Source organism: Marinobacter gelidimuriae (genome assembly GCF_000372805.1).
In the GTDB taxonomy this organism is placed as follows: domain Bacteria; phylum Pseudomonadota; class Gammaproteobacteria; order Pseudomonadales; family Oleiphilaceae; genus Marinobacter; species Marinobacter gelidimuriae.
Map to the genome: position 1 here is coordinate 1 of NZ_KB889875.1, position 114,374 is coordinate 114,374.

Genomic DNA, 114,374 nt, shown 5'->3' on the forward strand with positions numbered 1-114,374 from the left:
GAAAGCTGCTCCTAGTACGAGAGGACCGGAGTGGACGAACCTCTGGTGTTCGGGTTGTCACGCCAGTGGCATTGCCCGGTAGCTATGTTCGGACAGGATAACCGCTGAAAGCATCTAAGCGGGAAGCCCCTTCCAAGATGAGATCTCCCTGGGCCCTAGAGGCCCCTGAAGAGCCGTTCAAGACCAGGACGTTGATAGGTCGGGTGTGTAAGCGCTGCGAGGCGTTGAGCTAACCGATACTAATGGCTCGTGCGGCTTGACTATATAACACCCAAGACAATTGGGTTTGACACAACACGGATAACGACGAAAAAATCACTATCACGGCCCAACAAGCCACTGTTCTATCTCATCCCCCAGTGATCAACCGTTTTGTCTGACGACCATAGCGGCCTGGTACCACCTGATCCCATCCCGAACTCAGAAGTGAAACAGGCCTGCGCCGATGGTAGTGTGGTTCGCCCATGTGAGAGTAGGTCATCGTCAGACTCTTAATCCCGAATGCCCCGATGGCTCACGCTACCGGGGCATTTTTTTGCCTGAAAAAGAAGATAGGGGACGGATTTCAAATCCGTCCCCTAGTATGNCCCCTAGTGAAATCCGTCCCCGCTTGGTGATTCGCCAATTCCAGGGTTATGCGTAGGCTTTGAATTAGTGCGGATTTAGTGTTTAATCCAGCGCTTAGTCATTACTGAAGGCAGCGGGCGTAGAGTGGTTGCCATTTACGGACCTATTTTAAAAGTTTATTCACCATAGCGCGCAGAGCAGCCGGTTTTACGGGCTTATAAAGCACATGATAGCCGCGGTCTGTCGCGTCATCTCTTACCTCTTGTGCCATATAGCCGGTAATCAGGATGCCGGGCAGGCGTTTGTCCAGAGCTACGCGCAGCGTGTCCATGGCGTCCAGACCGTTTCTATCGTCGTCTAGCTGATAGTCTGCAAACAAAATTTCGGGAATGTCCGCGCCCAGTTTTGTCCTGGCGTCGTCCAGGCTTTCCGCGGCTGTTATCTGGCATTGCCAGTTGCTCAGCAGCGCCACCATACCCTGAAGAATGGCGGCATCGTTATCAATACACAGCAGATGGCGGCCCTTCAGGCTGGATACCCGTCGAGCCGGGCCATGAGCCTGTACAGGTAGGGGGGTTAGTTTCTCGGCGTCCACTCTGGGCACCGTAATACTGAAAACGCTGCCACGACTCTGCCGCGACTGAACCATCACCGGATGATTGAGCATACCGCTGATGCGGTCGACGATGGCAAGGCCAAGGCCCAGACCTTTCTTGTCGCGCCCATGCTGGAAACGGCGGAACTCTTCAAAAATCTGGGTCAGCTGATCCTCCGGAATGCCTGGCCCTGTGTCCCAGACTTCAATGCGCAGGTAACCATCCAGGCGACGACAGCCCAGCAGGATGCGGCCTTCGGGTGTATAGCGTATGGCATTGGACAGAAAATTCTGGACCACCCGGCGCAAAAGCTTGGCATCTGAGTGGATCCAGGCGGAGCTGGGTACCACATCCAGTTCAAGGTTCTGGTCTTTGGCGATGGCAGAAAAATCGTTTGCCAGCCGGCGGATGATATCGCTAACCGGAAACACGCGGATGTCCGGCTCCAGAGCACCGGCATCCAGTTTGGAGATATCCAGCAGCGTACTGATAATTTCTTCGGCCGCACCCAGGGAGCTGTCGATGTGTTCGACCAATTGCTGGCACTCGGCACTTTGGGCTTTACCTTGTAGGGCAGAGGTAAACAGGCGTGCGGCATTTAAAGGTTGAAGCAGGTCGTGGCTGGCTGACGCGAGAAAGCGTGTTTTACCGTGATTGGCTTGCTCGGCCACAGACTTGGCCTTGAGCATCTGCTCGTTGATCACCTGCAGTTCCTGGGTTCGCTCTTTGACCCGCTGTTCCAGATAGATATTGGTTTCTTTCAGCGCCTGTTCAGTGCGGCGCATGGGTGTTATATCCTGAAATGTCGTGACATAGCCGCCGCCGGGAATCGGCGCGCCTTCAATGCGGATAAACGCGCCATCGGGCCGCTGGCGCTCATAGGACACACGCTGGCCTTGGGTCATGCTGCCAATGCGTTCAGCAACAATTTCATCAATTTTGCGGGCCGACAGGTTTGCGTTAGTCAGCGTGTAGCGAATCAGGTCAGCCGCCGGTCGTCCCAGACGTACAAAACTCTTGGGGTAATTGAACAGTTCAATGTATAGGTGATTCCACACCACCAGCTCCTGCTGATGATTCACCACCGACACGCCAAGGCTGAGGTTTTCAATGGCCGAATGCAGTAGCTCCCGGCTAAACGTCATCGCCTGTGAGGCCTCATCCACAATGCTGACGACGTCTTCAATCTGCATGTCGCGACCGGTCAGGGTCGATTCCAAAACCACACGCGCGGTTGAACCGCCGATAATCGATGCCAGCTGGCGCTCTATGTACTTCATCAAATGTGTTGTTGCAGGCCGCTGTGGGTAAAGGCGGATGGCATTGCGGCGCTCGTAATTGCGAAACACCGTTTCTGCGCGCTCGTCGCCCATGAAGCGATCAGCCAGAGCCTGCAGGTCGGAGGTCAGAATCTCACCCTGCCAGGTTTGCTGGTGCGGGGTTTCGCCGCGGCCGTGAGCGTCTTGAAAATAAGTGGCAATCTGTATTTTTTCACGCACTCGTTGGCGGGTCAGTAAAGACAGCACAATATAAATCGCGGTGTTGGCTCCCAGGCTCCAGATTATGCCGTGGCTAACCTGGTCCAGCTCAGCACCAAACAGTGCCGTGGGTCGGGTCCAACTCATGCCCCAGAGACCTTGCTGAACAAGCGTGTCGTTGATCCAGCCGGTAGATGCCAGTGCAGGCAGAAGCAGAGTGTAGAGCCATAATATAAAGCCTATAAACAGACCCCATACCGCCCCGTTGTGGTTACCACCGCGCCAGACGATTCCGCCCACCAACGCCGGTCCAAGTTGCGCCGCAGCAGCGAACGACAGTAGCCCGAAAGCCGTCAAACTGGTGTCTTCCCCTGCCATTCGATAAAAGCCATACGCTGTTAGTAAAACAGCGAAAATAGCGATGCGGCGAATGCTAAGGAGCAGGTAGCTCAGGTCCGCCTTGCGATTCATTCTTGGACGGAAGAATTTCAACAAAGCCGGCATGATGATTTCGTTGCTGACCATGGTGGCGACCGCCACCGAGCACACAATCACCATCGCCGCCGCTGCGGAGCCGCCCCCCAGAAACGCCAGTACTGCAAGCCAGGTATTGCCGGCCAGTATGGGCAACTGAAGCGTCATAATGTCAGGGTTGTAGTTGGCGCTATCCGGTACGAGCAAGCTGGCAGCGGCAATTGGCAGTACAAAAGCGCTGGCGATGATCAGATAGATAGGCATAGCCCAGCGCGCGGTCTCGAAATCGCGGGGCTCGCTATTTTCAACCACCATAACGTGGAACTGCCGCGGCAGGCAGACAATGGCCACCCCGGCGACCAGGGTTTGGGTAATAAACGCGGTCAGATTCAGGTTTTGGGTTGTCAGCACTCCGGTGAGATCGGCCGCGGCCACCCGCTGTGTAAGGTCGCCAAAACCATTGGAAAAGCCAAACAACACAAACAACCCAACCGCTGAAAAAGCCACCAGTTTGATTACAGATTCAAACGCAATGGCTTGAATCATGCCGCGGTGATGCTCTGTTGATTCCAAATGGCGGGTACCGAATAAAATGGTAAACAGGGCCAAAGCCAACGTGATGTACCAGGCTGAATCGCTCCAGGCGGCGCTACTGAGTTCCTGTACGCCGCCGTGGGGGCTGGACAGCACCGCAAAGCCCATGGCGATGGCTTTTAACTGCAAGGCGATGTAGGGCACGCTGCCGATTAACGCAAAGGCGGCTATCATCGCGGCCAGCAGCTGGGATTTGCCGTAGCGTGAGGCAATAAAGTCGGCTATGGAAGTGCTGCTGTTGCGTTTGCTGATGTGAATGATGCGGCGCAACAGCGGTGCGGCGAACACGAACACCAGTAACGGCCCAAGATAGATGGGTAAAAATCCAAGACCTTCCTGGGTGGCGCGACCAACGGCGCCATAAAAGGTCCAGGAGGAAAAATACACTGCCAGAGACAGCGCGTAGATGTGAGTCCTGGCCAGGCGATGCCGGTATAGCCCCGGGTGGCGGTCGCCTGCCCAAGCCACAAAAAACAGCAGTGAAATGTAGGTGATGGAAATCAGAACCAGCAGCCAGGCGCTTATCATAACGTTCGCTATTCCAGGGCAATGGGGCGCTTGCAGGCCGACATAGGCGCCAGCGTGACGTGCCCTTTATTCATCAGCGGCATACGGTAATCAGTAAGCGGTCGTCCGGTGTCAGTATCTTCATGTTATCAAGGCTGGGGCGGCCATCTGAGGCCAGTGGCACCAGCTCACGATCGGTGCAATTGAGTAGATGTACTCGGTGAGAGACGGAATCAGTCAGTTTTTGCTCGAAGCGGTACAGGGTGAAAAGAACAACATTGTCGTCATTGGCGTTGCGCTGCACGCTGTTGATATCCACCGTCGAGAACGCAGTGACATACGGAAACGCAAAGCTCCAGGGGCGCCAGAACACGGCTTGGCTTTCAGTATTGACCACGACCGCTTCCGAAGGCAGCTGCGCCTGTTTAAAGTCGTACCAGGTGTACTCGCCCTGAATCAGATAGGCCATCATGCCGGCACCGGCAAAGGCCGGAATAATCCACTTTGGCAGGCGTTGGCGGGTTAGGGAGCGTAGCGCTAATGCGATCCCCGCAGCACCCAGGCCGCAGACAGCGGTCGCAACAAGTGTCCAGAACATATGGTTTTCCTTAAAAAAAGAAACGGGCTCCTTTTTCAAGGTAGCCCGTTTGGTTTCAATTGCTCAATGTTACCACTGATTTAGCAAAAGCTTGTGTTAGTGGCCTTGAGCTTCGCCCGCACCGCGTGGGTAACGAACACTTTCTACCAGTTCCTGGATCTCGATGGGTGGCTCTTCAGTCGCGTGGGACAAACCGAAGGCTACCGTAAAGTTGACGACGGCACCAATCGCACCGATCGACAGTGGGGAGATCCCGAATACCCAGTTTTCCGGGATATCGGCCAGGTTGTTGGTGCCCGGGATGAACAACCATCCTTTGTACACAAAGATGTACGTCAGGGTGAAGGCCAGACCGGCTAGCATACCGGCAATCGCGCCTTTGTTGTTCACTCGCTTGGAGAAGATCCCCATCATCAGAGCCGGAAAGAGTGACGCAGCTGCGATACCGAAGGCCAGTGCCACGACCTGAGCGGCGAACCCGGGAGGGTTGGCTCCCAGGTAGGTGGCCACCACTATGGCAACCGCCATGGATATCCTCGCGGCCAGCAACTCTCCCTTATCCGTAATGCCGGGGTTGATTGAGCCCTTTATCAGGTCGTGACTGACTGCCGAGGATATCGCCAGCAACAGCCCCGCCGCCGTTGACAGTGCCGCTGCCAGACCACCCGCGGCGATCAGTCCGATGACCCAGCCGGGCAGGTTGGCGATCTCCGGGTTGGCCAGTACCAGAATGTCCCGGTTCACCACCATTTCGTTGCCATTCCAGCCACGGGATTGAGCGGTTTCTTCAAACGCCGGAGTGTCGTTGTAAAGCTGAATCCGGCCGTCCTGGTTCTTGTCTTCATAAGTGATCAGACCGGTCACTTCCCATGCCTTGACCCATTGCGGACGGTTATCGTACTCGATAGGAGCAGCCGCTGTACCATCAGGGTAGATGGTGGTCATCAGGTTCAGTCGGGCCATGGAGGCTACGGCCGGTGCAGTCAGGTAGAGCAGGGCAATGAACACCAGTGCCCAGCCAGCAGTCCAGCGCGCATCGGCAACCTTCGGAACCGTAAAGAAGCGGATGATGACGTGTGGCAGACCGGCCGTACCGATCATCAGTGTCAGGGTAAACAGAACCATGTTCAGCTTGTTGTCCACGTTCGCCGTGTACTCGTTGAAGCCAAGGTCGGTGATGACCTGATTCAGCTTGGTGAGAATCGGCAGCCCCGAGTCAATGTGGGTGGAGAACAGGCCCAGCGCCGGTATAGGGTTACCGGTCAGCTCCAGCGAGATAAACACCGCGGGGATGGTGTAGGCCATAATCAGAACGCAGTACTGAGCCACCTGAGTGTAGGTAATGCCCTTCATGCCGCCCATAACGGAGTAGCTGAAAATAACCACCGCTGCGATCATCAGACCGGTTGTAGAATCTACTTCGAGGAAGCGGGAAAAGGCCACGCCAGCACCGGCCATCTGGCCGATAACATAGGTCAGAGAGGCCACGATCAGGCAGATAACGGCGACCAAGCGCGCTTTATTACTGTAGAAGCGGTCACCGATGAACTCGGGCACGGTGAACTTGCCAAACTTCCTCAGGTAAGGAGCGAGCAGCATGGCAAGCAGCACATAGCCGCCGGTCCAGCCCATCAGGAAGGTGGAGTTGGCGTAACCACCCGCGGCAATCAGGCCCGCCATGGAGATGAAAGACGCCGCCGACATCCAGTCTGCACCGATCGCCATACCATTGGTGATCGGGTGAATGCCGCCACCGGCAACGTAGAAGTCACTTGTGCTACCGGCTCTCGCCCAGATAGCAATGCCGATGTAGAGTAGGAAGGAACCCCCTACGAAGATAAGATTAATCGCAAATTGGCTCATTGTTATTATTCCTCGCCTACGCCGAATTTTTCGTCCAGCTTGTTCATGCGCCAGGCATAGAAAAAGATCAGAACGATAAATGTGAGAATGGATCCTTGTTGGGCAAACCAAAAACCAAGATCTGTTCCGCCAACCGCGATGCCAGACAGCATGGGGCGAAGCAGAATGCCAAAACCGTATGAAACCAAAGCCCATATAATAAGGCTTCCGTAAATCAGGCGGAGGTTCGCCTTCCAGTACTGCTCAGCGTTTTCGCTATGACCTGACATAGAGTACTCCTGTTATTATTGTGGAGTTTGCGGGATTACCTTATTGACTTTGGTGCAATGCGAGCCTCAGTGATATTAGCAAAAGGTCTAAAACTCTGGATTTTGACGGGTTTACGGTTGAAATTTGAGAACTGGCGCAGACGCTTCAGCTCGATATGGGCCATGGCTTTGCAAATGGCGCTGCTAAAACCGTTGCATATTTCTCAGGCGGCGCTGGTAACGCAATTTGTCGCTGAGTTGGGCCAGGGTGTGAATGCCCTGTTGTGCGGCCTGGTTGAGAGCAATTAACGTGAGCTCGGCGGTGACCATGGCGTCAGCTGCCGCGTGATGACGGGCACTGGCGTGCAAACCGAAGGTGTCAGCCCAGTTGTCCAGGCCTTTGCCCTGCTTGTTGGCGCTTGGAAAAAAGGTGGGCATTAGCTCTGCAACGTCCAGCCAGATGTGATTTTCGCCGTAGCCCAGCACCGCGCACAGGGTTTTTTCCAGGAACTTCTGATCAAACGCCGAATGATAGGCCAGAATGGGATCACCATTCATCCAGTCCAGAAGGTGCAACAGAGCGTCTTCGGTTTCGTGGCCGTCGGTCAGTGCTTCGGGGCCAATGCCGTGAATCAGCACGGTTTTACGGATATCCAGTTCTGGCCGGCGCAGTATCAGGTCAAACTGATCGTCTAGCGGTATGGCATTGTTGTTGATAGCCACGGCGCCTATGGCGATCATCTGATCTTTGGCCGGGTTCAGCCCTGTGGTTTCCAGGTCGAGCACAATTAATCGCGAAGTCATCAATGGCTGTTTGCCAATTGTTTTGGGGTTCGGCAGGTTCGTGGTGTCTATCTCACCGCGCTTTTTGCGCTCCAGCCACTGTTTCAGAAAGTCGATCATAATCAGGCCCCGGGGCTAGAGCTGGTACGCCAGTTCCAGCTTCTGTTGCAGGCGCTGGGCCTGGCGGAAAGATTCGCGGAGTATTCGACGGTCCAGCGGGTTCAGGTCATCTGGATCAATGTAGTTGGTTAGTGGTTCTTTGTTTTCCAGCATTTCATTGTGTGCCCGTATACGGATGGCCTGTATCAGGCTGTAGGCTTCCTTCCAGGCATTGGCATCTTTCGCGTCGAACACGCCTTTGCGAGCCAGTTCATCCATCCGCTCCAGAGTGTTCGCAGCGCCTACACCGTTAGCCAGGGCGAACACCCGCACGGCTTCAACGAAGGGTGCCAGGCCCTGACGTTTCAGATCCAGCGCGTGTTTTTTACCATCGCTGACATAGCGAAAGCTGCGGAACATGGTCAGTGGCGGCTTACGGGTAACGGCGTTGCCCGCCAGCATTTTCTGAAATAGGGGATTGTTGCCGATGCGCTTCAGGGCTGTCTGGAATAGCTCGCTCAATGGCTCGCTGGGACCAAACACCGCGCGCATGTCCAGGAATATAGACGAATACACCAGGTTCTGCGGTGTCGAGGCATCGATAAAGCGCACGAACCAGTCGTCCCATTCGGCGCCGCTTAAGCACAGTTTCGGGTTGCTGGCCATAATATTACCCTTGCACAGGGTGAAACCACATTCTGCCAGCTCGTCGTTCACGATGCGCGCGAACGGCAGCAGTTTCTCTCGCACTTGATCTTCCGTCATACCTGCCGGCGTGGTGAACAATATGCCGTTGTCCTGATCGGTTAACAGGGTTTGCTCCTGGCGACCCTCGCTGCCGAACGTCAGCCAGGTGAACGCTATGCCGGGATCGTTTTTGGCGATGTTCAATTCTAATACACGGCGCACAGTGACGTCGTTCAGGGTCGTAATGATTTTTACAATCTGGCCGGAATCGGCGCCGTGGGCCAACATGGAATCAACCAGGCGCGAAACATCCGCGCGCAGGCTTACCAGGGTGCGCAGGTGGGTGGCGGTGCCGATGGTGCGTGCAAGGTTGACCAGGTCTACCCGCTGCGATGCAAACAGGTCCCGTTCTGACACAACGCCAATCAATTTGTTCTCGTCGTCCACCACGCAAATGTGGGCAAAGTGATGCTCCGCCATCAGCATGGCGGCTGCAAAGGCATCTTCTTTTGCCAACAATGAGCAGGGGTTCGGTGTCATAACGTGCCGAATCGGTGCGCTCAGGGGAGCCTTTTCTTCGGCAATCAGTGTGCGCAAGTCGCGCAATGTGAAAATGCCCACCGGGTGTCGGTTGTCGTCGGTGATGACAATGCTGCCTACGCTGTTTTCATGCATGCGCGCCACAGCTTTGCGCACCGGCAAGTCGGGTGTGCACACAATAGGATTGCGCAGGGCGAAGCGTTCCAGCGGCGAGTCTAACGTAAAATTCGAACCAATCGACGCCATGGCGCCGGACTGTATGCGTTGATTCACCTGATCTAGCAGACTGCTAACGCCGCGCAGGCAAAAGTCGCGGAAGGTATCGCTTTGGGTAAACAGAGTGACAAAAGCTTCATGCTCAATGCTCAGGCAGAATGTGTCGCCCACCGACCGGTGCAGGGTGCGGGTAGGCCGCTCACCCACAAGTGCGGCCAGTGGAAAGCAGTCCCCCAGGCCAATCTCGAAAGTGGTTTCGGTGCGATCGTCCCTGCTATTCAGTCGCTCGCCACGGATCCGACCCTGCTTTACAACGTAAAATTGGTTAGCAACACCGTCGTCCGCAGACAAAACCACCTCGTCATTAGCGTAAAAACGTAGCGTAGAATGCTCCGCAAAGTGCGCTAGATGGTCTTCTTCCATATTGGAGAAAGGCGGATGATTTTGCAGAAAAGCCATAACGGCCCGGGTATTTTGTGGGCGATTCTGGTCTTGAGAGGCTGCTGCCATAGTCGGTTTCACTCTGTCGACAACGGGTGGATGTGCTTACAGTCTAGTGCAGGCGTCGCCGGATTGCTTTATAGCGTCGCAGGCCAGTGGTAAAGTTCGCCGCATCAGGAACCATTGATAATACTGTCATGACTATCAAAGAAGATCGACTGCGTTTTCTCGCTGAAATGGGCGATGTAAAACGTATAAAACGGCCCAACAAAGCCGACGTTGTGGTGCCCCGCGAGTTGACCCCCGGCCACCTGGAGCGCCAGCGGGCGGCCATCGCGTTGCCGCTGAAAGACACCAATCCGCTCACGGCGGACATGGTTGAGCCTTTGACCGCTCAGGATATTCTGAGCTGGAAACGCCCCGGCGTTCAGAACGGCGTGTTTCGTAAATTACGTCTGGGTTACTACCCCAGCGAAGCCAAGCTGGACTTGCACGGGATGACGGTAGACGAAGCCCGGCGCCAGGTGTTTGGTTTTGTTAATGACTGTATGCGCTATGACCTACGAACGGTAACGATTCTGCACGGCAAAGGCGAACGCAACCGCGACGGTATCGCCTGGCTCAAAAGTTACCTAGCCAAGTGGTTACCGGAATTGGAGCCGGTGCTGGCGTTTCATACAACGCAAAAGCACCACGGCAGTACCGGCGCCATTTACGTTATGATCCGCAAGAGTGATCGCGAAAAACAGAGTAACAGGGAAGCTCACGACCGGCGCGACTAAGCGTCGCCGATGGCAACCTCAACTATAAACCGGAGAAGTGTATGGCCTATCTGCTGACAAAAAAGACCGCTTTGATCATCGTTTCACTGATCGCCTTGGCAGGCTGCAAAGATCGCGTAATCTGGGAAGATAACGGCGCTATAGAAAAAACCACCGAAAATCGGGAAATCTGGGACACCAACGGCAAAATGGGCAATGGCGATCGCCCGATTTGGGTTAATAAAGACGGCGAAAAAGTCGTGAAGTAATGAAAATGCCCCGGGCCTTTGGAATAGTTGGTAAAAGCTCGATCAGGGCTTCTCTAACGATGCTTGCCGCCATCTTTCTCGCTGCCTGCAATCCGTTTGATGAAGCGCGACCCATGATGGACGAATACGTGGAGCGCCTGGGCCGTGTGTTGGAGACCGACCCTCAGTTCAGCGAGCCGGCCCCGGCGCCTATTTTACCGCGCCGCCGTGAACGAGTTTTGGACATGCCCGAGCTGGAACTCGGAATGCTGGACTTTCTGTCGCTCTACGGCTGTGATCTGCAGTTTGTTGTCGGTGAGAAGAATTCCATCATGGGCAAGGTTATGCAGCCGCTGAATCGTTTGCGGTACGAACTGCGTTTCATTGCCAGCGCTGAAAAATGCCTGCAAAGCAGCGTTGATGATGGGGATAAAGATCTGCAGGACACGTTGCGGCAAGCCATCAGCAGTAAACGCGAGAACCTGCCTATCGCGCTTTGGAACGCAACCTGGGGTGTTGAGGAAGTTGAGAACCTGTTTACCACCAGCAAGGGATTTTATCCGGTGATTGCTGAAAATCCGCTGTCGGACCTTGCCCGTGAAGCTGTGCAGTTAGAGAGCGTGGCGCGGCGTCTTCTTAATGGCGAATTGGATCAGAATCTGGATTTTGCTGGGGCCGTGCAACAGCGTTGGCAGGCCGAGTATCACGCCGGTCAGTTAATCAACAGCGCCCTGCTAGTGGCGGCGAGACTGAATGACGGCACGGAGCTGATTCAACGCCGGTTGGCGCAGCGCCCTCTGTGCTTGAATGGCAAGCCCAACAATCAGTCCACCATCGTGCATGATATGTTTTTCAGTGTTTACATTGGCAAGGTGCAGCCGTATCTGGCGGATCTGCGCCGTGCCCGAACTGATTTGCTGGAGCCCCTGGCGCAGCTGGCGCAGATTCAAACCGCCGTGATGCCGCAGAGTTTCCAACGCTGGCAGGCCCGTGCTTTGCCCGCCGAGGCCGGTGTTGAGAGCGCTGTTGAGAGCGCAAGCGTGTGGGCTGATCTGGACCAGGCCTTGGCCGAACACACCCGCGGCTGGCAGCAGCTTTTGGAGCAGTGCGGCTTGCGCCCGGGTGCGTAGCGCGTGCCGATTAACGAACAGTACTTAACGAACAGTACTTAACAAACAGTACCTAGCAGAATGCGCTTAACAAAAAGCACCTAACGCTGACTTTCAGGCGTTACCCGCAGAATTTCTTCAACGCTGGTCAGCCCGGCGGCCACCTTTTGCGCGCCACTCAGGCGCAATGACTTCATGCCGCTCTTGTAAGCGTCCGCACGCAACTGCTCCAGTTCACAGCCCTCGGTGATTTGTCGCACCATGGCGCTGGACAACTCCAGTATCTCATAGACGCCCGAGCGGCCAATGTAGCCGGTCTGGCGGCACTCCAGGCATCCTGCCGGCTGATAGAATTCTTTTGGCAGAGGCGCACGCCAGGGCTGGGTCAGGGTTTTCCATGCATGTTCATCGGGCTCGCAGGCCTCTTTGCAATGGGGGCAGAGGTTTCGGGTCAGGCGTTGAGCCATAATGCCCAGCACCGTCGCGCGAATCAGGTACGGGGGAATGCCCAGCTCCATCAGTCGGGTGATGGCACTGGGGGCATCGTTGGTGTGCAGGGTGCTAAGAACCAGGTGGCCCGTCAGGGCGGCCTGTACCGCCATTTCTGCGGTTTCCAGATCACGGATTTCGCCAATCATGATGATGTCAGGGTCTTGCCGCAGCAGTGCCCGAACGCCTGCGGCGAAGGTCAGGTCAATATTGGTCTGCACTTGCATCTGGTTAAATGCCGGCTCCACCATTTCAATGGGGTCTTCAATGGTGCATACGTTCAGTTCTGGCGTGGCAAGCTGTTTGAGCGTGGAGTACAGGGTGGTGGTTTTACCCGAGCCAGTAGGGCCGGTGACCAGCACGATACCGTGGGGTCGGCTGGTAATGCCGTTCCAGCGTTCGCAGTCTTCACGGCTGAAACCCAGCTGTTCGTAGGATTTCAGCAGTACGTCCGGGTCAAAAATCCGCAGCACCATTTTTTCGCCAAAGGCGGTGGGCAGTGTGGCCAGGCGCAGCTCTACTTCTTGATTGTCCGGCTTGCGGGTTTTTATACGCCCATCCTGGGGTCGGCGTTTTTCGGCCACGTTCAGCCTGCCCAGTATCTTCAGGCGACTGGTAACGGCTGTGCCTACGTGGCCAGGAAATTCGTACACCGAATGCAACACGCCATCAATGCGAAAGCGCACCCGGGTAATGCCGCGGCGCGGCTCAATGTGAATATCAGACGCGCGCTGGTCAAAGGCGTATTGCAACAGCCAGTCGACAATTTTCACCACGTGTTGATCATTGGCTTCGGGCTTGTTGCTGGTTCCCAGGTCCAGCAACTGCTCGAAGTTCTGGTGGCCCGCCAGTGACCCTTTAGCCTGGCCACCGCTGGCTTTATCTACTGAACTGGCAAGCTGATAGAACTCCTGGGTATAACGGCGTAAGTCCTCGGGATTGACGACCACCCGTTTTAACTCTTTGTGCACGGCCTGACGCAGGTTGTGTTCCCACTCCGAACGAAAGGGTTCGGCACTGGCGATAAACACCTCGTCATTATGAATTTCTACTGCCAAAATACCGTGGCGCTGGGCGAAGGCGAAGGACATCACCCGCGCGATGGCCACGGTGTCAATTTTCAACGGGTCAATATGGTAGTAATCCTGCCCGGCCCAGTCGGCCAGCCATTGAGTCAGCCGCTCCAGATTCAGGGTTTGCCCGGAACGCTGACTGTTCAGAGCAGCAATAGCGACCAGTTCCAGTGGGTGGCGCGGTACTGTGTCGCCTCCGGCGCTGCCAAGGTTAGCCGACATCACACGTTCGGCGTCGGTTTGCAGAATGTCGCCGCTGCTGACCAAAGCCGTGCAAATATCCCGCAGGGTCAGCGTCGCTCTAGCCGGCGCCTGCGGTACCTTGGCTTGCGGTACTCTGGCGTTCGGTACTCTGGCCTTCGGTATTCCGGCTTGCTGTACTTTGGCCGGCGGGCGTTTGTCACGGGGAGGCACTGAAGCCATAAGCTGGACGTCCGTTGCAGTCATCGGAAGGGAAAAACGTGTTGTGTCACTAACACTCAGGCCGTTTCGGGCCGATTTACCTTAAGATGAATCATCGCCACAGTAAACAGCAGGAAAGTTAGCGCTGTTGTTATTACCGGCCCGATAGCGCCTTCACTGAGCCAAGCGGACACCACGCCTTGGGTGAAATAGAAAATGATAACGAAGGCCAGCCAGATATAGGCGCGACTGTTGCCGCGATACACCGGCACAATAAAACCTACCAGAGGTAACAGTTTTACCGCCAGTATCATGGTGATGGAGACGCCTTCCTCCGGCCCCGGGAAAAAAGTGGTCACCACCAGGGTAATAATAGTGGCCAGATAGAGTGCCAGAGTAATACGTGCCGTTATGAGTGCTTTCGGGTTACGCAACATGTCAGAAATCCGCAATTGTTTAAGGTAATTCCGCGACAGCGGACTAATCGGCCAGCTTCAACGCCAGACGAGCCAGGCGCTCGCCAAACGCTTGGCAAAGAATCTGTTCGTGTTCGCTCAGTGGCAGCTGTTCGCCGGTGCCGGCGAAATGGCTAGGACCATAGGGTGTGCCGCCGGTCGTGGTAGCACCCAGCGCTGGTTCGCTGTAGGGCAGGCCGCACAGCACCATGCCATGGTGGAGCAATGGCAGCATCATCGACAGCAATGTGGTCTCCTGGCCGCCATGGAGGCTGCCGGTTGACGTAAAGGCTCCGGCGGGCTTGCCAGCCAAGGCGCCGGCGAGCCACAAATCGCCGGTAGTATCCAGGAAGTGCTTCAGCGGCGCGGCCATATTGCCAAAGCGGGTAGGGCTGCCAATGGCCAAACCAGAGCAGGCAGCCAAATCGTCCTTACTGACATAGGGTGCGCCTTTATCGGGCACCGGCGGCACTGCGCTGGTGGTTTCTGGTGCCACCGGCGGCACGCTGCGAATTCGCGCCTGCATACCGGTCACCCGGGCAACACCGCGGGCAATGCGATTGGCCATGTCGGCGGTTTGGCCGGTGCGGCTGTAATACAGAATCAGCACGTAGGGAGCCGGTGCGGTCATGGCAAAAATCCTCAAAATGTCAGCTTGGTAAAATTTATTTACAGAATAGTCAGTACGTTTTCCGGAGGTCGGCCGATGACCGCTTTGCCATTTGCCTGCACAATAGGGCGTTCAATCAGGCGCGGGTTTGCCACCATTGCCGCAATCAGCTGCTGCCGGCTAAGGTCGGCGTTGTCCAGTGCCAGTTGTTTGTATTCTGGTTCTTTACGGCGCATCAATTGCCGTGGCTCCAGCGCAAGCTGTTGCAAAATGATGTCCAACTCTGGCGCTGTCGGTGGCGTATCCAGATAACGTATAATGTGAGGCTTGATGCCGTGGCCCGTTAATAGCTCCAGAGCCTGGCGGGATTTTGAACAACGGGGATTGTGGAAAATCCGGGTGGGTTCTGTCATCTTCTTGCCTGGTTGTAGGTGTGTAATTGTAAGTGCGTAATAGTAGATGCGTGACGTGCGAATGTGAATTCGTAGGCGTGGAGTTTAACAGGAGGACTTTGCTTGCAATACCCTGAGACCGGCTTTGCCCTTAATACCAGCCGCCTGGCGGCTATTGCATGTTTGTTTGCCGCGATGGTTGCGCTGGCGGGTTGTAGCAAGATTGAGCTGGAGCGCAATGAAGGCGCGCCGCTTGTGTGGAGCGATCTGCGCGGGCAATGGGTATTGGTGAATTACTGGGCCGAGTGGTGTAAGCCCTGCCTGAAGGAAATTCCCGAGCTGAATGCCTTGAGCCAGAACCCGGCTATCACTGTGCTAGGCGTTAACTTTGATGGTATCAGCGGTGCCGAACTGCGCCAGCTGGGTGAGCGCATGGCTATTGGCTTTGATCTGCTGAATCAGGACCCGGGCCCGCAGTTTGGCTGGCAAACGCCGATTGCGTTGCCGGCTACGCTGGTTATAAACCCGCAGGGCGAGTTACAGCAGGTGCTGTTTGGCGAACAGACTCAGGCCAGTATTCGCGCCGCTATCGGCCTTTGAATGGCCGCTGATAGCGGCCGGCTGTATTTGTGTTATTCGTATTTTTGTTTTAATCAGGATTATCTGCAATGACTGCCCAGACCTTTGTACATCTTCGCATTCACTCTGAACACTCCCTGGTGGATGGTCTGGTACGGGTAAAGCCGTTGATCAAACGGGTGGTGGAGCTGGGCATGCCTGCCGTTGGGCTCACCGAACAGTCCAATATGTTTTCATTGGTGCGATTTTACAAAGCCGCGCTTGGCGCCGGGGTTAAGCCCATTATTGGTGCTGATTTGTGGCTCGAAAACCCGGACGAGCCAGAGAGCCCGTTTCGCACAACCCTGCTGGCCAGTAACAACGACGGCTACCTGAACCTGACCGAAATTGTTTCGCTGGGTTATACCGAGGGTCAGCGTTTTGGCAAGCCCATCATTAAGCGCGAATGGCTGGAAGCTCGCAGCCAGGGCCTGATTATGCTCTCGGGTGGCAAAATGGGCGATGTCGCCAAGGCGATGTTGTCAGACAAACCCAAACTTGCCCGCGACCGGGCCTGCTATTGGCGTGACCTGTATCCCGGCAGTTTTTATCTGGAGCTTCAGCGTACTGGCCGTGCGGGTGATGAAGACTGCTTGCATCTAAATGTGGAACTGGCGGCTGAATTGGGCTTGCCGGTGGTGGCCACCAACGATGTCCACTTTATTTATGCGGAAGACTTCGAGGCTCACGAAGCGCGGGTATGCATTGGCGAAAGCCGCACTCTGGACGATCCTCGCCGCGACCGCCGCTTTAGTGACCAGCAGCACCTGCGCAGTTCTGAAGAAATGATCGAGCTGTTTGCCGACATTCCAGAAGCCGTGGAAAACACCCTGGCCATCGCCCGCCGCTGCTCGGTCACCGTGCGCATGGGCGAATACTTTCTGCCCAACTACCCCGTGCCTGAAGGCATGACCATGGACGATTACTTTCGCCAGGTGTCGGAAGAAGGGTTGGAAGATCGTCTGGCCAAAACCCTGCCCAAAGACGATCCGGATTATGACAGCAAGCGTCAGGCCTATTACGACCGGCTGAAATTTGAACTGGATATCATCATCCAGATGGGTTTTCCCGGCTACTTTCTGATCGTGATGGACTTTATCAAGTGGGCAAAGAACAACGGCGTGCCGGTAGGACCGGGCCGTGGTTCCGGTGCCGGTTCCCTGGTGGCCTACGCTCAGTTGATTACCGACCTGGACCCGCTGCAATACGATCTGCTGTTCGAGCGCTTTTTGAACCCCGAACGGGTCTCCATGCCCGACTTCGACGTCGACTTCTGTATGGAAGGCCGCGATCGGGTCATCGCCTATGTGGCCGAAAAATACGGTCGCGAAGCGGTATCGCAGATAATAACGTTCGGTACCATGGCCGCCAAAGCCGTGGTGCGTGACGTAGCAAGGGTGCAGGGCAAGTCTTACGGGCTGGCGGACAAACTGTCCAAAATGATCCCGTTTGAAGTGGGTATGACCCTGGCCAAGGCCGTAGAGCAGGAACCGTCACTCAAAGAGTTTCTGGCGCAGGATGAAGAGGCCCAGGAAATCTGGGAAATGGCGATCAAGCTTGAAGGCGTGTGCCGTAACGCTGGCAAACACGCCGGCGGTGTGGTGATTGCGCCAACCAAGATCACCGACTTTTCGCCGTTGTATTGCGACGACGACGGCGGCAGCCTGGTAACCCAGTTCGACAAAAACGATGTGGAAGACGCCGGCCTGGTGAAGTTCGACTTTCTCGGCCTGCGCACGCTGACCATCATCGATTGGGCGCTGAAAATGATCAATCCGCGGCGGGAAAAGCGCGGGTTAAAGCCGTTGGACATCAGCGAAATTCCGCTGGACGACGCGGCCTCGTTCGTGATGCTGAAAAAGGCCGAAACCACCGCCGTGTTCCAGCTGGAATCCCGCGGTATGAAAGACCTGATCCGGCGCCTGCAACCGGATTCCCTGGAAGACATGATCGCCCTGGTGGCGCTGTTCCGCCCCGGCCCCTTGCAGTCGGGCATGGTAGACGACTTTATTGACCGAAAGCATGGCAAGCAGCCGATGTCTTTCCCGCACCCGGATTATCAGTATGAAGGCCTGAAGCCGGTATTGGAGCCCACCTACGGCGTTATCCTGTACCAGGAACAGGTTATGCAGATCGCCCAGGTGATGGGGGGTTACAGTCTGGGTAACGCGGACATGTTACGCCGCGCAATGGGTAAGAAAAAACCCGAAGAAATGGCCAAGCAGAAGCAATTTTTTCTGGATGGCTGTGCTGGCAATAATATTGATAAGACCTTGGCGGAAAACATCTTCGATCTGGTGGAAAAGTTTGCCGGTTACGGTTTTAACAAATCCCACTCCGCCGCTTATGCTCTGGTGTCTTACCAAACCCTCTGGTTAAAGACTCACTACACCGCCGAGTTTATGGCCGCCGTGCTCACCGCCGATATGCAGAACACCGACAAGGTGGTTACGCTGGTGGAAGAGTGCCGTAGCTTGAAACTGGAGTTGGTGCTGCCGGATGTCAGTACCTCGGAATACGCCTTCACCGCCAATGACGATGGCCAGGTGGTGTATGGCCTGGGTGCTATCAAAGGCTTGGGTGAGGGGCCCATTAATAGCATTGTGACGGCGCGAAAAGAAGACGGGCCGTTTATTGACCTGTTCGACTTTTGCCGCCGGGTTGATCTGAAAAAGGTGAACAAACGCGCGCTGGAAGCGATGATTCGCGCTGGCGCTATGGACAAGTTAGGCGCCGGCCGAGCCCAGCTGATGGCCAGCATCGGAAAAGCCATACTACAGGCCGGTCAGCAGTCGCGTAATGAAGCCGCCGGCATGGTGGACATGTTTGGCGATATGCTGGAAACCGCCGCTGACGTAGATGCCTACACCGATGTGGCCGATATTCGTGAGTGGCCGGAAAAACAACGCCTTAAAGGTGAAAAAGACACGCTTGGGCTATATCTGACCGGGCATCCGTTTGACGAATACGAGCGCGAAGTTCGGCGCTTCGTGCGCTCCTCGATCGCCGACCTGAAACCCAATAAATCGCCACAACGGGTAGCCGGGCTGGTGGTGGCGCAGCGCACCATGAAAACGCGCACCGGTTCCACCATGTGCTTTATTACCCTGGATGATCGCAGTGGGCGCATCGAAGCGACGCTTTTTTCCGAAGCGTTTTTTGAAAACCGCGAGCTGTTGCAGTCAGATCAGGTGATTGTAGTGGAAGGTCAGGTCAGCCACGATGACTACTCTGGGCAGATGAAGATGCGGGTCAATTCGGTGATGGACGTAGCCAGCGCCCGCCAGCAGTTCAGCCGCGGTTTGCAGTTGAAACTGAATGAAAGCCAGCTTGGCAATGGCCTGCTGGACTCACTGGAACAATTGCTGGCGCCGCATCGCTGCGAAGGTAGCCCGGTGTGGATTGAGTACACCAGTCCGGCCGCCAGCACTCGTATTGAGCTGGGTTCATCCTGGCGGGTAGAGCCCAACGACAGCCTGTTGCTGGAGCTGAAATACCTGGTGGGCGACCGCAGCGTGGAACTGGTCTATGATTAAAGGCAATACTTACTTACCTTATTTGTTTGCTGCGCTGGCCGAGGCGGGCGTGGCATCGTAAAGATTACCATTTTGTCAGGTAGGTGCAGTCAGACCAATGTCCGCTTTAGGCTCGGCGACTGCGCTGTTATCTTTGACTCAAATTCCGGCCTGGTAGCTGCGGCTGCCACGAATTCAAATGATGGAACACAATGAACCCTAATTATCTCGATTTCGAACAGCCCATTGCCGATCTGGAAGCCAAAATCGAAGAGCTGCGGATGGTGGGCAACGACACCGACATCAACATCACCGATGAAATTGCCCGGCTCAAGAAAAAGAGCGTTAGCCTGACGGAGAGCATTTTCTCTGACCTCAAACCGTGGGATGTTACGCGTTTGGCGCGGCATCCGCGCAGGCCTTACACGCTCGATTACATCGAGATGTTGTTTGACGATTTCGATGAGCTGCACGGTGATCGGCGCTACGCCGACGACTATTCGATGGTGGGTGGTACAGCCCGTATTAATGATAGGCCGGTTATGGTACTTGGCCACCAGAAAGGCCGTGAGGTGCGCGAGAAAGTGAAGCGTAACTTCGGTATGCCGCGCCCGGAAGGTTACCGTAAAGCTTTGCGGCTGATGGAAATGGCCGAGCGTTTCAAAATGCCAATTTTGACCTTTATCGACACCCCGGGCGCTTATCCCGGTATCGGTGCGGAAGAACGCGGACAGAGTGAAGCCATTGCGTTCAACCTGGCGGTTATGTCGCGCTTGAAAACGCCAATAATCTCCACCGTTATCGGCGAGGGCGGTTCAGGCGGTGCACTGGCTATTGGTGTGTGCGATCAGCTGAACATGCTGCAGTATTCCACCTACGCGGTTATTTCCCCGGAAGGTTGTGCGTCCATTTTGTGGAAAAGCGCAGACTACGCATCGGAAGCCGCCGCAGCCATGGGCGTAACGGCAGATCGCCTGAAAGATCTGGGCCTGGCGGATAACGTGATCAAAGAACCCCTGGGTGGCGCTCACCGTAAGCCTCAAGATATGGCCAATTCGCTTAAGGCGACGCTAACGGAAGGTCTAGCCGAGTTGACCCGCTTGCCTCTGGACGAACTGGCTGCAAGGCGCTATGAGCGCCTGACCCACTATGACAGTGGACGTTAGCCACAGCGCCCCAGCCTGGCCATCGCCGCTGCGCGATCTGGCCAGGCAGCTTCCCCAGCATGACCGTCTGTGTATTGCCTTTAGTGGCGGTCTGGATTCTTCTTTACTGTTGCATCTGTTCGCGGCGATTACGCCGGCCTCCATTGCCTTATCTGCGCTCCACATCAATCACCAGTTACAGCCTAATGCTGCAGAGGTGGACGCCTTTTGCCGCGATGTCTGCGCGCGCTTGAGCGTGCCCCTGCGCGTCGTATCCGTGACGGTGCCAGTCAAAGCAGAAGGTGTCGGGGGCCTGGAGCAGGCTGCGCGCGCAGCCCGCTACGGTGTATTTGAGCAATATTTGCGTGCCGATGAGCTGTTATTGCTGGCCCACCACGGCGACGATCAACTGGAAACCGTATTGTTCCGTCTTTTTCGCGGCAGTGGCGTGGCGGGTCTGGCAGGCATGCCATTCACCCGTGCCCTGGGTGCAGGTGCTCTGGCGCGACCGTTGCTTGAGTTTTCCCGTGCTCAGCTGGAAGCCTGGGCCGAGGGCGCCGGGCTGCCGTGGATAGAAGACCCTAGCAACAGCGACCAACGTTTTGATCGCAATTACCTGCGCAATAGCGTGATTCCACCGCTAAAAAGCCGCTGGCCATCGTTCATACGGCGTGTAGAGGCATCAGCCCGCGGCTGTGCCGACAGCCATACGCTAAACCAAAAGCTGGCGCAGCTTCAGTGGCATGCCTGCGATGGGGTCTATCAGCACAGCCAGCCATATTCGCTGGACCAGCGTGCGTTTGCTGAACTGTCGCCCCCGGAACAGGGCAACCTGCTGCGCTGGTGGTGCCAGTCTTGCGGCTTACCTGCGCCTGTGTCCGCAGACTGGCAGCGGACTCTGGCAGGGTTAATGGATGCTGCTGCAGATCGTGAGCCGGAACTGTTGGGGCAGGGCTATAGCGTTCGACGCTTTCAGCACAGACTGTATCTTGTGGCAGCGCAAAACCCCTTGCCGGAAGGCTCGCAGTCGGTTTTACCGCAGCAGACGCTGCGCTGGGGAGAGTGGACATTGGCGTTGGCCTGGCAAAGTAACGACCACAATCAAGGCAACGATCAGCAAATTGGGCCGCCGCCAATACGGGTATCTACGAGGCAGGGCGGCGAACGCATCCGCCTTTACCCTGAAGGACCGGCAAAAGTCGTGAAAAAATGGCTGCAGGAGCAGGCAGTGCCACCTTGGGAAAGAGCCCGTTTGCCCTTGGTTTTTGCGGGTTGCGGCGCTGCCGAGGAGTTAATTGCAGTGGGCTCTTTATGGTGTTCGGAAAAATACAGTGGAAGCGCTCCTTCAAGTGGCTGGCGGCTGATTGTGGGGCGGGATTGTGATTGAGCAGGTTGGGGCTTTCTGGTAGTCTGACGTCCCATCTTGAGATGACAATCTCCCCCCTCCACAGAACCTGACAATCATGGAATCTGCATGACGCGTTATATTTTCGTCACCGGCGGTGTTGTGTCCTCACTTGGGAAAGGAATCGCATCGGCCTCACTGGCCGCGATCCTTGAGGCGCGCGGCCTGAAGGTAACCATCCTCAAGCTGGACCCGTACATTAACGTAGACCCGGGAACAATGAGCCCGTTCCAGCACGGTGAAGTGTTTGTCACCGACGACGGCGCCGAAACCGACTTGGATCTTGGCCACTACGAGCGCTTTATTCGCACCCCGATGACCCGCCGGAACAACTTCACTGCCGGCCGCGTCTACGAAGAAGTGATTCGTAAAGAACGCCGTGGCGATTATCTCGGCGGCACCGTGCAGGTTATTCCCCACATTACCGATGAAATTAAACGCCGTGTGATTGAAGGCGCCGCAGGCGTCGACGTGGCGCTGGTGGAAGTGGGCGGCACCGTAGGCGACATTGAATCCTTGCCGTTTTTGGAAGCCTGTCGGCAACTGAAAGTGGAAGTAGGTTCCAGCCGCGCTTTGTTTATGCACCTTACCCTGGTGCCCTACATTGCCACGGCCGGCGAAATCAAAACCAAACCGACCCAGCACTCGGTGAAGGAAATGCGCTCCATCGGCCTGCAGCCAGACATTCTGCTGTGCCGCTCCGATCACGAAGTGGATGCCAGCTCGCGACGCAAGATTGCTCTGTTCACCAACGTCGAAGAGCGTGCGGTTATCCCCCTGCGTGATGCCAAATCGATTTATGTCATTCCGCGTATGCTGCACGACCATGGTCTGGACCAGCTGGTAATCGAGCGTTTCAACCTGGATGCCCGCGAAGCCGACCTGAGCGAATGGGATAACGTGGTTGAATCCCTGATGAACCCGCAGCACGAAGTGACCATTGCCATGGTTGGCAAATACATGGAGCTGCTGGAAGCTTATAAGTCGCTGATTGAATCCCTGCTACACGCCGGAATCAAAACCCGCACCAAGGTTAATATTAACTACATCGACTCGGAAGACATCGAGCGTGACGGCACCGGCGTGTTGGAAAATGTTGATGCTATTTTGGTGCCTGGCGGTTTTGGCGAGCGCGGCGTGGAAGGCAAAATCCGCACCGTACAGTACGCCCGCGAGAACAAGGTGCCTTACCTGGGTATCTGTCTGGGTATGCAGGTAGCGGTGATTGAATACGCCCGCAATATGGCCGGTCTGACAGACGCCCACAGCACCGAGTTCCGTCCCCACAGCCCCGAACCGGTCGTTGGTTTGATCACCGAATGGCTGGATGCCAGCGGTGAGCGCGAAGAGCGTACCGATAACTCCGACCTTGGCGGCACCATGCGCCTGGGGGGCCAGGATTGCGTGCTGGCCGAGGGTTCCAATATTGCTAACTGCTACGGACGCAAAACCATTCGCGAGCGTCACCGTCACCGTTACGAAGTGAACAACCACTTTCTGCTGCGCCTGGAAGAAGCCGGCCTGAAAGTGTCTGGTCGTTCTACCGATGGCAAACTGGTGGAAGTGGTAGAAGTGGAAGACCATCCCTGGTTTGTGGCGTGTCAGTTCCACCCGGAATTCACCTCTACACCCCGCGATGGCCATTCGTTGTTCAAGGGGTTTGTGGAAGCCGCCCTGGCACATCGCAAGGAGCACTGATTCATGGCCCAGAACACCGTTACCGTTAGCGATATCGAGATAGCCAACCACAAGCCATTCGTGCTGTTTGCGGGCATGAACGTACTGGAATCCCGCGAGCTGGCATTCGAGGTCGCTGAAACTTACGTAGAGGTGTGCCGTAAACTGGGCATACCCTATGTGTTCAAGGCCTCTTTCGATAAGGCTAACCGCTCTTCGGTGAACTCGTTCCGCGGGCCGGGGCTGAACAAAGGCTTGCAAATACTGGCAGATATCAAAGCCCGGTTCGATGTGCCGATTATTTCCGATGTGCACGAAGCCGCCCAGGCCGCGCCTGCAGCAGAGGTGTGCGACATTATTCAGCTGCCCGCGTTCTTGAGCCGCCAGACCGATCTGGTGGTGGCCATGGCAAAAACCGGCGCGGTCATCAATATCAAGAAAGCCCAGTTTCTGGCACCGCAAGAGATGAAACATATCATCGCCAAGTTCGGGGAAGCCGGCACTGACCGGATAATTCTGTGTGAGCGCGGCAGCAGCTTTGGTTACAACAACCTGGTGGTGGACATGCTTGGCTTTGGCATCATGAAGTCCATGAACGTGCCGGTCATGTTCGACGTAACCCACTCGTTACAAATGCCCGGTGGACGCGCCGATTCCGCCGGCGGCCGCCGTGCGCAAGTGACGGAATTGGCGCTGGCAGGCATGTCCCAGGGCCTGGCCGGTCTCTTCCTGGAAGCTCATCCAAATCCGGACGAAGCGATGTGCGACGGACCCTGTGCGCTGCGACTGAGTCAGCTGGAGCCGTTCCTGGAAAGAGTGAAAGCCGTCGACGACCTGGTAAAAAGCTTTAAACCCATCGACACCGCCTGATTGGCGGTATTTCAGTATGAGTACGAACAACGGGAGAGAGCGGGGAACGGCTTTGCGAAAATTTGCGTAGCCATGGATGGCGGAGCCTAAGCGCCCCATGGATGGGCTCGAGCGTTTTTCGCAAAGCCGTTCCCCGCTCTCTCTTACACCCGATTCTGACTAAAAACCCGGAGACCATGAAGAATGACCACAATTGCCAACATCAAAGCCCGCGAAGTTCTGGATTCCCGCGGTAACCCTACCGTTGAAGCAGACGTTATTCTTAAAGATGGCACTCTTGGCCGTGCTTGTGCACCGTCTGGCGCCTCCACAGGCTCCCGCGAAGCGTTGGAACTGCGTGACGGCGATGCGTCCCGTTACCTGGGTAAAGGCGTGCTCAAGGCCGTTGCTGCCATTAACGGAAAAATCCGCGATGCGCTGATGGGCAAAGACGCTGCCGACCAGCGTGGTCTGGATAACACCATGCTGGAACTGGACGGTACCGAGAACAAAGCCAATCTGGGCGCCAATGCCATTCTTGCGGTGTCACTGGCCGCTGCCAAAGCCGCAGCAGCGTCATTGGGCAAACCGCTGTACGAGCACATTGCCGATATCAACGGAACCTCCGGCAAGTACAGCATGCCGGTGCCAATGATGAACATTCTTAATGGCGGCGAGCACGCTGACAATAACGTCGACATACAGGAATTCATGGTGCAGCCCGTGGCCGCCAAGAGTTTCGCCGACGCTCTGCGCATTGGCGCCGAGATTTTTCACAGCCTGAAAAAAGTGCTACAGGCCCAGGGCCTGAACACCGCAGTGGGTGACGAGGGTGGGTTTGCCCCCAACCTGCCGTCTAACGAAGCTGCGCTGGCCATGATTCAGGAAGCGGTAGAAAAAGCCGGTTACAAGCTGGGCACCGACATTACCCTCGCTCTGGATTGCGCTGCCTCCGAATTCTACAAAGATGGCCATTATGTGCTGGCTGGCGAAGGCAAGAGTTTTGACTCTGCCGGCTTTGCCGATTACCTGGCGGGCCTGGCTGAGCGCTACCCGATAGTGTCGATTGAAGACGGCATGGACGAAAGCGACTGGGACGGCTGGAAAATACTGACCGACAAAATTGGCGACAAGGTACAGTTGGTGGGCGATGACTTGTTTGTCACCAACACCAAAATCCTTAAGCGCGGTATCGACACCGGTGTGGCCAACTCCATTCTGATCAAGTTCAATCAGATTGGCAGTCTGAGCGAAACGCTGGACGCCATCAAGATGGCCCAGGACGCAGGATTTACTGCGGTGATCTCGCACCGTTCGGGTGAAACCGAAGACACCACCATCGCGGATCTGGCGGTTGCCACCTGCGCCGGCCAGATCAAGACCGGCTCTTTGTGCCGTTCTGACCGTGTAGCCAAGTACAATCAGTTGCTGCGCATTGAAGAAGCGCTGGGTGGAAAGGTGGCCTACAACGGTTTGCGTGAGATCAAAGGCCAGGGCTAAATCGTTCAGGTCGGCTCTTTTGCTGGTTGTGGAAATGCAAAGGTCATGGTGCCAAGCTGAAAGGCTAGGCACTATGACCTTTTTTAACAGTCAGTTAGCGGTATTTGTTATTCCGCTTTATAAAGGTCTATACTATTGCTGCTGGGTGTTTTATAAGCACTGGACGCCAACCGTACAATCAACGCTCACTGGCAACCCGGAAACTGTTATGGCCGAGCCGTCTCCAAGCGCTTTTTTTTCGCCCATCAAACTTATCTGGGCCTTCATTATTGTGCTGGTTTTGCTACTGCAGGTACGCTTGTGGATCGGTGAGGGCAGTTTTGCCCAAGTGTGGGCGCTGGAACAGGCCATCGCAGAGCAGCAACAGGGCAATGACACCCTGGCGACTCGCAACGAGCGGTTGTACGCTGAAGTTCGTAATCTGCGCAATGAACAGGGTGCTGTGGAAGAGCGTGCGCGTATCAATCTGGGCCTGATTCGTAATGATGAAACTTTCTTTTTGGTGGTCGACCAATAACCTCAGCGCTTTGCTGCGCAACCACGGAGCTCTGTTCCAAAACCACAGCGTCCCCGCCCATGCCTGAAGCATCCCTTTGGCTGATTGTCCCCGCTGCCGGTGTTGGCCAACGTATGGCGGCTGAATGTCCAAAACAGTATCTGCGCGTTGATGGCGAATACATACTGGATATAACCCTGCGGCGCTTGCTGGCTGCGTTGCCGGCGGCAGGATGTATGGTGCCGTTAAGTTCCACCGACAGTTGGTGGGCCGGTACGAACGCAAGTTCTGACAGCCGAATCGCAACCTGCGCCGGCGGTAACGAACGCGCCAATTCGGTACTGAATGCGTTGCAGGCATTGGCACCAAAGGCTAAAAATGACGATTGGGTGTTGGTACATGACGCGGCTCGCCCCTGTGTGGCGGCTAATGATCTTAAACGGCTGTTAGAAAAAGTGGGTGCCCACAGTGTGGGCGGTATACTGGCTGCACCGGTGACTGACACCCTCAAAATGGCAAGCCCCCGGGCGCCGGATACGGTTACATCAACCGTTGATCGCCGCCATCTGTGGCGCGCGCTAACCCCGCAAGTGTTCCGCTACGGTCTGTTGCGTGACGCTTTACAAAGGGCGCTAAATCAGGGTGTTGCACTAACCGACGAGGCCTCGGCGATGGAGCAGGTCGGGCACGGGCCGCTGTTGGTGGAAGGGCGGCCGGATAATATCAAAATCACCGTGCCTGCGGACTTGGCGCTGGCCGGCTTCATTCTTGGCCAGTTGTAATTGGGTCATCTGAATGGAATTAGTATGCGAATTGGTCAGGGCTTTGATGTTCACGCTTTTTGTGAAGGCGACAGGATTATTCTGGGGGGTGTCAGTATTCCCTATAGTCGTGGTTTGAAGGCTCATTCGGACGGCGACGTGCTGCTGCACGCGTTGGCGGATGCGCTGCTTGGCGCTCTTGCGCTGGGTGATATTGGCCACCTGTTCCCGGACACCAGCGCCGACTGGGCCGGTGCGGATAGTCGTGATCTGCTGCGTCGCGTCATGCATCGGGTTCAGGAACTGAATTACAGCGTGGTGAATGTGGATGCCATCATCATCGCCCAGGCGCCCAAAATGGCGCCTCACGTCAACGCCATGCGTGTGAATATTGCACAAGACCTGAGCATTACCGCCGGTCAGGTCAGTGTGAAAGCCACCACCAGCGAACAGCTGGGTTTCACCGGCCGCGGGGAGGGCATTGCATGCCAGGCGATTTGCCTGCTGCAAGCGCAAAATTCATGAACGATACTCAAAACGACACTACAGATCCGGCGCAAGGCCATAACTGGCGTCTGCAATGGCCATTATCTACCGGCAAGTGCGTGGCCAGTGCCGATTTTAAACACGGTACAGACGACTTCCAGGTTAGTGAAGTTCTGGACAAGGCCAGCATTCAGGGCGAAAACGGCAGCGGCAACGCCGGCGAACACCTATGTTTGCGGTTGCAAAAAACCGGCGACAATACCGAATATGTTGCCCGTGAACTGGCAGCGATGGCCGATTTCCGCCCCTTTGACGTGAGCTTTTGTGGCCTCAAAGATCGCCATGCCGTGACATGGCAGTGGTTCAGCCTTTATCGCCCGGGCCAGAATGACAGCGATGCAGATTTTATCGCCAGGGTCAGCGAATACTGGCCAGTCATAGACAGTTGTCGCAGCGCGAGCAAGCTGCGACGCGGTGATCACAGCGGTAATGGCTTTCGTATTATTCTGCGCAATGTGGATGGCGATCGAGCCGCTATCGATCAGGCACTGGAACGTTTGGCAGAATCTGGCGCGCCCAATTATTTTGGCCCCCAGCGCTTTGGCCATAACGGCGCCAACCTGGACCATGCGCTGTTGTTGAATCCGCGCTCGCTGAATCGCCCCGCCAAGGGCCGTAGCAAAGGCCGGGGTCGTGGCGGCCGTAGCAGTCAGGATTCGAAAAATGTATTGTATTTTTCCGCTGCCCGCTCATGGCTGTTTAATGAAGTGCTGGCCGCGCGCGTCAACAATGGTAGCTGGTGCCAGCCTATGGCTGGCGAGCCGGATGAGCAGAGGGTCACGGGCCCGCTGTGGGGCGATGGTGGTACCCGCGCGACCGGCGAACAGGAGCAGCTTGAGCGCTCGGCGGTGGCCGCCAATCCGCAGTTAGCCGCGCTCTTTGCCAGCACGCGCATGCAGCCGGAGCGCCGGCCCCTGCAGCTGGTGCCGCAAAACCTGAATTGGGAATGGCAAGACAGCACCACGCTGGCAATCGAATTTACGCTGGGCGCTGGCCAGTATGCAACAACGCTGCTGGCAGACGTTTTTGCGTTGCAGGATCTTGCCCTGAGTCGGCTTACCGAATAACAAATCTATGGAGTACAAGGTGCGAATACTGTTATCCAATGATGACGGCGTGCACTCGCCGGGGTTAATTGCCCTTTACGAAGGTCTGCAAGGCCTGGGTGAACTGCACGTGGTGGCCCCTGATCGCGACCACAGCGGCGCCAGTAATTCGCTGACCCTGCAGCGCCCTTTGACGGTAGAAGAGCATCCTAACGGTTTTTACTCGGTAGATGGCACGCCAACGGACTGTGTCCATCTTGCGGTAAACGGTTTGTTTGACCAACCCTTTGATCGGGTCGTGTCGGGCATCAACACCCACGCCAATCTGGGCGACGACATAATTTATTCCGGCACCGTTGCGGCAGCCACCGAAGGCCGCCATTTGGGCCTTCCGGCGATTGCGGTTTCGCTCGTCAATAACGGTCGGTTTCATTACGACACCGCCGCACGGGTGGTTGCCACGCTGCTGAAATTCCACAAACCAATGGACCTTGGGCCGCGGTCCATTCTGAATGTGAATGTACCGGATTTGCCCTGGAGCGAACTGTCCGGATTCCGCGTAACCCGCCTGGGCGACCGTGAACGGGCCGAGGGTGCGGTGTCTGTGACCTGTCCCCGTGGCAAGAAACGCTACTGGATAGGCGCTGCCGGTAACGGCGGTGATGCAGGCCCGGGCACCGACTTTCACGCCATCTCTCAAGGCTACGTGTCTATTACGCCGGTGCATATCGACATGACCCGGCACCAAGTGATGTCTAGCCTGCGTGACTGGGTTGAAGCCCTGGAAGACAGCTCGGGCAAACCGCAATGAGTGCGCACATTCAAGGCATAGGCATGACGTCCAGGCGCACCCGCCTGCGCCTGATCCAGCGCCTGAAAGACAAAGGCATTTCGTCACCACAGGTGTTAGACGCCATAGCCGAGGTTCCACGCCATATTTTTCTCGATGAAGCTTTGGCGCACAGGGCCTATGAAGATACCGCTTTGCCGATTGGCCACAACCAGACCTTGTCACAACCCTATGTTGTTGCCCGTATGACCGAATTGCTATACGCCCACCAACCGAAGAAAGTGTTGGAATTGGGTACTGGCTCTGGCTATCAGACCGCGGTGCTGTGCAATTTGTTTGCCGAGGTGTTCAGCGTTGAACGCATAAAACCACTTCAGGACCGAGCAAGGGAGCGCCTGCGCGATCTAAAGTGTCGCAACGCTGTGCTGCGCCACGCTGATGGCGGTATGGGCTGGCCCGAACGTGGCCCGTACGACGGCATTATTGTAACCGCCGCACCCACCGAGGTGCCCGCCGAGTTGCTGCAACAGCTGGCAGACAACGGTGTTCTGATCTCCCCGGTGGGGGCCGAGCGACAGGTACTGGTTCAAATTGTGCGCCGCGGCGATCGTTTTGAGCGCACGGAATTGGAAGCGGTCAAGTTTGTGCCTTTGTTGGGCGGGGTAGTGCGCTGATGAGCCAAACGTCGCCCATTTTGCGGACTGATGAGAAGAACGCAGCTTTGCGTTCCCAGGGCTTGCCGTCGGTTTTTTTGCGGGGGTTGGCCATGGGCGCGGCCGACATAGTTCCTGGCGTTTCTGGTGGCACCATTGCGTTTATTACCGGCATTTATTTCCGTCTTCTAGCGGCGGTAAATGCAGTGCCTAAAGCGCTTTTGACCGACTTGATTCGGGGTCGCGTTGCCGTTTTCTGGCAAGTCTGCGATGGCAGTTTTTTGTTGACCCTGCTGGGTGGCATTGTGCTCAGCATCGCCACCATGGCATCGGCGATCAGCTATTTATTGACCACCTATCCGATTTTGCTGTGGAGTTTCTTCTTCGGACTGATTTTGGCCTCTGTGTGGCACGTCGGGCGTGAAGTTCGCCAGTATCATTGGCGCCTGGTGCTGCCGTTATTGGCGGGTACGGCCTTTGCATGGTGGATAACCAGCTTGCCGGCTATGGCCGCCGAGCCTTCGGCGCTCATGTTTCTGTTTGCTGGAGCCATCGCCATTTGTGCGATGATTCTACCGGGCATTTCCGGCAGTTTTATTTTGGTCATTCTGGGTATGTACGTGCCAGTGCTCAGCGCTATAAAGGGCTTTGACGTTGCGTTGTTGTTGCTGTTTGTTGGCGGCTGTGCGGCGGGTCTTTTTTCCATTGCCCGTGTGATTACCTGGGCCTTTGACCGTTTTCACGACAGTGTTCTGGCACTGTTGATCGGATTTATGCTGGGCGCGCTGAACAAGGTCTGGCCCTGGAAAGAAACTCTGAGTTGGCGGATCAACAGCGCCGGAGAGCAGGTGCCCGTGCACGAGGTCAGCATTAGCCCGGCGTTGTTTGCTGAACTGACCGACCTGAATCCACTTGTTTTCCAGGCTTTACTGATGGCCGTGGCGGGCATTCTGCTAGTGCTGGTGGTGGAGTGGTTGGGGCTGCGTTTTGCCGGGCGTAAACGCTCCTAAATGTTACGAAATGTAAGAGACACTGCTCCCCCGGGTAACATGAGTGCCCGTAAAGCCTGTTGTGCCAGTTAGAAAAATCATCGCAACAATAGTGGCTTACAGCGAATATCCCGAAACTACTTAGACACCGGCGCGGGCTTGCATTATTGTTGAGCTGAATTTTTCATAACCGCATCGGTACCTATGTCGTGATTTCCCAGCCCCGCTTTTTTTTCAACTATCCAGTCGCAGCTCTGTTGTGGCTGACGTTGATGCTGGGCGGTTGCAATACGGCGGCGCTGTATCAGGACGACATTTATAACCCCCCGGTGTATTGGGGCCAGCACATGGTCAAGTCCGGGGAAACGCTGTACGGCATTGCCTGGCGCTATGGTCGCGATTATCGGGAGTTGGGTAACGCAAATGGTCTGCGAGCACCTTGGACCATTCTACCGGGCCAGGTGTTGCGTCTTGACAAGCGTGGCCGAGCGCCCACTACAGCGGTTGCAGGGGCTGGCGCCAAGCGCAGCGCAGCGACAGTAACGAGCAGCAGCGCCCGAGTCGCCAAGCCGACCAGACAACCTGTGATTACCCGAAAGCCTGACACAAGCGCACCTTTGGCGTCGCAGACCCAGACCGTTGCCGATATAAAATGGCGGTGGCCTCACTCTGGCACTGTAATTGCTAACTTTTCAGCATCCGGAAAAGTCAACAAAGGGATTGATATTGCCGGAAAATCCGGCGACTCTGTACGGGCTGCGGCTGGCGGAAGTGTGGTCTACGCAGGCAGTGGTTTACTGGGTTATGGCAATCTTGTGATTGTTAATCACAGCGAGCAGTATCTCAGCGCTTACGGGCACAATCGTAAAATACTGGTCAAAGAAGGGGAGAACGTTCAGGCGGGTCAGATAATTGCCGAATTGGGCAGCAGCGGCGCAGAGTGGCCAATGTTGCATTTTGAAATACGAAAAAATGGCAACCCAGTAAATCCAGCATATTATTTACCAGCGCGGTAGACTAGGTAACACTACGTAAAAAAACGTATACGCACATAAAATAATAATGAAACAACAGCGGCCAGGGTGGCCATGAATAGATGTCCTGAATACGACCACGAATAGAACGGCACGCCCGACCTAATAAACAAAACACGGGCGCTGTCCAGGATCATTTAGAGGCGGGGCAAACAGAATGTCACAATATCAGGAAGACTTGATTGTCGATCGCGTCGAGCAGTCCGAAGACGCTGAAAAGAAGAAACTAAAATCCGGGGATACAGCCTCACCGCGCAAGGTTGCCACCAAAACAACCGCGAAACCTGCTAGTCGTCCGGCGAGCAGTCGTTATTACAGCAGTAGCAAACAGCTGGATGCCACACAGCTTTACCTCAACGAAATAGGCTTTTCGCCGCTGCTTACCCCTGAAGAGGAAGTGTATTTTGCACGCCTGGCCCGAAAAGGCGAGGACTCAGGTCGTAAACGCATGATTGAAAGCAACTTGCGGTTGGTTGTAAAAATCGCCCGGCGCTATGTGAATCGCGGTTTGACTCTGTTGGATCTGATTGAAGAAGGTAACCTTGGTTTGATTCGCGCGGTTGAGAAGTTTGACCCAGAACGCGGGTTTCGCTTCTCTACCTATGCCACCTGGTGGATTCGCCAAACCATCGAACGCGGCATTATGAACCAGACCCGCACTATTCGCTTGCCCATTCACGTGGTGAAAGAACTCAACCTGTATCTGCGGGCGGCCCGCGAGTTGACCCAGCAACTAGACCACGAACCCACAGCTGAAGAAATTGCCCGCAAGGTCGACAAACCGGTCAAAGATGTTAAGCGTATGCTCGGGTTGAACGAGCGCGTTGCTTCTATGGACACGCCCATTGGTGCCGGCGGTGAAAAATCCCTTCTGGATACGGTAGCCGACGAGGGCGCATCAGACCCCGCCGATGTGCTGCAGGACAACAACATTTCGGTTTGCCTTCAACAGTGGATTGACCAACTTAGCGAGAAACAGCAGGAAGTGCTGGCTCGCCGATTTGGCTTGCGTGGCTATCCTGTTAGTACGCTGGAAGAAGTTGGGCAGGAAATCGGTCTGACCCGAGAACGAGTGCGCCAGATTCAGGTGGAAGCTTTGCGTAGGCTGCGCGAGATATTGGGAAAAGAAGGACTTACTGGAAATCTTTTATTCCAGTAGCCGTCAGGGCTGCCAGCGCCGCTCGCGTGTTGGCAGCCGAGCCTGATCGGGCATCAGGCATCATATATAGTCGCGTTTATCCTTGAACTCGCACAAATCTTCAATAAGACAGGCACCGCACCGGGGCTTACGGGCGATGCAGGTATAGCGCCCGTGCAGAATAAGCCAGTGATGGGCATCCAGCAAAAATTCCTGCGGTACCAGGCGTATCAGACGCTTTTCCACTTCCAGCACGTTCTTGCCCGGAGCAATACCGGTACGGTTAGATACTCGGAATATGTGGGTATCTACGGCCATGGCGATTTGACCAAAGGCGGTGTTCAGCACCACATTGGCGGTTTTGCGGCCAACACCGGGTAATGCTTCCAGTTCTTCCCGGGTTCGCGGTACTTGGCTTGCGTGGCGGTCGATCAGCGCGCGGCAGGTTTTTATCACGTTTTCGGCTTTGCTGTTAAACAGGCCAATGGTTTTTATGTATTCTTTAAGGCCATATACTCCCAGGGCAAAAATGGCCTCCGGGGTGTTCGCCACCGGATACAGTTTGCTGGTGGCTTTGTTCACGCCCACATCGGTGGCCTGCGCCGACAGAATGACCGCAATCAGCAATTCAAAATCGGAGCTGTAGCTCAGTTCGGTAACCGGCTTGGGATTTTCTTCCCGTAAACGGCTGAAAATTTCTGTGCGTTTCTGTTTGTTCATAACCGTCATTCAATAAAGTGGGTGTGTCAGGCAAGGTAGCGCCTGCAATCGATCATTCGTTGTTCGTCAGTTTTTATCAGGAAAGGCTGCCAGTAACTCGCACCCGTTTACTGCCGGCGCTGACCGTTTCAACTTGCGCAGCTTTGCGTTTTTCTTCAATGCGACTGTCAATCACATTTTTCAGTGCGATCAGCAGGCCCAGGCCCATAAACGCTCCGGGTGGCAGCATCATAAACAGCATGTTGGGGTAATCTGCAAACGGGCGCAGTGTCCACTCGGCGGCCACGGGCCCCAGTAGGAGGTGCATGTCCGCGAACAGCGTGCCTTGGCCGATCAGTTCGCGCATGGCGCCCAGCACCACCAGAACCGCCAAGAAGCCCAGCCCCATCATGGCACCGTCGAGCAGCGCGAGCCCTGGAGGGTTGCGTGATGCAAAGGCGTCGGCGCGGCCCAGAATGGCGCAGTTGGTCACAATCAACGGGATGAAAATGCCCAGAATCTGATACAGCTCGTAAGTGTATGCCTGCATCAGCAGTTCGGCGCAGGTTACAAACGAGGCGATGATCATCACAAACGCCGGCAGGCGAACAGATTCGTTTACAAAGTTCCGTATCAGCGATACCGCCAGATTCGAACCCATCAATACCAGCAGTGTGGCCAGGCCCAGCCCCAGTGCGTTCACCACTGTGCTGGTTACGGCCAGCAAAGGGCACAGCCCCAGCACCTGCACTAGTGCAGGGTTATTGCTCCAAAGACCGTCGCGAATAATCTCGCGTGATGTTTTTGTTGCCATGGCAATTAGTGCTCCGGCTCGGAAAAATGACTGGCAACGGCATTGCGTTGCTTGCGGTTGCCACGCTCGACGGGCAAACCCAGGCTCTGGCGAATTTCGGCTTGGTGTTTGCGCACATACACCAGGGTTTTGTGAACCGCTTTGACCACTGCCCGGGGGGTAATGGTGGCCCCGGTAAACTGGTCAAACTCGCCGCCGTTCTTTTTTACATTCCACTGTTTGCCCGGCGTATTAGCCAGTGAGTGGCCGTTAAACTGGTAAACCCAATCCGATTTTCGGGTTTCTATGCGATCCCCCAGCCCTGGTGTTTCATGGTGGCCAGTCACCCGTACACCCAATAACTCGCCAGACGGAGTAATGCCCACTAACAGGTTGATGTCACCGGAATAGCCGTCGGTGGCCGTGACCGGAATGATAAAACCCACCAGGTCGCTCTGCTGTCGGGCTACCCAGGCGCTGGGCGCTTCACCGCTGTTAAGAACAGCAGCGTCTGGCAGGCTTATGGTGTCATTTAGCATGTCATTGCTATGGGCGCTTTCGGGAATGATTTCGAACAGCGCAGCGGCTTCGGCCCGTGCCGCCTGCTCGGCAATACGCTCCTTGGTGACTGCCTGGGTCAGGGCGATGGTGCCACCGGTTATCACCGCGAAAAGGCCAAGGCCGATGGCGCTGCGGCTTATGGATTGAGCCATGGTTGCCATAAAGTCAGTCCTGCTTCCGGGTGGGTAAACCGCGCCGGGCCTTGTGATGACCGTAGGTACGTGGTGGTGTGTAGTAGTCAATAAACGGCACAGCAAAGTTCATTAGCAACACGCTGAAAGCTACGGCGTCTGGATAGTTGCCCCAGCTGCGTATCAGATAAACCAATGCGCCAATGCCCACCGCATAAATCAGTTTGCCTTGGTGGCTGGTGGCTGCCGACACCGGATCGGTGGCGATGAAGAATGCCCCCAGCATGGTGCCACCGGCCAGCAGATGCAGCGAAAGCGGTGCATATTGGTCGGCGTTGGTGCCAAACAGCAGGCTCATGGCTACCAGCCCACCCAAAAAACCGACGGGTATGTGCCAGCTGATAATACGCAGCGCCAACAACACCAGGCCGCCTGCCAGGAAAGCTGCGTTCACCCATTCCCAGCCGCGAGCAACAAAGTTGCCAAACGTGGGGTGAATCGTAATTTCCGCGGCGGTGTGGCTGCCTACCTTGTGTTTGTATTCGTCCAGCGGGGTGGCCATGGTCCAGCCGTCAACGGCGGTTTGCTGGCCCGAGGCGATGGCGCTGAGGGTTTCGCCAAACCCGGGTGCGTCCTGCCATAGACCGACCGGTGCGGCCCAGTTGGTGGTCATCGCCAGCGGAAATGAAATCAGCACCAGGGCGTAACCCACCATAGCCGGATTGAACGGATTGGAACCCAGGCCGCCGTAAAGCTGTTTGGCCACCACAATGGCGCTGAAAACCGCTACCGCAGACACCCACCAGGGCGCAAATTGCGGCAGCGATAGGCCCAGCAACAGGCCGGTTACAGCCGCGGTGTTGTCTTTCAGGAAAAACCCGACGGGCTTGCTCCGCCATTTTAGAATGGCGGCTTCAGTAGCCAGCGCCAGCGCGATGCACCAGACCACGTTGATCAGATTACCCCAGCCAAAAAACACCGTTTGCGCCAGCAGCCCCGGTACCGCGGCGATAATTACCCACAGCATTACCCGCGAAGTAGGGCGAGCCCGGTGGGCGTGGGGGGAAGACTGTTGCACAAGCGCCATGATGTTACAGCCTGTTTTTTAATAGTTTAATAGTTTAATCGTTTGACCGGCTTAGCGCCGGTTCGGCGTTGCGATTGGCGGGCACGGCCTGCTGTTGGGCATCATCAATCGCCCGCTGTGCGCGCCTGACCCGCTCGATATTCTTGTCAACGGCGCGTTCGAGCTTGTCGACGTTGGGCGCTTGGCCGCTGCGAGCGTCTTCCAGCATGCTCTGCATTTTTTCCAGTTTGGCTTGGGCCTGAGTCAGCTGCTGTTCCAGTTCTTCTACGCTTGGCGCCGTCTCGGCCGCAGGAGTTTTGTCTGCATTTTCGGGTGCGAATGTTTCAGACGGCGCTGCTTCTTCAGAGAGCTGTGTTGAGGGCTCGGTGCGCTCAGCGCTAGCTGCCGCGGTTTTGGCTTTTTTACGGGCCAGAGCTTGCTCTACCAGGGCAGATTTGCCTGCACGCTCGTCGGTTACCGTGCCGTCTTGAGCCCTCGTCTGGGCGTCGGCTGTTTTCTGTTCCTGAGCTTTGGCGGCGGCCAACGCCCGGTCTTTGCGGCGCTGATCTTTTTCCTGCTGTTCACGATCAAGGCGCTGCTGGCGAGCTTCAAAGCGCACGCGGGCACGGTCGGATTTTTGCTGTTCGGCGCGTTGCAGGCGAATTTCGCCTTTGGCAAAGCGGTAATACTGCACCAGAGGAATGGAACTCGGGCACACGTACGAGCAGGCGCCGCATTCGATGCAGTCAAACAGATTCAGATGTTCGGCTTTTTCAAACTCTGTGGCTTTGGCGTGCCAGAACAACTGCTGGGGCAAAAGCTCCATCGGGCAGGCTTCGGCGCACTGGCCGCAGCGAATGCACGGCTGTTCCGGCGCCGGCGCGGGCAGTTCACTGGCGCTGGCGGCAATCACGCAGTTGCTGGGTTTTATCAGCGGGATGTCCGTGTTCGGCAGCGTATAGCCCATCATCGGGCCGCCGAGTACCAGGCGCGACATGCGCTGTTTATCAACACCGGCGCAGGTCAGTAAATGGCTGGTGGGGGTGCCAACCAAGACTTCAAAGTTGCCGGGTTCGGCCAAGGCTTCGCCGGTGGCCGTCATCACGCGAGAAATCAGTGGTTTGCCTTGCAAGATAGCATCGGCAACGGCTACCGCGGTACCAATGTTCTGGCACATCACGCCGATATCCGCCGGTATGCCACCGCTGGGTACTTCTTGGCCGGTCAGAATCTGGATCAGCTGTTTTTCACCACCGGACGGATAGATGGTGGGAATCACCGCAATTTCGGTTTTGCTGCCCTCTGCGGCCTGCCGCAAAGCGGCAATGGCTTCGGGTTTGTTTTCTTCGATGCCGATCACCACCCGTGCCGGGCGCAGCAGCCAGGCCATTATGCGCAGACCGGCCATCACCTGGTCTGCTTTCTCGCGCATGGTCATGTCGTCGGCGGTAATGTAGGGCTCGCACTCGGCGCCGTTGAGAATCAAGGTGTCGACTTTGCGGTCTACAGACGGCCGTAGTTTGATGTTGGTTGGAAAACCGGCGCCGCCCAGGCCCACGATGCCGGCCTGACGAATCAGCGCCAGCACTTGGTCGCGCTCTAGCTTGCGATATTCTGGCTGCGGCACCAGCTCGCACCAGCGCTCCTCGCCATCCGGTATCAGCACCACGCAGGTGTCGCTCATACCCGACGGGTGCGGCACGGGCTCCAGGGAAATACGCTCAACGATGCCTGACGTGGGCGCGTGTACTGGTACGCCCATGCCGTTGCCTACCTGGGCGATGACTTCACCTTTCAGCACCTTTTGCCCAGGCTCGACAATACAGCGCGCAGGCTCGCCAATGTGCTGTTGCAACGGCAGTATCAATTTCGCGGGTAAGCCCGCGGGGCGGATGGGCCGACTGTTGGATTGGCTTTTATTTTCTGGCGGGTGTACGCCGCCGCCAAAGTTCCACAGCTGGGTCATAACAGGCTCGCTTCGCGGGTTTCTGCCTGGCTGTCGGTGGCAATCACGCGGGCATCGGTAGCGCTGGGCACTTCATTTGGTGCCTTATCCAGTACCACAGGCGGTGCCCAGGTCCAGCTGCGGATGTCCGGTTCGATGACGATTATGTCGATACAGTCAACCGGGCAGGGCTCCACGCACAAATCACAGCCGGTGCATTCGCTTTCTATCACTGTGTGCATGTGTTTGGCGGCGCCCAGAATGGCGTCTACGGGGCAGGCCTGGATGCACTTGGTGCAGCCAATGCATTCGTCTTCGCGAATCACGGCTACCCGCTTGGCTTGGGCAGCGCCGTGTTCGGCGTCCAGAGGTTGGGGTTCTACGTCTAGCAGGTCGGCCAGGGCGTTGATGGTGGCTTCACCGCCCGGCGGGCACTTGTTGATGGCTTCGCCGTTGTTGATGGCTTCAGCATAGGGTCGGCAGCCGGGAAAACCACACTGGCCGCACTGGGTTTGCGGCAAAAGCGCGTCTATCTGATCGACCAGCGGGTTACCTTCTACCTTGAAACGCTCGGCAGCAAAGCCCAGCAGGGCCCCAAACACGGCGGCCAGGCCTAGTAAAACGGCAACTGCGATGATGATACCTGTCCACATAAGCCAAGGACTCCGTTACACGCTGACCAGGCCGGTAAAACCTAAAAACGCCAGGGCCATGAGCCCTGCGGTCACCATACCGATGGCTGCGCCGCGAAAGGCAACGGGCACATCGGATACCGCGATGCGCTCGCGCATGGCGGCAAAAAAAATCAGCACCAGGGAAAACCCAAGTGCGGCACCAAACCCATAAAGCAACGATTCGACGAAATTGTTGTTGCGGTTCAGGTTTAGCAGGGCCACACCCAACACCGCACAGTTAGTGGTAATCAGCGGCAGAAAAATGCCCAGCACACGGTACAGCAGGGGGCTGGTTTTGCGCACCACCATTTCGGTGAACTGCACCACCACCGCTATCACCAAAATGAAGGTGATGGTTTTCAAAAACGCCAGATTCAAAGGCTCTAGTAAATAGGTGTACGCCAGATAGCTGCACACCGACGACAATGTCAGCACAAAGGTGGTCGCAAGCGACATGCCCATGGCGGTTTCCAGTTTGCCGGACACCCCCATAAACGGGCACAGGCCCAAAAATTGAACCAGCACGAAGTTGTTGACCAGTATGGTACTGACCAGTATGAGCAGGTACTCGGTCATATTTTTTCGGGCCTCGCTGGCTGCTCACAATTTAGGGCTTACTACTTAATAGCACTTACATTATCCGCATGCCGGGTGTAGCACCGGAGTCTGGTGACAGAATAAAGATGTCTTTGCCGCCAGGGCCGGCTGCCAGCACCATGCCTTCGGACAGGCCGAATTTCATTTTGCGGGCTTTCAGGTTGGCGACCATCACGGTTAAACGGCCTTCCAGTTCTTCGGGCGCGTAGGCTGACTTAATACCAGCAAACACGTTGCGTTCGCCATGTCCCACGTCAAGTGTCAGGCGTAACAGCTTGTCGGCGCCCTGTACGTGCTCGGCTTTGATGATTTTGACCACCCGCAGGTCCACCTTGGCGAAGTCGTCAAACTCGATTTCCGGGCTAATGGGCTCCAGTGGTGTTTTCGGCGCGGCTTCTGCCGGCGCTTCAGCCGCCGGCAGCTGTTCTTTCGAGGCATCGAGCATTTTTTCGATCTGTGCCATGTCCACCCGGCTCATCAGCGGCTGAAACGTGTTGATGCCGTGATCCTGCAGCAGCTCGGCGCGGTTGTTCCAATCCAGCTTGGCGTTCAGGAAAGCTTCCGAGGCGTCAGCGGTTTTTGGCAGTACCGGCGCAAGGTAGGTCATCAACAGGCGGAACATGTTCAGCGCGTTGGTGCAGATGGCTTGAAGCTTCTCGTCTTCGCCTTCCTGCTTGGCCACTACCCAGGGTTGTTCGTCGTTGACGTACTGATTGGCAATATCCGCCAACTCCATGATTCGGCGCATGGCGCGGCCGAACTCGCGGTTTTCGTAGTAACCGGCCAGCTCTTCGCCGGCGTTGATGAATTCGTTGAGCTTGTCGATCTCGGTGACTTGACCCAGCTTGCCGTCAAAGCGCTTGCTGATAAAGCCGGCGCTGCGGCTGGCTATGTTAACCACCTTGCCCACCAGATCCGAGTTTACCCGGGCGGCAAAATCGTCCAGGTTCAAATCCATGTCATCAACGCCGCCGGTGAGTTTGGCCGCAAAGTAATAGCGCAGGTACTCCGGATTCAGGAAGTCCAGATAGGTGCGGGCCATGATAAAGGTGCCGCGGGATTTGGACATTTTTTTGCCATTAACGGTCACAAAACCGTGCGCCCACACCGCGGTGGGCGTGCGGAAACCGGTGTCGTGCAGAATGGCCGGCCAGAACAGGGCGTGGAAATTGATAATGTCCTTGCCGATGAAGTGGTACACCTCGGCGGTGGAGTCGGCTTTCCAGAAGTGTTCGAAATCGATGCCTTCGCGGACGCACAGGTTTTTGAAGCTGGCTAGATAGCCGATGGGTGCGTCCAGCCACACATAAAAATATTTGCCCGGCGCGTCTGGCACTTCAAAACCGAAGTAGGGCGCGTCACGGCTGATGTCCCAGTCGTGCAGACCAGCGTCCAGCCATTCAGCCAGTTTGTTGGCTACCTGCGGTTGCAGGGTACCGCTGCGAGTCCATTTGGCCAGGAAGTCGGCAAAATCCGGCAGTTTGAAGAAAAAGTGCTCGGATTCTTTTTCGATGGGTGTGGCGCCTGACACCGCCGAACGAGGGTTGATCAGCTCGGTGGGTGAGTAGGTGGCACCACAGGCTTCGCAGTTATCGCCGTATTGGTCGTCGGTTTTACACTTGGGGCAAGTACCCTTAATAAACCGGTCGGCCAGAAACATGTTTTTTTCAGGGTCGAACGATTGGGTAATCGTGCGAGTCGCAATGTGCCCGTTCTGCTGCAGTTGACGGTAGATAAACTCTGAAAACTGGCGGTTCTCGTCAGAATGGGTGGTGTAGTAATTGTCAAAGCGGATCAGGAAGTCGCCAAAGTCTTGCTGATGTTCTTGGCAGATGCGGTCAATCAACTGTTCGGGGGTAATACCTTCCCGCTCGGCGCGGAGCATAATGGCGGTGCCGTGAGCATCGTCGGCGCAAACGTAATAACAAGTATGGCCGCGCAGTTTCTGGTAGCGCGCCCATATATCGGTCTGGATGTATTCCAGCAAATGGCCCAGGTGGATGGGGCCGTTGGCATAGGGCAGGGCGCTGGTGACCAGAATGTCCCGTTTTTGCTTCGCACTCGCTTGCGTCATGGTTGAGCTTGAACCTTTGCTGGAATTGAATGTAGGCCGCGAATCGACAAAACACCCCCGCGCGGATTTGCGCACGGAACGCGAGTATCCTGTATGGCCAGAATTGGGTACAAATGATACCTTCCACGCAGAATTTTTTCATCCGAAACCCCGTTTAAGTGCCGCATTACTGGCTTGAACTCTTTCTGTGCTGCCCCTAAACTCTCCCGGAGTGATGTTATGACCACGATTTCCCGCCAGGCCCTGGAAGCAGTCATTCGCGAATACCGCGATCCGTACCGCGGTGAATCTGGCTCTGGCGCTGCAGGAGCAAAAGTACTTCATTCCCATTGAAGCCCACGGTGGCGGCAGAGCCGGACTCGGAAGTGGCGCGGCGCTATTTCCAGCGTGTCGGTCACCGGCCATTGGAATTCGCACTAAAACCGGCCAACAGTTAAACTGTCGCCCTTTATAACTCCGGGATATGAGAAACCAGCATGAGCATTAAACCCGACAAGTGGATTCGCCGCATGGCGCAGCAACACAGCATGATCGAGCCCTTTGAGCCCGGCCAGGTGCGTGAATCGGAAAAGGGCCGGGTCATTTCCTACGGTACCTCCAGCTATGGCTACGACGTGCGTTGCAGCAACGAGTTCAAAATCTTCACCAACGTGCATTCCGCCACGGTAGACCCGAAGAATTTTGACGAAAACAGCTTTGTTAACATTACCAGCGACGTCTGTATTATCCCGCCCAACTCGTTTGCGCTGGCGCGTACTGTGGAATATTTTCGCATTCCCCGCAGTGTGCTGACCATCTGCCTGGGCAAGTCCACTTATGCCCGCTGCGGCATTATTGTCAACGTCACTCCGCTGGAGCCAGAGTGGGAAGGCCAGGTGACATTGGAGTTTTCCAACACCACCAACTTGCCGGCAAAAATTTACGCCAACGAAGGGGTGGCGCAGATGCTGTTTTTCGAGGCTGACGAAGTGTGTGAGACCAGCTATAAAGACCGGGGCGGCAAGTACTTGGGCCAAACCGGCGTAACGCTGCCGCGCACATGAACGCCAATCAGTTTTTGAAAGCAGTACAGCAGCTACAGGGCTGGCGCGAATGCGCGTTTTTGCTATCGCTGGCCGAGCGGGCGTTTCCCAATTACGCCCTGTTTGCCGACGCCATGGAACTGAAAACCGGCGCCAAAATGCGCCAGATTCTGGATGCCGGTTGGAATCTGTTAAAGCCAGAGGCCATAGAGACTGCCATTCCCCAGTGGCTGCGCAAGCTGGAAGCACTGTCTCCGGACGTTGAGGATTACGACGCCTACGGCGTTTACCCCGCGTATGATTTCTGTCAGTTGCTGGAGCAGGCGCTGTTGAACCGGCTGAATCCTGGCAAGCATAGGGCGACAGAGGCTTCACAGCTTGCCACGGCCACCGTGATGAGTTTTGTTGAGGTTTCGGAAGCCGAAGAACTAAGCGAAGACGAGCTGGTGCGCCTGCTGGACCAGCATCCTCTGATGAAAGAGGATAAGTTGTTCCAGCGTGATTTGGTGTTGGAGCTTAAGCGCCAGCGTGTGCCGCGGCAGGAATTTATCGACACCCTGCGGCAGCGCGCGGAAAATGAAGGTGTTAGCAATCTGGGCATTTCACTGTCCGATTAACATTGACTGAATAACCTTGACCGAATAAAACCGCTCAACCAACGCTGTTCAATTAACGGACGGGATCTGATGAAACTCTCTGCGTTTGGCCAGAAATTTACGGCGGATGCCGGTATTACCTCGTTGATGGACGATCTCGGTAATGCCATGGCCTCGGGTGATGACCTGATCATGATGGGCGGCGGCAACCCCGGCCATATTCCTGAGATACAGCAGCGGGTTCGGGAGATTCTTGTTCAGATCAGCCAGAGTGACGCCGATATGCGTCGCCTGGTGGGCGTTTATGATCCTCCTCAGGGCGAAAAGCAGTTTATCGCGGCGTTGGCTGAACTGTTGAGTCGTGAGTATGGTTGGGACCTGACCAGCGAGAACATTGCGCTCACCAACGGCAGCCAGTCAGCATTTTTTATGCTGTTCAATATGTTCGGTGGTGACTACGGCGATGGCGTGCACAAACACATTCTGTTGCCGCTGGCACCGGAGTACATCGGGTACGCCGACGCAGGCATAGACGCGGATCTGTTTCACGCGGTGCAGCCTGACATTTCCTTCACGGACGCCCACGAGTTCAAATACCGAATCGACTTTGACGCGGTAGAGGTGACCGGCGAAACCGGCGCTATTTGTGTGTCCAGGCCAACCAATCCCACCGGCAACGTGATCACCGACGACGAGCTGGCGCAATTGGAAATCTTGGCGCGGCGCCAAAACATCCCGCTGATTGTGGATGGTGCCTACGGCACGCCGTTTCCCAGCCTGTTGTTTACCGAAGCCAAACCAATCTGGAACGAACAGATCATTCTGTGCCTGAGCCTGTCCAAGCTAGGTTTGCCTGCGGCCCGCACCGGTATCGTGATTGCTGCGGCACCTACCATCAAGGCGCTGGCGGGCATTAATGCGATCATGAATCTGGCTACCGGGAGCTTTGGTGCCATGCTGGCGGAGCCGTTGGTGCGCTCGGGGGAGATCTTGACCCTAAGCCGTGACGTGGTATGCCCGTTCTACAAGGCCAAAATGCAGCGCGCCGTGGCAGCGTTCACCGGGGCCATGGACGATGCGCCTTGCCGCTGGTATATCCACAAACCCGAGGGCGCGATGTTCCTGTGGCTGTGGTTTCCGGATTTACCGATTACCAGCCTGGAACTGTATCAGCGCTTGAAGCTTCGCGGTGTGCTGGTGGTGTCTGGCCATTACTTTTTCCCGGGGCTGCCTGAGGACGGCTGGAAACATCGCAACGAGTGTCTTCGGGTAACCTACTCCCAGGACGACGAACGGGTTGCAGAAGGGCTGCGAATTATTGCCGAAGAAGTTAAAGCGGTATGGGTAGAAGCTGAAGCTGCGGACTGATGCCCGCAGCCCAGGCCCATATTAGAGCTGTTTTATGCTTTTCAGGTTGAGCTCGTAGCGGCTGCCATCAGGCTCGGTTTGCAGCAATTGCACCAACATGTGGTCGAATTTCGGGGCGAACCACATCAGTGTCTCCCGCTTGGCGCCTTCGCCCCTCAGTTTTTCCACCGTCAGAGCGTTCATCTCGCCTTGAGGTGTTTCGATCGGCCCCTCGTTAATAACTGCAAACTTTTCCTTGTCCAGCCGGCCGTGGCGTACGTAGCGGTACTCCATTTCCCGTTTTCCGGCCTTGATGTCTTGGTGCAACTGCAACTGATAGCCCAGTGGGTCCAGCAGGCCGGGGCTAAGGACGACTTCGAATGCTTTATCCTTATAGCGGCCGGTCGCAAGATTTTGCTGCCAGTCAAAGTCGATGGTTTCTTCGCGGTCGCGAATCAGCAAACCTGAGAGCTTATAGCGGTAGCGCAAAGGAATGACCTGACCGTCCTGCCACTTTAGAACCACCGATTCTTCAATATCGGCTACAAACGATTTTACCGAGGTGCGATAAAGCCAAACGCCGTTATTCTGGTCACTAAGAATGCGCCTTGCGCTGCCGCTCAAGGTAATGCCCTGCTCGATAGAGGCAGAAAAAGAAGCTTCAAAAGGCGCTAATCTGGGCGTGTCCGAAGGCTCGCCACCCACTTCAGCTAGCACAGGTGCAATAAAGACAATCAGGCCCAACCGCAAGGCCAAGCTGAGCAGCAGGGGTAAACCCGGAAAAGCGGATCCAACCAGGAATTTTTTCTGCATGACAGCCTCATCAAACACAGCGTTCGGGCGATTAGTTTGCCGGCAATACCACTGGCTGGGGAAGCGCCTGGCCATCAAACAAAACCCGTTCAGCCCCCAGTTGCACACGGCCTTCACAGCACCAACGCACCACAATTGGATAAAGCACATGCTCCTGAGTTTGCACCTTCTGCGCCAGGGTTTCAGCGCTATCGTCCGGGCCCACTGTAATCTGGGCCTGGGCAATAATCGGCCCGCCATCCAGTTCTTCGGTGACAAAGTGCACAGATACACCGTGCACTTTGTCACCGGCGTCCAGTGCGCGCTGGTGGGTATTCAGGCCAGTGTATTTTGGCAGCAGCGAGGGGTGAATGTTCAGTAGTTGGCCGCGGAGCGCGCGGACAAAACCCTCGGTCAGGATGCGCATGAAACCGGCCAGCACAATCAGGTCCGGGTTGTGGCGGCGGATTTCCTGCATCAGAGCGCCGTCGAATTCATCGCGACTGCCATAGCGACCGTGTTCAATCACAAAGGTCGGAATGTTTGTATGGGCCGCCTTCGCCAGCGCTGGCGCCTTGGCCTGATTACTGCCAACCGCCACTATGTCGGCGGGGTAGTCGCGCTCACGGCTGGCTTCAATCAGCGCCTGCAGGTTGCTGCCCTCGCCTGACACCAGAATCAGAATCTTGGGGCGCGGTGACGGATCCGCTTTCATATCGCCAGCAGTCCCGGCTGGTAGCGTACAACGCTGTCGGCCTGGCGATCCGCGCCGGCTTCAATAGTACCAAGATGCCACGCCGTTTCGCCCATGGCATTGAGTGTATCCAGCGTCAGCGACAGTTGGTCCTGTGGAACGCATAGCACCATGCCAATGCCGCAGTTAAACGTGCGGTACATTTCTTCAGTGGCCACGCCGCCGGCGTCTTTTAGCCATTGAAACACCGGCGGTAGCTGCCAGCTGGCGGTATCAATTGCGGCCACGGTGCCCTTGGGCAATACGCGGGGTATGTTCTCGGGCAGGCCACCGCCGGTAATGTGTGACAGAGCACGTACGTCTATGTCGCGAATCAGCTTTAGCAGGTTTTTTACATAGATGCGTGTCGGGGCCATCAGGGCCTCGGCCAAGGTGGTATCGCCTATTGGCTGGTTCAGATCGGCGTTGCTGACTTCCAGAATTTTGCGGATCAGTGAATAACCGTTGGAGTGGGGGCCGGAAGAGCCGATCGCCAGCAGGGCATCACCCAGGCGCACGCGGCTGCCGTCAATAATATCAGCGCGCTCGGCTATGCCAACGCAGAATCCGGCAAGGTCGTAGTCGTCACCTTCGTACATGCCCGGCATCTCGGCGGTTTCGCCACCCACCAGCGCGCAGCCGGCCAGCTCGCAGCCTTCGCCAATGCCTTCAACCACGCTGGCAGCGACTTCTACGTTCAGTTTGCCGGTGGCGTAGTAGTCCAGGAAGAACAGGGGCTCGGCGCCACCCACAATCAGGTCGTTCACGCACATGGCAACCAGGTCGATGCCGATGGTGTCGTGTTTTTGTAACTGCATGGCCAGGCGCAATTTTGTGCCTACGCCGTCGGTGCCAGACACCAGTACAGGCTCTTTATAGCCAGCAGGAATGGCAACCATGGCGCCAAACCCACCCAGGCCACCCAGCACTTCCGGGCGACGGGTGCGTGCCGCTGTCGCTTTAATGCGGTTGACGAGTTCATTGCCGGCGTCAATATCAACGCCTGCGTCGCGGTAAGTCAAAGAGGGCTTGTGTTCGCTCATGGAGGTGTAAACCGTTGGCCAGTGGGTCAAGGCGCGGATTTTAGCAGGTGCAGTGAAGGGTACCAACCGTAATTGCCACGATTCCGCCTCAAAGCTGCTGGGGCGCAGCGCTACTCAGGCCCGGGGGCTTGGTGTATCCTGTCCGACATCCATGCAATTGCCGGGTTTTTACATGCGTGCATTTCAAAAGAGCGACAGGCCTGAATTTCAAAAAATCTATATGCCTGACTTTCAAAGATCCATCGAATTCAAGTTATTGTCCGAGTCTTGCTGCAGTCTCGTAGTCAGCGCCCTGGCCCGTGTCAGGCAGTCCGCTGCGCGCTGGGCATTGGCGGCGATGTTGCTGCTGGCGGCTCAGGCTCAGGCAGTAACCGTCAACAATCTGTATTCTGCCAACGTGGCTCTGCAAGGCTCCGGGCCAGAGGCGTTATCGGCGTCTTATGGCGCAGGGCTGCGTGAGGTGCTGGTGCGTGTTGCCGGCAGCCGTGGAGTATTAGAGCGCGAAGGTGTCGATGGTGTGCTTGGCACGGCCGAGTCCATGCTGACGTCTTACCAGGTTTTAAATGCAGGTGCTGAAAGCCGGGTACAGATGAGCTTTGGCGCGGTAGCAGTCACTCAGGCGCTGGCCTCAATTCAGGCGCCGGTGTGGGGTGCCAACCGGCCACTGACATTGGCCTGGGTTGCGCTTGAAGAAAATGGTGTGAGGGCATTGATTACCGATACCGGCCCTCTTGACGGTGCCAGCGCCGATTTCCGCTCCGGTCTTGAAAACGCATCGCGGGTCCGCGGCTTGCCGCTGGTGTTACCGGTTGCGGGGGCGGCAGGTAATCGCGAGTTGCTGTCGGATATCTGGGGCCAGTTTGTTAGCCGTGTACGCAGCGCTTCCAATGATGTTGGTCGTGATGTGATGGCGCTGGTGCGGGTTAGTCGTAGCGGTGATCAGTGGCGCGCGGGTTGGGTGATGGACGGCTTCAGTTCTGATAGCCCTGGCGAACAGGCGGTGAATGCAGACTCGCCGGCGGCTCTGGCGCAGGCCCTCATCGATCGCTGGACTGAACTTTATGTTAGCCGTTATGGGGCAAGCGGAGGCGAGGCTGGTAAACAACCTACGGTGGATTTAGTACTGCAGGGCGTGACTAAATTGGCTGACTACGCCAAAATAACCCGAGCCCTGGCGCAGATTAATGCTGTTGAAAATGTCGTACCTGTTGAAGTGAAGGGCAGTGAGCTGATCATGCGCCTGACATTTTCTGGTGAGTTGGATCAGCTGCGTGACCACATCACGCTGGATTCCCGCTTGGTGTCGCAGCCAGCAGCGGCCGGACCGTCTGAGGAACAGGCTTTGCAGGCGCTGTATCCGGTTCTGATCTATCGCTGGCAGCCTTCACCGGTCCCGGCGGTGGTGCGTTAAGGTCGATGTGAGGAGGGCGCTTTGAGCTTGCATCATTGGCGCTGGATTCCGAATGCCCTGACCTTTCTGCGTATTGCGTTGATTGCTCCGTTTGCTATGGAGTTGCACGCAGGCAGTTATCCCATGGCATTGATTATTTTTACTTTGGCAGCGGTGACTGATGGCGTGGACGGGTATCTGGCCCGCCGCTTTGACTGGCGCTCCCGCTTTGGCGCCATCGTCGATCCGCTAGCGGACAAAGCTTTGCTCATTACCGCCTATCTGATGTTGGCACTGGGCGGGGTATTTCCTTTGTGGCTGTTTTTGCTGGTGCTGGGGCGCGATCTGTTAATTGTTTGTGGCGCACTGATATTTCACTATGGAATCGGCAGATTCGAAATGGCTCCGAGCCTGTTGGGCAAATTCAACACCGCGATTCAGTTTTTTGCAGTGCTGGTGGCAATGCTATTGCAGGTCATCACCATGGTGCCGTCATGGATAAACTCGGCGCTCGTCTGGGCGGTTGCTGTATTCACAGTGCTTAGCGGTGCGCACTATCTGCTCGCTTGGAGCTTACGGGCATGGAGGGCCAGGTTGTCGTGACAAGTTCACAGCTCATTCTGGGTGTTAAATTGCGTGACGATGCCCGCTTCGACAACTTCCACGGCGAGCGCAATGCGGCCGTAGCCGAGCGTTTGCAACAGGCTTGTCAGCCTCCGGTGACGGTGCCAGTGGTGGTGTTGTGTGGCGATTCCGATACCGGCAAAAGCCACCTGTTACAGGCCCTGTGCCACTACGCTGAAAGCCAGTCGTTATCGGCGGTTTGTATCAGCATTACCGAGCTGGGGCCGTTTGGACCAGATGCGCTGACCGGGCTCGAGCAATTTAACCTGGTGTGCCTGGACGATCTGGACAGTGTCGTTGGTCAGACCGGCTGGGAAGAGGCCGTTTTTCATCTTTACAACCGCATGCTGGATGCCGGCCACCAGCTCGTTGTGAGCTTGTCGGATGTGCCTGCGTCCTTACCGTTCATTTTGCCCGACTTGTCTTCCCGTCTTAGCCACGGTTTGACTCTGCAGCTGGGTATTTACCGCGATTCAGATCGCAAGCGTATTCTGATGGCCCGCGCAGAGCAGCGGGGCCTGGTGATGGCTGACGATGTTGCCGGATTTATTCTGCGCCGCGCTCCGCGGCGCCTGGGTGAGTTGCTGGCCATTCTGGACTCGCTGGACGAAAATTCCTTGCAGGCCCAGCGCCGGCTGACCATTCCGTTTGTGAAAACCGTAATGAACTGGTAACTGCGGCCGCTATGAGCGAGCGCTAACACACAAGTAAGGAGACGAGCGATGAGACGGGTGGTATTCAATCAGAAAGGCGGTGTCGGCAAGTCCAGTATTACCTGCAACCTGGCCGCGATCAGTGCGGCCCGCGGCAAGCGCACTTTAGTGGTTGATCTGGACCCCCAGGGTAATTCAACCCATTACCTGATGGGTCGGCCTGCCACCGAGCTCGATAATAACGCGGCCGATTTACTTGAGCAGACCTTGTCGTTTACGGTGTTCAACCGACGCCCGGAAGAGTCGTTTGTGCACGCAACGCCTTTTGAGAACTTATGGGTGTTGCCTTCAAGTCCGGAGTTGGAATTTCTTGAATGCAAACTTGAAGCCAAGCACAAAATCTACAAATTGCGTGAAGCCCTGAAAAAGCTGGATCAACATTTCGACGACATTTACATCGATACCGCGCCGGCCCTGACGGCGCAAGAATGAGAGCCGCACCCGACAACCTTGGCCATACCTACCAAGTTGCCGACCGTCTGCTGGCTATTGAAATCCAGCTGCGTCAGATGAATTGTTGGCAAAGCGAGCCTCTGGCAGCAGAAAAGTACCTCAGCTGCGAGCCGTTTTGCCTGGATACAATGAGCTTTGAGCAGTGGCTGCAGTTTGTGCTTTTGGCGCGGCTGAAACAGCTGGTTGAAGATGATCAGCCGTTACCCACGGTCAGCGGCGTGGCGCCTATGGCAGAAGAGCACTATCGCTCCGGCCCCGGGCAGGCGTTGATTCGCGAACTGGCAGCCCTGGACGAACTGCTGGGTGCAAAGCCTGGCTGAGCGCTATCGCCAGGTCACGAAATGCGATGGCCGTTCAGGCGTCCAGGCGCATGGACAGGTCTACGGCCCGCAGGTTTTTTGTCAGCGTACCTAAAGAGACAAAGTCCACACCGGTTTCGGCGATGGCCACCAAGGTGTTGTCGTCAATACCGCCAGAGGCTTCAAGGCGCGCTTTGCCTGCAGTTTGTGCCACTGCTGCGCGCATATCCGCCAAGGAAAACTCGTCAAGCATGATGATGTCGGCACCGGCATCCAGCGCCTGTTGCAGTTCGTTCAGATTTTCGGTTTCCACTTCTACTGGTTTACCCGGCGCCAGTTCTCGCGCTGCACGCACTGCGGCCGCAATAGAGCCGCAGGCCGCAATGTGGTTTTCTTTGATCAGAAAAGCATCCCACAATCCCAAACGATGATTACTGAAGCCGCCACAGGTGACCGCGTATTTTTGCGCCAGGCGCAAGCCAGGCAGAGTTTTGCGGGTGTCCAGTAGTTGCGTACGGGTGTGGCTGATCAGCGCCGCGTAACGGGCGGCGTGGGTGGCGACTGCAGACAGGGTTTGAAGCCAGTTTAAAGCCGCACGCTCGGCGGTCAGCAGGCTGCGGGCCAGGCCGTTCATGCGGAACAGTAGCTGATCGGGTTCGACGCGCTGGCCGTCTTCCACCTGCCAGTCCAGAACAACTTCGCAATCAACCTGGCGAAATACTTCATCTACCCATTCGCGGCCGGCAATAACGGCGCGTTCGCGGGTAATCACGCGGCCGCTGGCGCGGGTGTCGGCGGCGATAAGTTGTGCAGTAATGTCACCGTCGCCAATGTCTTCGCGCAGACTGTGGGCAACCGTTTCAATTCTGGACTGGCGCAGAAGTTCGGCACTGATCATGGTGTGGTGTCCGTAACGGCAGAGAAGTTAGGTGCACGCGGCACAAATAGGCAGAAACGGAGTTTATCGCGCCCGCCGGCGTTCGCCAACTATGTTGTTCGAGTTTATTCTGGACGACTGCCATTTGCATTCAGTGATGAAAAGCCTGTTGCAGCGTGCCGTGGCACACGGTGACGCTTTGTGATTCAATCGGAGTTATTCCACTTCGTTGAATCAGGATTCGCCTTGCCTCAAACTCCCCACTCTGTGTTTACCCCAGCCTCTGAGATGGCAGCCACACTGCGCGCAAACGGCAGAATAGATGCAGCCCTCTGGCGACCGTCTCCTAATTTTGGTGCGCGGCCCGCGACCAGCGAGGTAAGCCTGATTGTTGTGCACTGCATCAGCTTGCCTCCAGGTCAGTTCGGGGGCCCTGAAATTGAAGATTTCTTCTGCAACCGGCTAGACATCAAGGCCCACCCGTATTTTCAGGCCATCGCCACAATGACTGTTTCAGCCCACCTGCTGATACGCCGTGATGGCACGATTATCCAGTTTGTCAGCCTGTTGGATCGTGCCTGGCACGCCGGCCGTTCCCGTTTTCGCGGCCAGGACGAGTGCAACGATTTTTCCATCGGCATTGAGCTTGAAGGCAGTGACGATGTGCCTTATACCGAGGGTCAATACCAGGCACTGTCCGCTGTTTGCCAGCAAATTATGGCGGCCTGGCCAGAAATTGGTGTTGACGCGATTGCGGGCCACAGCGACATTGCGCCGGGGCGAAAAACCGATCCCGGGCGGGCGTTTGACTGGTCGCGGCTGCATCAAAGCCTGGCAAAACCGACAAAGGACAGATTATGACCCTGCTTGTATTTGTGCTGGCCTACCTGCTGCGGCGACGGCTGGATAGTCGCGATCAGCTCGATGGCCATCAGCTATGGCGCAGCTGGTTTGAAGGTGTGGGGCAACGCCTGCCGCAAAGCTTTTCCCAAAGGACGAGTGCGTTGGCGCCGTTACTGGCGGTCGCTATTCCGACCGCCGTGGTGTGGCTGGCGCAGAGTTACTGGCAGCGCCACCACTGGCCCCTGGCGGGTTGGTTACTGGAATTGTTATTGCTTCTGCTGTTGCTGGGTATGCCAGGCTGGCGTCAGCTTCTGGCAAATTATGCCCGGGCATGGCGCCGCGGTGACATGCAGGCAGCCTGGCGCTATATCCAGCATCTGCTACCGGCGCATCAGCGCGGTGCAGCGCTATCGCCTGAAACCATGCAGCTGGCCCTCTCTGAAGCGCTAATGGCGCAGGTATTCTGGCGTTATTTTATGGTGCTGTTCTGGTTCGCGGTGGGCGGCATTTCTGCCGCGGTGCTGGCGAGCGGCCTGGTTGCATTAGGGCAGAGCTGGCCGCTAGCCGGACGTGAGCACTGTGAGCGTTGGCGCGAGTGGGGCGGTTGGTTGCCGGCGCGGCTGCTAGGGCTGACCTTTGGCCTGGCCGGTGATTTGGCCGGCTGGCTGCGGCAACGGCGCCAAGCCCGGGGCCACTGGCGATTGCCAGCAGCGGAGCTGCTGATGGCTACTGCCAATGGCGCTTTGACCGGTTATGCGCTGGACCCAGGCCGATTTGCCTCATTACACCCGCAAGACTGGCAGAGCTATGGCGAGCGCAGCCTGAACGCCATTCGCGACCTGCTTAACCGCAGTATGCTGGTATGGCTGTGTCTGCTGGCATTGATGGTGATTGCGGGCCTGGCCTAGCCGATTTAACCGATCTGGCCTGGCTGCGCGCCATGCCGAGTGCGTGGGTTATGTTGTCGGTCGGTACCGTCTCACCGAACCACGCCAGTTTTTTGTGCAGGCGCACCACGTTACCCACAATAATCAGCGCGGGCGCTGGCAGTTGTGCCTGTTCCTGTTTGGCGGCGATATCTGCCAAAGTGCCAATCAGCACTTTCTGATCGACTGCGGTACCGCGGGAGACAATGGCAATCGGTGTATCTGGCGCGCGGCCGTGGGCCATCAGGCCAGCACTGATTTGCGGCAGTGTGTGCAGCCCCATATAGAACACGACCGTTTGATTGGGCTGTATCAGTTCTTTGTAATCGAGGGCTTGTTGTCGGTTTTTTAACTGGCCGGTAACAAACTTGACTGACTGGGCATAGCCACGGTGGGTCAGTGGAATGCCGGCGTAGGTCGAACACGCGCTGGCGGCGGTAATGCCCGGTACCACCTGAAACGGTACGCCATGGGCTTTGAGCTCTTCCAGTTCTTCACCGCCGCGTCCGAAAATAAACGGATCACCGCCTTTAAGCCGCACCACCCGCCGCCCCAGTTTGGCGTGTTTCACCAGCAGGGCATTAATGTCGTCTTGGGGCACCGGGTGATGATCGCGACGCTTGCCCACGTAAATCAGGTCGGCGTCGCGCCGGCACAAATCCAGCACCTCTGGCGATACCAGATTGTCGTAAAACACCACGTCAGCCTGCTGCATCAGACGCAGCGCCTTAAACGTCAGCAGCTCCGGATCACCCGGGCCAGCACCGACCAGATACACCTCGCCGGTTTTATGGCCAGCGTCGCCCCGGTTGATGGCCGACACCAGCATGGATTCGGCTTCGTCATGGCGACCGGAAAACACCTTTTCGGCAATTTGTCCTTCCAGCACGTTTTCCCAGAATTGACGACGGTCATTCAGCGAATTGAAACGCGCTTTAACCCGATCGCGAAAGCGCCCGACCAGACTACCCAGGCTGCTGTAGCCTTTGGGGATCAGGGTTTCCAGGCGGGCCCTCAACAGCCGTGCCAGCACCGGCGACTGCCCGCCGGAGGTGATGCCAATCACAATGGGCGAGCGGTCGACTATGGCCGGAAATATGAAGCTGCACAGCTTGGGCGTGTCCACCACGTTGATGGGAATATTTCGCGCCACGGCCTCGGCGTGAACCTGAATGTGCAATTCGGCATCGTCGGTGGCGGCGACCACCAGGGTTTTCCCCGCCAGCAGGTCGCTGTGATAATCCCCCAAAATGACTTCATCTCGGTCATCGGTCAGCAGAGCCCGAAGTTCCTCATCGACGGCGTGGGAAACCACGGTCAGGCCAACACCTGCGCGTTTGAGCAGGCGAGCCTTGCGCAGGGCGATATCACCACCGCCCACCAGCAACACCTGGCGATCGTTCAAATTAAAAAACAGCGGTAAAAAATCCACGGCAGCCTCCCGGAGTGAGCAGTATCAGAGCTTAGTGTGTAACCCGCACTCGCGGGTTGCCAGAGCTTTGGTGGGATCGAAATAATCGTGTTCGTCGGGCAACTGGTGCGCGGCCAGGTAGGCATCCAGGTCGGCGCTGGTCAGATTGAATAAAGGTGCTACTTTCACAATGCCGCTTTTGCTGGTGGAGACGATGTCCAGCGATTGGCGAAAGTCGGTTTGGTCTTTGCGGATGGCGTTAAACCACACATCCGGCTGAATTTCTGCCAGGGCCCTGGCGAAGGGCTCCAGCTTCACTTGGCGGGTAAATTCTTCGTGCAGCGGCTGGTCAATCTCAGGTATGCCCTGCATCAGCACGTTGCGCCGGGCAGCCGTTTGCTGCGGTATAAACGTGATCACATTCAGCTTTAGCTGGGCAATCAGTTTTTCTGCAAAACGATAGGTGGCAGAGGTGTTGTAACCCGAATCGATCCATATCACCTGAATGTCCGGCCGGGCTTGAACCGCCATGTGCAGGATCACGGCTTCGTAAGGACCGAAGTTGGTCGTGACGACCGGATTGTGCGCCTGCGTTAAGGCCCACGTTATGATTTCCTGGGGCCGGTTGTTGGCAAGCTGTTGGTTGGCCGTAGCCACATCAAGCGTCATGGTGTCGATGTCCTTTGACTAAAAAAATCAGCGCTGTAAACAGCGACGAATAAAATGTTTGAAGGCGATCAAAGCCGTGTTTAGCGACGAAAAACCGGCCGCGGATCCGCCGTCGTACCCTGATAATTCACGCTAATCTCGGAAAATGCCTGAAGATGATCGGTTTGGAAACTCTCGTCATTGATGGCAAAGGCGTTGAATCCGGAGCTTTGCATTAGCGCCAGTCGATCGCGGGTAACATGGCCCAGAGCTCGAATTTGCCGATTAAAACCGCTACGCACCAACTGGCGGGCGATGCTGAATCCGCGGCCATCGCGAAACGTCGGGAATTCGATGGCAATCAGGTCGAGTTGGCTGTGGTCGGCGTAAAGCGCCGCCAGGTTATCATCACCATTCACAATCACGCCCAGCGGGCTGTTGCGCAGCTGTAGTGCCTCCCGGTTTTGCCGGTACCAAATGAGGGGCACAGCAACAGGCCCATTTTCGGGTAATGGTGATCCCTCGTCGAGAGCCGCCTGGTCCAGTAATTGCCAGGGGTCTTCGGTCACAATGCGCTGGTTAATGAGCAGTGGCATACACGCGTTCCTTAAAAGGTTTGATACCCACACGTAGCACTACCTGCGCAAACGATTCGTCTTCGCGGCGCTGGTCAACGTACACGGCCAGAATTTTTTCCACGGTGAGAGCAACGTCGCTCGCCGGTACCGACCTCCCCAGAATCTTGCCCAGGCGTGCGTCTTCTTTGGACGACCCACCGAGTGAAATCTGGTACCAGTCTTCGCCTTTTTTATCCACGCCCAGAATGCCGATGTCAGCGACGTGGTGGTGGGCACAAGCGTTGATGCAACCAGACATGTTTAGTCGAATTTCGCCCAGATCGTACAGATGATCCATATCGTCAAAATGCTCATTGATCTGGTCCGAAATGTTCAACGTGCGGGCGTTGGCCAGAGAGCAAAAATCAAACCCCGGGCACACAATCATGTCGGTCAGCGTGCCAATGTTGGAACGCGCCAGATTGTTCGCCGCCAGCGCCTGCCACACTGCGTAAAGGTCGCCCTCGCGCACATCGGTCAGCACCAAATTCTGGTGGTGGGTGGCGCGAGTTTCGCCAAAGCTGTAACGATCAGCCAGGTCTGCAACCGCATCCATCTGGCTGTCGGTGATGTCGCCAGGGGCTTCCAGATACGGTTTCAGCGAAACAATGGCAATGCGGTAACCGTCGACCCGGTGAGCCAGAGTGTTGTGGCGGTACCAGGCGTTGAACTCGATGTCGGTTGCCAGTGAATGACTTAAAGACGCATGGGCGTTGGCGCTGGCGGCGTTGGCATCGTAATCAGGTAGGGTGAAAAACGATTTGGCACGGGCAATTTCGGCATCGGTGAGTGTCAACTCGCCATCGCGGATGTGGGCCCATTCCTCCTCGACCAGGCGGCGGAATTCGTCGGGGCCCAGAGCTTCCACCAGAATCTTGATGCGCGCCTTATACTTGTTGTCGCGGCGGCCCTTGAGGTTGTACACCCGCAAGATGGCGTCCAGATACGACAACAGATGCTTTTTGGGCAGGAACTTACGAATACTCTTGCCGATGATGGGCGTGCGGCCCAGTCCTCCGCCGACCAGCACTTCAAAGCCTATTTCGCCATCGGCGTTTTGCGCCATTTGCAGGCCAATATCGTGCACCTGAGAGGCTGCGCGGTCTTCCGTTGCGCCGGTGACGGCAATTTTGAATTTCCGCGGCAGGTAAGCAAATTCTGGATGCAGGGTGGACCACTGGCGGATAATTTCGCAGTAGGGGCGCGGATCTTCAAGTTCGTTTGCCGCTACACCGGCGTAAGGATCGGTGGTGGTGTTACGAATGCAATTGCCCGAGGTTTGAATAGCGTGCATCTGCACCTGCGCCAGTTCCGCCAGAATATCTGGTACCGCAGCTAACTCTGGCCAGTTGAACTGAATGTTGGTGCGGGTGGTGAAGTGGCCATAGCCGCGGTCGTAAGTGCGGGCAACGTGGGCCAGCTTGCGCATCTGGGTTGATGATAACAGTCCGTAAGGGACAGCCACACGCAGCATGGGAGCCTGGCGCTGAATGTAAAGGCCGTTCATCAGCCGCAGCGCAGAAAACTCATCCTCCGCCAGTTCGCCGTTCAGAAACCGGCGGGTTTGGTCGCGAAATTGCTCCACCCGTTCGTCGACCAGTGTCTGGTCAATCTGGTTGTACTGATACATGACTGTTTCACCGACTTGTGTAAATTTCTGCCGTTATCATACGCAATGCTCTTTATTCTTTATAATGATATTTATTGATTTTGATATTCATATATCGAATATAAAGGGTTACGTCGGTGAGACTTTAATTATTCTAAAAAAGAATAAATAAACGTTTATTTATTCTTTTAAAATCTTATTTTCCTTTGTGATACTGCATGGCACATCCGGCCGGTGGTATCCGCCGGCCGTCTAAACCGTTGATTTATGCAGGCCGCCGTTAATGACTTCTTTGCCAGAACGCCGTCTTACCCACCTGAAGCAGCTGGAAGCTGAAAGCATCCAGATTATTCGTGAAGTCGCTGCGGAGTTCGACAATCCGGTGATGCTGTATTCGGTGGGAAAGGACTCGGCGGTCATGCTTCACCTTGCCCGCAAAGCGTTTTTCCCGGGCACCCCGCCGTTTCCACTATTGCACGTAGACACCACCTGGAAATTTCGTGAAATGATCGAATTTCGCGACCGCATGGCCGCGCAGTCGGGCATGGAGTTGCTGGTGCACATCAACCAGGAGGGCGTAGACATGGGGGTCGGGCCTTTCTCCCACGGTTCGGCCACGCATACCGACGTGATGAAAACCCAGGGCCTGAAGCAGGCGTTGAACAAGTATGGCTTTGATGCCGCTTTCGGCGGTGCCCGCCGTGATGAGGAAAAATCCCGCGCTAAAGAGCGAGTGTTCTCATTCCGCGACAAGCATCACCGCTGGGACCCGAAAAATCAGCGGCCGGAACTGTGGAATCTGTTCAATACCCGCATCAACAAGGGCGAAAGCATTCGCGTATTTCCGCTGTCTAATTGGACCGAACTGGATATCTGGCAATATATCTTTCTGGAAAGCATTCCGATTGTGCCTTTGTACTTCGCAGCCCCGCGGCCGGTGGTCACCCGCGATGGCATGATGATCATGGTGGACGACGAGCGCTTGCCTCTGAACCCGGGCGAAGAGCCGGAACTGCGTAAGGTAAGGTTCCGCACTCTGGGCTGTTACCCGTTAACCGGGGCGGTGGATTCCGAGGCAGATACGTTGCAGGAGATTATTCAGGAAATGTTGTTAACACGAACCTCCGAGCGCCAGGGGCGGGCGATAGATCGCGATGGAGCGGGCTCTATGGAAAAGAAAAAAATGGAAGGGTACTTTTAATGAGCCACCAGTCTGACCTGATTGCCGATGATATCGACGCCTACCTGCATCAGCACGAAAACAAGGAACTGCTGCGCTTTTTAACGTGCGGCAGCGTAGACGACGGCAAATCTACCCTGATTGGACGGCTGCTGCACGACTCCAAAATGATTTATGAAGACCAGCTGGAGGCGATCCACAACGACAACGCACGGATGGGTAATGCCGGCGACGAGCTGGATTTGGCGTTGCTGGTGGACGGCTTGCAGGCCGAGCGCGAGCAGGGCATCACCATTGATGTGGCCTATCGTTATTTCTCGACCGCGCGGCGTAAATTCATCATCGCCGACACCCCGGGCCACGAACAGTACACTCGCAATATGGCCACCGGCGCCTCCACCTGCGACCTGGCCATTATTTTGATCGACGCCCGCCACGGCGTGCAGGTACAAACCCGCCGCCACAGTTTCATTGTGTCGCTGCTGGGGCTGAAGCATACGGTAGTGGCCATCAACAAAATGGATCTGGTGGATTACAGCGAGGAACGCTACGAGCAGATCAAGGCTGATTATTTGGCGTTTGCCAGTCAGCTGGACTTGCCCGACATCCAGTTTGTGCCTTTGTCGGCGTTAAAAGGCGACAACGTGGTTAATCGTTCAGAGTTCATGCCTTGGTATCGGGGGCAAGCGTTGATGGAAACTCTGGAAAGTGTGGAGATTGTCCGCGACCAGAATTTCGACGCGCTTCGTTTTCCGGTGCAATACGTGAACCGCCCCAACCGGGACTTCCGCGGTTACTGCGGCACCCTGACCGCTGGCGTGGTTCGCCCGGGTGACGACGTAACGGTGTTGCCGTCCGGTAAGTCATCAAGGGTGAAATCCATTGTGACCTACGACGGCGAGCTGAGCGAAGCTTTCCCGCCCATGTCTGTAACTTTGACGCTTGAAGATCAGATTGATATTTCCCGTGGCGACATTCTGGTGCACAGCAAACAGATACCGCAGACGACGGACCGCTTTGATGCCACTTTGGTGTGGATGGCCGAACAAACGCTGGTGCAGGGTAAAACCTACGACATACAATTGCTCACCGGCCGCGTGGCTGGCGCTGTTACCGCCGTTCGCCACCAGATAGATGTGAACTCGCTGCAGCAGGCCGAGGCGAGTACTCTGGCGTTGAACGAAATCGGCCGTTGCGAACTGACATTGGAACAGCCGGTGGTGGCGGATAATTACAAGGAATTCCGCGGCACCGGTTCTTTTATTGTGGTGGATCGCTTAACTCACATCACAGTGGCAGCGGGTATGATTCTGCCTGGCTTACAGCAACAAGGCTACACGCTGCACCACAGCGCACAGGTGACCACAGCGCAAAAAGCCCGACGCTTTGGTCAGCAAGCCGCGGTGATATACATAAAAGGCGAGGCGGATGCCGCCCGCACGCTGGTTCATACCCTCGAAAAAGTGCTGTTTGACGACGGCCGCGCCGTCGCAACGCTGGAGCACAACAATCTGCAATACAGTGAAGGCTTCAAAGCATCGCTGGCTCTGGCACTTAAAGCCAACGGCCTGCTGGTGCTGACCGATACCGACACCGGCCACAGCGATCTGACTCTAATCCTGGCGGATTTGCCAGAGCAGGGCGGGCAAGTGGCCGCTGTATTGGAGCAGCTGCGCGAGCACAAAATCTTGTAAACGCGTTGCTGCTTCTACGATGCTATTTTTGAGGGGGCAGTTCATCGCGGCTGGCTTTCTTCTGCTCCCACAGAATTTCCTCCGCGCCCTCGCGCCGTGCCAGCACCCGAGAGGCTACAAACAGCAGGTCAGACAAGCGATTCAGGTACTGCCGCGCCAGCGGGTTGATAGAGTCTTCATGGCTGAGCGCCACTACAACACGTTCGGCACGGCGGCACACGGCGCGGGCCATGTGGCACTGAGCTGCGGCCGGGCTGCCACCGGGCAAAATAAAGTTCTTCAACGGTGGCAATGATTCGTTCCACTCATCCAACAAGCCTTCCAGCCAGCTGATGTGCTGCTCGCTGATCACAACGCTACCTGGAATCGCAAATTCACCACCCAGGTCAAACAGGTGATGCTGAATGCGGCGCATGGGTTCAAACAGCGCATCATCGCTGTCTAGCATCTCAACCAGCAGGCCCATGTGACAGTTCAGTTCATCCGCCGTACCCATCGCCTCAACGCGCTGGGCGCTCTTGGCAATGCGGTTACCATCGGCCAGACCGGTAGAACCATCGTCTCCGGTGCGGGTGTAGATTTTTGACAGGCGGTTGCCCATGGAATTCTCCTAGTTGATTTAAATGCCAGCCTGATTGGTTGAAAGGCTAAAGAGCTTGTACTCGCTGAACCAGCATTTGGTTTACCGGTGTGGCAATCCCGTGGCGCTGCCCGCACTGCACAAGGTAACCATTAATAAAATCGATCTCGGTTTTACGCCCTGCGTTTACATCCGCACGCATCGACGAGGTGTTACTGGCCGTGTTTTTGGCGATCGCCTCAATCCGCTCCCGCAGCGCTTGCGGGGTAGCACGCTCACCGGTATCGGTCTGCAGTAAAGCAGCGATTTCGGAGCATAGCCCGTCAATCGTCTGCCGATACAGCGGCGCATCCACTATGGCGCCATTCGGGCAGTCCAGCAGTGCGGTAAACGCATTAATGCCGGCGTTGACCACCAGCTTTTGCCACAGCCGCGGCATAATATTGTTTTCGGCATGCACCCGTAACCCGGATTGTGTTAACTGCTGAACCACGAATTCCGTACAGGCATATGCAGAGTCTGTAAGCGGGCCCACCCAGGTATCTCCGACTCCGGCATGCACCAACACATCCGGTTCTGGCCGGTTCGCACCCTCGGTGGTGCTGGCCGCCAAAATTGGCCGATCCGGCCAGCGCTCGGCCACTGCCTGCTGACGGCCCAAACCGTTCTGGAAAAGAACAACCGGCGTGTCTTCGGCAATATGCGGCAGCCAGCCCTCCATAGCTGAAAGCGTATCCCCGGCTTTGGTGGTAACAAGCAGTAAGCCGACATCGTCAGCGGACTCAATCCAGGGTAAACAGACACGGGTATGTTCGCTCCCAGAGCCTGGCGAAGCCGTCCGGAGGGCGCCCCCGAAACCTTGCGTAGCCATGGATGGCGAAGCAGAGCGTACAAGGACGTATTCACAGCGTGTTTCGGGGGCGCCCTCCGGACGGCTGATGCTCCCCCGATGATCGAGTTCGTTTTCAGGCACAGTATTAGCAGATTCGATAATCTGACGCCCACGATCCAACCGCGGCAAAAACCCACAACGAAAAGACGGCAAAAGGGCGGCCCATAGCCGCCCCATTGAACCCGCACCAAGAATGGCGATCTGCCCGCCATCCCCGAAACGCTTAACGTCCACAGTCACGTCTACATGACCTCAATGTCAGCACGCTGCTGCTGCAAACGCGCCAGATTGCTCTTAAACTCGGTCAACTTCTCCTGCTCCTTGGCAACAACCTCCGCCGGTGCCTTGGCGGTAAACTTCTCATTGCCCAGCTTGCCTTCCAGCCGGCCAATTTCCTTACCCAGACGCTCCAGCTCTTTATCCAGTCGCTTAAGCTCTGCATTCTTGTCAATCAGGCCGGCCATAGGCACCAGCACTTCCATATCGCCTACCAGTTGCGTGGCGCTCATGGGTGCCTTGTCGCCCTCAAACCACGCCAGACTTTCCAGCTTCGCCAACGAGCTTAAAAACTGGCGGTTCTCATTCATCCGGCGCTGGCCTTCCGCGCTGTCACCACGGAACAGCAGCGGAATCTTCTTCGCTGGAGAAATATTCATCTCGCCGCGAATATTGCGCACCGCCACAATCACGCCCTTTAGCCATTCAATATCCGCAACCGCCTGATCGTCTTGGCGGTTGCTATCAGCCTGCGGGAATGGCTGCAGCATAATGCTGTCACCGGATTTGCCGGCCAGCGGTGCAATGCGCTGCCAGATTTCCTCGGTGATGAACGGCATGATCGGGTGCGCCAGGCGCAAAACGGTTTCCAGCACGCGCACCAGTGTACGGCGGGTGCCACGCTTGGCTTCAGCACTGGCGCTGTCGTCACTCAGTGAAGGCTTGGACAGCTCCAGATACCAGTCGCAGTATTCGTTCCAGATAAACTCGTACAGCGCCTGTGAGGCCAGATCAAAGCGGTACTGGTCCAAATGGCGGGCCACATCCTGCTCGCACTGCTGCAAAGCGCTGATAATCCAGCGGTCGGCCAGCGACAGTTCTACCGGCTCGCCGTTCACGCCGCAGTCTTCACCCTCGGTGTTCATCAGTACGTAACGGGCGGCGTTCCACAGCTTGTTGCAGAAGTTGCGGTAGCCTTCCAGACGCTTCATGTCCCAGTTGATGTCACGGCCGGTGGTGGCCATGGCCGCCAGGGTGAAACGCAGGGCGTCGGTGCCGTGGGCCGAGATACCTTCAGGGAATTCCTTCTCGGTCTGCTTGGCAATTTTCTTCGCCAGCTTCGGCTGCATCAGGTTGCCGGTGCGTTTTTCCAGCAAGGGCGCCAGATCGATGCCGTCAATCATATCCAGCGGATCAATCACGTTGCCCTTGGATTTGGACATTTTTTCGCCGTTTTCGTCGCGGATCAGACCGGTAACGTAAACGGTTTTGAACGGAACCTGGGGTGTGCCGTCTTCATTTTTCATGAAGTGTGTGGTCATCATGATCATCCGCGCAACCCAGAAGAAAATGATGTCAAAGCCTGTCACCAGAACGTCTGTCGGATGAAAGGTCTTCAGCCGCTCGGTGATCTCCGGCCAGCCCAGAGTGCCAAATGTCCAAAGGGCAGAGCTGAACCAGGTGTCCAGAACGTCATCGTCCTGTTTTAGCGAAAAATCGGCTGCCAGACCGTGCTTCTGGCGCACATCGTCTTCACTGCGGCCCACGTAGATGTTGCCCTCGGCGTCGTACCAGGCCGGAATCCGGTGGCCCCACCACAGTTGGCGGGAAATACACCAATCTTGAATGTCGCGCATCCAGGAGAAGTACATGTTCTCGTATTGCTTGGGCACAAACTGGATGCGGCCTTCTTCAACCGCTTCAATGGCCGGCTTGGCCAGAGTTTTGGCATCGGCAAACCATTGATCCGTCAGCATCGGCTCGATGATCAGGCCGGAACGGTCCCCACGGGGCACGCTCAATACATGGTCTTCCACCAGCTGAACCAGACCTGCGGCGTCCATATCAGCCACAATCTGCTTGCGCGCGTCTTCCCGGGTTAGGCCGGCGTAGGCGGCGGGAAGGGAAGCGTCCAGATCGGTATTTTCAGTGCCGTCGCTGTTGAATATTTCGGCTTGCGGACGGACGCAGGCGTCCTGCGTCAGCACGTTCATCATTGGCAGATTATTGCGTTTGCCCACGGCGTAGTCGTTAAAATCGTGAGCCGGGGTAATCTTCACGCAGCCAGAGCCCTTTTCCGGGTCGGCGTGGTGGTCGGCAATTACCGGAATACGGCGATTCACCAGCGGCAGCATGACAAATTTGCCAATCAGGTGCTGATAGCGCTCGTCGTCCGGATGAACGGCTACGGCAGTGTCGCCCAGCATGGTTTCCGGGCGGGTGGTGGCAACAACCAGGTAATCTTTACCATCCTGCGTAGTGGCACCGTCAGCCAGCGGATAGCGCAGATGCCAGAAGTAACCTTTCTCTTCCTTGTTCTCTACTTCCAGATCGGAAATCGCGGTGTGCAGCTTCGGATCCCAGTTCACCAGGCGCTTGCCACGATATACCAGGCCGTCTTCGTACAGGCGGACAAACACTTCCTGCACGGCCTTGTAGAAGCCGTCGTCCATCGTGAAGCGCTCGGTGTCCCAATCCACCGAGTTACCCAGTCTGCGCATCTGGTCGGTAATGGTGCCGCCAGACTCTTCCTTCCATTCCCAGATACGCTTAATGAACTCTTCACGGCCCAGATCGTGGCGGGTTTTGCCTTCTTCCGCAGCCAGTTTGCGCTCAACGACCATCTGGGTGGCTATGCCTGCGTGGTCACTGCCTACCTGCCACAGGGCGTTGTGGCCTTGCATGCGCTTGTAGCGGGTGAGGGTGTCCATAATGGTGTGCTGGAAGGCATGCCCCATGTGCAGGCTGCCGGTCACATTCGGTGGCGGAATAACGATGCTGTAAGACTCGCCCTCGCTTCCCTCTAACGTTTCCGAATGGGGCCGGAAGTAGCCTTTAGATTCCCAGTTGTCGTACCACTGGCGCTCGATGTTTTCTGGCTGGTAGGTTTTTTCCATGGGTTTTTGCTGGTGACCGTATTGGTGAATTCGAGAGGAGATTTTAGTGGGATGATTATACATGGTCGCCCGTGGTCGGGCCATGGAGTGGGGGTTTCAGCTTAGCTTTGAGGCGTTTCCTGGCCATTTCATTTTTTTACACAGTTCACCCGTTTCCTCCCGGCTTTTACACTCTATTCCCCAGCTGATAGACCGATGCGACACTATGTGTCGCATATCCGTTTTAAGATGGATTCAGTAAAGGAGGCCCATATGAGCAAACGTAGGAAAGATGAAGCCTTGCCTGAAGTTCTCTGGATAGTGGCATACATCGATCACATGACTCCATCCGACAGCTTCGACAGCGAAGAAATGCCCCGAGAACAAGCCGAAGCACGCTACGCTGAATTAACTAAAAACGGCACGCGCAAAACTTTAAAAGACAAAAATGCTGCGAGTTATTATCAGCTGCGACAACAAAGGAGCGCCAAATGAATATGCCGCTTACCACCGAGCAAATCTCCAAAGCCTTGTTTGAAAGCGACCCAATGAACACCTGCTGCAAGGAAAATGACTGTTTCGACGAATATGACCTTATAGCCGCAGACGTAGCAGAGAGTCTTGAGGCCGGGGCAGCCCTGAACGACGCACTGGCCGAAGCCATCAACGAATGGTTTTACGACGGCGAAGAGCTGCCAAAAAGCGAGTCGATCGTTGAACCGACAATTGAGAGGCTACAGCAGGCGGACTCCCCATGATCGACAACTTTAGAGCAGACTTAGTTTTGAAGGTTAACGAATCGGAATGGTCTCGCGAAGCCATTCTCAAAAAAATGGGATATCACAAACCGTCAGCGACTAATCTCGAACGCCTGCAAAAGGTGTTGAGCAGCCCAACCTTAGGGCTGGACGTTGGCGGCTATGATCTGAGATACCAGAGCCATGAATTCGTTCACGAGCTGTGCCGGGCGCTAGAGTTGCCTTTGGCTGAATGCGACGCCAATATCGCTCGTATTAAACACCAGACCGACGATGACCGAGCTTCATTCAAGCCTTATCTGTGGGTAGATACCGATTTTAAACGTGAAAACCAGCGTGTGTTTGTGTTGGCGGCTCTTGAAAGCAGGCGTTATCTAGGGTTCCCTAGATGGCTTTTAAGGCTCACCCCGGAGCAGCAACTTGTTCAAGCGCAAGAGTTGGTACAGGAACATATGCAAGAAACGGAAGGTGAGTTGCTGATCTGGGGAACGATCAAGCGGTACTGGTTTTTTTATGCGCCCAATCGCAGTTATTGGCTGGCACCAGACGGCGAAATTATTGCCAAAAACGAGGGGGCAGTGAGTAATCAGGCGGCCAGTCCAATAATTGATGCCATGAACAAAGCCCTTTTATAAATGAAAAGTAAGCCTGAGCTGTCAGATCTTCGCTATTACCAATCTGGTCGGAGAACTGGCAGAGCTAACTAACAAAATGACACTTCATGGAGGAATGACTATGTATGATCTCATCGGCGATATTCACGGCTACGCCACAGAGCTGAAGGCGTTGCTCGCGAAAATGGATTACCAAGAAATTGATGGCGTATGGCAGCACCCTGAGCGCAGGGTGATCTTTCTGGGTGATTTTGTGGATCGTGGGCCAGAGCAGGTAGAAACCGTGAACATCGCCCACAATATGGTCAAAAACAAAAAAGCGTTGGCAGTGATGGGCAATCATGAGTTTAACGCCGTTGCCTGGGCCACTCCAGACCCGAAATATCCTGGTGAGTTTCTACGCTCCCATGACGACAAGAACCAGGATCAGCATCAAGCGTTTCTGGACCAAGTAGGTGAGGGCAGTGACCTGCACAAAAGTATGATTAGATGGTTTAAAACTCTGCCGGTATATCTCGACCTGCCCGAATTGCGAGTGGTGCACGCCTGCTGGCACCCAAAGTACCTGAAAACCGTTGGCTCGTTAACGGATTGCAAGAACCGACTTTTGCCCGAAGCGTGGGAAGCCAGCAGCCGCAAAGGCAGCGAAGCCTACGACACGATTGAAACCCTGCTTAAAGGCCTCGAAATCACCTTGCCACCGGGGCACTACTTTCTCGATAAAGAGAAAAATGAACGTACAAATGTACGCGCTCAATGGTGGCGAACAGAAAAACTGACCTACCGCGATCTTGCCATGGTGCCGGGTTCAGAAATTGAAAAGATTCCCCATACCCCGATTGAGGCACACATTCTTCCCGGTTATGACGGCGTCAAGCCGGTATTTGTTGGTCACTACTGGCTGAAAGGTGAGCCTGGTCCGTTGACTGATCACATTGCCTGTTTGGATTACAGCGTGGCGGGAAACAGTGACGGGAAGCTGTGTGCGTATCGTTTTAATAACGATTCTAAAATTGAGCCGAACAGATTTGTTTGGGTCAATCGTTATTAGCGCTGAGCAATTTCCGGGGAGCATCTCGTATAATTCCAAGTGGATTTCGAGCCGATAGCGACTTAAAACGTATTCAACAGGAAAGTAAAATGACGAGTACCCACCAACGCGCCGCCCTGCAACGCCAAATCTGGCAAATTGCCAATAATGTAAGAGGCTCAGTGGATGGCTGGGATTTTAAGCAGTACGTACTCGGCACCCTGTTTTACCGCTTTATCAGTGAAAACTTCGCCAGTTACATTGAAGCCGGTGACGACAGTATCCACTACGCAGAGCTGCCTGATAGCGTCATCACCAACGACATCAAAGACGACGCGATTAAAACTAAGGGCTATTTTATTTACCCAAGTGAGCTGTTTGCCAACATCGCCAAGGGTGCGAATAACAACGAGAGCCTAAACACCGACCTTGCTGCCATTTTTGCCGCCATTGAAAGTTCTGCCAATGGCTACCCCTCTGAGCCGGACATCAAAGGCCTGTTTGCCGACTTTGACACCACCAGCAACCGCCTCGGTAATACGGTAAAAGACAAAAACTCCCGTTTGGCTGCTGTACTCAAGGGCGTAGCCGGGCTTGATTTTGGTGACTTTGAAGGCAGTCACATCGACTTGTTTGGCGATGCTTACGAATTCCTGATCTCCAACTATGCCGCCAATGCCGGTAAATCTGGCGGCGAGTTTTTCACCCCACAGCATGTGTCTAGGTTGATTGCCCAGCTCGCCATGCACAAGCAAACCAGCGTCAATAAAATTTATGACCCCGCGTGCGGTTCGGGTTCCTTGCTGCTGCAAGCCAAAAAGCACTTCGATGCCCATATTATTAAAGACGGCTTTTGGGGGCAGGAGATCAACCACACCACCTACAACCTTGCCCGTATGAACATGTTTTTGCATAACATCAACTACGACAAGTTTAACATGCAGCTGGGCAATACCCTGACCAGCCCGCACTTTGCCGATGACAAACCCTTTGATGCCATCGTCTCTAACCCGCCTTACTCGGTAAAGTGGATAGGCTCAGACGACCCTACGCTGATCAACGACGACCGCTTTGCCCCAGCGGGTGTGCTTGCGCCCAAATCCAAGGCCGACTTTGCCTTTGTGCTACACGCACTCAGCTACCTTTCCAGCAAAGGCCGCGCTGCCATTGTTTGCTTTCCCGGCATTTTTTACCGAGGCGGTGCAGAGAAGAAAATCCGCCAATACTTAATTGATAACAACTATGTCGAAACGGTGATTTCCCTCGCACCCAACCTGTTTTTTGGCACCACCATTGCGGTGACCATACTGGTGCTGTCCAAACACAAAACCGATACAACTACTCAGTTTATCGATGCCAGCGGCCTGTTTAAAAAAGAAACCAACACCAACACCCTTACCGATGACCACATCAAACAGATTATGCAGGTGTTCGATAGCAAAGCGAATACTGAACACTTCGCTAGATCAGTGCCTTTTGAAGAAGTCGCCGCCAACGACTACAATCTGTCGGTGAGCAGTTATGTTGAAACCAAAGACAATCGTGAAGTAGTGGATATTACCCAACTCAATGCCGAGTTAAAAACTACCCTCGCCAAAATCAATCAGCTGCGTGCGGATATTGATGCCATCGTTGCCGAGGTAGAAGGCGATGAGGTTGAGGAATGAGCAGTATGAGTTATATGGAAAAACTGCTGGATGGGATTGAGGTTGAGTGGAAGGCGTTGGGGGCTGTTACGAGAATCAAAACAGGCCAATCAGTAAATAAGCAAATGATTTCAGACAACCCTGGTGAGTATCCAGTAATTAACAGTGGGCGCGAACCGCTTGGTTTTATCAACGAGTGGAATACTGATAGTGACCCGATTGGTGTAACAACACGAGGAGCAGGAGTCGGGTCAATCACGTGGCAAGAAGGTAAATACTTCCGCGGAAACTTGAATTATTCAATAACGATCAATCGCAATCAAAAAATTAGCATCAGATATCTGTATCATCTATTGCTCGAAATGCAGTCAGAAATACGAGCATTATGTACATTTGATGGCATTCCGGCTTTAAATGCTGGCAACCTAAAGGAACTGCTAATCCCTATCCCATGCCCTGAAAACCCAGAAAAATCACTGGAAATCCAAGCCGAAATAGTCCGCATTTTGGACACTTTCACCGAGCTGACCACCGAGCTGACCACCGAGCTGACCGCCCGCAAAAAACAATACCGCTACTACCGCGACCAGTTGTTGAATTTTGAAGAAGGCGAAGTGGAACGGAAGACTTTGGGGGAGGTATTTTATATTTTAGCTGGTGGTGATGCACCTAAAGCTGCATTGTCAGATATAGAAACTGAAGAGTTTAATGTCCCTATCCTATCTAATGGCATAGGTGATAGATCTTTATACGGGTGGACTAACAAAGCTAAAATTGAAAAGCCGAGTCTCACGATATCTGCAAGAGGCACTATAGGATGGACTAGCTTTCGAGATAAACCATTCTTCCCTATAGTTCGTTTACTTGTACTAACACAGAAAGTTGAATTAAATATAAAGTATGCGTATTACTTTATGAAAAGTATCGAAGATGATTATAATGTGCCTCAAAATGGTATTCCTCAACTTACCAAACCAATGGTAACGGATATAGGTTTTCCCATCCCAGACCTCGCCGAACAAGACCGCATCGTCGCCATCTTGGACAAATTCGACGCGCTGACTAACTCCATCAGCGAGGGCTTGCCCCGCGAAATTCAACTGCGCCAAAAACAATATGAATACTATCGCGATCTGCTGTTGAGCTTTCCCAAGCCTGAAGCCGGAACCGCTGTTAATACATAAGGAAGGAACCCTATGACCAAGCACCTAAGCCTGCAAGACCAAACCACGGAGTTTTTGCTATACACCGCACCCAGCGGCGAAATAAAGGTGGAAGTGCTGCTGAGTAATGAGACTATTTGGCTAACGCAGGAGCGCATGGCCGAGCTGTTTGGCGTACAGCGCCCTGCTATCACCAAGCACTTAAAGAAACTATTTGAGAGCGAAGAATTAGATCAGCAAGTGGTATGTTCCATTTTGGAACATACCACAGAGCACGGCGCTATCGCGGGCAAAACCCAAACCAATAAGGTCAAATACTACAACCTTGACGCGGTTATTTCTGTTGGCTATCGGGTGAATTCTGCTCAAGCCACTCAGTTCCGGATATGGGCAACTCAACTGATTAAAGAATACATCATCAAGGGCTTTGCCATGGATGATGAGCGCTTAAAAAATGGCTCATTTTTTGGTAAAGACTACTTTAAAGAGTTGCTGGAGCGGGTACGCTCAATCCGCGCCAGCGAGCGTCGCGTCTATCAACAGATTACCGACATTTTTGCCGAGTGCAGCATTGATTACGACTCAAAATCAGAAACCACTCGATTGTTTTACGCCCACGTGCAAGACAAGTTTCATTTTGCTATTACCGGCCACACGGCGGCGGAAATAATCTCGCTGAATGCTGATGCCACTACGCCGTTTATGGGTATGACCAGCTATAAAAACGCCCCGGCAGGCCGCGTATTAAAATCAGACACTGTTGTTGCGAAAAACTATTTGAGTGAAAGCGATATTAGAAAATTGGAGCGCACGGTATCGTCGTTTTTTGATTACATCGAAGGCATTATTGAGCGCCGCAACACCTTTACCATGGAAGCCTTTGCCGAGAGCGTTAATAAGTTTTTAGCCTTCAATGAATATCAAGTATTGGAAGGTTATGGTCGCGTATCGCGCAAAGTTGCTGAGCAAAAGGCTTCCCTGGAATACGAGCAATTTAACAAGCAACAAAAAATCGAATCAGATTTTGACCGAACAGTGCAAAAGCTACGGCAAAAAAAGGACGCAGAGAAATGACTACCTACACCCCCATAGCCGAATCGAAGCACTTTATTGTTCTCGATAAATACACCAAGGCATGGCCAATGGCTGACAGCTACCAAAGCGAAGATGCTTTAGAGCGTGAGCTTGTTCAAGACTTGCAAAACCAGGGTTATGAATTTGTCCCTGGTTTGAGCACGCCTGAGAAGATGCTGGCTAACGTGCGTGTGCAGTTGCAAACTTTGAATAATGTGCAGTTTGCAGAGGGTGAGTGGTTACGCTTTGTAGAAACTTATTTGGATCGACCCAGCGACGGCATTACCGATAAGGCCCGCAAAATTCATGATGATTATATCCATGATTTTGTGTTTGACGATGGCCGTATTCAAAATATTTACCTGCTCGATAAAAACAATATTGCCCGTAACAAGGTGCAAGTCATTAAGCAGTTTGAACAAACCGGAAGCTACGCGAACCGTTACGATGTCACTATTTTGGTGAATGGCTTGCCGCTGGTGCAAGTTGAACTAAAAAAACGCGGTGTGGCGATTCGCGAGGCGTTTAATCAAGTACACCGCTACAGCAAGGAGAGCTTCAACACAGATAACTCTTTGTATAAATATTTGCAGTTATTTGTGATTTCCAACGGTACCGACACCCGCTATTTTGCTAATACCGTGAAGCGCAATATTAACAGTTTCGATTTCACCATGAACTGGGCGAAGGCCGATAACGGGCTGATCAAAGACTTAAAGGACTTTACCACTACCTTCTTCCAGAAGAATACCCTGCTTAATGTGCTGCTGCATTTTTCGGTGTTTGATGTGAGCAATACTTTGCTGGTGATGCGCCCGTACCAGATCGCTGCTACTGAGCGAATTTTGTGGAAAATTAAAAGTGCTTATCAGTCAAAAAACTGGAGCAACACAGAAAGCGGTGGTTTTATTTGGCATACCACCGGCTCTGGTAAAACCTTAACCAGTTTTAAAGCGGCGCGTCTGGCCACCGAGTTGGAGTTTATCGACAAGGTGTTTTTTGTGGTCGATCGAAAAGACCTCGATTACCAAACCATGAAAGAATACCAGCGCTTTTCACCCGATAGTGTCAACGGTTCTGACAGCACCGCGGGGCTAAAGCGCAATCTGGATAAAGACGACAATAAAATCATTGTCACCACCATCCAAAAGCTCAACAATCTGATAAAGGGAGAAGGCGATCTAGCCATTTACCACAAGCAAGTGGTATTTATTTTTGATGAATGCCACCGCAGCCAGTTTGGTGAAGCGCAGAAAAATTTGCAGCGAAAGTTTAAGCGCTATTATCAGTTTGGCTTCACGGGTACGCCGATCTTTCCACAAAATGCCCTGGGTGCTGAAACCACCGCCAGCGTGTTTGGCCGTGAGATGCACTCTTACGTGATTACTGATGCTATTCGTGATGAAAAGGTGTTGAAGTTTAAGGTCGATTACAATGATGTGCGCCCGCAGTTTAAAGTGTTTGAAGCTGAGCAAGACGAGAAAAAGCTGACGGCGGCGGAAAACAAGCACGCCTTATTGCACCCAGACCGTATTCGGGAAATTTCGCGGTATATTCTAAATAATTATCGTCAAAAAACCCATCGCAAACAAGCGGGTAGCAACGGCTTTAATGCCATGTTTGCCGTCAGCAGTGTTGATGCTGCCAAGCTGTATTATGAAACGCTGAGCCAATTGCAGGCCGATCCTTTATATCAAGAAAAGAATAAGCCACTGAAAATTGCCACCATCTTCTCGTTTGCCGCCAATGAAGAGCAAAATGCTGTGGGCGACATTCCGGACGAAAGTTTTGACGTGTCGGCCATGAACAGCAGCGCCAAGGAGTTTTTAAGCGCCGCGATTTCCGACTACAATGTCCTTTTTAAAACCAACTTCGGTGTAGATAGCAACGGATTTCAAAACTATTACCGTGACTTGGCCAAGCGCGTTAAATCTAAGGAAGTTGACCTGCTGATTGTGGTCGGCATGTTTTTAACCGGCTTTAATGCCCCCATGCTGAACACCCTTTTTGTGGATAAAAACCTGCGTTATCACGGTTTAATGCAGGCCTATTCGCGCACCAACCGTATTTATGATGCCACCAAGACCTTCGGCAATATCGTGACTTTTCGGGATTTGGAAAAAGCGACGATTGACTCCATTACCCTGTTCGGTGTTAAAAACACCAAAGATGTGGTGCTTGAAAAAAGTTACAGAGAATACATGGATGGCTTTACCGATGTTGTCACGGGTGAAGCGCGGCGTGGTTTTATGGATGTGGTCTCGGAATTGGAACAACGCTTTCCTGACCCGGATAAGATTGTTTTAGAAAAAGACAAGAAAGACTTTGCTAAAGTATTTGGCGAGTACTTGCGCGCAGAGAATATCCTGCAAAACTACGACGAGTTTGCCAGCCTGAAGGCCTTGCAAAACGTTGATGTAAGCGACCAAGAGGCAGCTGAAGTCTTCAAGGCTGAGCACTACTTAGGTGATGAAGATTTAGCGACGTTACAAACTATCAGAATGCCAGCTGAACGAAAGGTTCAGGATTATCGTTCAACCTATAATGACATTCGGGATTGGTTGCGCCGCGAAAAATCAGCTGAAAACCAGGCTCAATCTAACCTTGATTGGGACGATGTGGTATTTGAAGTGGACTTGCTTAAGTCGCAAGAAATTAACCTTGATTATATACTCGAGCTAATTTTCGAGCAAAACAAAAAGAAAAAAACCAAGAGTGAATTAATCGAAGAAGTGCGCCGGTTGATTCGTGCGAGCCTGGATAATCGAGCGAAAGAAATCCTGATTGTCGACTTTATCAACCAGACCGACCTCGACGATATTGGCGATAAGGCCACTATTATTGACGAGTTCTTTAAATTTGCACAGGCAGAGCAGAGCCGTGAGGCAGAAGAGCTGATTCGTTCAGAGGGCTTGAATGAAGACGCGGCTAAGCGCTATATCACCGCCTCTCTGAAACGAGAATATGCCAGCGAGAACGGCACAGAGTTAAACTCAACATTGCCTAAAATGAGCCCGCTGAATCCACAGTACAAAACCAAGAAGCAGAGCGTTTTTCAAAAATTCGCTGCGTTCGTTGAGAAATTTAAAGGCGTGGGTGGGCAGATTTAGGCGTGCCTGTAGGCGAATCAATGGATAGTAGGAGTGTGCGTAACCAATTGCTGCACATTAATAAATTGCTCGCTGCACTCCTATTTTTCCAGTGAGCAAGGTGTAGCGGATTATAAAGAGTGGATCAAATTCAGGTAAAGTCTCGAGCGTGGCTTTATCCTCCATTTTTTGCGGTTCATTCAGAATAAGAATAGGACGGTTGGCTTTGGTTACATCGATGGGGCGACGCGGCCTGTATGCATAAGCCCTGTAGTTTCGGATTGACTCTGATCCTGCTACCCGCTTCCGAGCTTCACGAAACGCAACATCCCAGCTGTCATCGGCGGTTGGCATGCCGTTTTTCCCGAGTGGGGTTACCCTGAGTTCTTCACGACGCGCATTCACCTTAGCTGCGTATTCAGGGTTCATTGGGTTAATGCCTCGCCGGCGGTCGGCAGCGTCGGAAATTGAATCAAGCTGGTTATCGGATTCTTCCGGAAACAATTCAAAATGCAGGGTACGTGCAAGCTGTGAAACTTGCTGGTTACGAGCCTCTTCTTCGTTTACCCGTTTGATGTCAGCTTCGCTCAAACCCTCGCGTGTTTTTTGATACGCGCGGGCTTCTTCTTTTTTAAAGCGGTTCATAAGTTTTCCTTGGCAGAATTCATTGACAGCTTTTAAAGGACAAAACGATAATAGCGGATGTTTGCGACATTTAGTGTCGCAAACATCGTAATTCTAGGTTTGAACGGTAAATGCACTGAAGAGCGTGTTCTACAATCCGTGCTTGGTCAGCTTTGCTTCAGAAATTCCGCCGGCTCCAGAATTTTAAGCTCTGTTTCTATTCGTCGCGACAACCATCGGCGTAGCTGCGGGCTGTCTTCTATATAGGTGGTGACGATGTAATGGCTCGGGCTGTCGCTGCTCCGTTCCAGGCTCTGCTCCCGGCCAATGGGGCGGTTGAACAGGGCCTCGGCCAGGGGCTGATTTGCGCGAATTACTAACCGAAACGAGCCCTCCATACCTAGCGCGAACTGCTGCGCAAGGTCCGGCTCCAGTGAACTGTCGTTAAAGCTCAGGCTGGCGCTTGCTTGGGTAATGCGGTGTAGCGGGATCAGTTGAATGCTGTCGTCGATGGTGTTGGCGTCGGGATTTTCGGCGAGTAGATACAGAACCTCTTCCTGTAGCAGCAGGCGCAATGGCTGAAGTTTGCTGTAGGTTGTCTCGCCATTCAGCGTTGTGACTGTCAGGTCCAGAGCATCGGTGTCTCTAAGTGCGTCTTCGATAATGCTTTGTACCTCTGCATTAATGGGCGGCGACTCCGGGCGCATGAGGTCAGGCAGGTACTGGATCAGCTGCATCCATTGTTGAGTGTCGCGGTTTTGGGCGGCTGTTGCGGTTGCTTGTTCCCACAGGGAATCCAGGCGGTTGTAAACGCCGCGGGGTAATCGGTTGTAGGCCTGCTGTTTTAATAGGGTAAGGGCTAAAGCCGCGTCGCTGTTGTTGATCAGCGTTTCCGGTAACAGGCCTTTAAGGCTTGTTAAATGCCAGTAACTTGCTCGCCCGTTATCGCCCTGGTTGTCTTCACAATAAATGGCTTGCGGGAACGTATCGAGAAGGCTGGCCAGATCCCGCTCCACGCTGCGTTTGCTGGTGGCATAGCCGCGCTCCCCGAGGATTTTGTGGATTTCTTTGGTGGACTTCGCCTGGCCCGGGCGAGGGAGAATTTTAAGTATTTCAATTTGCCGTTGAAGCTGAGTCGCCATGGGTACGGTGCATTCCCTGTCGTTATTCGCTTTGAGGCGTCATGCCGATTAACCGCTTGGCCAATGTTTCCATGTGACGTTTGCCCACCAACACGTTTAGCCAGCCTTCGGGAATTCCGGCGATGCCATAATGGCACCCAGCGAGTTGGCCGGTTACGGCGGCGACGGTATCGCAATCATCACCAAGGTTGGCGGCGGTGAGCAATGCGGATTCCAGCGAACTGGTTGATGCGAAGCACCAAAGGGCGGCTTCCAGGGTGTCGACCACATAACTTTTGGCCTTGATCAGCGTCTCTGGCTTATTGAGGTATTCGCCCCGGGCTAATGCCAGGATTTTTTTGCTTTGCCAAGCTTGGTCAGCCGCTGCCGATAGCGCGTCGGATTTGTCCTCGCCAAGTAGCAAGTGGTGAAGGATAAGGGCGAGCAATTCACTGGCTTCCAGACACTCTTGGGCACCATGCGTGGTGCGTGTGGCCTCCCGCGCCCAAAGGCGTAAAAGTGCCGTGTCCGGGTGGGCGGCGAGCACAACAGGAAGAAGGCGCATCAGACCGCCGTTCCCTGCGGCCAGGGGGTGAGTGGAACCCGAGAAGGCCTCACCGGTGTCTTTGAATTTCTTCAGTGCTGCACCGAGGGTGTTGCCTGGAGCCAGTGCCAGCTCACACGGCCAACCTTCTTTGCGATCGTAAAACCCCTCGTAACGGCGCATTTGATCGGCGGGATCAAAGCCGTTTGTCTTAGCCAGGCTTTCTCCCAGGCACAACGCCAGTCCCGTATCGTCGGACCACTGGCCGACCGGAAGGTAACGGCGGGTGCTGTGCATATCTGTGATTTCAGTGCTTCCACGGGGACTGAATTCAACGCCGTTGGCCAGAGCATCTCCACAAGCCAGTGCTAAAAGTCCACCGAGTGCGCGATCATTCAGGGTCATGGTTTTTCCGGTTGTTTGGGTGATGTCACTGTGGAGTTCATTATTATAGCCGGTTGCGACAAAATGTGACGCATAGAGTGTATAGGCTGTTTCCATCATCAAGGAGACGGCAAATGAAAAACAACACCGAATTTGCGAAAAGTATACTGCTGGGTTTGGCTTGTGGCGACGCGCTGGGAGCCACCGTTGAGTTTCGACGCCGGGATACCTTCCCGCTGCATACGGAAATGACCGGGGGTGGCGCATTCAATGTAAAGCCTGGCGAGTGGACGGATGATACCTCTATGGCTTTGTGCCTGGCACAGAGCATAGTTCAGTGCTAGGGGTTTGACTCGAAAGACCAGCTTGAACGCTATCTTCGTTGGATGAACGAAGGGTATTTGTCGTGCCACGACTGCTGCATTGATATTGGCGGTACCACTCGCAACGCCTTAAAGCGTTTTGAGCAAACTGGTGTGAGTTACGCCGGTACGGATAACCCGTTCGAAAGCGGTAACGGTGGGATTATGCGCCTGGCGCCAGCCATTTTTGCGAGTATGGACCGCGCTAAGGCTTTGGAACATGTGATTGATAGCAGCCGCACAACACATGCCAGTGCAGACTGCCTGGATGCGGCGGAGTTACTGGGTGCCATTCTCTGGGAGCTGCGCGAGGGTAAGGCGTTGAAAGCGGTGCTTGAAGATCTGCCTGACACGTTCGAGCGAGGTATGAAAATTGGCCGAATCAAGCGTGGGTTTTTTCGCACGCTTGGGCGTGAGCAGGTCTCATCAAGTGGCTACGTGATCGACACCTTGGAGGCTGCGCTCTGGTCCTGTTACCACTCGGAGGATTTCGAAGCCGCACTCATTACAGCGGTGAATCTGGGAGACGATGCCGACACGGTGGGGGCAGTTACGGGACAGATCGCGGGTGCGGCATGGGGCAAATCCGGCATACCCTCGCGGTGGCTAAACAGCTTGGTATGGCGGAGCCAAATTGAGGACATGGCCAATGGATTGGGGCGGCTGGTAAGTTGCATATCGGGCGAAGAACATGCGGTTTAGACCCGCCTGGTTATCAAACCGACTGCTGCCGCTGATCATGCACCCGCGCCTCAATCCCCAAAGCCCTCAACTGTTTAAAGTGCGCGCGGGCCTGATCCAAAACCACCGAATCATTTTGAGCAATCAGTGCCAGCCGCTTGAACTGATCGGCGTGAGCTGGTAATTCAGTGCAGAGGATAATCACGGTATCCCAGTCTTCGGCGGCTGGCGGATGCAGCAGGATGCCGACGGGGTCTTTGCAGGGCGTGTTGGCTTCGGACATTACACTGTGGGGAATGAAGGCATCCGGGCTGAAGTTCCACAGCAGGTCGTCCATTTCCTGAGCGTGTTCTGGGGTGTCGCACACAATGCCCACGCGGTCCCCTTGCTGCCAGGCCTTGTTGACCAGCTTGGCGGCGTGTAGATTGCGTGCGGCGGGGGTGTCCTGGCGCAGGATATGGAACCAATAGCGCTGGTTTTTTTCCTCCTGTTTGGCCTGGGGTGCGTTAGAGGGTACGGAGGCACCGGCAGCAGCGCTGCCGGTTTCCGTCGTGTGCATAGCAGGCGGCTTATTTGCCTGCATGGGACATCAGGTATTCGACCAGCATGGGCACCGGGCGGCCTGAAGAGCCTTTGGCTTTGCCGGAATGCCACGCAGTACCGGCGATGTCCAGGTGGGCCCAACGGTAATCTTTGGCGTAGCGGGCCAGGAAGCAGGCCGCGGTGATGGTTCCAGCGGCACGTCCGCCGATGTTTGCCATATCCGCAAAGTTGCTGTCGAGCAAGCTCTGGTACTCTTCCCAAAGCGGCAGGCGCCAGGCTTTGTCGTTGGCGCGGTCGCCGGCGGCCAGCAGTTCGTTGGCCAGGTCATCGTTGTTGGCCAGTAAGCCTGTGGCGTGGTGGCCCAGGGCGACGATGCAGGCGCCGGTGAGGGTGGCCAGGTCAATAACCGCCGCCGGGTCAAATCGCTTCACGTAGGTTAGGGCGTCGCACAGTACCAGACGGCCTTCGGCGTCGGTGTTGAGGATTTCAACGGTCTGGCCAGACATAGTGGTGACAATGTCGCCGGGGCGGCTGGCGCTGCCGTCGGGCATGTTTTCAGCGGCTGCGATGACGGCCACCACGTTGAGTTTCGGCTTGGTTTCAGCGACGACTTGCATGGCACCGAACACCGCAGCCGAGCCGCCCATGTCGTATTTCATTTCGTCCATGCCTTCACCCGGCTTGATGCTAATGCCACCGCTGTCGAAGGTAATGCCTTTACCCACTAATACATGGGGTTTGTCTTTGGCGTTGCCGCCGCGGTATTCCATGATAATAAAGCGCGATGGCTGGCTGCTGCCTTTGCCCACGGCCAGAATGGTGTTCATGCCCAGGTCGGCCATCTGCTCTTCATCAAGAATTTCGGTCTTGATGCAATCGTGGTCTTTGGCCAGTTTTATAGCCTGTTCGGCCAGCCAGACTGGGTGGCAGATGTTGGGCGGCGTGTTGCCCAGGTCGCGGGTAAAATTCATACCGCGGCCGGTGGCCAGGCCCAGATTAAAGGCGTCTTTTTCGGACTTGCCGCCGGCGGAGGCGGTTACGGTGACTTTATTCAGCGTGCGCGCAGCAGGCTGCTCGCTCTTATACTGGTTAAACGTGTACAGGTGCTCTTCCAGGCTGCGGCCGATCAGGCTCAGGCGAGCTTCTTCAGAAGTAGTTGCGCTGTCGCCGGTTAGCTGGGTGTCAGCCAGGGCCACAATGGCATGTTTTGATGGGCCGTCTTTCAGAACGGTTACCGCAGCAATTAAAGCCTTGCGATAGTTGGCCGGTGTGCGGCTTTCGTCATCGCCGGTGCCGACAATGCACAGGCGCTGCCAATGGCTGTCGGTCAGCGGAACAGTCTGTACCGATGCGTTTTTGCCACTGATGTCGCCGGCGCTTTGCAGTTTGCCAATCAGGCCATCCAGAGCTTTGTCTGCGGCGCTGGTGCTGGCAGGCCATTCGCCTTTCTGCGGTAACGCCAGTACAAGACAGTCAGCGCTGATGGTGTCCAGCGCTTTGCTGCTTAAGGTAAAATTCATGGCAACTCCTGTTAATGATTCTGTTATACGGATTGGATATTACTAGCATTGGGGCAATGCGATGAATTATCAAGCATTGGCGCGGACTTGTGGTTGACTTGCTGGTCGCGGCGCGGCCCTGTCAATCGTCTGCAAGGTTACTTAGAATAGCCGCTGCTGGCGTTTTCCTCCATCAATGGGCGCCGTTACCGGCTCGGCCAGAGAGACCGCTTTGACTATTATTTTTCGCTATCTCATTCGTCAGATCATGATCAGCATGATTGCTGTGTCCACCATTCTGCTGATGGTGTTCATGAGCGGGCGCTTTTTAAAGTATCTGGGTAATGCGGCCGAAGGTGAAATTTCTGCGGGTGTGCTGTTTTCAGTGATGGCCTACCGTTTTCCCGGCTTTCTCGAGCTGATTTTGCCTTTGGGTCTGTTCATCGGCATTTTGTTGGCTTATGGCCGCATGTATTTGGAAAGCGAGATGACCGTGTTGCTCGCCTGCGGCGTCAGTGAAGGCGATATTTTGCGCCAAACCCTGATTGGCAGTTTGCCCGTGATGCTGGTGGTCGCTGCCATGAGCCTGTATGTATCGCCCTGGGGCATGAAACAGGTCGAGGAGATATTCAACGAACAGCGCAAAGCCACCGAATTCGAGCTATTGGCGCCGGGGCGCTTTCAGGACTTTACCTCTGGTGGGCGAGTGACTTACACCGAAGGGCTGAGCGACGACAAGCGCGAGCTGCAGGGTGTATTTATCGCCGAGTTTGGCAAGAATGGCGAAGGCTTGACCATAATCACCGCCGAAACGGGCACCCAGTTGGTAGATGAGCAGACAGGAAGCCGTTTTCTGATTTTGAAAGACGGCGGGCGCTACGCGGGTAACGCCGGCCAGCTGGATTACAACACCACCGAATTTGAAGCTTACGGTCTAAAAATTGTCAGCGGCAAGAGTGGTACAAAAGAGCTGGAAGAAGGTCTGAGTACCGGGCAATTAATGAAGTCTGACGACCCGCAACAGCGAGCGCTGCTGCATTGGCGCTTTTCATTGCCCTTTATTGTGCCGGTGGTGACCCTGCTGGCGGTTCGGTTGAGCCGGGTAAATCCTCGTCAGGGCCGGTTCTTCCACCTGTTGCCTGCGATGTTGGTGTATATCACCTATCTCGGCCTATTGATTGTGGCTCGTGATGCGCTGGCCGAGGGCACGGTGCCAGAGTGGATTGGTATGTTCTGGGTGCACGGATTGTTTCTGGCTCTGGGACTTTGGCTGCAGTTCGGCCCGGCCTGGTTGCGCAAGCGCCGCTTGCAGCGTGCAGAGCTCGCGGGGCCTACCCATGCGTAAGATTGACCGCTATGTGATGAAAACCGTTGGCGGCGCCATGTTTTTGGTGATGGTGGTGGTGCTGTCGTTGGATTTGATTTTCGCGTTTATTGCCGAGTTGGACGGCACAGCCAATAACTACCAGACCCTGGATGCTCTTTGGTATGTGTTTCTGACGCTGCCGCGGCGGATTTACGATTATTTGCCGTTGGGCGCGTTTATGGGCTGCCTGGTGGGATTGGGTTCGATGGCCAGCTCTTCCGAGCTGACGGTTATCCGCGCAGCTGGCGTTTCCATAAAGCGCATTGTCTGGTCTGCCATGAAACCAGCGCTGTTTGTGGTGCTATTGGGCGTGGGTATTGGCGAATACCTGGCGCCGCCGGCGGAGCGCATGGCGCAAAGTGAAAAAGCCGTTGCGCTGGGTGCAGGTAGCAGCGTGGCCGCGGCGTCGGGTTTGTGGCATCGCGAAGGTAATGTATTTATTCACATGAATGCCGTGCAGCCCAGTGGTGTGCTTTTTGGCATTTCCATGTTCCGCTTTAACGAGCAGCGCCAGTTGTTAGCCGCCAGTTTTGCCGAGCGGGCGATTTACCAAGGCGATCACTGGATTCTTGAAAACGTACAAACCACCAAGCTGGCAGAGCAGGGCACCACCCGGGTGACTCATAACCAGCTGCGTTGGGAGTCTGGTTTGTCGCCCAGCGTACTGAGCGTATTGATTGTAAAGCCAGAGAACCTGGCGATGACAGGCCTGCTGACCTACGCCCGCTATCTGGACGAGCAGGGTTTGAGCGCGTCGCGCTATTGGTTAGCGTTTTGGAAGAAGACGTTAATGCCACTGGGAACCGCGGTGATGGTGTTAGTGGCAATTTCGTTTATCTTTGGCCCGCTGCGCTCGGTCACCATGGGCTTTCGGGTGTTTACCGGCCTGTTGGTAGGCCTGTCGTTTAAGTACATGCAAGACTTGCTTGGGCCGATGAGCGTGGTCTACGGTTTCGATCCCATTCTGGCGGTACTGGTGCCTATCGCGGTGAACGCCGTTATAGGTATTTTACTAATGCGTCGTGCAGGTTAGCGTTGATAGGGGACAGATTTAAAATCTGTCCCCGGTTCTGGGTGTGAAATCTGTAGTAGGGGACGGATTTGAAATCTGTCCCCTGGTTTGGATGCGTCGCGCGGGTTAGAGTTTCTTCTTTTCTACCTCGACAACAACGCTGTCTGACATTCGGTCGGTCAGCGACAGCCCGTTAAAGGGTACGAACAGAGTAACGATCGCAGGAATAGAAAACAGCAGGCTGACAGCACCCAGATAGTAGCCTGCCAGTAATGCCAGAAACACAGCAGCGGCTGCCGTCACATAACGGCGTAGAGCCTGACTCCAGCTCACCGACACGCCGTCCAGATTCTGAATGCGCACCCGCCATACCTGCATTCCAAGTGTTTGGCCCACCCGGGTCCAAAAGTAGCCAAAAAACAGGTACAGCACCAGAAACAGGGTAAACGTCAGGCCTGGGCCACCTTTAATCTGCCCAGCTTCCGCCATTTGTTCGTATTTTTCCCAACCGGTCAGCTGGCCGGCAATTATGGTGTATATCCAGGTGGCAACCAATAGCACGGCAATGCTGATAAGTGCATCGTAAGTAATGGCCAGGCCACGTTTCAGTCCGGTTGCTGGCGGCAAAAGCACGTCTGCATTGTGAAAGCGTTTGGGCATGCGGTCTCCGGTGATGTTTCACGTTTTTCAGGATGTCGGCGTGTGCTAGAGTAGCCGATTTGTACAATCATGTAAGTATTCGAATTCAATCGCGGACCTGGCGCAATTTTCGTCGGGTTTATGGAAAGGTATCAAAGGGCTATGAAAACGGCAGAGTTGCGACAGGCGTTTCTTGAATACTTCAAACAGCAGGGCCATGCCATTGTTCCCAGTAGTTCACTGGTGCCGGCAGATGATCCCACTTTGTTGTTTACGAACGCGGGCATGAACCAGTTCAAGGACCTGTTCCTGGGCCGTGAACAGCGTGACTACACTCGCGCCACCAGTTCGCAGAAATGTGTACGCGCCGGCGGCAAGCACAACGATCTGGAAAACGTCGGTTACACGGCTCGCCACCACACGTTTTTTGAAATGCTGGGCAACTTCAGCTTTGGCGATTATTTCAAGCGCGAAGCCATCAATTTTGCCTGGATTTTTTTGACCTCTGAACAGTGGCTGAACCTGCCGAAAGCGAAGCTGTGGATCACGGTATACGCCGACGACGACGAAGCCTTTGATATCTGGAACCAGGAAATTGGCGTGCCTGCCGAGCGCATTGTCCGTATTGGCGACAACGCCGGCGGCCGCTACTCTTCAGATAATTTCTGGCAGATGGGCGATACCGGCCCCTGCGGCCCTTGTTCCGAGATCTTTTTTGACCACGGCCCCGATGTAGCCGGCGGCCCTCCGGGAAGCCCGGACGAAGACGGCGACCGCTACATAGAAATCTGGAACGTGGTGTTCATGCAGTATAACCGCACTGCTGACGGCGAAATGCTTAACCTGCCCAAACCGTCGGTAGACACTGGCATGGGTCTGGAGCGAGTGACCGCGGTATTGCAGGGCGTGCACAGTAACTATGAAATTGACTTGTTTCAGGATCTGCTGAAAGCCGCCTCTGACGTGCTCGGCGGCGTTGCCACCACCGAAGCTTCGCTGCGTGTTGTGGCAGATCATATCCGCTCCTGCTGCTTTTTGATTAGCGATGGCGTTATGCCGTCAAACGAAGGCCGTGGTTTTGTATTGCGCCGGATCATCCGCCGCGCCGCCCGCCACGGTAACAAGCTTGGTGCCAACGGCCCCTTCTTTTACAAGTTGGTAGGTGCGTTGGTTGAGTTGATGGGCGACGCCTTCCCGCAGCTGGTCAGCAGCCACAAACAGATCGAAAAAATACTGTTGCAAGAAGAAGAGCAGTTTGTAAAAACCCTGGATAACGGCCTGCGCCTTTTAGAGCAGGACATTGCCGAGCTTCAAGGTGATGTGATTCCTGGCGAAACCGTGTTCGCCCTATACGACACTTATGGCTTCCCGATAGACCTGACCAACGACATCGCCCGTGAACGCGGTTTGACTCTGGATTACCAAGGCTACGAAAAGGCAATGGAAGCCCAGCGCGAGCGTGCCCGGGCGGCCAGCAAATTTGGTATTGATTACAACGCGGAAAGCCTAAAGCTTGAGGGCGTGACCGAATTTAGCGGTTACCAGAATATTGATGGCCACGAGCGCATTCGCTCGGTGATTGTCGGTGGTGAACACAAAAACGCCGAAGCCGGCGACGAAGCCATCATTGTACTGGAGCGCACGCCATTTTACGCGGAGTCTGGCGGCCAGGTCGGCGACACCGGACTATTGACCTGGAGCGGTGGCCGCTTTCAAGTAACCGACACCCGCAAAGAGGGCAATAACCACCTTCATATCGGCACGGTGGTTGAAGGTGAACTGTTCCCGGGCCTGGAAGTGGATGCGCGCATTGATCATGAGCGCCGTGAACGCACCAAGCGTAATCACTCCGCCACCCACCTACTACATGCGGCTTTGCGCAAAGTTCTGGGCGAACACGTTAGCCAGAAAGGCTCGCTGGTAGACCCGGACAAACTGCGTTTTGACTTCTCGCATCTTGAAGCCGTCAGCGCTGCACAGCTGCAGGAAATCGAACGTCAGGTTAACCAGCAAATTCTGCAAAATACCTCGGTAGCTACAGAAGTGACCGACATGGAGCAGGCCCAGGCCAAGGGCGCGCTGGCGCTGTTTGGTGAAAAGTACGGCGATTCCGTCAGGGTTCTGAGCATGGGCTCAGATGGCTACTCGGTTGAGCTTTGCGGTGGTACCCATGTTAATCGCACCGGTGATATTGGTCTATTGCGTATTACCTCTGAAAGCGGTGTCGCTTCCGGCGTTCGCCGCATTGAAGCGGTCACCGGTTTTGGCGCTCTGGAATGGGTAGACAGCGCCGAACGCACCTTGCGCGAAGCGGCCAGGCTGGTGAAAGGCTCCCGCGAGTCGCTGGTCGAGAAAGTGCAGCAGACATTGGACCGTAACCGTCAGCTGGAGAAAGAAATCGACGGCTTGAAGGCCAAGCTGGCCAGCTCGGCCGGCAGCGATTTAGCGTCGTCTGCGGTTGAAGTGGCGGGCCTAAAGGTGGTTGCTGCTGAAATGGCAGGAGCGGATCGCCAGGCGCTGATGGAAACGGCCGACCAGCTGAAAAACAAGCTGGGTGAGGGCGTCGTGGTTTTGGCCAGCGTTGAAGATGGCAAGGTCTCACTTGTATCTGGCGTGACCAAATCAGCGACCGGCAGAGTCAAGGCCGGCGACATTATGAAGTACCTGTGCGCGCAGCTGGATGGTAAGGGCGGCGGTCGTCCTGACATGGCCCAGGGCGGGGGTAACGATGCCTCCAGGCTTACTGAGGTTCTGGCGGGTGTTGCTGGCTGGGTTGAAAAAAATAGTCAGTAACGCATGTTGTAGCTGCAGGCGAGGGTTTATAATCGCGCCCGATTGATTTGACGGGCGGAGCAACCTCCGCCCTGAGTCCCGGTCTAGACAGTGGGAATAATATGGCCCTGTATGTACAGAAATTTGGTGGCACCTCGGTAGGCACTACCGAGCGTATCGAAGCGGTTGCAGAGAAGGTTTTTGGCTTTCGTAAGGCCGGGCACGACATCGTCGTCGTGGTTTCAGCCATGAGCGGTGAAACTAACCGCTTGATTGGCCTGGCCAGTAACATTACCGATGAGCCCGGTCAGCGTGAAATGGACGTGCTTTTGTCTACCGGCGAGCAAGTGACCATTGCACTGTTGTCGATGGCATTACAGAAGCTGGGCTGCGAGGCTCGTTCTTACACAGGCTTACAGGTGCGTATCCTAACCGACCGTGCCCATACAAAAGCTCGTATTCAGCACATTGATGAACAACATGTGCGTGAAGATCTGAATGCCGGCCGTGTGGTAGTGGTGGCAGGTTTTCAGGGAGTGGACGATCTAGGTGACATTACCACCCTTGGTCGCGGTGGTTCAGACACGACCGCGGTGGCCTTGGCGGCAGCGTTGAAAGCCGATGAATGCCAGATTTATACCGATGTGGACGGGGTTTATACCACCGACCCGCGAGTGGTGGATTCCGCTCGCAGGCTGACTCACATTACCTTTGAAGAAATGCTGGAAATGGCCAGTCTGGGATCCAAAGTGCTGCAGATTCGCGCTGTGGAATTCGCGGGTAAATACAACGTTCCGTTACGGGTGCTGTCCAGTTTCCAGGAAGGCGAGGGCACCCTGATTACCATTGAGGATGATAGCACTATGGAGCAACCCATCGTTTCGGGCATTGCATTCAATCGTGACGAAGCCAAGCTGACCATATCCGGTGTGCCGGATACGCCCGGCAGTGCACTGCGTATTCTGAAGCCGATTAGTGATGCCAATATTGAAGTAGACATGATTGTTCAGAACGTGGGTGAAGACAACAGAACCGCCTTTACGTTTACGGTTTTGCGTCACGACTTCAAGCGCGCCGGCGATGTGCTTCGCTCGGTAGCGGCCGAGCTAGGCGCACGTGAGGTCATCGGAAACGAAAAGATCGCCAAAGTCAGTATTGTCGGTGTTGGTATGCGTTCTCACGCGGGTGTTGCCACCAAGATGTTCGAGGCACTGTTTAACGAAGGTATTAACATTCAGATGATTTCTACTTCGGAAATTAAAATTTCCGTGGTGATTGATGAAAAGTACCTTGAGCTTGCGGTACGGGCGCTTCATTCGGCTTTTGAACTGGACAAGCCCCTGGTAGAAGCAGAAGCTTGACGCAATGGGCCTATGCCCGCTGTATCATCGCCTGATAGGACGTTCATTCGCTGAGCCGGCTAACGCACATATCCGTATAAGGGAATGTGCGGTTTCAGGAGGGCGCGTAATTCCGCTATAAATGTGCGCGTACGAAGCACCTGTTTAAGAGCAGGTCGCTTTTTCAGAGGGAGTAGGGATATGTTGATTTTAACGCGCCGCGTAGGCGAGACCCTGATGGTCGGTGACGAAATAACCGTCACTGTGCTTGGGGTAAAGGGAAACCAGGTACGGATTGGTGTGAATGCACCCAAAGAAGTCGCTGTTCACCGCGAAGAGATCTATCAGCGCATTCAGGCGGAGAAAAGTTCCGATGAGGCTGAGCCGGGCAACCACTAGCTGGTAAAAAAAGCCGCTTGCGAATTTCCGGAGCGGTTTTTTGTTTTAAAGAACATCAAATGTAAAAAAAATTGTTCAACCCTATGAAAACATAAAAAACGTGGTAGTATACGCCCCGTCCTCAAGGAGAGGTGGGTGAGTGGCTGAAACCAGTTCCCTGCTAAGGAACCGTACGCGCAAGTGTACCGAGGGTTCGAATCCCTCCCTCTCCGCCATTTCCTGTTACAGGAAAGAGAGCCGGTTGATGTCGCAGTCAACCAAAGAAATGAAAGTGATCAATGTGCGGCTGTAGCTCAGCTGGATAGAGTACCTGGCTACGAACCAGGCGGTCGGAGGTTCGAATCCTCCCAGCCGCACCACCTTTTAAGTTAAGATGCATGAACACCCAAGTTTTAGCGGCTGTAGCTCAGCTGGATAGAGTACCTGGCTACGAACCAGGCGGTCGGAGGTTCGAATCCTCCCAGCCGCACCAAATTACGACCAGAACGCCCCGATGTGTGGAAACGCAGATCGGGGCGTTTTGTATTGGGCCTTCGCATCTCGCCGTACGTGTCATTACTTACCCCTATTTCTTCCCCGTTTCTCTCGAATGTGTCGTTTTTCACCCATTTCCGATCCAAAAAAACCTCTATTAAACATAACAATATGTTTTATATGCTTAATATTTATATGGCCCGGTCATTGCTTAATTCGATGTCACGCGGGGCCGTGCGGGCTTCGTTGAATACTAAAACAACACAATGAATCGAAGAGCATTCTTTATGAAAACCCAAGCCGTTATGGCAGTGGCATTCGCCTCCACGCTGGCCGTTGCAAATCCGGTCGCCGCCCAGGATCGGGCAGGCTGGCCCGACAACTTCACCGTAGGCACCGCCAGCCAGGGTGGCACCTACTTCGCGTACGGTGCCGGATGGGTCAACTTTGTCGCAGAAAGCCTGGGCGTATCAGGTGGCGCTGAAATTACCGGCGGCCCGATGCAGAATATGGCCCTGGTACACACTGGCGATCTGAAATTTGGTCTGACCACTATGGGCCCTGCACGGGAATCCATGGACGGCAACAGCCCTTTGGCGCCAGGCATGAAAATGGACAACGTGTGCGCCATGTTCCCCATGTATGAAACTCCATTTCCGTAACGGCTCTAACCAGCTCCGGTATTACCTCTATTTCTGACATTCCGGATGGCGCAACCATCGGCTTTGGCCCGGCTGGCTCCACCTCGGATACCTACTTTCCGCGCATGATGGAAACACTTGGTGTGAATTTCGAGCGCCGCAACGGCAGCTGGTCGGACCTGGGTGGCCAATTGCAGGACGGTCTGATTGACGTTGTCGCCTTTGCCTCTGGCCTGATGGGCATGATCAACGGCACCAGTGCCGGTAACGTTGTGTCGACCGGTTCGGGAAAAGATGCACTGGCGCGCTACATTCACGAAAACAGCCGGCGCAGCAGCTATAATTTTGTCGCGATTAACTGCGGCGCGGTATCGGAAAATCTGATTGAAAGTGAGCTGTTCGGTCACGAAGCGGGGGCCTTTACCGGTGCGGAAAAACGCCGTATTGGTAAAATAGAGCACGCCCACCAGGGCACGCTGTTTCTGGATGAAGTGGAAAGCATGCCCATGCCACTGCAGATTAAACTGCTGCGGGTGCTTGAAGAACAGAAAGTTGAGCGTCTGGGTAGCAACCATGTGCAGCAGGTGGACGTACGCATTATTGCCGCCACCAAATCCAATCTGAAAACCCTCAGTGACGAGGGTGTGTTTCGTGCAGACCTTTACTACCGCCTGAATGTGGTAAAAGTGGATATCCCGCCACTGCGCGAGCGCAAGGAAGACATTCCCACGCTGTTTCATCACTTTGTGCTGATTGCTGCGGTCCGCTATGATCGCGAGAGCATCCCGTTGAACGCGGGCCAGGCAGCTAAACTGACGCACCACGACTGGCCCGGCAACGTGCGTGAGCTGCGCAATCTGGCCGAACGCTATGTCTTGCTGGGCCCGGCAGCTCTGGACGAGACCGACACGGCCCAAGCCACCGACGTTAATGGCCGCCGCACACTGGCGGAACTGATGGACGGCTTTGAACGCCTGGCCTTAATCAGTGCTTTGAATGCCTGCCATGGCAGCATCAAAGACACCATGGTTGAACTCGGCATTGCGCGCAAAACCCTGTACGACAAGATGAAAAAACACGGTCTGGACAAAGCCGAATTCAAAGAGTGAAGAAGTTCACCCTGCCGCTCTGCCGCCCTTTACAGCGAGGCCGCCGAGCGCGCGGCCTGATCGTACAGGCCGGAAATGCCGCGCAAAAAACTAGCTACTTCGCCCAGATCGCTGTTGGCAGATCCCAGCGTTCGCAGTGAATCTACCAAGCAGTTTTCACGGATTTCGGCGTAGCGTTTGCACACATCTGCACCTTTTTCAGTCACCGAATAATAGGTTTCTTTCCCGCGCCTTTCGGAAGCCACTACGCCGTGTTTCAGCAGTTTCTTCAGGGAGTAGGTGACGGTGTGGCTGTCTTCCACATTCAGCACCAGGCAGATGTCGGCGGATTTTTTTGCGCGATCGCGGTGGTTCACGCTGTGCAGCACCAGCACGTCTAGTTGGCTTAAGTCATGCAGCCCGGCTGCATTCATACAGCGCACCATCCAGCGATTAAAGGCATTGCCGGCCACAATAAGGCCAAACTCCAACTCTGAAAGCTCCATTGCACGGCCCGAGGCCAGGTGGGCAGAGGACACGATGGGCCCAACATTGCGCCGTGCTGTTGCGCTCTCGCCAGAGCCGTTCGCCGAATTTTTTGTTTTCATAACGTGATATCACCGTTGTTAACAATCATGATTGGTCAGCGCTGTGTGTTGCCTTATCTGCCCATTTGGCTGGGCAAATACGTGACGATGGCAGGGAACAGCGTTATTAGTACCACTGCGCTCAGAATCAGCAGGAAATAGGGCAAAGCGGCCCAGGCAATGCGCAAAATATTTTCCCCGGTCAGGCCCTGAATCACGAACAGATTGAAGCCAACCGGCGGCGTAATCTGGCTCATTTCCACCACAATCACCAGGTAGATACCGAACCAGAGCGGGTCAATGCCAGCGGCCTGCACCATCGGCAGAATCACAGAGGTAGTCAGTACCACTACGGAAATACCATCCAGAAAGCATCCCAGCAGAATGAAGAACAGAGTCAGCGCTAGCAGCAGCATATTGGGCGAAAGGTCCAAGGTGTTGATCCAGGTAGCCAGTTCCCGAGGGATACCGGTAAAGGCCATTGAGGTGGTCAGAAAATACGCACCCATCAGTATGAAGGCAATCATGGACGACGTTTTTACCGTACCCATCAGCGCGCTGGTAAAGGTATCACGGCTCATGGAGCCGCCTTTCCACGACAACAGGTGAGCCAGCGCTACGCCAACGGCCGCGGATTCGGTGGGCGAGGCCAAGCCACCGTAAATCGAGCCAATCACGCCGATTATCAATAACATTACCGGAATCAGCGGCCGGCTGCGGCGCAGTTTGGCGTGAAAAGACAGGTGCTCGGCTTCGCCCGTCGGGATGCCATCCGGATTCAGCAGCGACCAGATCATGACATAGCCGCCAAACAGCATCAGCAGCATGATGCCAGGCAAAATGCCCGCCACAAACAGACGCGCAATGGACTGCTCGGTGGCCACGCCGTAAACAATCAGGATGATCGAGGGTGGAATTAACAGCCCCAGGGTGGCAGAACCGGCCAGAGTGCCCAATATCTGGTTTTTGTTATAGCCGCGACGGGTCAGTTCCGGTATCGACATTTTGCCGATGGTGGCTGCTGTAGCGGCGGACGATCCTGAAATCGCCGCGAAAATACCACAACCCAAAATGTTGGTGTGCAGTAACTTCCCCGGAACCTTACCTACCCATGGTGAAATGCCGCTGAACATTTCTTCGGACAAGCGTGAGCGGAACAACACCTCACCCATCCAGATAAACATCGGTAACGCGGCCAGCTCCCAAGACACGCTGGCGCTGTAAAAAGCGGTCGACAGGCTGTCGCCCACTGGAACGTTGCTGAAGAAGTACAGCGAAATACAACCGATGGCCGTTAACGAAAACGCCACCCACAAACCCGCGCCCAGCAATGCCAGCAGCAGCACCAGAAGCAGTAGGCTCATCCAGATCATTTCCACGGGCTTACTCCTGGGGTGCTTCGTCGTGAAGTTGGGTTATGCGGCCGCTGAGCAGCGACACAAGGGCGTCTAAGAGGGCTACCAATAGCCACAACAGACCCATTACCATCGCCGCCTGCGGAATCCACAGCGGCACCGGCACCATGCCAATGGACAGATCGCCGAAATCGTAGCTGTCCCACGTCAGCCAAGCGCTGTGCCAGGCTGCAAAGGCAGTAATGGCCGCAGCTAATAGCAGAGCCAGAATGTCCATGATGCGGTGGGCAGATTGGGGCAGACGTTGTAACAGCAGAGTCACGCGAATGTGCCCGCCCTGCCAGAAGGTGTAGGCCAGGCCAAAAAACGTGGCGCCCAGCAGCATAAACGCCGCCAGCTCAGCCAGCCCCGGCACGTTCAGTCCCAAAGGGCTGAAACCCAACCAGGTCAGTAATTCGTCCAGTACCCGGCTGAGTACCTGGGCCACAATCATGACCATGATCAGTGTCAGGTTGATCGCTGAGAGGGCGCCCCCCAACCGATAGAATGCGTCCAGAGCCCTGCGCATGGGGATGTTCCTGTGTTATGCCCGCACTTGTACCTTTACTGCAGGGCCGGCATGGATAAATGCGTGATGGCACGAAAGCTTCGTGCCATCACGGGGGCGTTACTACCGCTGGCGGTAAGCGTCTAGCAGTGCTTGGCCGTCGCTGCCGGCGCGCTCAAGCCATTCTTCGGTCATGGTTTTGCCGATTTCTTGCAGGTGTTCGACCAGCTGCGCAGAGGGCTCCGACACGACGATGCCGTTATCTCGCATGATCTTGATTTTGGCATCGGTTTCTTCTTTGCTGGCGTCCCATCCGCGCTTTTCAGCGACTGCTGCGGCGTCTTCCAGCGCTTTTTGGGCCGCTTCAGGCAGACTGCGGAAAGCTTTGGCGTTCACCACAACCATGTTCTTCGGCAGCCACAGCTGGGCGTGGTTAAAGTGGCTGAGGTAATCCCAGGCGCGGGTGTTGGCGCCGGTCGACGGCGACGTAATCATGGCGTCAACACGGCCGGTGCCAAAGGCGGTGGGAATGTCCGGCACTTCTACTTGGGTAGGGATTGCGCCCAGCAAGTCGGCCAGCTGCTCGCTGGATTTGTTGTAGGCGCGCATTTTCACACCTTTCAGCTCTTCGCCATTTTCAATTGCGAACTGGGTATAAATGCCCTGTGGTGGCCAGGGCACCGCAAACAGCAGCTTCAAACGCTGACTTTCCAGGCGCTCCGCCAGTACGTCTTTAGAGGCCAGCCATAACTTCCAGGCCTGATCGTAATCACTGGCGAGATACGGCACCGAGTCGACTTCAAACAGCGGGTCTTCGTTGGCCAGGCGCGACATGATCAACTCGCCAATAGGCACCAGCCCGCGGCGCACGGAGTTCTTGATTTCCGGGTGTTTGATCAGCGAGCCACTGCTGTGCACCGTGATGTTCAGTTCGCCGTTGGTGGCGTCGCGCACATCATCAGTAAATTGGCGGATGTTCGCGGTGTGGAAGTTGGAATCGCCATAGGGCGTGGGCATGTCCCATTCGGTGGCTTGTACTCCGCTTACCATAAAGCTGAGCGTGGCGGCTGCCAGGGTGGCACTAACGTGCTTTAGGCTGAAGCCTTTTTTAACGGGTAAGTGAACGGTTTGTATGGAGAGTGGATAAGGGATAAATTTGTTCCCGCGCTTGTCACCACTTATTACAGCTACCACTCGCTACAGCCACAATTTATAACAGCTACAAGCCTGGAGGCTCACATGCTATTGAATTGCGATATCGGTGAAAGCTACGGCGCCTGGACCATGGGTCTGGATGATCAGGTCATGCCGTTTATTGACCAGGCCAACATCGCCTGCGGGTTTCACGCCGGCGACCCGCGAGTTATGTTCAATACGGTGCGCCTGGCGTTGCAACACGGTGTCACCCTTGGGGCCCATCCGGCGTATCCGGATATTCAGGGGTTTGGTCGTCGGTCTATGGTGTGTGCAGCAGATGAAATTCACACCATGGTGTTGTATCAGGTGGGCGCGCTGGCGCAGATCGCCGCGGCCCAGGGTGGCCGGGTGAGCTATGTAAAGCCCCACGGCGCGCTATATAACGACATGATGCGCGACGAGGTGATACTGCGAGCAATCCTCGATGCGCTGGCGCAATCGCCGCAAACCTTGGCGTTGATGGCCATGACCACAGCGGACAACCAGCGCCTGAAACAGCTATGCGCGGAATACGGCGTAACGTTGCTGCTGGAAGCCTTCGCCGATCGCGCCTATGACAGCGCCGGGTATTTGGTTTCGCGCAGCCAGACGGGTGCCGTGCACCACGATTCCAGCATAATTGTGCAGCAGGCACTGGCCTTTGCCCGTGGTCAGAGCATTCAGTCGACAGAAGGCAAAGCCTTGCATCTGGAAGCGGACACGCTGTGTGTGCACGGTGACAACCCTGAGTCTGTGGCAGCTGTGCGGGCCATTCGTGACGCGTTCAGGGAGCTGGGGTGATGCAGTGGCGCTATGACATCAGCGGTATAGATACCGTTACCCTGCATTTTGGCCGGCGTATCGATGCGGCTCTGGTTGCCCCGATTCACCGTGCGGCAATCGCTTTAAAAGCAAGCCTGGGCGCGCGACTGCTGGATGCGGTGCCGTCTTACACCACTCTGCTGTTGCGTTATGATGTGTTACAGGACGACCTGGCCAGCCTGATGGGGCAGGTGAGTGAAGTGCTGAACCAGCTGCCCGATGTTACCGAAGACGTTGATGCTGAATTAGAGATTATTGAAGTTCCAGTGTTTTATCACCCCAGCGTCGGGCCGGATCTGAAGCGCTTGGCGCAGCGTGCAGGTTTCAGCGTGGAAGAGGTTGTTCGCCGCCACAGCGAGCGCCTTTACCAGGTATTCGCCATTGGCTTTGCCCCGGGTTTTGCCTACCTGGGCGAGGTGGCCGAAGAGTTAAGTGTGCCCCGGCTTGCCAACCCGCGAGCAAAAGTGCCGGCGGGTACTCTGGGTATCGCCGACACCCAAACCGCGCTTTATCCCATAGTGTCGCCTGGCGGCTGGAATCTGATTGGCCGTACTCCTTTAACCCTGTTTGATCAGTCTCGCGCACAGTCCAGCCTGCTGGAAGCCGGCCAGACAGTGCGCTTCCGCCCGATAGCACAAGACGAATACCTTGAGCTTGGCGGTCGCCTTGACGATTTGCCCTGGGGCATGGAGCCAGGTTTGGAAAAGTCGTGACTCACTCCAGGCTTGGTCTGTTGATTGAAAAACCCGGCTTCCTGAGCCTGATTCAGGACGCCGGGCGTCGCGGAGTAATGCACCTGGGGCTGGCCACGGGCGGGGCTATGGATCGCCACGCCTGGGCCTGGGCAAACTACCTGTTGGGTAATTGCTTTGGGGCGGCGGCTTTAGAGATCACCTTTGGTCAAGTGGAGTTTGTCAGCCAATTGAGCACTAGTATTGCCATTACCGGAGCAGAGGTGACGGTCACGGTGAACGGCGCCTCGCAGCCGTTGTGGGCTACGCTGTCGTTGAAAGCCGGGGACAGGGTGGCATTGAGTGCACCCCGCGCCGGGCTTCGCAGTTATCTAGCCGTTGCCGGTGGTTTTAGCGTTGCTGTAGGTTTGGGCAACAGCTGCGCTACACTGCACCGGGAGAAAACCGGAGGCCTGCATCGCGATGGGCAACCGTTAAAAGCCGGCGATCTGCTGCCCTGTGAATCCCAGTCCCAAAACCCGCCATTGCAGCGCCAAGTGCCCATCGACTGGATACCCGATTACCGCGAGGCGCTCATTCTGGATGTGATTATGGGGGCACAGATAGAGCGTTTCCCCTCCAGTTCCCTAGAGTGCTTCTTCACTCAGCTTTATACCTTGAGCCCGCAGAGCGATCGCATGGGCGCAAGGTTAAATGGCCCGGCGCTAGAGGTGTTTGGCGAACGCCTGATTTCTGAAGGCATCAGCCTGGGTGCGGTTCAGGTGCCGGCCAATGGTTTGCCAATCATTCTTCTGAATGATCGCCAGACCATTGGCGGCTACCCCAAGCTTGGGGCTGTAACGCCCCGCAGTCTGGATGCGCTGGCTCAGCGCCAGCCGGGCAGTCAGCTGCAGTTCCGCCCAGTGGTCCTGTATGAGGCCCAAAGGCGTGAAAAGGCCTTCCTGAATTTTTTTAACAAGACCCTTTAGTTCATTGTTAAATATGAAAATTTTCTGAGTCTTTTAAGGTTCTGTGTTACCACATGAGATCGTCCGGGATCTCATAGCCGGCGTAAGGGTCATCGTCGCCGAGGTCGTCTTTCGTGCGCTCGTGCAATACAACAACGGCCTGTGCGTCCCGTTCCTGGATTTTGCGTGCTACGCCCTCGGCGACAATCTCGTATTCGCCACTGACGCAGATGATCGCCAGTCGGCCGCGGGCCAGCTGGTCGACCATTAGGTCGTCCACATACATTTTCTTGATTTTCTTGTCGTGAACAAATTGGTAAGAGGTTTCGCCGTGACTGCGGTTCAGTCGGTTGGTTTCCACTAATTGGCGGATTTGAGCCTGTATGGCCTTTTTTTGGGCCTCAGCCTGGCGCTGCTGATTTAGTTGACGGTCGCGCTCGGTTTTTTCTTCTCGCGCCTGCTGTACTCGCTGCTCGGCTTCATTTACCTGCACCGCGCCCTTGGGCTGCTGTTTGCGCTGTTTGTGCTTTTCATTACGAATAGCTGTGGCCTTTTTTTTGTCGGCCAAGCCGGCTTTCAGTAACTGGTCCTGCAGGGACGCCATGGGGTAACTCCATTAATTGGTAAGAAACTCTGCTATTATTCCACTAGCCTCAGTATACGCCCTCGCGTTTACCTTCTTAACCAGCAACTGCTGATTCCGGGATTTTCTTGTATGCCTTCCTTTAAAGACCTTGAACTGTCTGCCGCCATGCAGGCCAATCTTGTGCGCCTGGGTTTTACCGAACCCACCGACATTCAGGCGCGGGCCTTGCCCCATTGCCTGGCGGGTCAAGACGTTATTGCCTTGGCGCACACCGGCAGCGGCAAAACCGCAGCCTTCGGTATTGGTCTGATTGAGCATGTCAAACCCAAGCAGTTCTCGGTACAAAGCTTGGTACTGTGCCCCACCCGGGAGTTGGCTGACCAGGTCGCCAAGGCTTTGCGGGAACTGGCCCGTGCCCGCGACAATATAAAAATACTCACCCTGTGCGGTGGTGTGTCGATTGGCCCTCAGATCGGCTCGCTGGCCCACGGTGCTCATATAGTCGTGGGTACACCAGGGCGGATAGCGGATCACCTGCAAAAAGGCACGCTGAAACTGGATCGTGTGCACACCGTGGTGCTGGACGAAGCTGATCGCATGTTGGATATGGGGTTCCAGGAAGCAGTGGAAAACATTCTTTCACACGCGCCGGCACAGCGCCAGACTCTGCTGTTCTCAGCCACTTGGCCCGAATCGATTCGTAAACTCAGCGCCGGTTTTCAGCGTGAGCCGGTGGATGTGCGGGCGCAAACCGAGAAGATGAACAGTGATATTGCCGAGGTGTTCTACGAAATTTCTGGCAATCAGCGGACCCGCGCCATCGTGGCTCTGCTGTCGCAGCATCAACCCACATCCTGTCTGGTGTTCTGCGCTATGAAACATCAGTGTGACGAGCTGGCGGCCGAGCTGTCCCAGCAGGGCTTTTCGGCGCTGGCGTTGCACGGCGACCTGGAACAGCGCGACCGCGATAGCGTGCTAGTACGCTTTGCCAATCAAAGTTGCCAGGTATTGGTGGCCACCGACGTAGCGGCTCGCGGGCTGGACATAAAATCATTGCCATTGGTTGTAAACGCCGAGCCGGCGGGTGATCCGGAAATACACACGCACCGCATCGGTCGTACCGGCCGCGCCGGGGAGCAGGGGCTGGCCGTTACTCTGTGCAGCCCGTCCCAGGGCCACAAAATCAATCGCCTGGAAAGCGAGCGCGGTGCAGCGGTCACCTGGGGCGATAGTGACCCATTACTGGCCACCGTACCAAAACCGGTGAAGCCGCTGATGAAAACCCTGTGCATAGCCTCAGGCCGCAAAGAAAAATTGCGCCCAGGTGATGTGATGGGCGCTCTGACCGGCGATGGCGGCTTGCCTGGTAGCGCCGTTGGTAAAATAAATGTGTTTGAATTTCAGTGTTTTGTAGCCGTGGAAAGCCGCCATGCCGGGCGTGCGCTGGAACAGTTGGAGCGCGGCAAGGTAAAAGGTCGCAAGTTGCGGGCACGCTTAGTCTGATGATGGGATGTTCGGCGGGGGAATGGGTGGAAAAATACCCAAAAATACTTGGAAAGTCCGTATGGCCATTTGTATTCTGGTTGCTGATCACCTATTAAACCGGTAAATTACGCAGGATTTTGCATCCCGGTTTCATTGAATAAAGCGCCGAATCTATGGCTTGTCGGTACGGATTCCCGGGGAAAAGTCACTAACCAAGACAGGTAGCTATTCGTTATGAATGAGCTGATGACCCAAGCTGTTGATTTGATGATTGCGGGTATGGGTTTTGTATTTGCGTTTCTGATCGTGCTGGTATTCGCAACGTTGATCATGTCTAAGCTGCTGAACCGGTTTACCGCGCCTGAGCCGGCAACTCCGGCCCGAACGTCTCGCGCCAAACCCAAGGCGCAACCGTCGGTTGATCCCGACATCGCAGAGGCGATCAAACAGGCGGTTGCTCAATTCCGGTCGCGTCACAAAAAGTGACCCGGTAAGCGATTTAAAACCTTTAAAGAGAAGGCTGACACGATGACAGACATTAAAAAACCGCTGGGGATTACAGACGTTGTACTGCGTGACGCCCACCAGTCATTGTTGGCCACCCGCATGCGGCTTGACGATATGCTGCCAATCGCCGAGAAACTCGATAAAGTCGGTTTCTGGTCGCTGGAATCCTGGGGTGGAGCCACTTTTGATTCCTGTATCCGTTACCTGGGCGAAGACCCGTGGGAGCGTATTCGTGAATTGAAGAAAGTCATGCCCAACACGCCCCAACAGATGTTGTTGCGTGGCCAGAACCTTCTGGGCTACCGCCACTATGCGGATGATGTGGTAGAGCGGTTTGTTGATCGTGCCGCTGAAAACGGCGTGGACGTATTCCGCATTTTTGATGCGATGAACGACCCCCGCAACCTGGCCTCGGCCATCAAGGCCGTGCGTAAAACCGGCAAGCACGCCCAAGGCACCATTGCCTATACCTCCAGCCCGGTGCACACCATCGAGATGTGGGTTGAGCTGGCGAAGGAAGTCGCGGATATGGGCGCGGACTCCATTGCCATCAAGGACATGGCGGGTATTCTCAAGCCCTATGTCGCCTTTGATCTGGTTAGCCGCCTGAAGAAAGAACTAGATATCCCGATTCACATGCAGTGTCATGCGACCACCGGTATGTCTACCGCCACAGCTATCAAAGCAGCGGAAGCTGGTATTGATAATGTGGATACGGCGATCTCCTCAATGAGTATGACTTACGGCCATTCGCCCACCGAAGCCGTGGTTGCGATTTTAGAAGGTACGGAGCGTGACACCGGTTTGGATCTGGTGTTGCTGGAAGAAATTGCCAGTTATTTCCGCGAAGTCCGTAAGAAGTACGCCAAGTTTGAAGGCAGCCTTCGGGGCACCGATTCCCGCATTCTAATTGCTCAGGTGCCGGGTGGCATGCTGACCAATATGGAAGGCCAGCTCAAAGAGCAGAACGCCGCTCATAGATTTGATGAAGTACTGGCTGAAATTCCCAAAGTGCGTGAAGACTTGGGCTTCATTCCGCTGGTAACGCCTACCTCGCAGATTGTCGGCACCCAGGCGGTACTGAACATACTGACCGGTGAGCGTTATAAATCTATTTCCAAAGAAACGGCTGCCATCCTCAAAGGCGAGTACGGCGCCGCGCCTGCGCCGTTCAATAAAGAGCTTCAGGAGCGGGTTCTGGATGGCAAGGAAGTGATTACTTGCCGCCCAGCCGATCTGATTGACTCGGAAATGGACAAACTGACCGACGAGCTGAAAAAGCTGGCGGAAGAGAAAAACTTCAAGCTGGCTGACAACGCCATCGACGATGTTCTGACTTACGCGCTGTTTCCGCAGATTGGCCTGAAATTCCTTGAAAATCGTGGCAACCCGGACATGTTCGAACCGATTCCGTCGGCGGATGACGTGGCGCCGGCGAAAAAAACCTCTGGTCCGGATACCTACACCGTTGAAGTAAAAGGTAAAAAATACGTGGTAGCGGTGTCTGAGGGTGGCGAAATCAGCCAGATTCAGGCAGAAGGCGGGGCTGCTTCGGCACCTGCGGCCGCTGCACCGGCACCGGTTGGCGGTGGCGATCCGGTTAACGCGCCTTTGGGCGGTAACATCTTCAAGGTTCTGGTTTCTCCCGGCGATGCCGTGGAAGAAGGCGATGTGTTGATCATTCTGGAAGCCATGAAAATGGAAACAGAGATCCGCGCACCGAAAGCCGGTACCGTCGGTGAAGTCTTCATCAAGGTCGGTGATGCCGTCGCTGTTGATGATGAAATGCTGACAATCGCATAAGGGCCAGCATTCCATGGATGAAATATTAACGTTATGGACAGGCAGTGGCCTGGCCAACATCGCACCGGGACAGGTCATCATGATCCTGGTCTGTCTGGGGCTTCTGTTCCTTGCGATCCGCAAGGGTTTTGAGCCATTGCTGCTGGTGCCAATTGGCTTCGGCGGTATTCTGGCGAATATTCCTGAGGCAGGGCTGGCTCTGTCGGCGGCGGAAAATGCCATTCATGCGGCCAAACCGGAAGTGTTGGCGTTTTTAGCCGGCGCTTTGGATGTGGCGTACCAGGCCGGACAAGATGTTACGCCAGAAATAAAGTCGGCGTTCAAGGCCGCTTATAGCTCGGCGAGTCCAACGGAGCTGGCTATGGTAAATAACCTGGCGGCCGACGTGGGCTACGGCAACGGCATGTTGCACAACTTCTACCTGGTGATTATCGGCAGCACCATCGGGCCGCTGTTAATCTTCATGGGCGTGGGCGCAATGACCGATTTCGGTCCGTTGCTGGCCAACCCGAAAACCCTGCTGCTTGGTGCAGCTGCGCAGTTTGGTATCTTTGGTACGGTTTTGGGTGCGGCTCTGATGGACTGGCTGGGTATTCTGGACTTCACCATCATGGAGGCGGCAGCGATTGGTATTATCGGCGGCGCCGATGGCCCAACGTCTATCTACGTGTCTAGCGTATTGGCTCCGCACCTGCTGGGTGCGATTGCGGTCTCGGCCTACGCCTACATGGCTCTGGTGCCGCTGATTCAGCCACCCATTATGAAAGCGCTGACCACGCAGAAAGAACGCGCCATCAAGATGTCCCAGTTACGCCCGGTGAGCAGACGCGAGAAGATCGTGTTCCCGTTGGTGGTGCTGATTGCGGTGGCTTTGTTTCTGCCAGACGCAGCTCCGCTGCTGGGTATGTTCTGCTTTGGTAACCTGATGCGTGAGTGTGGTGTGGTCGAGCGTTTGAGCGACACGGCACAAAATGCGTTGATCAACATTGTCACCATCTTCCTGGGCCTGTCTGTAGGTTCCAAGCTGATCGCGGACAAGTTTCTGGATGGCCAGACTCTGGGCATTCTGGCACTGGGTATTGTGGCGTTTGGTGTGGGCACAGCAGCCGGTGTGTTAATGGCCAAATTGATGAACAAGTTCACCAAGGAGGCAATTAATCCGTTGATTGGTTCTGCTGGCGTATCGGCGGTGCCCATGGCAGCGCGGGTATCTAACAAGGTGGGCCTGGAAGCCAACCCGCAAAACTTCCTGCTGATGCACGCCATGGGCCCGAACGTGGCCGGTGTTATCGGTTCGGCGGTTGCAGCTGGCGTAATGATCAGGTTGCTTAGCTGATCGTTCTGTTGCTGTTCCGGAAACCCCGCCCGGCCTTAGCTTGGCGGGGTTTTTCCGTTTTTGGCGGTTCACTTGGAAGTACGAGTCGGTACTGACTCGAGTTACCGACTTTCACGACCGGATGTTAACCGGTTTAGAAATTGCGGGTTGCTAAAGTCCTTCAATGCCCGTTCAATTTCTTCGGGCGTATTCATCACAAAAGGTCCGTATTGCACCACGGGCTCTTCAATAGGGCAGCCGCTGAGTACTAGCATGCCTGCGCCTGGGGCGCGGGCATGCAGTTGCAATGTGTTGCCTTTGGCGTAGATGCCCAGTTGCCGCGCGTCGATCAAATCTGTCGCGCCTTGATAGACATACACCAGTGCAGGGTTATCGGCATTGAAAGACAATTCAACGGTTTCATTGCCAGCCAGGTGCACATCGACAAAAATAGGCTGGGTTGAAATCTCTGGCAGCGGGCCTTGCTGTAATTGTCGATTGATTGTTACGGAACCTGCGATAACACGAGCCATCCCGCCGTTAGATAGCGGCTGCTCGGAAACATCCGCGCTAGCAATTTCCTGATAAGCCGCGGGCTTCATTTTTTCAGCGCCGGGCAAATTCAGCCAGATTTGAAAACCGTGCAACAGGCCGTGCTCCTGCTCAGGCATTTCCGAGTGAAGCACGCCTGCGCCCGCTGTCATCCATTGCACATCACCGGCGCTGATAACGCCCTCATTGCCCATGTGGTCGCGGTGGCGCATGCGCCCAGCTTTCATGTAGGTAATGGTTTCAAAACCGCGATGGGGGTGTTCAGGAAAGCCGCCAATATAGTCGGCAGCATCGTCGGAGTTGATTTCATCAATCATCAAAAAGGGATTCAGTGCCTGATGCAGGCGCTGACCCGCAAGTCGATGAATTTTGACCCCGTCACCATCTTGGGCAGGGCGGGCTGTTATAACTTGAAGTAATTCTCTCATGGGTTTTCTCCAATTCCTTCCCGGCCATGGGCGGCGGCAAAATTCTGTGCTGGACCCACGGGGATAATTCCCGTGGGGTTAATCATCAAATGGCTCGCATAATAATGCGTCTTGATATGCTCAAAGCTGACGGTGTCAGACACACCAGGCATCTGGTATAGCTCGCGCACATAACCACTAATAGCTGGGTAATCGGCCAGTAACTGACGGTTGGTTTTAAAATGACCAAAATACACAGCATCGAAACGAATCAAGGTGGTAAACAAACGCCAATCGGCTTCCGTCAACTGGCCGCCCCCCAGATAACGCTGCCGGGCTAACAAACCCTCGACCCAGTCCAACGAATCGAACAGGCTATGGTATGCTTTTTCATAGGCCTCTTGGGTGGTGGCGAAACCGGCTCGATAGACGCCGTTGTTGATGGTGTCGTAGACACGGTCGTTCAAGGCGTTGATCCGCTCGTGTAACGTATCAGGGTAGTAATCTGTGGTGTTGCCCGTTAAAGCATTAAACGCCGTATTGAACATACGGATAATCTCTGAGGACTCATTGCTGACAATGGTTTGTGTTTGCTTGTCCCACAAGACCGGCACCGTAACGCGGCCCTCATAGCTGGAATCCGCCTTTAAATACAGTTGATACAGAAAGTCCAGACCGTAAAGCGGATCCTTCATCTCCCAGCCATTTTTAAGCATCACCGGATCGACCACGGTGACATCAATATAATCCTGCAACTGCTTTATTTGGCGAAAAATCAGTGCGCGGTGTGCCCAAGGGCAAGCCAGTGACACATACAAATGGTAGCGGCCTTTCTCGGCCTTGAAGCCGGGCTCCCCGTTTGGGCCGGCTTTGCCATCGGGTGTCAGCCAGCTTCTGAAGCGACTGTCCTGACGGCGAAACTCACCACCGCTGTTGCCGGTGTCGTACCACTGGTCAACCCATTGACCCTTTTGTAACAGACCCATTATGCGGCTCCCGTAGATTCATTGGCTGAATAGGTCGACATTAAAGCGTCAACTTATTGTTTGCCCTGCGCAATCACTTGGTCTGGCGTTCCTTTGGATCCACTGGCATCGATATGAAATACCTCACTAACACCTGCACGACAAATGCTATCGATCCATTGCTTCAATGTGGCCGGAATTCTGAAGTTGTACATCGGCGCCGCTAGCACTAGGGTATCGGCGTTTTTCAACTCACCAATCAATTGCTCTGACAAGATAAATTGAGCCTGTAAGCTGGCCCGATCATGCTGACTAATGGGTGTATCGTTTACTGAGTCAGTTGCCTTTGCAGTAAACGATCCGCACTTAGGCTGCCAGCGCCTCTGAACACCAGGGCGACACTGATCGCCAGCAATGCCAGGCCAAATTCGTAACCGTTATTCGACATAAACAGCCCATTTTCCAGATGAACAGTGACGATCGCGACGAACATTGTGAGCGCCAGCATTAAAGCCGCTGGACGAACCAGTAAGCCTGTAACCAGCAACAAGCCCCCAAAGAATTCTGCACTACCGGCCATTGCCGCCATAAGCATACCTGGCTCAAGTCCGATGGATGCCATCCAGCCAGCGGTGCCTTCCAAGCCATAACCGCCAAACCAGCCAAATAATTTTTGCGCGCCGTGGGCGGCAAATATGACGCCTGCGCCGAGGCGAAGGGGGAGGGTGTCCAAGCCAGTATTCGTGGCGGTTAACTTGCTAATGAGTGCTTTCATGTTATTTCTCCAAATCTAAAATTGCTGGTTTGTGTAGGTGATGGAGCTATTGTAAGGGTTGTGAAATTCTTAATAAGAGCTAATATCCGTTTAGAACGTTCTAAATATTAGAACAGTTATTTTGGAGGCACAATGGCAAAGAACCCAATTACAATAGAGGTTCTGGAAACACTGGATGCCATAGACCGGCGTGGAAGTTTCGCGAAAGCGGCTGAAGAGCTGAACAAAGCGACGTCGGCGGTTTCCTATGCGTTACAGAAACTGGAGGATCAGCTGGGTATTGCTCTATTCCAGCGTCAGGGGCGCCGTTCGGTGCTAACGTCAGCCGGGCGACTGATATTGGTCGAGGGCAGGGAAATACTTCAAGCCACCGCGCGACTGGCGAACAAGGCAAAAGAAGTGGCCACGGGCTGGGAGCCACGCATTAGCATCGCTGTAGAGTCACATCAGTCCTATCCGGCCTTTTTCAGCGTGTTGGGCGAATTTCTCAAGGCGCATTCCACGGTTGAAATCGATGTCTGTGAGTCAGTGCTGAATGGCGGGTGGGAAGCCCTTGAGCAAGGCTGGGTAGATTTGATTGTCGGGTCACCCGGGCCAGTCCCGCTGCAAAAAGGGTATCGAGCGGTACCCTTGGCCCGTGCCGACCTGGTGCCAGTCGTGGCCTCTCACCATGAGCTGGCAAACGTAGCGGCTAATGCTGAAGCTTTGCAGGGGCGCTTACCGGAAGTCCGGAGGGTTATTACGCATGATACGTCTGTCGTTGACATTACCCGAAGCGCAGGTTTAAGCAGCGACGGCAAACATTTCTACGTGCAAAACATAGATCAGAAAGTTGAGGCAATAGTGGCGGGAATAGGCGTAGGCCATCTACCGCGACAGCGCATTCAAAACCAACTCAATAGTGGCGAGCTTGTAGAGCTTGCGCTAAATGAGCGCTCCACTTTCGAGTATTATCTGGCGTGGAAAATCAGTCACAAGGGCAAGGGGTTGCAATTGTTGACTCAACGATTGGCAGCCGTATTTGGTGAGACGTGAGTACCAAACGCATCCTCTGTCGTTTAAGTTTTTAGTGAAAATTACGCGTAACTATTCAGCTCATATCCACCATGATCATTAAAATAGAGTCTCATCGGTATCCATAAACGCAGGGTTTTTACCCTGAAAGAGTAAAGCCAGAGCCTCTGTGGCTGATACCCCCTGCTTACGACACGTTGACAGGTAACTGCGAACGCGACAAAAGATCTTCGCCCCCGCCATGGATCGAAAACAACCGGATATTTTNTGCTGCACTTTCGTCATGCGCAGGTCATTCTCCCCCTGATTGTNGGTNAAGGGGACGTACTCGACATCCATAAAACGCAGNACGTCGTGCTCAAAGTTGCGCAACCTTTCCAGCAAGTTTCGGGCTTTTGATCGTTTNAGCCTGCCTCGTTTNCCNNCCTCTCGCTGGCTCNTATCGGGNGGTGGACATTCGATATCTGCCTCTTCGAGACGTTGTCGATAGCGCTGTCGCCACCGTTCAGCGTCAGTGGCTGGCAAGCGGCCACCGGCATCCGCTACCGTTGTGTTCATATTGATCAGCAGTACTTTCATCGCCTTGGCCCAGTGTTGATCGTCCTGCTCCCATGCCCTCTCCAGCTCCCGAAGGTGGTGCGCATTGCACAGGGAATGGGTGCACGCGTAACGGTAGTACGGCTTCCAATGATCGTGACACAGCACCCCGCTGAAGAAGGGTAAGACGCCCATCTCGTCCATGGCCTCGGTGCCACGCTTGGTGTGGGGGTAGAGCTAATTAGCGCAAGCCTGGTGGCCGGCCCTTTGTCACTGCCAACATCCTGATATAAGCACCGTGTCGAATGAGTTGTGAATATACTGGCAAATGGCTATTGGTTTTCGCATCCGATAGTTGTCCAATACACTCTTTGCTGGCAATACACACAGATTCTGCAATAACCGGGTGATAAAAACACGCATGTTTCATGAACTGAGTTTAGGCGGAATGCTGTTCAGTCCTTTGGTAGTGCTGGGGCCACTGGCGTTTTTGATGACCATGGCCACTCGTTGGGTGCTGCACAGGCTGAACTGGAGGCGTTATATCTGGAAAGATGCCTGGTTCGATGTGGGCATTTTTGTGTGTTATCTGGCGCTGACTATTTACTGGGTGGGAGACTGAAGCGGACTTATGGGAAAACTATTACGTATTGGGGTTACTTTGCTGGTGGTTTTTGCGGCCATATTGGCCGGCAACTGGATATGGAATCACTATTTGCATTCGCCCTGGACCCGCGATGGCCGTATTCGCGCAGATGTCATTACCGTAGCGCCCGACGTGTCCGGCTGGGTAACCCGTCTTGAGGTCAGCAACAACCAGCTGGTTAACAAGGGTGACTTGCTGTTTGTGATTGATGAATCCCGCTATCAGGCAAAAATTGCCGAAGCCGGCGCTTACCTGGCGCAAAAGCGCAGCGCCTGGGAATTGGCCCAGCATCAGTATCAGCGCCACGAAGGCTTGAGCGGCCGCCAGACTATTAGCGACGAGAATCTGGAAACCTACCGCATTCAAACCGAGTCTGCCAAAGCCAGTTACGAGTTGGCTCAGGCTCAGCTGGCAACGGCCCGTATTGACCTGCAACGCACCCGGGTAACGGCGCCTGAAACCGGCACCGTTAGCAATCTCAGCCTGAGCGAAGGCAACTACGTGAACCAGGGCCAGCCGGTGGTGTCTTTGGTGCAGAAAAGCTCGTTTTACGTGACCGGTTACTTTGAAGAAACCAAGCTTCAGAAAATCCACGTTGGCCAAAATGCCCGGGTAACACTGATGAGCGGCGGTGAAATGCAGGGCAAGGTCGCCAGTATTGCCCAAGGCATTGCCGACACCAGCGTTAGTAGCAACAGCCAGTTGTTGCCACAAGTGCAGCAGGCGGTGAACTGGGTACGCTTGGCCCAGCGCATACCGGTGGATATCACTCTGGACTCACTGCCGCCAGGCCTCAATCTTAGCGCCGGTATGACGGTTTCAATCTATCTCGACACCGATCAGTAATATGCAGCTACACCCCTGGCTTGCACAGTTTCTGATGCCCGACAAGCACGCGGTGATTTTCGCCATTAAAGGCCTTATCGCCATGGCCATGGCGCTGTTCACCTCCATGTATTTGGGGTTGGAGCGGCCTTACTGGGCCTTGGTCGCCGCTATTTTTCTACAGATCCGCCCGGAAAGCGGGATGGTAATCGAAAAAGCCCTGTGCCTGATTCTGGGATCACTGCTGGGGGGCGCCGTCGGCATCCTGATACTGGCGCTGCTGATACCTTACCCGCTGCTGGCACTGGCCAGTCTGGCTTTGTGGGTGAGCCTGAACTCCGCGGCCGCGGCCATGGTGCACAGCAAAAACTTTATCTATGCCTTTGCGATGGCCGGCATGACCGCTGCTCTGGTGGTGATTCTGGTGATGGCCAATGCCGAAGCCGCCAGTAGCAAGGCCGTGTTTGATATTGCCCAGGCTCGTATCAGTGAAATCACCGTGGGCGCGGTGTGCGCCATGTTGGTCAGCAAGCTGCTGTGGCCAATGATGGTGAAAGACCAAATGCGCGACGACGCCCGCACGGTGATTAACAGAACCCTGGAAAATCTGACCTTCGAGCTGGACCCGCAAAGCTCCCACGACCAGCGTCATCACAGCGCTGAGCAGATTCTGGAAACCCTGGTTGCGCTGGCAGACGACTCCAGCGCCGTGGTGTATGAAAGCCCGGAGGGTCCGGGGCGCAGTCGGGCTGCCAATCTGTTCAGCAACAAGGTGCTGTCGCTGGTAGCGCTGACCCAGATTCTGGGCCGTTTCCATCGTAATCACGATGACCTGCTGTCGCCAGCGTTTCGCCAGATGCTGGATACCATGCGCACCCATTTTCGTCTGGTTGTTGCGACCGGTAACTATGAGGAAGCTTACCGTCTGGCGCAGGCCTTGCGACGGCAGTTGCTGGAACAGCGGTCTGCGTTTATAGACGAGTCTGCGATCGTTACTCGCCTGGCAGGCACGGCCTTAGAGCTGGCATCAGATCTGGCCGTGGTGTTGCGGGCCTACAACGCTCTGGAAAATCCCGACAACACGCTGTTGAAGGCCCCCAAGCTGTCCACTCATCGGGACCCTCTGTTTGGCGCCATCAACGGTTTCCGTACTGGAATGGTGTTTCTTTTTGGTGCCACCGTCTGGGTGGCCACTGCCAGCCCATCGGCTATTTTAATGATGATTATACCGGTGGTTTTTTCGGTCACTTTTGCGCGCTTTTCTTTGGCCTTTCTGAAGGTTTTTCTCCGCCGCCTGCTATTGGGCGTGGTGGTCTCGGTACCGGTGGCGCTGGTGTTCGGACTGGCACTGCTATCACAAAGCAGCGGGGATTTTGAAATTCTGATACTGGTATTGGCCGGGCCTTATTATATGGGTCTAGTGGCGCTGGCCAACCGCGAAACCTTGCCTTACGGCCTGGGTTTTTGTATTCCCTTTGCGCTGATTATTCAGCCTGGCAACAATATGACATTTAACGCCGCAGACGCCGCCAACAATGCGCTCGGCCTGCTGGTAGGTATTGGTGCGCTCTATTGGATATTTCAGCTGATTGCGCCGCCCGATAGCCAATTGATGAAACGACGACTGTTGCACGCAACGGCACGAGATCTGGTGGATATAAACAACCATCCCACGCCGGAACGCTGGTACAACGGCCGCATGGGCGAGCGCCTGCTACGGCTGGCCAATTACGATCAGGAAAATAAACGCAGCGAGCGCTTTATGACCGACCTGGGTTTTACCGGCCTTAACCTGGGGCACACATCCATACGCCTGCGCAAACTGGTTCATAAACGGCGTGGACCGTTGGTAGATGCCGAATTGCGTAATTGGCAGCAGGTGCTGGCAGACACCTACTTAATGAGTTCTCGTGGCGAATTCAATCCCGGGTTCCGCGAAGCCAGCGACCGTTTGTTGCAGGCTGTACATTCGGTGGACTTGCCAGATCAACAAACGGTTATTATCGAGGGTATGTTCGAGCGCATTGCGCTCACATTTGAACGCACGGCGCACACTGTGGCGAGCCTGACCAAAACCTGACGGACGTGTTTATGGCGTAATCGCTGTTTTGATTTTTCCAAGGCTTAAAAACCTTGTGCCGATGACGTACTGCGCCTGGGGTCTGCACCCCCATAAAGCGTGCCATCTTCGCCAATCATGATGCTCTGAATAGCGCCCATAGCCGAGTCTGTGACCACCGTGTGGCCCTTGCTTTCCAACAGTTTCACTGTGTCGGCACTAATACCTTGCTCTACACGAATCTGATCTGGCAGCCATTGGTGATGAATACGCGGCACACTGACGGCGCTTTGTATGTTCATACCGTGGTCAATCACGTTCATGATTACCTGCAGAGTCGTGGTTATGATGCGCGAGCCGCCAGGGCTTCCGGTCACCAGAAAGTTGCGACCGTCTTTGCGCACCACAGTAGGCGACATGGAACTGAGCATGCGTTTGCCGGGTTCGATCTTATTAGCTGCGCCGCCGATCAAACCGTAAGCGTTGGGCACGCCTGGCTTGGCGCTGAAATCGTCCATTTCGTTATTCAATAAAAAACCGGCGCCGGCCACGGTAATGCCTGAACCGTAACTGAAGTTGATGGTGTAAGTATTTGATACCGCATTACCCCAACGGTCTACCACTGAAAAATGAGTGGTTTCAGGGCTTTCATAAGCCGCAGGCTGCCCCGGTTTTATCTCGCTGGCCGGGCGGGTTTTTTCCGCGTTGATTGTGCCGCGTAACTCTTCTGCATAGCCCTTGCTGATTAATCCCGCCACAGGCACATCCACAAAGTCGGTGTCGCCCAGATATTGCGTGCGGTCGGCGTAGGCCAGTTTCATGGCTTCGGCCATGTGGTGAATGGCGCTGGCGGAGTTGTGGCCGAATTCCGCGATGGGGAGCCCTTCCAGAATATTCAGAATCTGCACGATGTGAACGCCGCCGGAGGAGGGCGGCGACATGGAGTAAATGTCGTATCCGCGATAAGTGCCGTGTACCGGTGTGCGGACGGCAGGCTTGTAGCCGGCCAGATCAGCCTCGGTAATCAGGCCGTCGTGCCGGGCCATTTCTTCAGCAATCAGGCGCGCGGTTTCGCCTTTGTAAAAGCCGTCAGTGCCCTGATCGGCAATGCGCTGCAAGGTTGCTGCCAGTTCCGGCTGGCGAAAGCGTTCGCCGGGCTGCCAGGCTGAACCGTCTTCTTTATAAAAGGTTTTCAGGGTGGCCGGCCAGCGGGTCATGCGCTCGCGGGCCTGCTCCAGCCCTTCGCTGAAGCGCCGCGGCACAATAAAACCGTCACTGGCCAGCTTAATTGCCGGCGCCAAAGCCTGCTTCAGGCTGATGCTGCCGTGGCGTTCCAAGGCCAGAGCCAGTCCGGCCACCGTGCCGGGCACGCCTGCAGCTTTGTGGGTAAAGCGGCTGCGGTTTTGTACCACTTTGCCGTCGTCGTCCAGGAACAGATCTTCGGTGGCTGCTGCCGGCGCGGTTTCGCGGTAGTCAATGGCTTCCGGCGCGGCGCCATCACCCGGCGCTATCAGCATAAAACCACCGCCGCCAATATTGCCGGAACGGGGTTGGGTAACGGCCAGGGCGAAGCCGGCTGTGACCGCGGCATCCACCGCATTACCGCCGTCTTTTAATACCTGCAGCGCGACTTCGGTGGCCAGGGTGTGGCTGGTAGACACCATGCCCTGGGTAGCGGTTACCGGGTTAAAGCGTTCGCCCTCTAGAATGGCATCGGCGTGGGCGCCGTAACTGACAGCCAGACTGGTGCTAATAATTATTAACCGGGTACTAATAGCCATCAACTTGGTGCTAATAACAAAAGCACCCAGCACGGTGGCTTTTAATCGCCCTGAGTGGGTGTTTGAAGCTGTTTTTGAATCGGGTGCCTGTAGGTGGCTGTACATGCGTTAGCTCCTCGTTTCCAACGTTCAGATAAGCTATCATAGCCCGTCATTTTCATTGGTGCGTAATGTCGTTAGCTTGATTTTAGGTTGCGGCTTTCCCCAACGTATCCGCTTTCCCGCGTTTGAGTTAAGGAAAGGCTGTCATGGAGCATACCTACCGTCTTGTGATTTCCTGCCCGGACGGGGTGGGAATCGTCGCTAAGGTGAGTAATTTTTTGTCCACCTATAACGGTTGGATTACCGAAGCAAGCCACCATTCTGACACCCACAGTGGCTGGTTTTTTATGCGTCACGAAATCAAGGCCAACTCGATTCCTTTTGGTCTAGAGCAGTTTCGCGCAGCGTTTGAGCCCATCGCCCGCGAGTTCAGTATGAACTGGCGCATCACCGATTCGGCGCAGCCGAAAAAAGTGGTGCTGATGTGCAGCAAAGAATCTCACTGCGTAGCTGATCTGCTGCATCGCTGGCAAAGCAAAGAATTGAACGTCGAAATTGTAGCAGTGGTGTCCAACCACGACGATCTGCGCCGCATGGTGGAATGGCACGACATCCCTTACCACCACGTGCCGGTCAGCAAAGACAATCGCGAGGAAGCCTTTGCCCACATTGAAGACCTGTTCGAGCAGTACCAGGTCGACGTAGTGGTGCTGGCGCGCTACATGCAGGTTCTGCCGCCGGAACTGTGCGCCAAATACGCGGGCAAGGTGATCAATATTCACCACAGTTTTTTGCCTTCGTTCGCTGGCGCCCGCCCTTACCACCAGGCTTACAGCCGTGGCGTGAAGCTTATCGGGGCTACCTGTCACTACGTGACTCAGGATCTGGACGAAGGCCCGATCATAGAGCAGTCGGTGATTCGCATCACCCACCGCGATACCACCGACGACATGGTGCGCCTGGGCAAAGATGTGGAAAAAAGTGTGTTGGCTCGCGGGTTGCGCTCGCATATTGAAGACCGCGTGATCACTCACGAAAACAAGACCGTGGTGTTTGATTAACAGTCGCCCTCAAAGCCCCGGGAAGGGTGCCTGTGTGGTATACTGCTCGGCTTATTAAAGAACTCATTGACGGGGCCAGAATCGGGCCCTGATACGATTTTCAGTTAACGCAAAGGAACCTTTCTCGATGGGTGAGTTAGCCAAAGAGATCCTGCCGGTAAATATTGAAGACGAGTTGAAGCAGTCCTACCTGGATTACGCCATGAGCGTGATTGTGGGTCGGGCACTTCCGGATGTGCGCGACGGCCTGAAGCCGGTACATCGCCGCGTACTGTTCGCCATGTCGGTGTTGAACAACGACTGGAACAAAGCCTATAAAAAGTCCGCCCGTGTGGTGGGTGACGTAATTGGTAAATACCATCCGCACGGTGACTCTGCGGTTTACGACACCATCGTACGTATGGCTCAGCCGTTTTCGCTGCGCTACCCGCTGGTAGACGGCCAGGGTAACTTTGGTTCCATCGACGGCGACAACGCCGCGGCCATGCGTTACACCGAAATCCGCATGAAGAAGATTGCCCACTCCCTGCTGGCCGATCTGGACAAAGAAACCGTTGATTACGTGCCCAACTACGACGGGACAGAGCAGATTCCGGTGGTTATGCCTACCCGTGTGCCCAACCTGCTGGTCAACGGCTCGTCCGGTATTGCCGTGGGTATGGCCACCAATATTCCGCCCCACAACCTCACTGAGGTGGTGAAAGGCTGTTTGGCGCTGATTGATGATCCAGACTTAAGCATTGACCAATTGATGGAGTTTATTCCTGGTCCGGATTTCCCCACCGAGGGCATCATCAACGGTCGTGCGGGCATTGTTGAGGCGTATCGCACCGGCCGTGGCCGCGTGTACATTCGCGCCCGCCACGAAGTAGAGCACGACGCCAAGACCAAGCGCGACGCGGTGATCATCACCGAACTGCCGTATCAGCTGAACAAATCGCGGTTGATCGAGAAAATCGCCGAGCTGGTGAAAGAGAAGCGCCTGGAAGGCATCACCGAGCTGCGTGACGAGTCCAACAAGGAAGGCATTCGCGTTGTTATCGAATTGCGCCGTGGTGAAAACCCGGACGTGATCATTAACAACCTGTTCAAACAGACCCAGCTTGAAACCGTGTTCGGTATCAACATGGTGGCGCTGATTGACGGCGAACCGCGCATTCTCAATCTGAAGGAAATGCTGGACGCTTTCATACGTCACCGTCGCGAAGTGGTTACCCGCCGGACGATTTTTGAGCTACGCAAAGCCCGCGAGCGTGGTCACATTCTTGAAGGTCTGGCGGTTGCGCTGGCCAACATTGACGAGATCATCGCGCTGATCAAAGCCTCACCTTCGGCCGCCGAAGCCAAGGAAAAGCTGATTGCCCAAGGCTGGGGATCCGAAGACGTGATGGCCATGCTGGACCGCGCTGGTGAAGATGCCTGCCGCCCGGACGATCTTCCGGAAATTTACGGTTTGCGCAATGGCAAATATCATCTGTCGCCAGAACAGGCCCAGGCGATTCTGGACCTGCGCCTGCACCGCCTGACCGGTCTGGAAACCGAAAAGCTGCAAAACGAATACCGCGAAATTTTGGAGCGTATTGCCGACTTGTTGGACATTCTGGGTAACCCGGAGCGCCTGATGCAGGTTATTCGCGACGAACTGCAAGCCATTGTGGAAGAGTTTGGCGACGAGCGCCGCACCGAAATTACCAGCTCCCGCCGCGATTTAA

At 55.0% G+C, this 114,374-nt stretch carries 100 protein-coding genes, 3 tRNA genes, 2 rRNA genes and 6 pseudogenes (1 of these 111 running past the window's edge); 65 read left to right on the forward strand and 46 right to left on the reverse strand.

Going from position 1 to position 114,374, the window contains the following annotated elements; all coding sequences use genetic code 11:
• Together A3OI_RS0106235 and rrf are read left to right on the forward strand one after the other, a co-directional pair.
• Positions 1-264 (forward strand): 23S ribosomal RNA (locus A3OI_RS0106235); the annotation flags it as partial.
• Between the two features lie 111 nt (positions 265-375).
• Positions 376-489: ribosomal RNA gene (gene rrf, locus A3OI_RS0106240) — 5S ribosomal RNA — on the forward strand.
• A 241-nt stretch (positions 490-730) separates the two neighbouring features.
• On the opposite strand, the gene A3OI_RS0106245 is transcribed toward rrf, so the two are convergent.
• The 6 genes from A3OI_RS0106245 to A3OI_RS0106270 form a co-directional block, all read right to left on the reverse strand.
• The gene (locus A3OI_RS0106245; RefSeq protein WP_018403446.1) at positions 731-4,237 is read right to left on the reverse strand and encodes a hybrid sensor histidine kinase/response regulator; all 3,507 of its coding nucleotides are present in this window, start codon (positions 4,235-4,237) and stop codon (positions 731-733) included.
• 73 nt (positions 4,238-4,310) lie between these two features.
• A complete protein-coding gene (locus A3OI_RS0106250) occupies positions 4,311-4,814 on the reverse strand; it encodes a hypothetical protein (protein WP_018403447.1) in 504 nt (167 codons plus the stop codon).
• A 96-nt stretch (positions 4,815-4,910) separates the two neighbouring features.
• Positions 4,911-6,677: a sodium:solute symporter family protein gene (locus A3OI_RS0106255; RefSeq protein WP_018403448.1), complete on the reverse strand. Its 1,767-nt coding sequence runs from the start codon at positions 6,675-6,677 to the stop codon at positions 4,911-4,913.
• Between the two features lie 5 nt (positions 6,678-6,682).
• The gene (locus A3OI_RS0106260) at positions 6,683-6,946 is read right to left on the reverse strand and encodes a DUF4212 domain-containing protein (protein WP_007351267.1); all 264 of its coding nucleotides are present in this window, start codon (positions 6,944-6,946) and stop codon (positions 6,683-6,685) included.
• A gap of 183 nt (positions 6,947-7,129) precedes the next feature.
• Positions 7,130-7,828 (reverse strand): 3'-5' exonuclease, encoded by a 699-nt coding sequence (locus A3OI_RS0106265; RefSeq protein ID WP_018403449.1) that lies wholly within the window; start codon positions 7,826-7,828, stop codon positions 7,130-7,132.
• A 15-nt stretch (positions 7,829-7,843) separates the two neighbouring features.
• Entirely contained in the window at positions 7,844-9,760 is a 1,917-nt protein-coding gene (locus tag A3OI_RS0106270; protein ID WP_018403450.1) for a putative nucleotidyltransferase substrate binding domain-containing protein, read from the reverse strand.
• Positions 9,761-9,888: 128 nt separating this feature from the next.
• On the opposite strand from A3OI_RS0106270, the gene smrA reads away from it, so the two are divergent.
• Genes smrA through A3OI_RS0106285 form a run of 3 tightly spaced genes read left to right on the forward strand, consistent with a single transcriptional unit; the run spans position 9,889 to position 11,830 of the window.
• A complete protein-coding gene (gene smrA, locus A3OI_RS0106275) occupies positions 9,889-10,473 on the forward strand; it encodes a DNA endonuclease SmrA (RefSeq protein ID WP_018403451.1) in 585 nt (194 codons plus the stop codon).
• Positions 10,474-10,514: 41 nt separating this feature from the next.
• A complete protein-coding gene (locus A3OI_RS0106280; RefSeq protein ID WP_007351263.1) occupies positions 10,515-10,721 on the forward strand; it encodes a hypothetical protein in 207 nt (68 codons plus the stop codon).
• Positions 10,722-10,780: 59 nt separating this feature from the next.
• A complete protein-coding gene (locus A3OI_RS0106285; protein ID WP_018403452.1) occupies positions 10,781-11,830 on the forward strand; it encodes a DUF3080 domain-containing protein in 1,050 nt (349 codons plus the stop codon).
• An 80-nt stretch (positions 11,831-11,910) separates the two neighbouring features.
• On the opposite strand, the gene A3OI_RS0106290 is transcribed toward A3OI_RS0106285, so the two are convergent.
• From A3OI_RS0106290 to arsC, 4 genes are read right to left on the reverse strand one after another with little or no spacing between them, the layout of a single operon-like run.
• Positions 11,911-13,794 carry a GspE/PulE family protein gene (locus A3OI_RS0106290; protein WP_018403453.1) on the reverse strand — a complete coding sequence of 628 codons (1,884 nt, stop codon included), beginning with the start codon at positions 13,792-13,794 and terminating at the stop codon, positions 11,911-11,913.
• Between the two features lie 56 nt (positions 13,795-13,850).
• Positions 13,851-14,210: a DUF2069 domain-containing protein gene (locus tag A3OI_RS0106295; protein WP_018403454.1), complete on the reverse strand. Its 360-nt coding sequence runs from the start codon at positions 14,208-14,210 to the stop codon at positions 13,851-13,853.
• Positions 14,211-14,253: 43 nt separating this feature from the next.
• A complete protein-coding gene (gene wrbA / locus A3OI_RS0106300; RefSeq protein ID WP_018403455.1) occupies positions 14,254-14,859 on the reverse strand; it encodes an NAD(P)H:quinone oxidoreductase in 606 nt (201 codons plus the stop codon).
• Between the two features lie 38 nt (positions 14,860-14,897).
• Positions 14,898-15,251 (reverse strand): arsenate reductase (glutaredoxin), encoded by a 354-nt coding sequence (gene arsC, locus A3OI_RS0106305; RefSeq protein WP_018403456.1) that lies wholly within the window; start codon positions 15,249-15,251, stop codon positions 14,898-14,900.
• A 102-nt stretch (positions 15,252-15,353) separates the two neighbouring features.
• On the opposite strand from arsC, the gene A3OI_RS0106310 reads away from it, so the two are divergent.
• From A3OI_RS0106310 to rpoS, 16 genes are all read left to right on the forward strand, one after another.
• Complete coding sequence (locus A3OI_RS0106310) at positions 15,354-15,830, forward strand: TlpA family protein disulfide reductase (protein ID WP_018403457.1); 477 nt, start codon at positions 15,354-15,356, stop codon at positions 15,828-15,830.
• 68 nt (positions 15,831-15,898) lie between these two features.
• Positions 15,899-19,384 carry a DNA polymerase III subunit alpha gene (gene dnaE, locus A3OI_RS0106315; RefSeq protein ID WP_018403458.1) on the forward strand — a complete coding sequence of 1,162 codons (3,486 nt, stop codon included), beginning with the start codon at positions 15,899-15,901 and terminating at the stop codon, positions 19,382-19,384.
• Positions 19,385-19,575: 191 nt separating this feature from the next.
• Positions 19,576-20,529 carry an acetyl-CoA carboxylase carboxyl transferase subunit alpha gene (gene accA, locus A3OI_RS0106320; protein WP_018403459.1) on the forward strand — a complete coding sequence of 318 codons (954 nt, stop codon included), beginning with the start codon at positions 19,576-19,578 and terminating at the stop codon, positions 20,527-20,529.
• Complete coding sequence (tilS, locus tag A3OI_RS0106325; RefSeq protein ID WP_018403460.1) at positions 20,513-21,895, forward strand: tRNA lysidine(34) synthetase TilS; 1,383 nt, start codon at positions 20,513-20,515, stop codon at positions 21,893-21,895. Before accA ends, tilS begins: the two co-directional genes overlap by 17 nt.
• An 87-nt stretch (positions 21,896-21,982) precedes the next feature.
• Positions 21,983-23,611 (forward strand): CTP synthase, encoded by a 1,629-nt coding sequence (locus A3OI_RS0106330; protein ID WP_018403461.1) that lies wholly within the window; start codon positions 21,983-21,985, stop codon positions 23,609-23,611.
• Between the two features lie 3 nt (positions 23,612-23,614).
• The gene (gene kdsA, locus A3OI_RS0106335) at positions 23,615-24,460 is read left to right on the forward strand and encodes a 3-deoxy-8-phosphooctulonate synthase (protein ID WP_018403462.1); all 846 of its coding nucleotides are present in this window, start codon (positions 23,615-23,617) and stop codon (positions 24,458-24,460) included.
• Positions 24,461-24,643: 183 nt separating this feature from the next.
• The gene (gene eno, locus A3OI_RS0106340; RefSeq protein ID WP_018403463.1) at positions 24,644-25,939 is read left to right on the forward strand and encodes a phosphopyruvate hydratase; all 1,296 of its coding nucleotides are present in this window, start codon (positions 24,644-24,646) and stop codon (positions 25,937-25,939) included.
• Positions 25,940-26,147: 208 nt separating this feature from the next.
• Positions 26,148-26,456: a septum formation initiator family protein gene (locus tag A3OI_RS0106345; protein WP_040474953.1), complete on the forward strand. Its 309-nt coding sequence runs from the start codon at positions 26,148-26,150 to the stop codon at positions 26,454-26,456.
• 59 nt (positions 26,457-26,515) lie between these two features.
• Positions 26,516-27,217, forward strand: a complete 702-nt coding sequence (ispD, locus tag A3OI_RS0106350) for a 2-C-methyl-D-erythritol 4-phosphate cytidylyltransferase (protein WP_018403465.1) — start codon at positions 26,516-26,518, stop codon at positions 27,215-27,217.
• A gap of 24 nt (positions 27,218-27,241) precedes the next feature.
• Positions 27,242-27,721 carry a 2-C-methyl-D-erythritol 2,4-cyclodiphosphate synthase gene (gene ispF / locus A3OI_RS0106355; RefSeq protein WP_018403466.1) on the forward strand — a complete coding sequence of 160 codons (480 nt, stop codon included), beginning with the start codon at positions 27,242-27,244 and terminating at the stop codon, positions 27,719-27,721.
• A complete protein-coding gene (gene truD / locus A3OI_RS0106360; protein WP_018403467.1) occupies positions 27,718-28,809 on the forward strand; it encodes a tRNA pseudouridine(13) synthase TruD in 1,092 nt (363 codons plus the stop codon). Before ispF ends, truD begins: the two co-directional genes overlap by 4 nt.
• A gap of 19 nt (positions 28,810-28,828) precedes the next feature.
• Positions 28,829-29,599 carry a 5'/3'-nucleotidase SurE gene (gene surE / locus A3OI_RS0106365; protein ID WP_026224036.1) on the forward strand — a complete coding sequence of 257 codons (771 nt, stop codon included), beginning with the start codon at positions 28,829-28,831 and terminating at the stop codon, positions 29,597-29,599.
• The gene (locus A3OI_RS0106370) at positions 29,596-30,252 is read left to right on the forward strand and encodes a protein-L-isoaspartate(D-aspartate) O-methyltransferase (protein WP_018403469.1); all 657 of its coding nucleotides are present in this window, start codon (positions 29,596-29,598) and stop codon (positions 30,250-30,252) included. The genes surE and A3OI_RS0106370 overlap by 4 nt, the downstream gene beginning before the upstream one ends.
• Positions 30,252-31,241, forward strand: coding sequence for a DUF368 domain-containing protein (locus A3OI_RS0106375; protein WP_018403470.1), 990 nt, complete (start codon positions 30,252-30,254; stop codon positions 31,239-31,241). The genes A3OI_RS0106370 and A3OI_RS0106375 overlap by 1 nt, the downstream gene beginning before the upstream one ends.
• Positions 31,242-31,429: 188 nt before the next feature.
• Positions 31,430-32,236, forward strand: coding sequence for a peptidoglycan DD-metalloendopeptidase family protein (locus A3OI_RS0106380; protein WP_018403471.1), 807 nt, complete (start codon positions 31,430-31,432; stop codon positions 32,234-32,236).
• A gap of 175 nt (positions 32,237-32,411) precedes the next feature.
• Complete coding sequence (gene rpoS, locus A3OI_RS0106385; RefSeq protein WP_018403472.1) at positions 32,412-33,413, forward strand: RNA polymerase sigma factor RpoS; 1,002 nt, start codon at positions 32,412-32,414, stop codon at positions 33,411-33,413.
• Between the two features lie 60 nt (positions 33,414-33,473).
• On the opposite strand, the gene nth is transcribed toward rpoS, so the two are convergent.
• From nth to metG, 8 genes are all read right to left on the reverse strand, one after another.
• Positions 33,474-34,112 (reverse strand): endonuclease III, encoded by a 639-nt coding sequence (nth, locus tag A3OI_RS0106390; RefSeq protein WP_026224037.1) that lies wholly within the window; start codon positions 34,110-34,112, stop codon positions 33,474-33,476.
• Between the two features lie 76 nt (positions 34,113-34,188).
• On the reverse strand, positions 34,189-34,905 hold the full coding sequence (locus tag A3OI_RS0106395) for an electron transport complex subunit E (protein ID WP_007351238.1): 717 nt from the start codon (positions 34,903-34,905) through the stop codon (positions 34,189-34,191).
• A 5-nt stretch (positions 34,906-34,910) separates the two neighbouring features.
• Complete coding sequence (gene rsxG, locus A3OI_RS0106400) at positions 34,911-35,606, reverse strand: electron transport complex subunit RsxG (protein WP_018403474.1); 696 nt, start codon at positions 35,604-35,606, stop codon at positions 34,911-34,913.
• Positions 35,607-35,610: 4 nt separating this feature from the next.
• Positions 35,611-36,663 (reverse strand): electron transport complex subunit RsxD, encoded by a 1,053-nt coding sequence (rsxD, locus tag A3OI_RS0106405; RefSeq protein ID WP_018403475.1) that lies wholly within the window; start codon positions 36,661-36,663, stop codon positions 35,611-35,613.
• A 34-nt stretch (positions 36,664-36,697) separates the two neighbouring features.
• Positions 36,698-38,608, reverse strand: a complete 1,911-nt coding sequence (gene rsxC, locus A3OI_RS0106410; protein WP_018403476.1) for an electron transport complex subunit RsxC — start codon at positions 38,606-38,608, stop codon at positions 36,698-36,700.
• Complete coding sequence (gene rsxB / locus A3OI_RS0106415) at positions 38,605-39,240, reverse strand: electron transport complex subunit RsxB (RefSeq protein ID WP_018403477.1); 636 nt, start codon at positions 39,238-39,240, stop codon at positions 38,605-38,607. Before rsxB ends, rsxC begins: the two co-directional genes overlap by 4 nt.
• A 15-nt stretch (positions 39,241-39,255) precedes the next feature.
• Positions 39,256-39,837 carry an electron transport complex subunit RsxA gene (rsxA, locus tag A3OI_RS0106420; protein ID WP_018403478.1) on the reverse strand — a complete coding sequence of 194 codons (582 nt, stop codon included), beginning with the start codon at positions 39,835-39,837 and terminating at the stop codon, positions 39,256-39,258.
• Positions 39,838-39,892: 55 nt separating this feature from the next.
• A complete protein-coding gene (metG, locus tag A3OI_RS0106425; protein WP_018403479.1) occupies positions 39,893-41,932 on the reverse strand; it encodes a methionine--tRNA ligase in 2,040 nt (679 codons plus the stop codon).
• 476 nt (positions 41,933-42,408) lie between these two features.
• On the opposite strand from metG, the gene dcd reads away from it, so the two are divergent.
• From dcd to A3OI_RS0106450, 3 genes are all read left to right on the forward strand, one after another.
• A complete protein-coding gene (gene dcd / locus A3OI_RS0106440; protein WP_018403482.1) occupies positions 42,409-42,975 on the forward strand; it encodes a dCTP deaminase in 567 nt (188 codons plus the stop codon).
• On the forward strand, positions 42,972-43,571 hold the full coding sequence (locus A3OI_RS0106445; RefSeq protein WP_018403483.1) for a YjaG family protein: 600 nt from the start codon (positions 42,972-42,974) through the stop codon (positions 43,569-43,571). The genes dcd and A3OI_RS0106445 overlap by 4 nt, the downstream gene beginning before the upstream one ends.
• Positions 43,572-43,640: 69 nt before the next feature.
• Complete coding sequence (locus A3OI_RS0106450; RefSeq protein WP_018403484.1) at positions 43,641-44,918, forward strand: valine--pyruvate transaminase; 1,278 nt, start codon at positions 43,641-43,643, stop codon at positions 44,916-44,918.
• A 21-nt stretch (positions 44,919-44,939) separates the two neighbouring features.
• Here A3OI_RS0106450 and A3OI_RS0106455 read toward each other — a convergent pair whose 3' ends face one another.
• From A3OI_RS0106455 to purM, 3 genes are read right to left on the reverse strand one after another with little or no spacing between them, the layout of a single operon-like run.
• Positions 44,940-45,710 (reverse strand): DUF3108 domain-containing protein, encoded by a 771-nt coding sequence (locus tag A3OI_RS0106455; protein WP_018403485.1) that lies wholly within the window; start codon positions 45,708-45,710, stop codon positions 44,940-44,942.
• Between the two features lie 31 nt (positions 45,711-45,741).
• The gene (gene purN / locus A3OI_RS0106460) at positions 45,742-46,404 is read right to left on the reverse strand and encodes a phosphoribosylglycinamide formyltransferase (RefSeq protein WP_018403486.1); all 663 of its coding nucleotides are present in this window, start codon (positions 46,402-46,404) and stop codon (positions 45,742-45,744) included.
• Complete coding sequence (purM, locus tag A3OI_RS0106465) at positions 46,401-47,465, reverse strand: phosphoribosylformylglycinamidine cyclo-ligase (RefSeq protein WP_018403487.1); 1,065 nt, start codon at positions 47,463-47,465, stop codon at positions 46,401-46,403. The genes purN and purM overlap by 4 nt, the downstream gene beginning before the upstream one ends.
• Before the next feature lie 172 nt (positions 47,466-47,637).
• Here purM and A3OI_RS0106470 point away from each other — a divergent pair, with 172 nt between their 5' ends.
• The 5 genes and pseudogenes from A3OI_RS0106470 to A3OI_RS0106490 all read left to right on the forward strand — a co-directional run bounded on the left by A3OI_RS0106470 (position 47,638) and on the right by A3OI_RS0106490 (position 50,965).
• Positions 47,638-48,876, forward strand: coding sequence for a DUF2066 domain-containing protein (locus A3OI_RS0106470; protein WP_228702912.1), 1,239 nt, complete (start codon positions 47,638-47,640; stop codon positions 48,874-48,876).
• 21 nt (positions 48,877-48,897) lie between these two features.
• Complete coding sequence (locus A3OI_RS0106475; RefSeq protein WP_018403489.1) at positions 48,898-49,458, forward strand: CDP-alcohol phosphatidyltransferase family protein; 561 nt, start codon at positions 48,898-48,900, stop codon at positions 49,456-49,458.
• Positions 49,437-50,153, forward strand: coding sequence for a DnaA regulatory inactivator Hda (gene hda / locus A3OI_RS0106480; RefSeq protein WP_018403490.1), 717 nt, complete (start codon positions 49,437-49,439; stop codon positions 50,151-50,153). Before A3OI_RS0106475 ends, hda begins: the two co-directional genes overlap by 22 nt.
• A 48-nt stretch (positions 50,154-50,201) precedes the next feature.
• A pseudogene (locus A3OI_RS19505) lies at positions 50,202-50,609 on the forward strand (ParA family protein); the annotation flags it as partial.
• Between the two features lie 11 nt (positions 50,610-50,620).
• Complete coding sequence (locus tag A3OI_RS0106490; protein ID WP_018403492.1) at positions 50,621-50,965, forward strand: YqcC family protein; 345 nt, start codon at positions 50,621-50,623, stop codon at positions 50,963-50,965.
• A gap of 34 nt (positions 50,966-50,999) precedes the next feature.
• On the opposite strand, the gene nadC is transcribed toward A3OI_RS0106490, so the two are convergent.
• Complete coding sequence (gene nadC, locus A3OI_RS0106495; RefSeq protein WP_018403493.1) at positions 51,000-51,842, reverse strand: carboxylating nicotinate-nucleotide diphosphorylase; 843 nt, start codon at positions 51,840-51,842, stop codon at positions 51,000-51,002.
• Between the two features lie 267 nt (positions 51,843-52,109).
• On the opposite strand from nadC, the gene ampD reads away from it, so the two are divergent.
• Both ampD and ampE read left to right on the forward strand, forming a co-directional pair.
• A complete protein-coding gene (ampD, locus tag A3OI_RS0106505) occupies positions 52,110-52,682 on the forward strand; it encodes a 1,6-anhydro-N-acetylmuramyl-L-alanine amidase AmpD (RefSeq protein ID WP_051078074.1) in 573 nt (190 codons plus the stop codon).
• Positions 52,679-53,572: a regulatory signaling modulator protein AmpE gene (ampE, locus tag A3OI_RS0106510; protein ID WP_018403496.1), complete on the forward strand. Its 894-nt coding sequence runs from the start codon at positions 52,679-52,681 to the stop codon at positions 53,570-53,572. Before ampD ends, ampE begins: the two co-directional genes overlap by 4 nt.
• Here ampE and cysG read toward each other — a convergent pair.
• The 4 genes from cysG to A3OI_RS0106530 all read right to left on the reverse strand — a co-directional run bounded on the left by cysG (position 53,508) and on the right by A3OI_RS0106530 (position 57,896).
• The gene (gene cysG / locus A3OI_RS0106515) at positions 53,508-55,022 is read right to left on the reverse strand and encodes a siroheme synthase CysG (protein WP_018403497.1); all 1,515 of its coding nucleotides are present in this window, start codon (positions 55,020-55,022) and stop codon (positions 53,508-53,510) included. The two genes, ampE and cysG, sit on opposite strands and share 65 nt — an antisense overlap.
• Positions 55,023-55,046: 24 nt before the next feature.
• Positions 55,047-55,670 (reverse strand): phosphoadenosine phosphosulfate reductase domain-containing protein, encoded by a 624-nt coding sequence (locus A3OI_RS0106520; protein WP_018403498.1) that lies wholly within the window; start codon positions 55,668-55,670, stop codon positions 55,047-55,049.
• An 80-nt stretch (positions 55,671-55,750) separates the two neighbouring features.
• Positions 55,751-56,245: a DUF934 domain-containing protein gene (locus A3OI_RS0106525; protein ID WP_018403499.1), complete on the reverse strand. Its 495-nt coding sequence runs from the start codon at positions 56,243-56,245 to the stop codon at positions 55,751-55,753.
• The gene (locus A3OI_RS0106530; protein WP_018403500.1) at positions 56,229-57,896 is read right to left on the reverse strand and encodes a nitrite/sulfite reductase; all 1,668 of its coding nucleotides are present in this window, start codon (positions 57,894-57,896) and stop codon (positions 56,229-56,231) included. The genes A3OI_RS0106525 and A3OI_RS0106530 overlap by 17 nt, the downstream gene beginning before the upstream one ends.
• Before the next feature lie 262 nt (positions 57,897-58,158).
• On the opposite strand from A3OI_RS0106530, the gene cysD reads away from it, so the two are divergent.
• Together cysD and cysN are read left to right on the forward strand one after the other, a co-directional pair.
• Positions 58,159-59,076 carry a sulfate adenylyltransferase subunit CysD gene (gene cysD, locus A3OI_RS0106535; RefSeq protein WP_018403501.1) on the forward strand — a complete coding sequence of 306 codons (918 nt, stop codon included), beginning with the start codon at positions 58,159-58,161 and terminating at the stop codon, positions 59,074-59,076.
• Positions 59,076-60,575 (forward strand): annotated as a pseudogene (cysN, locus tag A3OI_RS0106540) (sulfate adenylyltransferase subunit CysN); the annotation flags it as partial. The gene cysD and the pseudogene cysN, both read left to right, overlap by 1 nt.
• 196 nt (positions 60,576-60,771) lie before the next feature.
• Here cysN and A3OI_RS0106545 read toward each other — a convergent pair.
• From A3OI_RS0106545 to A3OI_RS0106555, 3 genes are read right to left on the reverse strand one after another with little or no spacing between them, the layout of a single operon-like run.
• Positions 60,772-61,350 carry a cob(I)yrinic acid a,c-diamide adenosyltransferase gene (locus A3OI_RS0106545; RefSeq protein WP_018403503.1) on the reverse strand — a complete coding sequence of 193 codons (579 nt, stop codon included), beginning with the start codon at positions 61,348-61,350 and terminating at the stop codon, positions 60,772-60,774.
• Between the two features lie 46 nt (positions 61,351-61,396).
• Positions 61,397-62,461, reverse strand: coding sequence for a ketopantoate reductase family protein (locus A3OI_RS19510; RefSeq protein ID WP_228702913.1), 1,065 nt, complete (start codon positions 62,459-62,461; stop codon positions 61,397-61,399).
• A gap of 2 nt (positions 62,462-62,463) precedes the next feature.
• Positions 62,464-65,334: a valine--tRNA ligase gene (locus tag A3OI_RS0106555; RefSeq protein ID WP_018403505.1), complete on the reverse strand. Its 2,871-nt coding sequence runs from the start codon at positions 65,332-65,334 to the stop codon at positions 62,464-62,466.
• Between the two features lie 252 nt (positions 65,335-65,586).
• On the opposite strand from A3OI_RS0106555, the gene A3OI_RS0106560 reads away from it, so the two are divergent.
• From A3OI_RS0106560 to A3OI_RS0106595, 8 genes are all read left to right on the forward strand, one after another.
• Positions 65,587-65,808, forward strand: a complete 222-nt coding sequence (locus A3OI_RS0106560) for a hypothetical protein (protein WP_018403506.1) — start codon at positions 65,587-65,589, stop codon at positions 65,806-65,808.
• On the forward strand, positions 65,805-66,071 hold the full coding sequence (locus A3OI_RS0106565; protein WP_018403507.1) for a hypothetical protein: 267 nt from the start codon (positions 65,805-65,807) through the stop codon (positions 66,069-66,071). Before A3OI_RS0106560 ends, A3OI_RS0106565 begins: the two co-directional genes overlap by 4 nt.
• Positions 66,068-66,706: a hypothetical protein gene (locus tag A3OI_RS0106570; RefSeq protein WP_018403508.1), complete on the forward strand. Its 639-nt coding sequence runs from the start codon at positions 66,068-66,070 to the stop codon at positions 66,704-66,706. Before A3OI_RS0106565 ends, A3OI_RS0106570 begins: the two co-directional genes overlap by 4 nt.
• 100 nt (positions 66,707-66,806) lie before the next feature.
• On the forward strand, positions 66,807-67,736 hold the full coding sequence (locus A3OI_RS0106575) for a metallophosphoesterase (RefSeq protein WP_018403509.1): 930 nt from the start codon (positions 66,807-66,809) through the stop codon (positions 67,734-67,736).
• A gap of 89 nt (positions 67,737-67,825) precedes the next feature.
• Positions 67,826-69,382, forward strand: coding sequence for a type I restriction-modification system subunit M (locus tag A3OI_RS0106580; protein WP_018403510.1), 1,557 nt, complete (start codon positions 67,826-67,828; stop codon positions 69,380-69,382).
• Positions 69,379-70,545, forward strand: a complete 1,167-nt coding sequence (locus A3OI_RS0106585; RefSeq protein WP_018403511.1) for a restriction endonuclease subunit S — start codon at positions 69,379-69,381, stop codon at positions 70,543-70,545. Before A3OI_RS0106580 ends, A3OI_RS0106585 begins: the two co-directional genes overlap by 4 nt.
• A gap of 54 nt (positions 70,546-70,599) precedes the next feature.
• Positions 70,600-71,598 (forward strand): virulence RhuM family protein, encoded by a 999-nt coding sequence (locus A3OI_RS0106590; RefSeq protein WP_218185819.1) that lies wholly within the window; start codon positions 70,600-70,602, stop codon positions 71,596-71,598.
• The gene (locus tag A3OI_RS0106595) at positions 71,595-74,708 is read left to right on the forward strand and encodes a type I restriction endonuclease subunit R (RefSeq protein WP_018403513.1); all 3,114 of its coding nucleotides are present in this window, start codon (positions 71,595-71,597) and stop codon (positions 74,706-74,708) included. The genes A3OI_RS0106590 and A3OI_RS0106595 overlap by 4 nt, the downstream gene beginning before the upstream one ends.
• 57 nt (positions 74,709-74,765) lie before the next feature.
• On the opposite strand, the gene A3OI_RS23110 is transcribed toward A3OI_RS0106595, so the two are convergent.
• The 3 genes from A3OI_RS23110 to A3OI_RS0106610 all read right to left on the reverse strand — a co-directional run bounded on the left by A3OI_RS23110 (position 74,766) and on the right by A3OI_RS0106610 (position 77,381).
• Positions 74,766-75,332, reverse strand: coding sequence for a hypothetical protein (locus A3OI_RS23110; RefSeq protein WP_018403514.1), 567 nt, complete (start codon positions 75,330-75,332; stop codon positions 74,766-74,768).
• A 146-nt stretch (positions 75,333-75,478) separates the two neighbouring features.
• Positions 75,479-76,453 (reverse strand): helix-turn-helix transcriptional regulator, encoded by a 975-nt coding sequence (locus A3OI_RS0106605; RefSeq protein WP_018403515.1) that lies wholly within the window; start codon positions 76,451-76,453, stop codon positions 75,479-75,481.
• 22 nt (positions 76,454-76,475) lie between these two features.
• Entirely contained in the window at positions 76,476-77,381 is a 906-nt protein-coding gene (locus A3OI_RS0106610) for an ADP-ribosylglycohydrolase family protein (RefSeq protein WP_018403516.1), read from the reverse strand.
• Between the two features lie 113 nt (positions 77,382-77,494).
• Between A3OI_RS0106610 and A3OI_RS19515 the strand changes: the two are divergent.
• Positions 77,495-78,424 (forward strand): annotated as a pseudogene (locus A3OI_RS19515) (ADP-ribosylglycohydrolase family protein).
• A gap of 13 nt (positions 78,425-78,437) precedes the next feature.
• Here A3OI_RS19515 and A3OI_RS0106620 read toward each other — a convergent pair.
• Both A3OI_RS0106620 and A3OI_RS0106625 read right to left on the reverse strand, forming a co-directional pair.
• Entirely contained in the window at positions 78,438-78,986 is a 549-nt protein-coding gene (locus A3OI_RS0106620; protein WP_026224041.1) for a DNA polymerase III subunit chi, read from the reverse strand.
• Entirely contained in the window at positions 78,973-80,466 is a 1,494-nt protein-coding gene (locus A3OI_RS0106625; RefSeq protein WP_018403520.1) for a leucyl aminopeptidase, read from the reverse strand. Before A3OI_RS0106625 ends, A3OI_RS0106620 begins: the two co-directional genes overlap by 14 nt.
• A gap of 175 nt (positions 80,467-80,641) precedes the next feature.
• Between A3OI_RS0106625 and lptF the strand changes: the two genes are divergently transcribed.
• On the forward strand, positions 80,642-81,790 hold the full coding sequence (lptF, locus tag A3OI_RS0106630) for an LPS export ABC transporter permease LptF (protein ID WP_018403521.1): 1,149 nt from the start codon (positions 80,642-80,644) through the stop codon (positions 81,788-81,790).
• Positions 81,783-82,844 carry an LPS export ABC transporter permease LptG gene (lptG, locus tag A3OI_RS0106635; protein ID WP_018403522.1) on the forward strand — a complete coding sequence of 354 codons (1,062 nt, stop codon included), beginning with the start codon at positions 81,783-81,785 and terminating at the stop codon, positions 82,842-82,844. The genes lptF and lptG overlap by 8 nt, the downstream gene beginning before the upstream one ends.
• A gap of 105 nt (positions 82,845-82,949) precedes the next feature.
• On the opposite strand, the gene A3OI_RS0106640 is transcribed toward lptG, so the two are convergent.
• Positions 82,950-83,483 (reverse strand): RDD family protein, encoded by a 534-nt coding sequence (locus tag A3OI_RS0106640; RefSeq protein WP_018403523.1) that lies wholly within the window; start codon positions 83,481-83,483, stop codon positions 82,950-82,952.
• A gap of 141 nt (positions 83,484-83,624) precedes the next feature.
• Here A3OI_RS0106640 and alaS point away from each other — a divergent pair, with 141 nt between their 5' ends.
• From alaS to A3OI_RS22640, 8 genes and pseudogenes are all read left to right on the forward strand, one after another.
• A complete protein-coding gene (gene alaS / locus A3OI_RS0106645; protein WP_018403524.1) occupies positions 83,625-86,255 on the forward strand; it encodes an alanine--tRNA ligase in 2,631 nt (876 codons plus the stop codon).
• A 101-nt stretch (positions 86,256-86,356) separates the two neighbouring features.
• The gene (locus A3OI_RS0106650) at positions 86,357-87,595 is read left to right on the forward strand and encodes an aspartate kinase (RefSeq protein WP_018403525.1); all 1,239 of its coding nucleotides are present in this window, start codon (positions 86,357-86,359) and stop codon (positions 87,593-87,595) included.
• Between the two features lie 180 nt (positions 87,596-87,775).
• A complete protein-coding gene (csrA, locus tag A3OI_RS0106655) occupies positions 87,776-87,973 on the forward strand; it encodes a carbon storage regulator CsrA (protein WP_014870780.1) in 198 nt (65 codons plus the stop codon).
• 125 nt (positions 87,974-88,098) lie between these two features.
• A tRNA-Ser gene (locus tag A3OI_RS0106660) sits at positions 88,099-88,188 on the forward strand.
• A 67-nt stretch (positions 88,189-88,255) separates the two neighbouring features.
• Positions 88,256-88,332 (forward strand) — tRNA-Arg (locus A3OI_RS0106665).
• A 36-nt stretch (positions 88,333-88,368) separates the two neighbouring features.
• Positions 88,369-88,445, forward strand: a tRNA-Arg gene (locus tag A3OI_RS0106670).
• Positions 88,446-88,734: 289 nt separating this feature from the next.
• Positions 88,735-89,324 (forward strand): annotated as a pseudogene (locus A3OI_RS24415) (TAXI family TRAP transporter solute-binding subunit); the annotation flags it as partial.
• A gap of 42 nt (positions 89,325-89,366) precedes the next feature.
• Positions 89,367-90,197 (forward strand): annotated as a pseudogene (locus A3OI_RS22640) (sigma 54-interacting transcriptional regulator); the annotation flags it as partial.
• 29 nt (positions 90,198-90,226) lie between these two features.
• On the opposite strand, the gene A3OI_RS0106680 reads toward A3OI_RS22640, so the two are convergent.
• The 4 genes from A3OI_RS0106680 to A3OI_RS0106695 all read right to left on the reverse strand — a co-directional run bounded on the left by A3OI_RS0106680 (position 90,227) and on the right by A3OI_RS0106695 (position 93,859).
• A complete protein-coding gene (locus A3OI_RS0106680) occupies positions 90,227-90,784 on the reverse strand; it encodes a winged helix DNA-binding protein (protein ID WP_018403528.1) in 558 nt (185 codons plus the stop codon).
• Between the two features lie 53 nt (positions 90,785-90,837).
• Entirely contained in the window at positions 90,838-92,142 is a 1,305-nt protein-coding gene (locus A3OI_RS0106685; protein ID WP_018403529.1) for a TRAP transporter large permease, read from the reverse strand.
• A gap of 4 nt (positions 92,143-92,146) precedes the next feature.
• Complete coding sequence (locus A3OI_RS0106690) at positions 92,147-92,686, reverse strand: TRAP transporter small permease (RefSeq protein WP_018403530.1); 540 nt, start codon at positions 92,684-92,686, stop codon at positions 92,147-92,149.
• A 102-nt stretch (positions 92,687-92,788) separates the two neighbouring features.
• Complete coding sequence (locus A3OI_RS0106695) at positions 92,789-93,859, reverse strand: TRAP transporter substrate-binding protein (protein WP_018403531.1); 1,071 nt, start codon at positions 93,857-93,859, stop codon at positions 92,789-92,791.
• A 45-nt stretch (positions 93,860-93,904) separates the two neighbouring features.
• Between A3OI_RS0106695 and A3OI_RS0106700 the strand changes: the two genes are divergently transcribed.
• From A3OI_RS0106700 to A3OI_RS0106710, 3 genes are read left to right on the forward strand one after another with little or no spacing between them, the layout of a single operon-like run.
• Complete coding sequence (locus A3OI_RS0106700; RefSeq protein WP_018403532.1) at positions 93,905-94,642, forward strand: 5-oxoprolinase subunit PxpA; 738 nt, start codon at positions 93,905-93,907, stop codon at positions 94,640-94,642.
• Entirely contained in the window at positions 94,642-95,376 is a 735-nt protein-coding gene (pxpB, locus tag A3OI_RS0106705; RefSeq protein ID WP_018403533.1) for a 5-oxoprolinase subunit PxpB, read from the forward strand. The genes A3OI_RS0106700 and pxpB overlap by 1 nt, the downstream gene beginning before the upstream one ends.
• Positions 95,373-96,323, forward strand: a complete 951-nt coding sequence (locus A3OI_RS0106710) for a 5-oxoprolinase subunit C family protein (RefSeq protein ID WP_026224043.1) — start codon at positions 95,373-95,375, stop codon at positions 96,321-96,323. Before pxpB ends, A3OI_RS0106710 begins: the two co-directional genes overlap by 4 nt.
• Positions 96,324-96,369: 46 nt before the next feature.
• On the opposite strand, the gene A3OI_RS0106715 is transcribed toward A3OI_RS0106710, so the two are convergent.
• Positions 96,370-96,906 (reverse strand): DUF2058 domain-containing protein, encoded by a 537-nt coding sequence (locus A3OI_RS0106715; protein ID WP_018403535.1) that lies wholly within the window; start codon positions 96,904-96,906, stop codon positions 96,370-96,372.
• Positions 96,907-97,017: 111 nt separating this feature from the next.
• On the opposite strand from A3OI_RS0106715, the gene dbpA reads away from it, so the two are divergent.
• The 4 genes from dbpA (at position 97,018) to A3OI_RS0106735 (ending at position 102,019) form a co-directional block, all read left to right on the forward strand.
• On the forward strand, positions 97,018-98,391 hold the full coding sequence (dbpA, locus tag A3OI_RS0106720; protein WP_018403536.1) for an ATP-dependent RNA helicase DbpA: 1,374 nt from the start codon (positions 97,018-97,020) through the stop codon (positions 98,389-98,391).
• A gap of 216 nt (positions 98,392-98,607) precedes the next feature.
• Positions 98,608-98,859 carry an OadG family protein gene (locus tag A3OI_RS0106725; RefSeq protein WP_018403537.1) on the forward strand — a complete coding sequence of 84 codons (252 nt, stop codon included), beginning with the start codon at positions 98,608-98,610 and terminating at the stop codon, positions 98,857-98,859.
• A gap of 42 nt (positions 98,860-98,901) precedes the next feature.
• Positions 98,902-100,683, forward strand: coding sequence for a sodium-extruding oxaloacetate decarboxylase subunit alpha (oadA, locus tag A3OI_RS0106730; protein WP_018403538.1), 1,782 nt, complete (start codon positions 98,902-98,904; stop codon positions 100,681-100,683).
• 13 nt (positions 100,684-100,696) lie between these two features.
• A complete protein-coding gene (locus A3OI_RS0106735; RefSeq protein WP_018403539.1) occupies positions 100,697-102,019 on the forward strand; it encodes a sodium ion-translocating decarboxylase subunit beta in 1,323 nt (440 codons plus the stop codon).
• Positions 102,020-102,120: 101 nt separating this feature from the next.
• Here A3OI_RS0106735 and A3OI_RS0106740 read toward each other — a convergent pair whose 3' ends face one another.
• The 4 genes from A3OI_RS0106740 to A3OI_RS0106755 are packed head-to-tail and all read right to left on the reverse strand — an operon-like array spanning position 102,121 to position 104,697.
• Positions 102,121-102,978, reverse strand: coding sequence for a pirin family protein (locus tag A3OI_RS0106740; protein WP_018403540.1), 858 nt, complete (start codon positions 102,976-102,978; stop codon positions 102,121-102,123).
• On the reverse strand, positions 102,975-103,943 hold the full coding sequence (locus tag A3OI_RS0106745; protein WP_018403541.1) for a glutathione S-transferase family protein: 969 nt from the start codon (positions 103,941-103,943) through the stop codon (positions 102,975-102,977). Before A3OI_RS0106745 ends, A3OI_RS0106740 begins: the two co-directional genes overlap by 4 nt.
• Positions 103,944-103,996: 53 nt before the next feature.
• Positions 103,997-104,350 carry an NAD(P)H-dependent oxidoreductase gene (locus A3OI_RS24265; protein ID WP_407635516.1) on the reverse strand — a complete coding sequence of 118 codons (354 nt, stop codon included), beginning with the start codon at positions 104,348-104,350 and terminating at the stop codon, positions 103,997-103,999.
• Positions 104,251-104,697: a DoxX family protein gene (locus A3OI_RS0106755; protein ID WP_018403543.1), complete on the reverse strand. Its 447-nt coding sequence runs from the start codon at positions 104,695-104,697 to the stop codon at positions 104,251-104,253. The genes A3OI_RS24265 and A3OI_RS0106755 overlap by 100 nt, the downstream gene beginning before the upstream one ends.
• A 132-nt stretch (positions 104,698-104,829) precedes the next feature.
• On the opposite strand from A3OI_RS0106755, the gene A3OI_RS0106760 reads away from it, so the two are divergent.
• The gene (locus A3OI_RS0106760; protein WP_018403544.1) at positions 104,830-105,732 is read left to right on the forward strand and encodes a LysR family transcriptional regulator; all 903 of its coding nucleotides are present in this window, start codon (positions 104,830-104,832) and stop codon (positions 105,730-105,732) included.
• A 78-nt stretch (positions 105,733-105,810) separates the two neighbouring features.
• Here A3OI_RS0106760 and A3OI_RS19530 read toward each other — a convergent pair.
• Positions 105,811-106,482, reverse strand: a pseudogene (locus tag A3OI_RS19530) (IS66 family transposase); the annotation flags it as partial.
• Positions 106,483-106,669: 187 nt separating this feature from the next.
• Between A3OI_RS19530 and A3OI_RS0106770 the strand changes: the two are divergent.
• The 3 genes from A3OI_RS0106770 to A3OI_RS0106780 are packed head-to-tail and all read left to right on the forward strand — an operon-like array spanning position 106,670 to position 109,799.
• Positions 106,670-106,870: a DUF1656 domain-containing protein gene (locus tag A3OI_RS0106770; protein ID WP_018403546.1), complete on the forward strand. Its 201-nt coding sequence runs from the start codon at positions 106,670-106,672 to the stop codon at positions 106,868-106,870.
• A 9-nt stretch (positions 106,871-106,879) separates the two neighbouring features.
• Positions 106,880-107,740, forward strand: a complete 861-nt coding sequence (locus A3OI_RS0106775) for an efflux RND transporter periplasmic adaptor subunit (RefSeq protein WP_018403547.1) — start codon at positions 106,880-106,882, stop codon at positions 107,738-107,740.
• Position 107,741: 1 nt separating this feature from the next.
• Complete coding sequence (locus A3OI_RS0106780) at positions 107,742-109,799, forward strand: FUSC family protein (RefSeq protein WP_018403548.1); 2,058 nt, start codon at positions 107,742-107,744, stop codon at positions 109,797-109,799.
• A gap of 44 nt (positions 109,800-109,843) precedes the next feature.
• Here A3OI_RS0106780 and ggt read toward each other — a convergent pair whose 3' ends face one another.
• On the reverse strand, positions 109,844-111,664 hold the full coding sequence (gene ggt, locus A3OI_RS0106785) for a gamma-glutamyltransferase (protein ID WP_018403549.1): 1,821 nt from the start codon (positions 111,662-111,664) through the stop codon (positions 109,844-109,846).
• Between the two features lie 143 nt (positions 111,665-111,807).
• On the opposite strand from ggt, the gene purU reads away from it, so the two are divergent.
• Positions 111,808-112,662 (forward strand): formyltetrahydrofolate deformylase, encoded by an 855-nt coding sequence (purU, locus tag A3OI_RS0106790; RefSeq protein WP_018403550.1) that lies wholly within the window; start codon positions 111,808-111,810, stop codon positions 112,660-112,662.
• Between the two features lie 127 nt (positions 112,663-112,789).
• Positions 112,790-114,374: the 5' portion of a DNA gyrase subunit A gene (gene gyrA, locus A3OI_RS0106795; protein WP_018403551.1), read on the forward strand. The gene runs 1,103 nt beyond the window's last position; 1,585 of the gene's 2,688 nt are visible here — the first part of the coding sequence; it begins with the start codon at positions 112,790-112,792; the stop codon falls past the right edge of the window.

What these genes read in the sequence shown, in the direction of transcription:
- A3OI_RS0106245 (WP_018403446.1), bottom strand. Translation starts at nt 4,237, where the DNA reads ATGATAAGCGCCTGGCTGCTGGTTCTGATTTCCATCACCTACATTTCA.
- A3OI_RS0106250 (WP_018403447.1), bottom strand. Translation starts at nt 4,814, where the DNA reads ATGTTCTGGACACTTGTTGCGACCGCTGTCTGCGGCCTGGGTGCTGCG.
- A3OI_RS0106255 (WP_018403448.1), bottom strand. Translation starts at nt 6,677, where the DNA reads ATGAGCCAATTTGCGATTAATCTTATCTTCGTAGGGGGTTCCTTCCTA.
- A3OI_RS0106260 (WP_007351267.1), bottom strand. Translation starts at nt 6,946, where the DNA reads ATGTCAGGTCATAGCGAAAACGCTGAGCAGTACTGGAAGGCGAACCTC.
- A3OI_RS0106265 (WP_018403449.1), bottom strand. Translation starts at nt 7,828, where the DNA reads ATGATCGACTTTCTGAAACAGTGGCTGGAGCGCAAAAAGCGCGGTGAG.
- A3OI_RS0106270 (WP_018403450.1), bottom strand. Translation starts at nt 9,760, where the DNA reads ATGGCAGCAGCCTCTCAAGACCAGAATCGCCCACAAAATACCCGGGCC.
- smrA (WP_018403451.1), top strand. Translation starts at nt 9,889, where the DNA reads ATGACTATCAAAGAAGATCGACTGCGTTTTCTCGCTGAAATGGGCGAT.
- A3OI_RS0106280 (WP_007351263.1), top strand. Translation starts at nt 10,515, where the DNA reads ATGGCCTATCTGCTGACAAAAAAGACCGCTTTGATCATCGTTTCACTG.
- A3OI_RS0106285 (WP_018403452.1), top strand. Translation starts at nt 10,781, where the DNA reads ATGCTTGCCGCCATCTTTCTCGCTGCCTGCAATCCGTTTGATGAAGCG.
- A3OI_RS0106290 (WP_018403453.1), bottom strand. Translation starts at nt 13,794, where the DNA reads ATGGCTTCAGTGCCTCCCCGTGACAAACGCCCGCCGGCCAAAGTACAG.
- A3OI_RS0106295 (WP_018403454.1), bottom strand. Translation starts at nt 14,210, where the DNA reads ATGTTGCGTAACCCGAAAGCACTCATAACGGCACGTATTACTCTGGCA.
- wrbA (WP_018403455.1), bottom strand. Translation starts at nt 14,859, where the DNA reads ATGACCGCACCGGCTCCCTACGTGCTGATTCTGTATTACAGCCGCACC.
- arsC (WP_018403456.1), bottom strand. Translation starts at nt 15,251, where the DNA reads ATGACAGAACCCACCCGGATTTTCCACAATCCCCGTTGTTCAAAATCC.
- dnaE (WP_018403458.1), top strand. Translation starts at nt 15,899, where the DNA reads ATGACTGCCCAGACCTTTGTACATCTTCGCATTCACTCTGAACACTCC.
- accA (WP_018403459.1), top strand. Translation starts at nt 19,576, where the DNA reads ATGAACCCTAATTATCTCGATTTCGAACAGCCCATTGCCGATCTGGAA.
- tilS (WP_018403460.1), top strand. Translation starts at nt 20,513, where the DNA reads ATGACAGTGGACGTTAGCCACAGCGCCCCAGCCTGGCCATCGCCGCTG.
- A3OI_RS0106330 (WP_018403461.1), top strand. Translation starts at nt 21,983, where the DNA reads ATGACGCGTTATATTTTCGTCACCGGCGGTGTTGTGTCCTCACTTGGG.
- kdsA (WP_018403462.1), top strand. Translation starts at nt 23,615, where the DNA reads ATGGCCCAGAACACCGTTACCGTTAGCGATATCGAGATAGCCAACCAC.
- eno (WP_018403463.1), top strand. Translation starts at nt 24,644, where the DNA reads ATGACCACAATTGCCAACATCAAAGCCCGCGAAGTTCTGGATTCCCGC.
- A3OI_RS0106345 (WP_040474953.1), top strand. Translation starts at nt 26,148, where the DNA reads ATGGCCGAGCCGTCTCCAAGCGCTTTTTTTTCGCCCATCAAACTTATC.
- ispD (WP_018403465.1), top strand. Translation starts at nt 26,516, where the DNA reads ATGCCTGAAGCATCCCTTTGGCTGATTGTCCCCGCTGCCGGTGTTGGC.
- ispF (WP_018403466.1), top strand. Translation starts at nt 27,242, where the DNA reads ATGCGAATTGGTCAGGGCTTTGATGTTCACGCTTTTTGTGAAGGCGAC.
- truD (WP_018403467.1), top strand. Translation starts at nt 27,718, where the DNA reads ATGAACGATACTCAAAACGACACTACAGATCCGGCGCAAGGCCATAAC.
- A3OI_RS0106370 (WP_018403469.1), top strand. Translation starts at nt 29,596, where the DNA reads ATGAGTGCGCACATTCAAGGCATAGGCATGACGTCCAGGCGCACCCGC.
- A3OI_RS0106375 (WP_018403470.1), top strand. Translation starts at nt 30,252, where the DNA reads ATGAGCCAAACGTCGCCCATTTTGCGGACTGATGAGAAGAACGCAGCT.
- rpoS (WP_018403472.1), top strand. Translation starts at nt 32,412, where the DNA reads ATGTCACAATATCAGGAAGACTTGATTGTCGATCGCGTCGAGCAGTCC.
- nth (WP_026224037.1), bottom strand. Translation starts at nt 34,112, where the DNA reads ATGAACAAACAGAAACGCACAGAAATTTTCAGCCGTTTACGGGAAGAA.
- A3OI_RS0106395 (WP_007351238.1), bottom strand. Translation starts at nt 34,905, where the DNA reads ATGGCAACAAAAACATCACGCGAGATTATTCGCGACGGTCTTTGGAGC.
- rsxG (WP_018403474.1), bottom strand. Translation starts at nt 35,606, where the DNA reads ATGGCAACCATGGCTCAATCCATAAGCCGCAGCGCCATCGGCCTTGGC.
- rsxD (WP_018403475.1), bottom strand. Translation starts at nt 36,663, where the DNA reads ATGGCGCTTGTGCAACAGTCTTCCCCCCACGCCCACCGGGCTCGCCCT.
- rsxC (WP_018403476.1), bottom strand. Translation starts at nt 38,608, where the DNA reads ATGACCCAGCTGTGGAACTTTGGCGGCGGCGTACACCCGCCAGAAAAT.
- rsxB (WP_018403477.1), bottom strand. Translation starts at nt 39,240, where the DNA reads ATGTGGACAGGTATCATCATCGCAGTTGCCGTTTTACTAGGCCTGGCC.
- rsxA (WP_018403478.1), bottom strand. Translation starts at nt 39,837, where the DNA reads ATGACCGAGTACCTGCTCATACTGGTCAGTACCATACTGGTCAACAAC.
- metG (WP_018403479.1), bottom strand. Translation starts at nt 41,932, where the DNA reads ATGACGCAAGCGAGTGCGAAGCAAAAACGGGACATTCTGGTCACCAGC.
- dcd (WP_018403482.1), top strand. Translation starts at nt 42,409, where the DNA reads ATGAGCATTAAACCCGACAAGTGGATTCGCCGCATGGCGCAGCAACAC.
- A3OI_RS0106445 (WP_018403483.1), top strand. Translation starts at nt 42,972, where the DNA reads ATGAACGCCAATCAGTTTTTGAAAGCAGTACAGCAGCTACAGGGCTGG.
- A3OI_RS0106450 (WP_018403484.1), top strand. Translation starts at nt 43,641, where the DNA reads ATGAAACTCTCTGCGTTTGGCCAGAAATTTACGGCGGATGCCGGTATT.
- A3OI_RS0106455 (WP_018403485.1), bottom strand. Translation starts at nt 45,710, where the DNA reads ATGCAGAAAAAATTCCTGGTTGGATCCGCTTTTCCGGGTTTACCCCTG.
- purN (WP_018403486.1), bottom strand. Translation starts at nt 46,404, where the DNA reads ATGAAAGCGGATCCGTCACCGCGCCCCAAGATTCTGATTCTGGTGTCA.
- purM (WP_018403487.1), bottom strand. Translation starts at nt 47,465, where the DNA reads ATGAGCGAACACAAGCCCTCTTTGACTTACCGCGACGCAGGCGTTGAT.
- A3OI_RS0106470 (WP_228702912.1), top strand. Translation starts at nt 47,638, where the DNA reads ATGCGTGCATTTCAAAAGAGCGACAGGCCTGAATTTCAAAAAATCTAT.
- hda (WP_018403490.1), top strand. Translation starts at nt 49,437, where the DNA reads ATGGAGGGCCAGGTTGTCGTGACAAGTTCACAGCTCATTCTGGGTGTT.
- A3OI_RS0106490 (WP_018403492.1), top strand. Translation starts at nt 50,621, where the DNA reads ATGAGAGCCGCACCCGACAACCTTGGCCATACCTACCAAGTTGCCGAC.
- nadC (WP_018403493.1), bottom strand. Translation starts at nt 51,842, where the DNA reads ATGATCAGTGCCGAACTTCTGCGCCAGTCCAGAATTGAAACGGTTGCC.
- ampD (WP_051078074.1), top strand. Translation starts at nt 52,110, where the DNA reads ATGGCAGCCACACTGCGCGCAAACGGCAGAATAGATGCAGCCCTCTGG.
- ampE (WP_018403496.1), top strand. Translation starts at nt 52,679, where the DNA reads ATGACCCTGCTTGTATTTGTGCTGGCCTACCTGCTGCGGCGACGGCTG.
- A3OI_RS0106520 (WP_018403498.1), bottom strand. Translation starts at nt 55,670, where the DNA reads ATGACGCTTGATGTGGCTACGGCCAACCAACAGCTTGCCAACAACCGG.
- A3OI_RS0106525 (WP_018403499.1), bottom strand. Translation starts at nt 56,245, where the DNA reads ATGCCACTGCTCATTAACCAGCGCATTGTGACCGAAGACCCCTGGCAA.
- A3OI_RS0106530 (WP_018403500.1), bottom strand. Translation starts at nt 57,896, where the DNA reads ATGTATCAGTACAACCAGATTGACCAGACACTGGTCGACGAACGGGTG.
- cysD (WP_018403501.1), top strand. Translation starts at nt 58,159, where the DNA reads ATGACTTCTTTGCCAGAACGCCGTCTTACCCACCTGAAGCAGCTGGAA.
- A3OI_RS0106545 (WP_018403503.1), bottom strand. Translation starts at nt 61,350, where the DNA reads ATGGGCAACCGCCTGTCAAAAATCTACACCCGCACCGGAGACGATGGT.
- A3OI_RS0106555 (WP_018403505.1), bottom strand. Translation starts at nt 65,334, where the DNA reads ATGGAAAAAACCTACCAGCCAGAAAACATCGAGCGCCAGTGGTACGAC.
- A3OI_RS0106560 (WP_018403506.1), top strand. Translation starts at nt 65,587, where the DNA reads ATGAGCAAACGTAGGAAAGATGAAGCCTTGCCTGAAGTTCTCTGGATA.
- A3OI_RS0106565 (WP_018403507.1), top strand. Translation starts at nt 65,805, where the DNA reads ATGAATATGCCGCTTACCACCGAGCAAATCTCCAAAGCCTTGTTTGAA.
- A3OI_RS0106570 (WP_018403508.1), top strand. Translation starts at nt 66,068, where the DNA reads ATGATCGACAACTTTAGAGCAGACTTAGTTTTGAAGGTTAACGAATCG.
- A3OI_RS0106575 (WP_018403509.1), top strand. Translation starts at nt 66,807, where the DNA reads ATGTATGATCTCATCGGCGATATTCACGGCTACGCCACAGAGCTGAAG.
- A3OI_RS0106580 (WP_018403510.1), top strand. Translation starts at nt 67,826, where the DNA reads ATGACGAGTACCCACCAACGCGCCGCCCTGCAACGCCAAATCTGGCAA.
- A3OI_RS0106585 (WP_018403511.1), top strand. Translation starts at nt 69,379, where the DNA reads ATGAGCAGTATGAGTTATATGGAAAAACTGCTGGATGGGATTGAGGTT.
- A3OI_RS0106595 (WP_018403513.1), top strand. Translation starts at nt 71,595, where the DNA reads ATGACTACCTACACCCCCATAGCCGAATCGAAGCACTTTATTGTTCTC.
- A3OI_RS23110 (WP_018403514.1), bottom strand. Translation starts at nt 75,332, where the DNA reads ATGAACCGCTTTAAAAAAGAAGAAGCCCGCGCGTATCAAAAAACACGC.
- A3OI_RS0106605 (WP_018403515.1), bottom strand. Translation starts at nt 76,453, where the DNA reads ATGGCGACTCAGCTTCAACGGCAAATTGAAATACTTAAAATTCTCCCT.
- A3OI_RS0106610 (WP_018403516.1), bottom strand. Translation starts at nt 77,381, where the DNA reads ATGACCCTGAATGATCGCGCACTCGGTGGACTTTTAGCACTGGCTTGT.
- A3OI_RS0106620 (WP_026224041.1), bottom strand. Translation starts at nt 78,986, where the DNA reads ATGCAGGCAAATAAGCCGCCTGCTATGCACACGACGGAAACCGGCAGC.
- A3OI_RS0106625 (WP_018403520.1), bottom strand. Translation starts at nt 80,466, where the DNA reads ATGAATTTTACCTTAAGCAGCAAAGCGCTGGACACCATCAGCGCTGAC.
- lptF (WP_018403521.1), top strand. Translation starts at nt 80,642, where the DNA reads ATGGGCGCCGTTACCGGCTCGGCCAGAGAGACCGCTTTGACTATTATT.
- lptG (WP_018403522.1), top strand. Translation starts at nt 81,783, where the DNA reads ATGCGTAAGATTGACCGCTATGTGATGAAAACCGTTGGCGGCGCCATG.
- A3OI_RS0106640 (WP_018403523.1), bottom strand. Translation starts at nt 83,483, where the DNA reads ATGCCCAAACGCTTTCACAATGCAGACGTGCTTTTGCCGCCAGCAACC.
- alaS (WP_018403524.1), top strand. Translation starts at nt 83,625, where the DNA reads ATGAAAACGGCAGAGTTGCGACAGGCGTTTCTTGAATACTTCAAACAG.
- A3OI_RS0106650 (WP_018403525.1), top strand. Translation starts at nt 86,357, where the DNA reads ATGGCCCTGTATGTACAGAAATTTGGTGGCACCTCGGTAGGCACTACC.
- csrA (WP_014870780.1), top strand. Translation starts at nt 87,776, where the DNA reads ATGTTGATTTTAACGCGCCGCGTAGGCGAGACCCTGATGGTCGGTGAC.
- A3OI_RS0106680 (WP_018403528.1), bottom strand. Translation starts at nt 90,784, where the DNA reads ATGAAAACAAAAAATTCGGCGAACGGCTCTGGCGAGAGCGCAACAGCA.
- A3OI_RS0106690 (WP_018403530.1), bottom strand. Translation starts at nt 92,686, where the DNA reads ATGCGCAGGGCTCTGGACGCATTCTATCGGTTGGGGGGCGCCCTCTCA.
- A3OI_RS0106700 (WP_018403532.1), top strand. Translation starts at nt 93,905, where the DNA reads ATGCTATTGAATTGCGATATCGGTGAAAGCTACGGCGCCTGGACCATG.
- pxpB (WP_018403533.1), top strand. Translation starts at nt 94,642, where the DNA reads ATGCAGTGGCGCTATGACATCAGCGGTATAGATACCGTTACCCTGCAT.
- A3OI_RS0106715 (WP_018403535.1), bottom strand. Translation starts at nt 96,906, where the DNA reads ATGGCGTCCCTGCAGGACCAGTTACTGAAAGCCGGCTTGGCCGACAAA.
- dbpA (WP_018403536.1), top strand. Translation starts at nt 97,018, where the DNA reads ATGCCTTCCTTTAAAGACCTTGAACTGTCTGCCGCCATGCAGGCCAAT.
- A3OI_RS0106725 (WP_018403537.1), top strand. Translation starts at nt 98,608, where the DNA reads ATGAATGAGCTGATGACCCAAGCTGTTGATTTGATGATTGCGGGTATG.
- oadA (WP_018403538.1), top strand. Translation starts at nt 98,902, where the DNA reads ATGACAGACATTAAAAAACCGCTGGGGATTACAGACGTTGTACTGCGT.
- A3OI_RS0106735 (WP_018403539.1), top strand. Translation starts at nt 100,697, where the DNA reads ATGGATGAAATATTAACGTTATGGACAGGCAGTGGCCTGGCCAACATC.
- A3OI_RS0106740 (WP_018403540.1), bottom strand. Translation starts at nt 102,978, where the DNA reads ATGAGAGAATTACTTCAAGTTATAACAGCCCGCCCTGCCCAAGATGGT.
- A3OI_RS0106745 (WP_018403541.1), bottom strand. Translation starts at nt 103,943, where the DNA reads ATGGGTCTGTTACAAAAGGGTCAATGGGTTGACCAGTGGTACGACACC.
- A3OI_RS0106755 (WP_018403543.1), bottom strand. Translation starts at nt 104,697, where the DNA reads ATGAAAGCACTCATTAGCAAGTTAACCGCCACGAATACTGGCTTGGAC.
- A3OI_RS0106760 (WP_018403544.1), top strand. Translation starts at nt 104,830, where the DNA reads ATGGCAAAGAACCCAATTACAATAGAGGTTCTGGAAACACTGGATGCC.
- A3OI_RS0106770 (WP_018403546.1), top strand. Translation starts at nt 106,670, where the DNA reads ATGTTTCATGAACTGAGTTTAGGCGGAATGCTGTTCAGTCCTTTGGTA.
- A3OI_RS0106775 (WP_018403547.1), top strand. Translation starts at nt 106,880, where the DNA reads ATGGGAAAACTATTACGTATTGGGGTTACTTTGCTGGTGGTTTTTGCG.
- A3OI_RS0106780 (WP_018403548.1), top strand. Translation starts at nt 107,742, where the DNA reads ATGCAGCTACACCCCTGGCTTGCACAGTTTCTGATGCCCGACAAGCAC.
- ggt (WP_018403549.1), bottom strand. Translation starts at nt 111,664, where the DNA reads ATGTACAGCCACCTACAGGCACCCGATTCAAAAACAGCTTCAAACACC.
- purU (WP_018403550.1), top strand. Translation starts at nt 111,808, where the DNA reads ATGGAGCATACCTACCGTCTTGTGATTTCCTGCCCGGACGGGGTGGGA.